General features: G+C 39.1%; 107 protein-coding genes and 1 other RNA gene (2 of these 108 only partly in view). 40 read left to right on the top strand and 68 right to left on the bottom strand.

Going from position 1 to position 115,343, the window contains the following annotated elements; translation table 11 throughout:
- Window positions 1-558 carry the 3' end of a TlpA family protein disulfide reductase gene (locus DMZ48_RS05425; protein WP_143954097.1) on the top strand. 867 nt of this gene lie to the left of the window's left edge, so the window shows 558 of its 1,425 coding nt (coding positions 868-1,425); its start codon lies off the left edge, out of view; it ends in the stop codon at window positions 556-558.
- 108 nt (window positions 559-666) lie between these two features.
- Here the strand turns inward: DMZ48_RS05425 and DMZ48_RS05420 are convergent, their stop codons facing one another.
- The 8 genes from DMZ48_RS05420 to DMZ48_RS05385 all read right to left on the bottom strand — a co-directional run bounded on the left by DMZ48_RS05420 (window position 667) and on the right by DMZ48_RS05385 (window position 14,828).
- Window positions 667-2,937, bottom strand: coding sequence for a Gldg family protein (locus DMZ48_RS05420; protein ID WP_143954096.1), 2,271 nt, complete (start codon window positions 2,935-2,937; stop codon window positions 667-669).
- Between the two features lie 26 nt (window positions 2,938-2,963).
- A complete protein-coding gene (locus tag DMZ48_RS05415) occupies window positions 2,964-3,902 on the bottom strand; it encodes an ABC transporter ATP-binding protein (RefSeq protein ID WP_143954095.1) in 939 nt (312 codons plus the stop codon).
- Window positions 3,903-3,924: 22 nt separating this feature from the next.
- A complete protein-coding gene (locus tag DMZ48_RS05410) occupies window positions 3,925-6,177 on the bottom strand; it encodes an ABC transporter permease subunit (RefSeq protein ID WP_143954094.1) in 2,253 nt (750 codons plus the stop codon).
- A gap of 87 nt (window positions 6,178-6,264) precedes the next feature.
- The gene (locus tag DMZ48_RS05405; RefSeq protein WP_143954093.1) at window positions 6,265-7,797 is read right to left on the bottom strand and encodes a PKD-like family lipoprotein; all 1,533 of its coding nucleotides are present in this window, start codon (window positions 7,795-7,797) and stop codon (window positions 6,265-6,267) included.
- A gap of 45 nt (window positions 7,798-7,842) precedes the next feature.
- Window positions 7,843-8,589, bottom strand: coding sequence for a DUF4843 domain-containing protein (locus DMZ48_RS05400; protein ID WP_143954092.1), 747 nt, complete (start codon window positions 8,587-8,589; stop codon window positions 7,843-7,845).
- A gap of 17 nt (window positions 8,590-8,606) precedes the next feature.
- Window positions 8,607-10,070, bottom strand: coding sequence for a RagB/SusD family nutrient uptake outer membrane protein (locus DMZ48_RS05395; RefSeq protein WP_143954091.1), 1,464 nt, complete (start codon window positions 10,068-10,070; stop codon window positions 8,607-8,609).
- 10 nt (window positions 10,071-10,080) lie between these two features.
- On the bottom strand, window positions 10,081-13,434 hold the full coding sequence (locus tag DMZ48_RS05390; protein WP_143954090.1) for a SusC/RagA family TonB-linked outer membrane protein: 3,354 nt from the start codon (window positions 13,432-13,434) through the stop codon (window positions 10,081-10,083).
- A gap of 236 nt (window positions 13,435-13,670) precedes the next feature.
- Window positions 13,671-14,828 (bottom strand): FecR family protein, encoded by a 1,158-nt coding sequence (locus DMZ48_RS05385; protein WP_143954089.1) that lies wholly within the window; start codon window positions 14,826-14,828, stop codon window positions 13,671-13,673.
- Window positions 14,829-14,942: 114 nt separating this feature from the next.
- Here DMZ48_RS05385 and DMZ48_RS05380 point away from each other — a divergent pair, with 114 nt between their 5' ends.
- The gene (locus DMZ48_RS05380; RefSeq protein WP_143954088.1) at window positions 14,943-15,533 is read left to right on the top strand and encodes an RNA polymerase sigma factor; all 591 of its coding nucleotides are present in this window, start codon (window positions 14,943-14,945) and stop codon (window positions 15,531-15,533) included.
- Between the two features lie 67 nt (window positions 15,534-15,600).
- On the opposite strand, the gene fsa is transcribed toward DMZ48_RS05380, so the two are convergent.
- The 3 genes from fsa to ffs form a co-directional block, all read right to left on the bottom strand.
- Window positions 15,601-16,254, bottom strand: coding sequence for a fructose-6-phosphate aldolase (fsa, locus tag DMZ48_RS05375; protein WP_143954087.1), 654 nt, complete (start codon window positions 16,252-16,254; stop codon window positions 15,601-15,603).
- A gap of 70 nt (window positions 16,255-16,324) precedes the next feature.
- Window positions 16,325-17,134 carry an SDR family oxidoreductase gene (locus DMZ48_RS05370; RefSeq protein ID WP_143954086.1) on the bottom strand — a complete coding sequence of 270 codons (810 nt, stop codon included), beginning with the start codon at window positions 17,132-17,134 and terminating at the stop codon, window positions 16,325-16,327.
- A gap of 48 nt (window positions 17,135-17,182) precedes the next feature.
- Window positions 17,183-17,281, bottom strand: an RNA gene (gene ffs / locus DMZ48_RS05365) — signal recognition particle sRNA small type.
- 89 nt (window positions 17,282-17,370) lie between these two features.
- On the opposite strand from ffs, the gene DMZ48_RS05360 reads away from it, so the two are divergent.
- From DMZ48_RS05360 to DMZ48_RS05350, 3 genes are read left to right on the top strand one after another with little or no spacing between them, the layout of a single operon-like run.
- Window positions 17,371-18,414: a glutaminyl-peptide cyclotransferase gene (locus tag DMZ48_RS05360; RefSeq protein ID WP_143954085.1), complete on the top strand. Its 1,044-nt coding sequence runs from the start codon at window positions 17,371-17,373 to the stop codon at window positions 18,412-18,414.
- Window positions 18,415-18,417: 3 nt separating this feature from the next.
- Window positions 18,418-18,804 carry an acyl-CoA thioesterase gene (locus tag DMZ48_RS05355; RefSeq protein WP_143954084.1) on the top strand — a complete coding sequence of 129 codons (387 nt, stop codon included), beginning with the start codon at window positions 18,418-18,420 and terminating at the stop codon, window positions 18,802-18,804.
- A 43-nt stretch (window positions 18,805-18,847) separates the two neighbouring features.
- Entirely contained in the window at window positions 18,848-20,386 is a 1,539-nt protein-coding gene (locus DMZ48_RS05350; RefSeq protein WP_143954083.1) for a hypothetical protein, read from the top strand.
- A 3-nt stretch (window positions 20,387-20,389) separates the two neighbouring features.
- Here DMZ48_RS05350 and DMZ48_RS05345 read toward each other — a convergent pair whose 3' ends face one another.
- Together DMZ48_RS05345 and glyA are read right to left on the bottom strand one after the other, a co-directional pair.
- A complete protein-coding gene (locus tag DMZ48_RS05345) occupies window positions 20,390-21,628 on the bottom strand; it encodes a glycosyltransferase (RefSeq protein ID WP_143954082.1) in 1,239 nt (412 codons plus the stop codon).
- 56 nt (window positions 21,629-21,684) lie between these two features.
- On the bottom strand, window positions 21,685-22,959 hold the full coding sequence (gene glyA, locus DMZ48_RS05340) for a serine hydroxymethyltransferase (protein ID WP_143954081.1): 1,275 nt from the start codon (window positions 22,957-22,959) through the stop codon (window positions 21,685-21,687).
- A gap of 112 nt (window positions 22,960-23,071) precedes the next feature.
- On the opposite strand from glyA, the gene fahA reads away from it, so the two are divergent.
- A complete protein-coding gene (fahA, locus tag DMZ48_RS05335) occupies window positions 23,072-24,376 on the top strand; it encodes a fumarylacetoacetase (protein WP_143954080.1) in 1,305 nt (434 codons plus the stop codon).
- A gap of 136 nt (window positions 24,377-24,512) precedes the next feature.
- Here the strand turns inward: fahA and ytxJ are convergent, their stop codons facing one another.
- Window positions 24,513-24,911 (bottom strand): bacillithiol system redox-active protein YtxJ, encoded by a 399-nt coding sequence (gene ytxJ, locus DMZ48_RS05330; RefSeq protein WP_143954079.1) that lies wholly within the window; start codon window positions 24,909-24,911, stop codon window positions 24,513-24,515.
- A gap of 149 nt (window positions 24,912-25,060) precedes the next feature.
- Here ytxJ and clpB point away from each other — a divergent pair, with 149 nt between their 5' ends.
- The 3 genes from clpB to deoC all read left to right on the top strand — a co-directional run bounded on the left by clpB (window position 25,061) and on the right by deoC (window position 29,175).
- Window positions 25,061-27,670: an ATP-dependent chaperone ClpB gene (gene clpB, locus DMZ48_RS05325; RefSeq protein WP_143954078.1), complete on the top strand. Its 2,610-nt coding sequence runs from the start codon at window positions 25,061-25,063 to the stop codon at window positions 27,668-27,670.
- A 225-nt stretch (window positions 27,671-27,895) separates the two neighbouring features.
- Entirely contained in the window at window positions 27,896-28,492 is a 597-nt protein-coding gene (locus DMZ48_RS05320; RefSeq protein WP_143954077.1) for a TetR/AcrR family transcriptional regulator, read from the top strand.
- 20 nt (window positions 28,493-28,512) lie between these two features.
- Complete coding sequence (gene deoC, locus DMZ48_RS05315; RefSeq protein ID WP_143954076.1) at window positions 28,513-29,175, top strand: deoxyribose-phosphate aldolase; 663 nt, start codon at window positions 28,513-28,515, stop codon at window positions 29,173-29,175.
- Here the strand turns inward: deoC and DMZ48_RS05310 are convergent.
- From DMZ48_RS05310 to glgB, 4 genes are all read right to left on the bottom strand, one after another.
- Complete coding sequence (locus DMZ48_RS05310) at window positions 29,165-30,499, bottom strand: MFS transporter (protein ID WP_143954075.1); 1,335 nt, start codon at window positions 30,497-30,499, stop codon at window positions 29,165-29,167. The two genes, deoC and DMZ48_RS05310, sit on opposite strands and share 11 nt — an antisense overlap.
- Window positions 30,500-30,551: 52 nt before the next feature.
- Complete coding sequence (locus DMZ48_RS05305; protein WP_143954074.1) at window positions 30,552-31,364, bottom strand: M48 family metallopeptidase; 813 nt, start codon at window positions 31,362-31,364, stop codon at window positions 30,552-30,554.
- 38 nt (window positions 31,365-31,402) lie between these two features.
- Complete coding sequence (locus DMZ48_RS05300) at window positions 31,403-33,805, bottom strand: glycoside hydrolase family 31 protein (protein ID WP_143954073.1); 2,403 nt, start codon at window positions 33,803-33,805, stop codon at window positions 31,403-31,405.
- A 62-nt stretch (window positions 33,806-33,867) separates the two neighbouring features.
- Entirely contained in the window at window positions 33,868-35,778 is a 1,911-nt protein-coding gene (gene glgB / locus DMZ48_RS05295) for a 1,4-alpha-glucan branching protein GlgB (RefSeq protein WP_143954336.1), read from the bottom strand.
- 206 nt (window positions 35,779-35,984) lie between these two features.
- Here glgB and DMZ48_RS05290 point away from each other — a divergent pair, with 206 nt between their 5' ends.
- The 5 genes from DMZ48_RS05290 (at window position 35,985) to lpdA (ending at window position 40,123) form a co-directional block, all read left to right on the top strand.
- Window positions 35,985-36,854, top strand: a complete 870-nt coding sequence (locus DMZ48_RS05290) for an alpha/beta hydrolase (protein WP_143954072.1) — start codon at window positions 35,985-35,987, stop codon at window positions 36,852-36,854.
- Window positions 36,855-37,014: 160 nt separating this feature from the next.
- Window positions 37,015-37,521: a hypothetical protein gene (locus DMZ48_RS05285; protein ID WP_143954071.1), complete on the top strand. Its 507-nt coding sequence runs from the start codon at window positions 37,015-37,017 to the stop codon at window positions 37,519-37,521.
- A 143-nt stretch (window positions 37,522-37,664) separates the two neighbouring features.
- Window positions 37,665-38,165, top strand: a complete 501-nt coding sequence (gene msrB / locus DMZ48_RS05280) for a peptide-methionine (R)-S-oxide reductase MsrB (RefSeq protein WP_143954070.1) — start codon at window positions 37,665-37,667, stop codon at window positions 38,163-38,165.
- The gene (gene msrB, locus DMZ48_RS05275; protein ID WP_143954069.1) at window positions 38,158-38,553 is read left to right on the top strand and encodes a peptide-methionine (R)-S-oxide reductase MsrB; all 396 of its coding nucleotides are present in this window, start codon (window positions 38,158-38,160) and stop codon (window positions 38,551-38,553) included. The genes msrB (DMZ48_RS05280) and msrB (DMZ48_RS05275) overlap by 8 nt, the downstream gene beginning before the upstream one ends.
- 178 nt (window positions 38,554-38,731) lie before the next feature.
- The gene (gene lpdA / locus DMZ48_RS05270; protein ID WP_143954068.1) at window positions 38,732-40,123 is read left to right on the top strand and encodes a dihydrolipoyl dehydrogenase; all 1,392 of its coding nucleotides are present in this window, start codon (window positions 38,732-38,734) and stop codon (window positions 40,121-40,123) included.
- A 663-nt stretch (window positions 40,124-40,786) separates the two neighbouring features.
- Here lpdA and DMZ48_RS05265 read toward each other — a convergent pair.
- The 4 genes from DMZ48_RS05265 to DMZ48_RS05250 all read right to left on the bottom strand — a co-directional run bounded on the left by DMZ48_RS05265 (window position 40,787) and on the right by DMZ48_RS05250 (window position 43,396).
- On the bottom strand, window positions 40,787-41,527 hold the full coding sequence (locus DMZ48_RS05265; protein WP_143954067.1) for a Dph6-related ATP pyrophosphatase: 741 nt from the start codon (window positions 41,525-41,527) through the stop codon (window positions 40,787-40,789).
- Window positions 41,517-41,939: a type II 3-dehydroquinate dehydratase gene (gene aroQ, locus DMZ48_RS05260; protein ID WP_143954066.1), complete on the bottom strand. Its 423-nt coding sequence runs from the start codon at window positions 41,937-41,939 to the stop codon at window positions 41,517-41,519. The genes DMZ48_RS05265 and aroQ overlap by 11 nt, the downstream gene beginning before the upstream one ends.
- Before the next feature lie 111 nt (window positions 41,940-42,050).
- Window positions 42,051-42,635 (bottom strand): porin family protein, encoded by a 585-nt coding sequence (locus DMZ48_RS05255; protein WP_143954065.1) that lies wholly within the window; start codon window positions 42,633-42,635, stop codon window positions 42,051-42,053.
- 161 nt (window positions 42,636-42,796) lie between these two features.
- Window positions 42,797-43,396 (bottom strand): porin family protein, encoded by a 600-nt coding sequence (locus DMZ48_RS05250; RefSeq protein ID WP_143954064.1) that lies wholly within the window; start codon window positions 43,394-43,396, stop codon window positions 42,797-42,799.
- A gap of 168 nt (window positions 43,397-43,564) precedes the next feature.
- Here DMZ48_RS05250 and xerD point away from each other — a divergent pair, with 168 nt between their 5' ends.
- Window positions 43,565-44,479, top strand: coding sequence for a site-specific tyrosine recombinase XerD (gene xerD / locus DMZ48_RS05245; protein ID WP_143954063.1), 915 nt, complete (start codon window positions 43,565-43,567; stop codon window positions 44,477-44,479).
- Window positions 44,480-44,624: 145 nt separating this feature from the next.
- Window positions 44,625-45,302, top strand: coding sequence for a lysoplasmalogenase family protein (locus tag DMZ48_RS05240; protein WP_143954062.1), 678 nt, complete (start codon window positions 44,625-44,627; stop codon window positions 45,300-45,302).
- On the opposite strand, the gene DMZ48_RS05235 is transcribed toward DMZ48_RS05240, so the two are convergent.
- On the bottom strand, window positions 45,295-46,605 hold the full coding sequence (locus DMZ48_RS05235) for an NAD(P)/FAD-dependent oxidoreductase (RefSeq protein WP_143954061.1): 1,311 nt from the start codon (window positions 46,603-46,605) through the stop codon (window positions 45,295-45,297). The two genes, DMZ48_RS05240 and DMZ48_RS05235, sit on opposite strands and share 8 nt — an antisense overlap.
- A 344-nt stretch (window positions 46,606-46,949) precedes the next feature.
- Here DMZ48_RS05235 and DMZ48_RS05230 point away from each other — a divergent pair, with 344 nt between their 5' ends.
- Together DMZ48_RS05230 and DMZ48_RS05225 are read left to right on the top strand one after the other, a co-directional pair.
- The gene (locus DMZ48_RS05230; protein WP_143954060.1) at window positions 46,950-47,444 is read left to right on the top strand and encodes an RNA polymerase sigma factor; all 495 of its coding nucleotides are present in this window, start codon (window positions 46,950-46,952) and stop codon (window positions 47,442-47,444) included.
- A 1-nt stretch (window position 47,445) separates the two neighbouring features.
- Complete coding sequence (locus DMZ48_RS05225) at window positions 47,446-48,063, top strand: hypothetical protein (protein ID WP_143954059.1); 618 nt, start codon at window positions 47,446-47,448, stop codon at window positions 48,061-48,063.
- A gap of 115 nt (window positions 48,064-48,178) precedes the next feature.
- Here DMZ48_RS05225 and DMZ48_RS05220 read toward each other — a convergent pair whose 3' ends face one another.
- The 3 genes from DMZ48_RS05220 to DMZ48_RS05210 are packed head-to-tail and all read right to left on the bottom strand — an operon-like array spanning window position 48,179 to window position 52,466.
- The gene (locus DMZ48_RS05220) at window positions 48,179-50,986 is read right to left on the bottom strand and encodes an alpha/beta hydrolase family protein (RefSeq protein WP_143954058.1); all 2,808 of its coding nucleotides are present in this window, start codon (window positions 50,984-50,986) and stop codon (window positions 48,179-48,181) included.
- A gap of 31 nt (window positions 50,987-51,017) precedes the next feature.
- Window positions 51,018-51,821 (bottom strand): lysophospholipid acyltransferase family protein, encoded by an 804-nt coding sequence (locus tag DMZ48_RS05215; RefSeq protein ID WP_143954057.1) that lies wholly within the window; start codon window positions 51,819-51,821, stop codon window positions 51,018-51,020.
- A gap of 48 nt (window positions 51,822-51,869) precedes the next feature.
- Entirely contained in the window at window positions 51,870-52,466 is a 597-nt protein-coding gene (locus DMZ48_RS05210; RefSeq protein ID WP_338420295.1) for an NUDIX hydrolase, read from the bottom strand.
- Window positions 52,467-52,509: 43 nt separating this feature from the next.
- Between DMZ48_RS05210 and DMZ48_RS05205 the strand changes: the two genes are divergently transcribed.
- Window positions 52,510-53,244: a peptidylprolyl isomerase gene (locus DMZ48_RS05205; RefSeq protein WP_143954055.1), complete on the top strand. Its 735-nt coding sequence runs from the start codon at window positions 52,510-52,512 to the stop codon at window positions 53,242-53,244.
- 14 nt (window positions 53,245-53,258) lie between these two features.
- Here the strand turns inward: DMZ48_RS05205 and DMZ48_RS05200 are convergent, their stop codons facing one another.
- Window positions 53,259-53,873 (bottom strand): trimeric intracellular cation channel family protein, encoded by a 615-nt coding sequence (locus DMZ48_RS05200; protein WP_143954054.1) that lies wholly within the window; start codon window positions 53,871-53,873, stop codon window positions 53,259-53,261.
- A gap of 434 nt (window positions 53,874-54,307) precedes the next feature.
- Between DMZ48_RS05200 and DMZ48_RS05195 the strand changes: the two genes are divergently transcribed.
- Both DMZ48_RS05195 and DMZ48_RS05190 read left to right on the top strand, forming a co-directional pair.
- Window positions 54,308-54,745, top strand: a complete 438-nt coding sequence (locus DMZ48_RS05195; RefSeq protein ID WP_143954053.1) for a DUF2141 domain-containing protein — start codon at window positions 54,308-54,310, stop codon at window positions 54,743-54,745.
- Window positions 54,746-54,856: 111 nt separating this feature from the next.
- Complete coding sequence (locus DMZ48_RS05190) at window positions 54,857-55,798, top strand: LysR family transcriptional regulator (RefSeq protein WP_143954052.1); 942 nt, start codon at window positions 54,857-54,859, stop codon at window positions 55,796-55,798.
- Window positions 55,799-56,530: 732 nt separating this feature from the next.
- Here DMZ48_RS05190 and DMZ48_RS05185 read toward each other — a convergent pair.
- Window positions 56,531-57,484, bottom strand: coding sequence for a PhoH family protein (locus tag DMZ48_RS05185; protein WP_143954051.1), 954 nt, complete (start codon window positions 57,482-57,484; stop codon window positions 56,531-56,533).
- Window positions 57,485-57,671: 187 nt separating this feature from the next.
- On the opposite strand from DMZ48_RS05185, the gene DMZ48_RS05180 reads away from it, so the two are divergent.
- From DMZ48_RS05180 to dnaN, 4 genes are all read left to right on the top strand, one after another.
- Entirely contained in the window at window positions 57,672-58,502 is an 831-nt protein-coding gene (locus DMZ48_RS05180) for an SAM hydrolase/SAM-dependent halogenase family protein (RefSeq protein ID WP_143954050.1), read from the top strand.
- 44 nt (window positions 58,503-58,546) lie between these two features.
- Window positions 58,547-59,257: a gliding motility-associated ABC transporter permease subunit GldF gene (gldF, locus tag DMZ48_RS05175; RefSeq protein WP_143954049.1), complete on the top strand. Its 711-nt coding sequence runs from the start codon at window positions 58,547-58,549 to the stop codon at window positions 59,255-59,257.
- A gap of 1 nt (window position 59,258) precedes the next feature.
- Window positions 59,259-60,938 carry a gliding motility-associated ABC transporter substrate-binding protein GldG gene (gene gldG / locus DMZ48_RS05170; RefSeq protein WP_143954048.1) on the top strand — a complete coding sequence of 560 codons (1,680 nt, stop codon included), beginning with the start codon at window positions 59,259-59,261 and terminating at the stop codon, window positions 60,936-60,938.
- Window positions 60,939-61,010: 72 nt separating this feature from the next.
- Window positions 61,011-62,129 carry a DNA polymerase III subunit beta gene (gene dnaN / locus DMZ48_RS05165; protein WP_143954047.1) on the top strand — a complete coding sequence of 373 codons (1,119 nt, stop codon included), beginning with the start codon at window positions 61,011-61,013 and terminating at the stop codon, window positions 62,127-62,129.
- Between the two features lie 272 nt (window positions 62,130-62,401).
- Here the strand turns inward: dnaN and DMZ48_RS05160 are convergent, their stop codons facing one another.
- The 3 genes from DMZ48_RS05160 to DMZ48_RS05150 form a co-directional block, all read right to left on the bottom strand.
- Entirely contained in the window at window positions 62,402-62,746 is a 345-nt protein-coding gene (locus tag DMZ48_RS05160; RefSeq protein WP_143954046.1) for a DUF4870 domain-containing protein, read from the bottom strand.
- A gap of 69 nt (window positions 62,747-62,815) precedes the next feature.
- A complete protein-coding gene (locus DMZ48_RS05155; RefSeq protein ID WP_242009132.1) occupies window positions 62,816-63,700 on the bottom strand; it encodes a mechanosensitive ion channel family protein in 885 nt (294 codons plus the stop codon).
- A gap of 58 nt (window positions 63,701-63,758) precedes the next feature.
- Window positions 63,759-64,259 carry a Dps family protein gene (locus DMZ48_RS05150; protein ID WP_143954044.1) on the bottom strand — a complete coding sequence of 167 codons (501 nt, stop codon included), beginning with the start codon at window positions 64,257-64,259 and terminating at the stop codon, window positions 63,759-63,761.
- A gap of 537 nt (window positions 64,260-64,796) precedes the next feature.
- On the opposite strand from DMZ48_RS05150, the gene mnmE reads away from it, so the two are divergent.
- From mnmE to DMZ48_RS05135, 3 genes are all read left to right on the top strand, one after another.
- The gene (gene mnmE / locus DMZ48_RS05145) at window positions 64,797-66,185 is read left to right on the top strand and encodes a tRNA uridine-5-carboxymethylaminomethyl(34) synthesis GTPase MnmE (RefSeq protein WP_143954043.1); all 1,389 of its coding nucleotides are present in this window, start codon (window positions 64,797-64,799) and stop codon (window positions 66,183-66,185) included.
- A 224-nt stretch (window positions 66,186-66,409) separates the two neighbouring features.
- A complete protein-coding gene (locus DMZ48_RS05140) occupies window positions 66,410-67,552 on the top strand; it encodes a tyrosine-type recombinase/integrase (RefSeq protein WP_143954042.1) in 1,143 nt (380 codons plus the stop codon).
- The gene (locus DMZ48_RS05135) at window positions 67,542-68,267 is read left to right on the top strand and encodes a hypothetical protein (protein WP_143954041.1); all 726 of its coding nucleotides are present in this window, start codon (window positions 67,542-67,544) and stop codon (window positions 68,265-68,267) included. Before DMZ48_RS05140 ends, DMZ48_RS05135 begins: the two co-directional genes overlap by 11 nt.
- Here DMZ48_RS05135 and DMZ48_RS05130 read toward each other — a convergent pair.
- From DMZ48_RS05130 to DMZ48_RS05120, 3 genes are read right to left on the bottom strand one after another with little or no spacing between them, the layout of a single operon-like run.
- Complete coding sequence (locus tag DMZ48_RS05130) at window positions 68,262-68,744, bottom strand: hypothetical protein (protein WP_143954040.1); 483 nt, start codon at window positions 68,742-68,744, stop codon at window positions 68,262-68,264. The genes DMZ48_RS05135 and DMZ48_RS05130 overlap by 6 nt on opposite strands.
- A 2-nt stretch (window positions 68,745-68,746) precedes the next feature.
- Window positions 68,747-69,160, bottom strand: a complete 414-nt coding sequence (locus DMZ48_RS05125; RefSeq protein ID WP_143954039.1) for an STAS-like domain-containing protein — start codon at window positions 69,158-69,160, stop codon at window positions 68,747-68,749.
- Window positions 69,160-70,203: a hypothetical protein gene (locus tag DMZ48_RS05120; RefSeq protein WP_143954038.1), complete on the bottom strand. Its 1,044-nt coding sequence runs from the start codon at window positions 70,201-70,203 to the stop codon at window positions 69,160-69,162. Before DMZ48_RS05120 ends, DMZ48_RS05125 begins: the two co-directional genes overlap by 1 nt.
- 283 nt (window positions 70,204-70,486) lie before the next feature.
- On the opposite strand from DMZ48_RS05120, the gene DMZ48_RS05115 reads away from it, so the two are divergent.
- Together DMZ48_RS05115 and DMZ48_RS05110 are read left to right on the top strand one after the other, a co-directional pair.
- Entirely contained in the window at window positions 70,487-70,771 is a 285-nt protein-coding gene (locus tag DMZ48_RS05115; protein WP_143954037.1) for a helix-turn-helix domain-containing protein, read from the top strand.
- 11 nt (window positions 70,772-70,782) lie between these two features.
- Entirely contained in the window at window positions 70,783-71,967 is a 1,185-nt protein-coding gene (locus DMZ48_RS05110) for a VapE domain-containing protein (protein WP_143954036.1), read from the top strand.
- Window positions 71,968-72,325: 358 nt separating this feature from the next.
- Here DMZ48_RS05110 and DMZ48_RS05105 read toward each other — a convergent pair whose 3' ends face one another.
- The 5 genes from DMZ48_RS05105 to DMZ48_RS05085 form a co-directional block, all read right to left on the bottom strand.
- Window positions 72,326-72,976 carry a hypothetical protein gene (locus DMZ48_RS05105; RefSeq protein WP_143954035.1) on the bottom strand — a complete coding sequence of 217 codons (651 nt, stop codon included), beginning with the start codon at window positions 72,974-72,976 and terminating at the stop codon, window positions 72,326-72,328.
- Window positions 72,977-73,042: 66 nt separating this feature from the next.
- Window positions 73,043-73,726 (bottom strand): hypothetical protein, encoded by a 684-nt coding sequence (locus DMZ48_RS05100; RefSeq protein WP_143954034.1) that lies wholly within the window; start codon window positions 73,724-73,726, stop codon window positions 73,043-73,045.
- Between the two features lie 146 nt (window positions 73,727-73,872).
- Window positions 73,873-74,112, bottom strand: a complete 240-nt coding sequence (locus DMZ48_RS05095; RefSeq protein WP_143954033.1) for a hypothetical protein — start codon at window positions 74,110-74,112, stop codon at window positions 73,873-73,875.
- A 205-nt stretch (window positions 74,113-74,317) separates the two neighbouring features.
- Window positions 74,318-74,797, bottom strand: coding sequence for a hypothetical protein (locus DMZ48_RS05090; RefSeq protein ID WP_143954032.1), 480 nt, complete (start codon window positions 74,795-74,797; stop codon window positions 74,318-74,320).
- A gap of 77 nt (window positions 74,798-74,874) precedes the next feature.
- Entirely contained in the window at window positions 74,875-75,813 is a 939-nt protein-coding gene (locus tag DMZ48_RS05085; RefSeq protein WP_143954031.1) for a toll/interleukin-1 receptor domain-containing protein, read from the bottom strand.
- A 203-nt stretch (window positions 75,814-76,016) separates the two neighbouring features.
- Here DMZ48_RS05085 and DMZ48_RS05080 point away from each other — a divergent pair, with 203 nt between their 5' ends.
- Window positions 76,017-77,579: an IS1182 family transposase gene (locus DMZ48_RS05080; RefSeq protein WP_242009131.1), complete on the top strand. Its 1,563-nt coding sequence runs from the start codon at window positions 76,017-76,019 to the stop codon at window positions 77,577-77,579.
- A gap of 106 nt (window positions 77,580-77,685) precedes the next feature.
- Here the strand turns inward: DMZ48_RS05080 and DMZ48_RS05075 are convergent, their stop codons facing one another.
- The 5 genes from DMZ48_RS05075 to DMZ48_RS05055 all read right to left on the bottom strand — a co-directional run bounded on the left by DMZ48_RS05075 (window position 77,686) and on the right by DMZ48_RS05055 (window position 81,024).
- The gene (locus DMZ48_RS05075; protein WP_143954030.1) at window positions 77,686-78,474 is read right to left on the bottom strand and encodes a hypothetical protein; all 789 of its coding nucleotides are present in this window, start codon (window positions 78,472-78,474) and stop codon (window positions 77,686-77,688) included.
- Between the two features lie 146 nt (window positions 78,475-78,620).
- Window positions 78,621-79,106, bottom strand: a complete 486-nt coding sequence (locus tag DMZ48_RS05070) for a hypothetical protein (protein ID WP_143954029.1) — start codon at window positions 79,104-79,106, stop codon at window positions 78,621-78,623.
- 464 nt (window positions 79,107-79,570) lie between these two features.
- On the bottom strand, window positions 79,571-80,002 hold the full coding sequence (locus tag DMZ48_RS05065; RefSeq protein ID WP_143954028.1) for a hypothetical protein: 432 nt from the start codon (window positions 80,000-80,002) through the stop codon (window positions 79,571-79,573).
- 1 nt (window position 80,003) lies between these two features.
- Window positions 80,004-80,318 (bottom strand): hypothetical protein, encoded by a 315-nt coding sequence (locus DMZ48_RS05060; RefSeq protein ID WP_143954027.1) that lies wholly within the window; start codon window positions 80,316-80,318, stop codon window positions 80,004-80,006.
- On the bottom strand, window positions 80,311-81,024 hold the full coding sequence (locus tag DMZ48_RS05055; protein WP_143954026.1) for a hypothetical protein: 714 nt from the start codon (window positions 81,022-81,024) through the stop codon (window positions 80,311-80,313). Before DMZ48_RS05055 ends, DMZ48_RS05060 begins: the two co-directional genes overlap by 8 nt.
- A 183-nt stretch (window positions 81,025-81,207) precedes the next feature.
- Here DMZ48_RS05055 and DMZ48_RS18525 point away from each other — a divergent pair, with 183 nt between their 5' ends.
- Together DMZ48_RS18525 and DMZ48_RS18520 are read left to right on the top strand one after the other, a co-directional pair.
- Entirely contained in the window at window positions 81,208-81,357 is a 150-nt protein-coding gene (locus tag DMZ48_RS18525) for a hypothetical protein (RefSeq protein ID WP_162558671.1), read from the top strand.
- Window positions 81,350-81,508, top strand: a complete 159-nt coding sequence (locus DMZ48_RS18520) for a hypothetical protein (protein ID WP_162558670.1) — start codon at window positions 81,350-81,352, stop codon at window positions 81,506-81,508. The genes DMZ48_RS18525 and DMZ48_RS18520 overlap by 8 nt, the downstream gene beginning before the upstream one ends.
- Before the next feature lie 166 nt (window positions 81,509-81,674).
- On the opposite strand, the gene DMZ48_RS05050 is transcribed toward DMZ48_RS18520, so the two are convergent.
- Window positions 81,675-82,361, bottom strand: coding sequence for a DUF4253 domain-containing protein (locus DMZ48_RS05050; protein WP_143954025.1), 687 nt, complete (start codon window positions 82,359-82,361; stop codon window positions 81,675-81,677).
- A 103-nt stretch (window positions 82,362-82,464) separates the two neighbouring features.
- Window positions 82,465-83,022, bottom strand: coding sequence for a hypothetical protein (locus tag DMZ48_RS05045; RefSeq protein ID WP_242009130.1), 558 nt, complete (start codon window positions 83,020-83,022; stop codon window positions 82,465-82,467).
- A gap of 323 nt (window positions 83,023-83,345) precedes the next feature.
- Here DMZ48_RS05045 and DMZ48_RS05035 point away from each other — a divergent pair, with 323 nt between their 5' ends.
- Window positions 83,346-83,657, top strand: coding sequence for a TraM recognition domain-containing protein (locus DMZ48_RS05035; protein WP_338420294.1), 312 nt, complete (start codon window positions 83,346-83,348; stop codon window positions 83,655-83,657).
- A gap of 149 nt (window positions 83,658-83,806) precedes the next feature.
- Here the strand turns inward: DMZ48_RS05035 and DMZ48_RS05030 are convergent, their stop codons facing one another.
- The 13 genes from DMZ48_RS05030 to DMZ48_RS04970 all read right to left on the bottom strand — a co-directional run bounded on the left by DMZ48_RS05030 (window position 83,807) and on the right by DMZ48_RS04970 (window position 95,774).
- Complete coding sequence (locus DMZ48_RS05030) at window positions 83,807-84,679, bottom strand: hypothetical protein (RefSeq protein ID WP_143954024.1); 873 nt, start codon at window positions 84,677-84,679, stop codon at window positions 83,807-83,809.
- Window positions 84,680-84,790: 111 nt separating this feature from the next.
- Complete coding sequence (locus DMZ48_RS05025; protein WP_143954023.1) at window positions 84,791-85,465, bottom strand: hypothetical protein; 675 nt, start codon at window positions 85,463-85,465, stop codon at window positions 84,791-84,793.
- Between the two features lie 330 nt (window positions 85,466-85,795).
- On the bottom strand, window positions 85,796-86,470 hold the full coding sequence (locus tag DMZ48_RS05020) for an NAD(P)H-binding protein (RefSeq protein ID WP_143954022.1): 675 nt from the start codon (window positions 86,468-86,470) through the stop codon (window positions 85,796-85,798).
- Between the two features lie 7 nt (window positions 86,471-86,477).
- Complete coding sequence (locus DMZ48_RS05015) at window positions 86,478-87,056, bottom strand: Pycsar system effector family protein (RefSeq protein WP_143954021.1); 579 nt, start codon at window positions 87,054-87,056, stop codon at window positions 86,478-86,480.
- Between the two features lie 13 nt (window positions 87,057-87,069).
- The gene (locus DMZ48_RS05010) at window positions 87,070-87,627 is read right to left on the bottom strand and encodes a TMEM175 family protein (protein ID WP_143954020.1); all 558 of its coding nucleotides are present in this window, start codon (window positions 87,625-87,627) and stop codon (window positions 87,070-87,072) included.
- 14 nt (window positions 87,628-87,641) lie between these two features.
- Window positions 87,642-88,352 (bottom strand): DUF2490 domain-containing protein, encoded by a 711-nt coding sequence (locus DMZ48_RS05005; protein ID WP_143954019.1) that lies wholly within the window; start codon window positions 88,350-88,352, stop codon window positions 87,642-87,644.
- 3 nt (window positions 88,353-88,355) lie between these two features.
- Window positions 88,356-89,255 (bottom strand): MBL fold metallo-hydrolase, encoded by a 900-nt coding sequence (locus DMZ48_RS05000; RefSeq protein ID WP_143954018.1) that lies wholly within the window; start codon window positions 89,253-89,255, stop codon window positions 88,356-88,358.
- 28 nt (window positions 89,256-89,283) lie between these two features.
- Window positions 89,284-89,925 (bottom strand): SDR family oxidoreductase, encoded by a 642-nt coding sequence (locus DMZ48_RS04995; protein WP_143954017.1) that lies wholly within the window; start codon window positions 89,923-89,925, stop codon window positions 89,284-89,286.
- Window positions 89,926-89,971: 46 nt separating this feature from the next.
- Complete coding sequence (locus DMZ48_RS04990) at window positions 89,972-90,994, bottom strand: alpha/beta hydrolase family protein (protein WP_143954016.1); 1,023 nt, start codon at window positions 90,992-90,994, stop codon at window positions 89,972-89,974.
- A 67-nt stretch (window positions 90,995-91,061) separates the two neighbouring features.
- Window positions 91,062-92,003, bottom strand: a complete 942-nt coding sequence (locus DMZ48_RS04985; protein ID WP_143954015.1) for an alpha/beta hydrolase — start codon at window positions 92,001-92,003, stop codon at window positions 91,062-91,064.
- A 118-nt stretch (window positions 92,004-92,121) separates the two neighbouring features.
- Entirely contained in the window at window positions 92,122-92,991 is an 870-nt protein-coding gene (locus DMZ48_RS04980; RefSeq protein ID WP_143954014.1) for a helix-turn-helix domain-containing protein, read from the bottom strand.
- Window positions 92,992-93,128: 137 nt separating this feature from the next.
- Window positions 93,129-93,761: a helix-turn-helix domain-containing protein gene (locus tag DMZ48_RS04975; protein WP_143954013.1), complete on the bottom strand. Its 633-nt coding sequence runs from the start codon at window positions 93,759-93,761 to the stop codon at window positions 93,129-93,131.
- A 462-nt stretch (window positions 93,762-94,223) separates the two neighbouring features.
- The gene (locus DMZ48_RS04970; protein ID WP_143954012.1) at window positions 94,224-95,774 is read right to left on the bottom strand and encodes a poly(ethylene terephthalate) hydrolase family protein; all 1,551 of its coding nucleotides are present in this window, start codon (window positions 95,772-95,774) and stop codon (window positions 94,224-94,226) included.
- Between the two features lie 359 nt (window positions 95,775-96,133).
- Between DMZ48_RS04970 and DMZ48_RS18840 the strand changes: the two genes are divergently transcribed.
- Complete coding sequence (locus tag DMZ48_RS18840; RefSeq protein WP_162558669.1) at window positions 96,134-100,198, top strand: LamG-like jellyroll fold domain-containing protein; 4,065 nt, start codon at window positions 96,134-96,136, stop codon at window positions 100,196-100,198.
- 133 nt (window positions 100,199-100,331) lie between these two features.
- Here the strand turns inward: DMZ48_RS18840 and DMZ48_RS04955 are convergent, their stop codons facing one another.
- Window positions 100,332-100,673: a biotin/lipoyl-containing protein gene (locus DMZ48_RS04955; RefSeq protein WP_143954011.1), complete on the bottom strand. Its 342-nt coding sequence runs from the start codon at window positions 100,671-100,673 to the stop codon at window positions 100,332-100,334.
- Window positions 100,674-100,808: 135 nt separating this feature from the next.
- Entirely contained in the window at window positions 100,809-102,866 is a 2,058-nt protein-coding gene (locus DMZ48_RS04950) for a lipocalin-like domain-containing protein (protein ID WP_143954010.1), read from the bottom strand.
- A gap of 318 nt (window positions 102,867-103,184) precedes the next feature.
- On the opposite strand from DMZ48_RS04950, the gene DMZ48_RS04945 reads away from it, so the two are divergent.
- Window positions 103,185-104,090: an MORN repeat-containing protein gene (locus DMZ48_RS04945; RefSeq protein WP_143954009.1), complete on the top strand. Its 906-nt coding sequence runs from the start codon at window positions 103,185-103,187 to the stop codon at window positions 104,088-104,090.
- Between the two features lie 67 nt (window positions 104,091-104,157).
- On the opposite strand, the gene DMZ48_RS04940 is transcribed toward DMZ48_RS04945, so the two are convergent.
- Together DMZ48_RS04940 and DMZ48_RS04935 are read right to left on the bottom strand one after the other, a co-directional pair.
- Window positions 104,158-105,198, bottom strand: coding sequence for a serine hydrolase domain-containing protein (locus tag DMZ48_RS04940; RefSeq protein WP_143954008.1), 1,041 nt, complete (start codon window positions 105,196-105,198; stop codon window positions 104,158-104,160).
- A 197-nt stretch (window positions 105,199-105,395) separates the two neighbouring features.
- Window positions 105,396-106,220, bottom strand: a complete 825-nt coding sequence (locus tag DMZ48_RS04935) for a TlpA family protein disulfide reductase (RefSeq protein WP_143954007.1) — start codon at window positions 106,218-106,220, stop codon at window positions 105,396-105,398.
- A 355-nt stretch (window positions 106,221-106,575) separates the two neighbouring features.
- Between DMZ48_RS04935 and DMZ48_RS04930 the strand changes: the two genes are divergently transcribed.
- Window positions 106,576-107,736, top strand: a complete 1,161-nt coding sequence (locus DMZ48_RS04930) for a hypothetical protein (RefSeq protein WP_143954006.1) — start codon at window positions 106,576-106,578, stop codon at window positions 107,734-107,736.
- Between the two features lie 432 nt (window positions 107,737-108,168).
- Here DMZ48_RS04930 and DMZ48_RS04925 read toward each other — a convergent pair whose 3' ends face one another.
- Complete coding sequence (locus DMZ48_RS04925; protein WP_143954005.1) at window positions 108,169-108,576, bottom strand: DoxX family protein; 408 nt, start codon at window positions 108,574-108,576, stop codon at window positions 108,169-108,171.
- Window positions 108,577-109,027: 451 nt separating this feature from the next.
- Between DMZ48_RS04925 and DMZ48_RS04920 the strand changes: the two genes are divergently transcribed.
- Window positions 109,028-109,390, top strand: coding sequence for a nuclear transport factor 2 family protein (locus tag DMZ48_RS04920; RefSeq protein WP_143954004.1), 363 nt, complete (start codon window positions 109,028-109,030; stop codon window positions 109,388-109,390).
- A 9-nt stretch (window positions 109,391-109,399) separates the two neighbouring features.
- On the opposite strand, the gene DMZ48_RS04915 is transcribed toward DMZ48_RS04920, so the two are convergent.
- Complete coding sequence (locus DMZ48_RS04915; protein ID WP_143954003.1) at window positions 109,400-111,457, bottom strand: helix-turn-helix domain-containing protein; 2,058 nt, start codon at window positions 111,455-111,457, stop codon at window positions 109,400-109,402.
- A 235-nt stretch (window positions 111,458-111,692) separates the two neighbouring features.
- On the opposite strand from DMZ48_RS04915, the gene DMZ48_RS04910 reads away from it, so the two are divergent.
- Window positions 111,693-112,292: an ankyrin repeat domain-containing protein gene (locus DMZ48_RS04910; RefSeq protein WP_143954002.1), complete on the top strand. Its 600-nt coding sequence runs from the start codon at window positions 111,693-111,695 to the stop codon at window positions 112,290-112,292.
- 21 nt (window positions 112,293-112,313) lie between these two features.
- Window positions 112,314-113,408, top strand: coding sequence for an acyltransferase family protein (locus DMZ48_RS04905; RefSeq protein ID WP_143954001.1), 1,095 nt, complete (start codon window positions 112,314-112,316; stop codon window positions 113,406-113,408).
- A 100-nt stretch (window positions 113,409-113,508) separates the two neighbouring features.
- On the opposite strand, the gene DMZ48_RS04900 is transcribed toward DMZ48_RS04905, so the two are convergent.
- The 3 genes in view from DMZ48_RS04900 to DMZ48_RS04890 are tightly spaced (each overlapping or abutting the next) and all read right to left on the bottom strand, a layout consistent with a single transcriptional unit that may run on beyond the window.
- Window positions 113,509-113,913, bottom strand: coding sequence for a hypothetical protein (locus tag DMZ48_RS04900; RefSeq protein WP_143954000.1), 405 nt, complete (start codon window positions 113,911-113,913; stop codon window positions 113,509-113,511).
- Window positions 113,910-114,665, bottom strand: a complete 756-nt coding sequence (locus DMZ48_RS04895; protein ID WP_143953999.1) for a class I SAM-dependent methyltransferase — start codon at window positions 114,663-114,665, stop codon at window positions 113,910-113,912. Before DMZ48_RS04895 ends, DMZ48_RS04900 begins: the two co-directional genes overlap by 4 nt.
- Window positions 114,656-115,343: the 3' portion of a DUF2071 domain-containing protein gene (locus DMZ48_RS04890; RefSeq protein ID WP_143953998.1), read on the bottom strand. The gene runs 50 nt beyond the window's last position; 688 of the gene's 738 nt are visible here — the last part of the coding sequence; the start codon falls outside the window, past its right edge — the gene reads right to left on this strand; the stop codon is at window positions 114,656-114,658. The genes DMZ48_RS04895 and DMZ48_RS04890 overlap by 10 nt, the downstream gene beginning before the upstream one ends.

Here is a 115,343-nt window from a genome sequence, read left to right as displayed (position 1 = left end):
AAGGTCGACCATAATAATTTGAATAACAAAGCTTTTATCGATCACTACCATACGGTTTCACAACATGAAGAGAAACAACATATCATCGATAACATTTACCATTCGATAGTGAACCTTCAGCCTGGTAAAACAGTTCCTACATTGACCTTTGTTGATATGGAAGGTGATCTACGGGAGATCGATTCGCTACATTATCCGGAGCGTACGGTTTATTATTTCTGGTCGATGTCTCAAAAAAATCATACCAAGAATATCCGTAAGCAAATATTTGCACTTCAGGAAAAATTTCCGAATTGCAGATTTATCGGCATCAATATCGACTCCGACCAAAAGATGTGGAAAGATGGTCTGATTGCTGCTAATATGATCGAAGATACAAATCAGTTTCGCGCCAGAAGTTTCGATTATCTCATCAATACTTTGGGTTATATTCAGCCGAACCGGGTGATCGTCGTCGGCAAGAACGGAAAAGTCATCGAAGGCTTTGGTAATATCTTCAACGTAGCTCCCATACTTCAACGGAATGATAGTCGGCTTTCTCAGCGGGTATACCGATAAAATCAGTCTAAAAAATATACCCGACCAATTTCTTACAATGACCGGGTATACACCTACCCTATTATAAATTACTTTGATAACATTCATTCAGATAGGATTACACTAAATCTAAAATCTTTTCCTCCGCATAAGGAGGTATATTCCAGTGATAGCTATTAAGATTGGAAGGAGTATTACAAAAACATATTTCCAGACCAGAATCTGATTTCTGTTAATGGTTATTTCTGTATCCAAAGCTTTAGGTCGGGAAGTTTTAATTGGAAATTTGTCATCTACAAGCCAACTAAAAACTTTCGTAGCAAAAGAAGCATTAACATTCCTTAAATTATTACGTGTCATTTCTGAATTACTAAGAAAATCTGAATCTCCGGAAACGATAATACGCTGTCTGTTATTTTCAAATTGTTTTTCCAGAGCGACTATTACGGGTACTGCTTTCTTTTGCTCTGCACTCGGATCAAATTTAACACGTTCCAGCCCGAGGTCAAAAGGTCCAATTTTACTCCAGACTGTTTCTATATTCGTAATCACAAGGGGAGTTACTTCATAGGTGTTTTGAACTTTCTCAAGGTTTAACCCCATCGCCTTGTTCAAAGTCACAATGGCATCGTCATAGAACTTAATATTCAATTTTTCTGCGACCGGTGGGATCTTTCCCTGAATGAGATCCATTTCAAAATCTTCACTTTCTTCTAACAAGGTACCTTCTAATTTTTCAATACCCAATAAATCGAAAAAGTGGTTAAGATTCTCATTTCCGGGATCCGCTGTAAAAATGGCGTCTCCTCCTGCTAAAAGATAATCGGATATAGAATTTACAACCGTGCTGTCTATTTTTTCAACAGGGTCTGAAACCACCAGTACATCTATTGAATCTATCAATTTATGTCCTGCACTTCCCGTCACTTCAAAAACATCGAATCCCTGATTGATCAATGAGGATCTAACATTGGTACCATTCATAAAAACCTTAAAACCGGAATTATCCAAGATTTGAATATTTCTTTCCCCATGGCCCGATAAAATTCCAATTTTAACCGGATCATCCAAAAGTCTTTTAAACGCAGCTGTGATTTCTCGCTCCCCGGGATAGGCCAGTATATCATCAAACATTCTAAGCGGCGTTGTTTTTCCGTTATAACTTAAAAATCTGACGAGGCGGTTATGCTCAGGCAGCAGATTTATTTCGGATCGGATCTGATTCGGATTCAGCACTTTTTCGAAATCAAATTTATAAGCGGATGCGGCATTCTTTGCTTTTTCACTCAGGGTTAAAACTGTATCCCGGTTATAAGGCACCGTATCATAATATGCTATATAATTCATTTTCATTTCCGGAATGAATCTCCTGTATTTTTCAAAGTGATTTTGATCATCAATTCGATTCAAAGGAGTTCCATATTGGGCCGAATAATGTAAAATATTGACATAGCTGGTGATCTCAACATCTTGTTTGCTATCCATTAAATCAAGAATATTTTGAGAAGTATCGGTTAGCGTTCTGTCTTTAAATCTTGTTGAATCATAATAATAGTTGCATACGGGCATACTGGAAACATATCCTATCCCAACACAAACCAAAACGACTCCTAGATAATTCATAATTTTCCTGGATCTGCTTAGTATAAGACGACTGAATTCAAGTCGCATATAAGTAAAAGCAAGAAACATTAACATAATCACGAAGAAATACACCAGATCCTTTGTGCTGATCAATCCATTCACAAAATTATTAGTGCGACCATTTAAGGAGAACCAATACGTTATTTCCCTTACCAGATCATATTGCTGACCTATTGTTCCAATAAAGTTTAAAAAGGCGAGTACGGCAAGCGTACTGATGGCTGCAACGATCTGATAAGAAGTCAGACTTGACATAAATAACCCTATAGCGGCATAAACACACAGCAACAAATAATTCCCTAATATTCCACCGATTACAAATGGCAGGTCTGCATCCTTTATTCCGATTTCGGCGGGTATTATGAATAAAGAAAGAATACCCATTAATAATAATCCGTAAATCAATAGCGCAAAGTATTTCCCTAATACGATCTGTACATTTGTCACCGGTGATGATACCAATAATTTTATTGACCCCGAACTGAATTCACGGCTAAACAATCCCATGGTCAGTAACGGCACGTACAGATAGAGATTGCGCTGAACCGTTGCGAGTATTCCCTTATCGCCAGCAAACAGAACCTTAGTTAAAACACTTAACGGCCGCCCTAATTGTTGCGAGGTCTCCTGCGTATATAACAGATCGAAAAAAGTAATTCCTGTCTGAATGGTAAACAAAACCAACACCAACCATGCGATCGGCGAGTAAAACATCAGGTTTAATTCGAGTTTTGCAATTCTAAATATTTTTCTCATTCTTTAAGATGTAGGTTTAGTTAGGATTACAAGTTTTGCGGAGCCTTCCCGGATAGTTGAGCAAAAACACCATCAAGAGATGCTTTTTCCAGAAATATTTCATTTAAACTCCATCCTTTAGTCACACTTTCCCGGATCAATCGTTGCGTCATTCCATCACTTTCCTTAAAAAATACCCTAATTGTATTTTTATTAATAATAGAAACATCGGTAACGCCTTCTATCGATTTAATTTCGGATTCATCAGGTATCGTTGTCAATTCCATGATCAGGGAATTCGGTTTGATATAATTATTAAAGGCACTTAAGGTATCCGAGAATACCGTTTGCCCATTTTCGATCATAACGATATCATCACAGGTTGCCTGGACTTCCGATAGGATATGAGTTGAAAGAATCACTGCTCTGTCTTCAGCAATTTCTTTGATGAGCTTTCTAACCTCAAGAATTTGATTCGGATCTAAACCATTAGTAGGTTCATCGAGTACAACCAGTTTAGGATTATGAATTATAGCCTGGGCTAATCCTACCCGTTGCTGATATCCACCGGAAAGATTTTTTATCAGTCGGTTACTAAAATGAGCTATACCACATTTCCTTTTTGCGACATCCAACGCATTTTTTATCTCTGCTTTTGGAATAGATCTCAGGTGTGCGCAATAGGTCAGATATTCATTCACGGTAAGTTCCATATAGAGTGGAGCCTTCTGTGGTAAGAAGCCAATTTGCTTTTTTGCGATTACCGGTTGTTCCCGAATATTAATTCCATCAATCCAAGCTATGCCTTCAGTTTGGCTAATTACACCACACAAAATGTTCATAGTAGTTGATTTTCCAGCTCCATTTGAGCCCAGAAGTCCAAGTATTCTCTGATTAAAAACTTCAAAATTTATATTCTTAATCGCCCAGTCTTTACTATATCGATGTGACAGGCTTTCAACTTTAGCAACACTTAAATGCTTCATTATTTCAGTTTTATGCATTCTATTATTTTTGTTTTCTGGCAATCAGTAAATACACTGCGGTTACCAATAAAAGACCAGGTATGATCATTGTAAGGAAAATTGTCACCCAATTAAGTCCGGCTTGATCAGCTGTAATTTCGTTATCTATGGGTTCCGGGCGATATATCTCAATGGCATATTCACCATTGCTAAACCAGGAGAACAAAGCTGAAGCAAATTCGAAATTCTTTGTTCTAAGATTATACCGGCCTAATTCCCCATTGCTCAAATAATCAGCATCTCCTACGATGGCGATCTTTTGTGTTTTATTCTCTTTCTTTCGTTCAAGCAACCAACCTAAAGGGCTGTTATGCACGGTTTTCTCCGATTGATCTCCGAGTATGCTATCTGAAACTACCGTATTTACCACATTTTGGTCCGTATATAACAAGGGTGTTTTCATAAAATCTGAGCTGTCACTTTCCTCAACGAAAATCGCTCCGGAAAGACTTACGATTCCCCTGGAGGAAGCTGCATCAAAATCAAACCTGACGCTGGTTGTATCAACTTTAGCTATGATAAGATCCTCTTCAAGATCACCGGTAGCACTCAAAAGTTTTCCTTCCCTTAATTTCATGCCCAGGGTTGAAACCAACGGATTCAAATAGTCGGTTTTACCCGGCTCAGCATTTAGAAGCAGATTACCGCCTTCTTGAATATATTTCTTAAGTATAGACAGGACATCTTCGCTATAATGTTCCATCGGATCGGCGATTAGGAGAAACGAAAGTGAATCATTGATCTGATCTAAATTATCACCATCGATGATTTGGAAATCAAATCCCTGATTTATTCTTGAGGAACGTCGGGTAAATTCTTTGATAAAATTTTTATATCCTTTGTCCCCGATTCGCGCAATGTTTCGTTCTCCACTGATATCCAACACCCCTACTATAGCGGGTTTTGTCAGAAGTCTTTTGAATGCCGCTGAGATTTCTGCCTCTCCGGGATAGGCAAGCATATCATAGAACATTCTTAAACTTGTTGATTTTCCATCATATTCCAGCTTTCTGACAAATAAATTGTTCTCTTCGGTAAGATCTGCTATTTTGCGTATCTCTTCAGGTCTTAGAACTGACTCAAAATCAAAACCATAGGCAGTGGCAGAACGTTGTGCCAGTTCTTCTAATGATTTATATTTGGTATCCCTGTCTGTGAACGTAGAATCGTAATAGGCAACATAGTTCATTTCCATATCCGGCAAAAATCTCCTGTACTGGTCAAATTGCTTTCGATCGAAAATCCTCCATTTAGGAGAACCTAAATGTGCATAATTATTAATTATATTGACGTAGGTAGTCAGTGTAACCGGCTTATCTATCTGATGTAACAGGTTCTTTGTTTGCTTAGTAAGTGTCATTTTATCGAATCTGGTGGTATCCAGATACAGATCTAGAAAGGAAACTGTACTCAAGAAACCTACTGCGGTTAAGCAGACTAATAGTTTCGTTATTCTTATGGCTGCATGTTTAAAAGGTATCTTATTCTTCGCCTTTTCCAGTTGGAAAACGGTAAGCATCAGAAAAAACAGAATCACTGCAATGAAATAAATTACATCCCTGCTTCCGATCAATCCATTGATAAAATTATCGACCCTACCAGATATCGAAAGCCAATAGGTTATATTCCGAATGATATCGATACTCTGGCCTACCTCACCTATGTAATGAAGAGCAGCCAACAATCCTAAAGTACTGATAGCCGCCACCACCTGATAAGTGGTGAGTGAAGACATAAATATTCCAATAGCAGCATAGGTACATATTAAAAGATACAGCCCCAATATCCCGCCTAAAACATAGCGTACATCGAAATTTTCAATGGATAGCACGCCTGTACCCATTACCATTAACAAGGCAACGCATAGAAATATACCGTAGATCATAAAGGCAACGTATTTTCCAAGAACTATTTGGAAATTACTTACCGGAGAACTAAACAGTAATTTTATCGTCCCTGAACTCATTTCTTTGCTAAATGTCCCCATGGTTAATAAGGGAATGAACAGATATAGCCTGTTCTTTACAGTAGACAGAAACCCACGATCACCTCCAAAAATACTATATGTGAGATCCTTTAAGTCATTCCCTAATTGTTGACTATTCGCTTTAGCTTCGAGCAGATCCGTAAATGACAAACCGCTTTGCAGGGCAAATAGTATTAATAAGATCCAGGCAATGGGTGAATAGAACAGAACGCTTAACTCCAGCTTGGTTATTTCAATGATTTTTTTCATAAACTTTTTTATGTCTTTTAGGACAATAAAATCCCTGTCCTTTAAAAAAGGAGCTGTGTAAATTCAAAAAGAACAGGGATTTGTTTTTTACAATTGTGTGGTTATCGCTGTAATTCGGTCAAACCCTGAAAAGGTTTTTACATTGGGTAAATCGACATTTCCAACTCCGGTATTTATAAGCGGTAACAAATAGACTTCACCTTCTACACCATCATATGAAGATAAAATCAATGACTTGTTATTCAACGCAAGATAAGAACCCGATCTCCATGGATAATCCGCCTGACGATATACCTGCAGGGTAGTGATCTCTGCTCCGTCAGGAACAGAATACCTTTCGGCAATTACCGGTGTTGAAGAACTATAGATTATTGCATACACTTTATCTCCTGAAGCATAATAAAGTATATCCTGATCATTTAAAAATGCAAAATGTTCAGCTTCACTAATTCCCGGTGCTTCACTCAGATCAAAATACCCCAGTGGGTTCGGTGGATAAGGAGAAGGATAATTACTTTCACCGCCATCAAACGTATATAATTCTACCTTACCTGAATTCTGATCCTTTAATAAATGCATAAAGCCTCCATCCGTATTAACATCAGCTGCTAAAATGACTCTGTCCGGTACATTGGCTGGATCGAAATTTCCATTGGTAATTGCTGGAATCGGATACATGGTATTGTCTCCAAACTGTGTAATCGACGGTTGATAGATAAATTGACCACTTTCCTGCTCATAAAAGGTTATAACCACTGCAGGATTAGAAATTGGATTCGCGGCAATTTTACCCGGTACCTGATAGTCTGAAGAAAATGGAAGTCCATATCTGCTTGAAGCTCCGAGATACGTGGAGGTCAGGCGACCACTATCTATATACATGTCACCCTGATAAACACCTAAAATCGCATCAGGCGAATAACTGTCTTTTGCAGCATAAAAAAGATCATCGTTACTACCCCCAAACGTATAATCAAAGGTATTTATACGATACAGATCAGCATCTGATATGGCATAAATGGCATCTTCGCCATATACCCTGGCAAATCGCATTTGCTTAATTATCCCTGCTAGGGTAGTTCCATTCAGTGCGGAATACACATGATGCTTTACACTATTTTCAGTAAGATCCGGAGTGAATTCCGGTGCCATTATGTGACTGATATCGGTATTTACACCATCAGAGGTTTCGGCAATCACCAATCCTTCACCAATATTATTTAAAACCTTAACAGGCCAGGCCATCAGGGAAGCAATACCATTTGCTTTATTGGTTACTGTTAATACTAATTGATGTGCATAGTTAGAAGATGTAGGTTTAAACTCTATAGGGTAATCGAGCGTAGCTTCAGTTCCAATAATTTGATATAAGGTGTCATTGGGTTCAAGATTGATTTTCCAGGAATAATCAAGATCATCCTCTGAAATGCCTTCATAAGCTATTTCCGGAGCTACTTTTAAATTCTCAAATTGATACACCGAAAGGCTTCCTATGCCTGTAGTGTCGATTACAACTGTAGGAATCTCGTTGACATCCAATGAACTCTCGTCATTAAAACAGGCAACACTGAGAAATCCCACTATAATAAATAATGATCTGTATATAATAGATTTTTTCATATTCAAATAATTTCAAACCAGATGAGATTCATCCGGATATTCAACTTAATCATATAATTCATGGGTGTAATAAATTGGTACGATCTCCTCTCCTGCATTTGGTCCATCATCATGAAGCATCGGTTCCCCTGGATGTTCTAAATTATATTGCTTGATATAATCTCCGAATTCAGTACCTTTTACCTGAGCACCAGTTGGTCCTAACGCTCTGTAATCATTAATTGTAAAACTGGTCATTCCGGTGGAGATCACAAAGGCACGATAGGCATTGGAACTCGGATGTCTACAGAAGAAATACCTGTAATACGTCCAGGCAGGCACTAAAACCTTATTGGTCCAGGTAAATACATAATCTACCTGTTCGGTATTACCCACAGTAAAATCATCTGAATTCGAAATTTGCAGATGAACGGCTACCTCCGTAGAATCTAATACGGTTGAGTTTAAAACTTTCAGATGCAGCTTTCCAAGAAACGCACCCGAAGGAACAATTCCCTGTAATATTTCATACTGAGAAGAAGTTGCAGTGGTGAGTGAATCTTCGATAACCGTTACATTGAAGTAACGATCGTAACTGGCAGAATCACCGATAATCCTCACCGGAATTTCTGCTTCATACTCAGAAGATTCATTCCCCAGAAAGCTATACCCGGAAGCATAGGTTCTCGAATCATTGTTCACCACAAAATTAATCGCGGCATCGGCTTCAAAGGAACCGATCTCATCTCTTTCACATGATATCATCAAAAGTACAGCTATCAAAATTGAAAGAATATTGAAATAATTTTTCATGCTAATATTATTTGATATTACTGATTATTACCATATTGATATTCATTGTCTGGATAAGGAAGCATATAGACAGTATCATCCAGTTCTATCGTTTCGGAAACCCCATAAATTTTGGTGGTGCCGGTTCTTTTGTAGTAGTAGAACAATTGTCCTTCACATAAGAATTCCTTGCGATATTCCTTCATGAGCTCCTCCTGCATTGATGCTGCATCAACAACTTCAATGTCTTCCAGAATACCTCTGCTTTGGCGAACGGTATTCAGTACATCAGCGGCTTGATCCAGCTGGTTATTGTTGATATAGTTTTCGGCCAGTATATAATACATTTCAGAAATCTTCATGAGCGGCATCTGATTTGGATAGGTGTTGCCTTCCTGAATCAATTTAACGTTTACCAACCCTCTTGTTTGCGGACGGATTAAGGAATTATATCGCACATCGGCAATACCCACATTAGTATTAGAAGTTTCAAAATACTCCTGAATTGCGGTTTGTGTAAAATACAGGGCATTGTAATTGGTACCATCATCACTGGCATCCATTATTGGGTTAACCATATCGCTGAACCCATCAATATCCAGACAGAACAACAATTCGGGATACAGGATCGGATCATTTGCAATATCATAACTATCCGAATTTATCAGCCCTGCAAAAGAATCTTCGATTATTTCTTCAGCGATCACAGCTGCCGCCGTATCATCACCCTCCCATAACAGAACTCTGGCCATCAAAGACTTTACTGCAAAATAGTTCATTCGCTGCTCGCGATTATCATAGAAACCGTTTCTGTTAACTTCGATATAATAGTTAGCAGGCTTGTCACCCGGGAAGATCGGATCTTCTTCGAGTAGTTCCATGGATAATTCGAGATCTGCCTTCATCTTCGAAAGCACTTCGTTATACGATACCTGAGGTGTCACTTCCTTTTTAAATTCAGTGATATAAGGTATGGTGTTGGAATTGAGAAGTTCCGGGCGATCTTTAAGATCTCCATAACCGTACAGTCGCATGAGGTCAAAATGCAGAAACACCCGCAACCCAAGCAATTCACCCTTGATTATTGAATAATCTATTGGATCGAGTATACTTTCCTGTTCATCGATATAGGTTAAGGCCAGATTTACGTTTGCAATCGCCCCATAAGATTTAATCCATAAGGCATCGACCTGAGACGTTGACTCAGCGGTTCGGTATGAGAACATTTGCACATCATTATAATCTGCTAAAGCTGGTAAAACCGCATATTGCTGGCTTAAAAGATCTACCAGGTTCCAGGTCATATCCTTTCCATATAATTCCGAAGAAGTCATAGTGATATAAACGCCCATCAAAGCATCTTTGAATCCATCTGCATCTGAAAATTGATCTTTAGCTGGAATCTGTGTGTTTGATGCTTCATCCAACCAGTCATCCGAACACCCGGAAAGCGTTCCCAGAAGTACTAGTATTAACAATATATTATTTAATCTAAATTTCATAATCTCATTTTTAGAAGTTGGCCATTAAAGAAAAAGACATTGTTCTGGAAAAAGGATAACTTGTACCTCGCTCTATACGAATCGTACTGAACTGTGCTACATTGTTCATGTTAAAGCTAAATCGAAGTCGATCGATTCCTAAAAAGGAAGTCACCCCATGCGTAAAATCGTAATATGCGCTTATCGATGCTAAATCAAGTTCATTTCTATCCTGCACAAATCTCGAAGTGGGTCTGGTAAGTTCAGTATATCGTTGAAATACATTAGATTCATTATAATATCCTAATCCTTTAAACAGCGTATTATCTCCGGGTTGCTGCCATCTTCCGGTCAAGACTCTTTTATCAACATTATAATTCATATCAACATTTTCTACACGATCGACCAGTGTTTGATTGTAGAGTTGACCACCTCCAAGATATCTTGCCATCACACTAAATCCAAAACCTTCAAATTCTCCGGAAATCCCGAAAAGGCCTCTATACTTAGGATTTGAATTTCCGATGACCACCTGATCATTGGCATCCCAGTCGTAGGTGGTACTACCATCTCGTTTCACATAGATTTCCTTCCCATTCGATGGATCGATACCCAACGATGGAACTCCCCAAATCGCATCCATTGACATCCCATCTTCATAGCGATGTACCGGGGTGTTATTTTCGTCATCAGCTGCTAATTCATCCTGTAAATCATTGAAGCTTTGCATAGCATCTGAAAGTTCTACGATCTTATTCTCATTGGTACTGATCCCCGCATTCAACGAAATATAATTTCTATCCTGCGACCATACCAAATAACTTGCATTCACTTCAACACCTCTATTTCGAACCTTTCCAAGGTTATCTTTAACACTATCGAATCCGGTGGTGTACGAAAGTGAGATGTCTGTAATCAGGTTTTCCGTTGTGCTCTCATAATAGTCATAACGCAAAGTCAACCCACCGATCTTAACATCAAGACCCGTATCCAGATCGAACTTGGTTTCCCATTGTAACCCGGGGTTCCCCATATTAAGAACATAAGATCCTACATGATCCTGGTATCTGGAATTCAGGTAATAACCATAGGTTACTATCGATTCATTACTATTAAAGTTTTGATTACCTGTAGAACCGATCGATCCGCGAATTTTTAACTGATCGAAAATCCCATTCTTTAAGAATGATTCATTATGGATATTCCAGCCTAAACCAACACTCCAAAAATTTGACCAGCGTTTGTCATCGCCAAACTGGGATGAAGCACTGGTTCTAAAAGTAACATCAGACAGAAACCTATTGTCATATACATATGAGCCAACAGCCAGAAAACCTAGATCTCTGGAGGTCCCAGAAATAGCGGTAGGTCTGCCATCGAGTTCATATCCGTTAGCGAATGATATATCCTGCATTCTGCTACTTGGAAATCCTTCGGCAACGACCATAGTTTCTTCAAAATCACGATCGCTCAAATTAAATCCAAGGTTAGAGAAGATATGATGTTTCCCAATCAATTTGGAATATTGCAGGTTTATATCTGTATACAGGTAATTACTACTTCCATTATTCACTTGATAAGATCCTTTACGATCTTCATCTTCACTGGAATAGAATTCAAACATCGTGTGAGATGCCGGGTAAAATTCGTCGGCTTTACTCTTCTTGATATCTACCCCAACCCGACCGATAGCCTTCAATGCAGGACTGATCTGCCATTCGATATAAAAGTTATTTATGAAATTGAAATAGTTTGAGGTATTAACACTGCTAAGGGTGCTATTATACAATGGATTTGTATATCGCTCTCCATTTGGTCCGATCTCCGAATAATAGGGAATAGAACCATCGATATTTGTTGCACGCCAATATGGATTCATTTGTACATATTCACTAAACTCACCATACGGAGATTCTGTAGCTTCGTTATTATTAACGGTAGTAATATTTTTGAAATTGACATTTTTAACCCGGTAAAAAGCCGTAAGACTTCCACCGATATTCTCTCGCCCTGATCCTTTCATCACTCCTTCGAGTTTACGATAATTGAGATCTGCAAGCAATCGAAGGTTATCACCTCCCAATTCCACGCCCAGGGCATGTCGTTGTCCGATCCCGTTCCGAAGCGGCTTCGCCATCCAGTCGGTATCTAAACCTTTCTGGGCGAGCGTCAGTCTGGAATTATACAATTGCTGTAATTGTACATAGGTATCAGGATCACCGGACAGATACATTCCGTCGAGCTGTTCAGCCTGAAGCTTTTCTATTGAATTTGTCAGATTATAACTATCGAGATCTGGCAATTCAATGTCCACGTTTACATTATAAGTAATGCGTACTTCATCATCAGAAAGTTTGGTAGTTTCGATAACGATCACACCATTTGCCGCCCTTGACCCGTACATAGCCTTAGAGGCCGCATCTTTTAGGATGGTTAGTCTTTCAATACGGTTAAAGTCAAGGTCGAAAATTCTCTCAGCTGAGGCTTCAAAACCATTTAAGATGAATAATGGCTGGTTCGGACTCTTAAGGTAGTTTCCCTTGAGTCCATCGGTTTCCGACTGTCCCGGAAAGGTTGAAGTCCCTCTGATTTGTATATCCGGAATATTATTAGGGTTGGAACCTGCCCCAAAATTATCGACAAGTATAATCGAAGGATCTATATTTTGAATGGCTTGAAATACATTCAGATTTCCTACCTTTCTCAATTCTTCCTTTCCAACCGTAACTGTCGAACCAGTAAAGCTTTCACTTTTTCGTTCAAACATCCCGGTCACGACAACCTCTGAGAGTTCCTCGGTATCCTCCTCCAAAACTATATTCAGGATGGATTGCTCACCGATCACTATATGCTGTGTCACAAAACCGATATGGCTGATGGAAAGTGTATCATTTACGGTTGCACTGATGGAAAACTTTCCTTCCATATCAGTGACCACCCCTTTTGAAGTATTGACATTTACGATGTAAACCCCCGGAAAAGCATATCCCGAAACATCGGTAACAATCCCGTTAATGTTCTGCTGGTACACAGGAGGATCCTGCTTACCAAATAATTGAACCATCATCTTTGCATAAAACGACTTTTTGGTAACAATTATATGTGTCCCCATTATTTTATAACTGATGTCTGTAGACTCCTTAAAAATAACGTCCAAAACCTTCTCTAAAGGCTGTTGCTTCAGGTTTATGGAAATATTTCGATTCGTATCTACATCATCTGAATTATAAAAGAATGTATAGTCAGTTTGTCTTTCGATCTCGTTAAATATCTGCTTAACCGTGGCCTTTTCAATTGAAATACTGACTTTATTTTTCTGACCATAAAAGGTATAAGCATGTAATTGACAAAATGAGAAAGCTACCAGTAAAACAGTAATTTTCATTTTTAAATCAAATTTAAAAGGATAGAATAGAGGATCTTTTATCCTCAAAGGAATTTTCATAAATTTGTTTTTTTGGTGGTTGAACTTCGTTAGTAATCACTAGAATTCTATCGGAGAACGCCGCAATCGTTCTCCGATTCTTCTTTAGGTTTCTATATGAAACACGAATTAATTAGGAGGGTGTTCTGGTTGAATCATTTTCATAGTTGTTAGTGGTTAAAGGTTAATTCTTAATCTTACTCTGGTTTGTTTATGACGATGACGTTGTTTTCAATACTATAAGTAAACAATCGACTTTCTGTAAAAATCTTTAAAATCTGATCGATGGATTCATTGTTGAAGGTGGCAACATAGCGTTCCTCATTCAGATCCGTATATTTATTTTCTATTTTAACATTATAGGTTCTCTCCAGCACTTTTAAAGCTTCATTAAAAGATTTATCCTCAAAGATAATTTTCCCCTGCATCCATGCTGTATGGTTCTCTACATTCACTTTTTCTTTACTAATAGTTCTTGCATTCTTATCAAAACTTGCGAGTTCGCCGGGAACCAAGAGAGACCGGTTTTTTTGTTCATCGCTATGCATACGTTCATCTACAAGTACCGACCCTTCCTTCAATACCGTATTTATTACTTCCTCATCGCTATACGCCTTAACATTGAACTTTGTCCCCAACACTTTTACGAAAACTTCTTTTCCTGCCTCCACAATAAATGGAGAACGCTCATTGTGTTTCACTTCAAAAAAAGCTTCTCCCTGAAGATAAACCATCCGGGAATCTGAACGAAACTGTTCGGGGTACTTGAAAGTACTCCCTGCATTTAGGAAAACGTGTGTGCCATCAGAGAGTTCTAACTGAAATTTCTTTCCATAAGGAACATGCACCGTATTATAATTAACTCTTGAAGTTGTATCACTATTACTATAATACAGCGTACTGCCTTTCATTACAGAAACAATTCTTCCGGTTCCGGATTTTATATTCTGATCTATATTAGTTTGTAAATTCAGGAGTTCTCCATTTGACAACTCCAATGTGATTGTTTCGTTAGGAATGATCAATGACTCTTCGGTGGTGAAAGGATTCAACCACCAGACCCCAATACCAAGCAATACGATAAAAATGGCAGCATATTTTAAAGGGGAATGCAATAACCTATAGATTCGGGACGGTTGCTTTCCTTCTAATTCAGATCGATAGTTGTCCAGAATTCGTTTTTTATCAAATGAAACGGTTCCATAATTTGACAAATAATTTACTTTAACATATTCCTCAAATAGTTTTTCGTTATCCCCTTCTTCGATCCAAACTGACAACAATTGAATTTCTTTTTCAGTCGCATCATTATTGAGGTATCTGACAATTAAATTTTTATAATTAATTTCTTTCATTAATTTTCACTTGTTCATAACAACTACGCAGCATTTTCATGTTACCCTAACTTTTTTTTCATCTTTTTTTATATTTTGCGTCAAAAACATCAAAATACTTAACCCTAATTTAATTTGACCGAAGAATTCCCCCATGAAAATGATCTTGTCAATGCTGTTAAGCATGGGAATCATATTGCCTTTGAGCACCTGTTGGATAAATATCACCACGAACTCAGTGTTTATGCATTTAGTCTTACAAGAAAAAAGGTTGAGGCGGAAGATATCATTCAAAATGTTTTTCTTAATCTTTGGAAGAAAAGACAAAAACTGGATAGCAACCTGAACATTCGCTCATTATTATATAAATCGGTTTATAATGAATTTGTAGATCATTATCGAAAGCATAGAAATCTGTTACAGCTGGAGGTTAAACAAATCGAGGTCTTACAATCACTGACGGATGATAATAATGAAAAAAACACCGAAGAACTCATAGCATTAGTTCGAAGGGAAATTGAAAAGTTACCGGAAAAATCTAAAGAAGTCTTTCTTTTGAGCAAACAGGAGGGGCTAACCAATAAGGAGATTGCAGAACATCTGAATACCTCATTAAAATCTGTTGAGGCTCATATGACAAAGGCATTCTCCATTTTGAGAAAAAAATTAAAATTCAAGATCGAGAACATATTATTCCTCGTTTTTAAAGAGGAGTTTATGCACTAGTAGTTGTAATAAGAAACGCCCGGAATAATCCGGGCGTTTTCTTTATGTTTATATGTGTGTTATTGTCTTAATTTCCTTTCTTGTAATCTTCCAGGAATTTAGCAAGACCGATATCGGTTAACGGGTGATTCAATAAACCGGTAATCGCAGAAAGCGGACCAGTCATTACATCAGCACCGATCTTAGCACATTCCAATACGTGCATCGTATGTCTGACAGACGCTGCCAGGATCTCAGTTTCATAACCGTAATTGTCATAGATGGTACGAATATCAGCGATCAGCGCAAGTCCGTCTGTAGAAATATCATCAAGACGTCCGATGAATGGAGATACATAAGTGGCTCCGGCTTTTGCAGCTAATAATGCCTGTCCTGCAGAGAATACCAAGGTACAGTTAGTTCTGATGCCTTTGTCGGTAAAATATTTGATCGCCTTAACACCATCCTTGATCATTGGAACTTTAACTACGATTTGTTCGTGAAGCTCAGCGAGTTCCTCTCCTTCTCTGATCATTCCTTCAAAGTCGGTAGCGATAACTTCAGCAGATACATCACCTTCAACGATGTTACAGATATCTACATAATGCTTCAAAATATTGTTTCTTCCAGTAATACCTTCCTTGGCCATAAGTGATGGATTCGTTGTTACCCCATCCAGTACTCCAAGTGCTTCAGCTTCGGCAATCTGTTCCAGATTTGCAGTGTCGATAAAAAATTTCATGAGAAAGATTAAATAAGTTTATTGTTAATCCTGAACACTGTGTATCCAGGTAATGACTTTTTGAGCAAAGTTATAATTTATAATGGTTTAAGAGTAATTTATTAAAGACTTTATCGGGTAAAATCTGCTTTAATCTGATGGAAAATTTTTCCATGAAAGCCCCTACCCGATAATGCATTTTACGATTCTTCTTGCGAATGATCTTTTCTACCACAATTCCCATCTGTGCCGGGTCTTCAGCATCATCCATCTGCTTATTCACCACATACAATACCTGTTCGTAATTTCGGGAATACGCAGAATCTTCAAGTATTGGCGCATGATACCTCCCACTCGCAATATTTGTATTGAAATCTCCGGGTGCCAGATTACAGATATCGATCCCGAATTCATGTGCTTCCAATTGCATACTTTCCGAAACCAATGCCAATGCTCCTTTTGTAGCACAATAGATTCCCCTGTAGGGTAATCCCATATATCCGGCAATAGAGGTGATATTAATGATGAGTCCTTTGCGCTGATCTCTCATATAGGGCATCGCTGCCTTCATCAGATTAATAGGACCAAAAAAATTAGTATTAAAGGCTTTCTGGATCTCGGAATTGGGAGTTTCTTCCACAGGACCTGTTATTCCCACCCCGGCATTGTTGATCAGTACATCGATCTTTCCTTCACGGTCTACGATCGATTTGACAACTTGTTTAGCATTCTCCTCATCAACCACATCCAGTTTCAGAAGTGTATAAGGGAGTTCAGGAGTATTCAATGAGTCAGGGTTCCGGCTCGTTCCGTAAACGATAAATCCCTGTCCGGATAAATGATCACAAATTGATTTTCCAATTCCGGAAGATCCTCCAGTTACCAGTACAACTTTAGACATGATACAAGAATAAGTGGCGAAAATACAATAAAATGAAGAAAAAATAAAAAAAGGCAAGCTACCTACATCGCACCGCTACAACCGCATACCCTTGCTGCGTTCCCGCCCTGGGGGATTCTGCAGGAGCTAGTCGTGTAGGACTTGCCGGGTGCAAATTTACGAACTTTTTAAGCTTAAACAATAATTTTATAATCTTAATTTTATTAAATACCTTGCCTTTATAAACAATCATACACATGAATTTTTATAAGATTTTCATAATCAGCTCCTTAACTACTCTTACCGTAGGATGTAACGGCAAACAAAATTCTACAAAAAATTTATTTTCCCTCGTGATCAACCAGGGAGAAACCAAGATACAGGAAGGAAATACTGTTGAAATCACTATTAAAAATCGCAAAAACACCCCGATAGATTCTGTAACCTACAGCCTGAATGATGTTCCCGTTACGGTGGGTGATGGCAAATTTAAGATCGACACTGAAAAACTAGGCGATCATACCTTGTATGCAAACGTTTACCACGAAGGAGAAGTTTCCGAAATTTCCGAAACGATCACTGTTCTTGCTAATAACCCTCCAAAGATCTATAGCTACACTATATTAAATGAATTCCCCCATGATATAAAAGCGTATACCCAAGGATTGGAATTTCATGACGGTCAACTCTATGAAAGTACCGGGCGACGTGGACAATCCACCCTGCGTAAGGTGAATTTTGAAACTGGCGAAGTAGAAAAGAAAATCGATCTGGACGATATCTATTTTGGAGAAGGAATCACGATTATCAATAACAAGATCTTCCAGCTCACCTGGCAAAAACGTACCGGATTTATTTATGACCTCGATTCTTTTGAAAAAACCGGGAGTTTTCAATACAATCAAAGCAAGGAAGGTTGGGGTCTGACCAATGATGGTGACCATATTTATAAAAGCGATGGTACAGATAAGATCTGGATTCTTGATCCGGAAACTTTACAGGAAAAGGATTTCATTCAGACAGTCACCAATTCATCGGTGTTCAATAAGGCTAATGAGCTCGAATTCGTTGACGGACTTATCTATGCGAATGTATATTTAAAGGATAGTGCCATGATCATCGATGCCAAAACCGGTGCTATTATAGGAGTCATCGATTTCAGAGGATTAAAAAATAAGGTGACCCAACATGCAGATCTGGATGTATTGAATGGTATTGCTTATCATCCGGAAAGAAAGACCTTTTTTATCACCGGTAAGAATTGGGACAAGATGTTCGAAGTTCAAATCCACGAAAAATAATAAATGGAGATATACGAAAAGGAAATTGAGGTAACAAATGACGATATCGATGACCTCGGCCATGTAAACAATGTTCGTTATCTACAATGGGTTCAGGATATCGCAGGCGAGCACTGGCAGCTGCGTTCTGATGAAGCCATGAGAGATCGATACATATGGATGGTGATCAGTCATAATATTCATTATAAAGGTCAGGCCTTCCCCGGAGACATCATTCAACTGAAGACCTTTGTTACCAAAGCTTCCGGAGTTACTTCCTTAAGAAAAGTGGAAATGTACCTGAAGGATTCCGGCAAATTACTGGTCACTGCAGAAACCGTTTGGTGTTTACTGGATAATCATAGCCGGAAGCCTGCCCGAATGCCACAAGAGATTATCGATCTCTTTTGATCTCATTTCGAAAGAAATACTATTTTTACAGAAACACCCGGGCATGAACCGATGCTTACAATATGCTATTATTGCACTCTTAATTTCTACGCTGTTCTCATGCCGTGAGGATTTTGAATATGCGCCATTATCAAGCGATTTGGTTTTCAGCCGGGATACCGTTTATCTGGATACCGTATTCTCAAACATAGGGTCTTCCACCTATTCATTGAAGGTCTATAATACAACGGATGAAGCTGTCAACATCCCTGAAATACTGCTCGAATCGAATAACGATTCAAAATACCGTATCAATGTGAACGGTTCGCCCGGAAAAGCCTTTACCAATGTTCCGCTCGCCAAAGGAGACAGCTTGTATATATTCATAGAAACGACATTGAATATAGAAGACCTGTCTGCGGAAGCGTCAGAATTCCTTTATACCGATAACCTGCTTTTCAGATCCGGATCCAGAGAACAGAAAGTCGCATTGGTAACCCTGGTCAAAGATGCCGTATTTATGTATCCAAAACGAAATAACGGTATAAAAGAAAGTATCGAAATCGGATTGGATGAGAATGGAGAACCTGTACGAATTGAAGGCTTCGAATTATCAGATGAAGAACTTCACTTTACCAGCGACAGGCCTTATGTGATCTATGGCTACGCTGCAGTTCCGGAAGGCAAGACCCTTGCTATAGATCCCGGAAGTCGTGTTCACTTCCACGAAGGTTCCGGTATTTATGTAATGCCCGGTGGTAAGCTTGAGATCAACGGTGCATTAAGCGATGACCAGGAATCAATGGAAAATGAAGTGATCTTCGAAGGCGACCGACTGGAACCGGAATTCGCACGGGTACCAGGACAATGGGGTACGATCTGGATCGCTACCGGAAGTAATGACAACACCATAAACCATCTCACGATAAAGAATGCAATCGCCGGAATAATCGCCGAGGGCAGAATTACCGATAAGCCAACGCTCAATATTTCTAATTCCAAAATTCTCAATAGCGGTAATATGTCGCTATTGTCACGGGATGCGTGGATCAACGCCGAGAATTCGATCTTCGGAAATGCCGGGTTGATCTCTGTCTATTGTACTCAGGGAGGTTTCTACCGTTTTTTACACTGTACCATCGCTAATTACTGGGACGCAGGATTCAGAGCTACTCCTGCCCTGTTGATCGACAATTATATCACCACAATTGATGGGAGTTTAACAGGAAGTGATCTGGTTATGGCAGATTTCAGCAATTGCATTATCTATGGAAATAAGAACCGGGAATTTATTCTGGATCGGTACGCAAATGCCGAATTCAACTTTAATTTCGATCATAGTTTACTGCATTTTGAAGATTTGACCGGAGCATTTGAAGATATCCCTGATTATGATTTTTCCAACACTGAACTGTACAATACAGTTACCCTCAATACAGATCCTCTTTTTCGGGATCCTTTTATCGAGTTGTTTATGATCGAAGATGGTTCCGGAGCGATCGATATTGGGAATGTAGAAAAAGCACAGCATCTTCCTGATGATCTGTCCGGAAGATCTAGATTACCACTCCCGGATGCAGGAGCCCTGGAATATCAGCCTTAACGACTAATTATTCCGGTTCTTTTCTACAATATATTTACTGAGGTATTTGCTCGCCATCACTCGTTGATCAGAAAGCATCCCCCCTATAAAATTCAGTTGCCTGTGCAAGGAAAGATCGATTCGTAGAGCATTTAACCTACGCATCAGTATTCGCTCAAAATAGTTACGGTCAAACTTATTTGAAACGACGTCATATCCAACGGAAACAGCATTGTTCCAAAACTTCTCATCAGCATATAACCTGACCGCTGTACGTACAAACTCCGCTGCCTCATCGGTAACCCTTCCATCACCCGTATTCATTTCTTCGAGACCTTCAGCCCCGGTAGTGGTGGTTACTGCCGGTAAACCGAAACGCATCCCATCGACGATTTTTCCTTTTAATCCACCTCCAAATCTCAGTGGAGCAAGCAAGACCCTGTGCGAGAGCATCACATCTTTTACATCGGGAGTCCATCCCCTGAAATTAAATCCTTCCGATGGTTTATGCATCTCCTCGACCTCTTTTCCCGCATAAGCCCCATAAATCGACAAGGACACTCCAGGAAGTACTTTTCGTATTTCAGGCCAGATCTCGACCTTGAGATAACGAACTGCATCCGTATTCGGGTCATGCCTGAAATTACCGATAAACATCATATCTTTTCTTTGCTCAAAACCATTTAGAGAACCGGGTACTGGAATTTCGGCAGCATCGAGTAAATAAGGCAGATAACACAATAATTTTTCATCAACCCCAAACTGACCGGTCAAGAGCTCCATTTCCTTCTGGGAAATGATCAAACTCAGATCGCAACGATAGATACTGGCCACCTCACGTCGGGCTAACGGATCAAGCAACATATTGGAATGATCGGGAAACGAACTTCGATAGTTCTTCTGACGATACTTTCTTAAAAAATGAAGATCCTCCGTATCAAGTACACGAATAGCCTCGGGACATTGTTCGGCAATCCTCCAACCGAACTGCTCTTCCATCATATATCTGTCAAAAACGACCAGATCCGGTTGTGTTTCACGCGCAAAATCATCGAAGCCAGGATCATTGACCTGTATGGTTACCGAGCTCACCCCCATTTGGCTCAGATCGAAGGGATGCTCTCCAGGGGCGGCAGGAGATGAAAAAATCACCTGTATATCTGCCGATCGAAAGGCACGGATTAGTTGCAACATTCGAACACCGGCCGCAGAAGATTGAGGTTCCGGCCATACATAACCGATAATCAGGACTTTTCTAATCATTTCAAATAAAAAAACTCCGGCTTTCGACCGGAGTTATAAATATATGGTTTTTCTACTTACGCCTTAAAAAGAGGACGATGAGACATCAAGGCTTTTACTTTATCGGTAAGAGCAGTGATCTTAGCATCATCTTCATGGTTCATCAATACCTCATCGATAAATCCTACCACTGTTTCCATATCTTCTTCCAGCAAGCCACGTGTGGTAACTGCAGCTGTTCCGATACGAATACCACTGGTAACAAAAGGACTCTTATCATCAAAAGGAACCATGTTCTTATTCACGGTAATGTCAGCTTTCCCTAGTGCTTCTTCAGCAAGTTTTCCGTTTAGGTCTTTATTTCTGAGATCGATAAGCATCATATGATTATCGGTTCCACCGGAAATGATGTTATAACCTTTGGCAACGAAAGCTTTGGCCATAGCCTGTGCATTCTTTTTAACCTGAACGATATAGTGCAGGTACTCATCGGTAAGCGCTTCCCCAAAGGCAATTGCTTTAGCAGCGATGATATGCTCTAAGGGTCCACCTTGATTTCCAGGGAAAACTGCGCTATCGAAAAGCGAAGACATCATACGAAGATTACCATTCTTTAATGTTAAACCGAATGGATTTTCGAAATCCTCTCCCATAAGGATCAAACCTCCTCTTGGACCACGAAGAGTCTTATGAGTAGTCGTGGTTACCACGTGACAGTGAGGGATCGGGTCATTCAACACCCCTTTTGCGATCAGTCCGGATGGATGAGAAATATCAGCCATCAGTAAAGCATCTACTGAATCAGCGATCTCTCTGAATCTTTTAAAATCGATATCTCTTGAATATGCAGACGCTCCTGCGATGATCATTTTAGGCTTTTCACGTTGCGCGATCGCTTCTATATGATCATAATTCAACATTCCGGTTTCCTTTTCTACACCATAGAATACCGGCTCATACAGTTTTCCGGAAAAGTTCACCGGAGAACCATGCGTAAGGTGACCTCCATGAGAAAGGTCAAATCCAAGGATCTTATCACCTGGCTTCAAACAGGCTGCAAAAACTGCAGTGTTTGCCTGAGAGCCACTGTGTGGCTGTACATTTGCCCAGCTTGCACCAAATAGTTCCTTTGCCCGGTCGATGGCGATCTGCTCTACTTTATCAACCACTTCACACCCCCCGTAATATCTTTTACCCGGGTAACCTTCGGCATATTTATTGGTCAGTACCGATCCAGCGGCCTCCATAACCTGATCGCTTACGAAGTTCTCCGAAGCGATCAATTCAATTCCGTTCAACTGACGTTCTTTCTCTGCCTGAATTAGATCAAAAATCTGTTCGTCTCTTTGCATTATTGAGGATTTCGTTAAAGAATGCCCAAAAATATAAAATAGATTCGGTAAATTGATAGAAATTAATACCTTTAAATCGTTTTTTTATACAACTTTAACCAACAGTTTTGTCATGTCTCAAAATGCAAATGACCCCCAGAGAAAATCATGGATTAAAGTCACGGAAAACTCGGACTTTCCGATTCAAAACATCCCTTTCGGTGTGTTTCTTACTCGTGATGATGTGATTACTATCGGGACCAGAATCGGTGATACAGCCATTGATCTGGGTGCTCTACATCAACTTGGATATTTTGACGGGATTCCGTTAACTGATGATATTTTTTTACAGGATACACTTAATGATTTCATCTCCGACGGGAAGAAGACCTGGCGATTGGTGCGTAACCGAATCGCAGAGATCTTTGATGCTAAAAATCCTAAATTAAGGGATAACGAAGACCATTGCAGAATCGTACTTTTCGATCTTGATGAGATCGAAATGCAACTTCCTGTGCAAATTGGAGATTATACCGATTTCTATAGCAGTAAGGAACATGCCACCAATGTTGGCTCTATGTTTCGCGACCCGGAGCATGCCCTGCTGCCCAACTGGCTTCATATACCTGTGGGTTACCACGGTAGAAGTTCTTCGATCGTTCCGAGCGGTATTCCAATTCACAGACCAATGGGACAAACGCGCCCTGCAGGTGCTGAGGAACCGATATTTGGACCTTCAAAATTAGTGGATTTCGAACTGGAAATGGCTTTTATCACAACAGACGCCAATCAACTCGGCGAGCCTATCCCGGTAGATGAAGCGGAAGATTATATCTTTGGAATGGTGCTTTTTAATGACTGGAGTGCCAGAGATATTCAGAAGTGGGAATATGTGCCACTCGGACCTTTTCTCGCAAAGAACTTTGCCTCTGCAGTTTCTCCATGGATCGTAACTCTTGATGCCTTAGAACCATTCAGAACAGAAAGTCCAACTCAGGATCCAGAGCCACTTCCCTATCTGAAGGCTAAAAAGAATAATAAGAGCTTTGATATCAATCTGGAAGTAGAACTTAAACCGGCACATAGCGAAGCTACCACCATCGCCAAAAGCAATTTCAAATATATGTATTGGACGATGGCACAACAACTGGCGCATCATACGATCAATGGTTGTAAAGTAAACAGTGGAGATATGATGGGAAGTGGAACCATTTCCGGACCTTCTCCAGAATCCTACGGATCTATGCTGGAATTGACCTGGAATGGTCAAAAGCCCATCAAGATGAAAGATGGAGCCGAACGAAAGTTCATCCAGGATGGAGACACCGTAACCTTCAAAGGATACTGCACCAAGAACGGAGTCAGGATCGGTTTCGGTGAGGTCAGCAATACACTGCTTCCACCCTTTCAACCCAAGAAGAATAATAATCATAAATAGAAAAAAGCCTCCGATAAAATTCGGAGGCTTTTTTTTGATATAAAACCTGTTGGGTTATAATCGTATTATGAATAGGATTATGAGAACGAAATTAAAAGCTTTAAGATTTTTACCGCCAAGCAATAAATTTCATTTTTTAGTCCAACACCTTATGGATCGCTTTTACGGAAATCCCTCCATGTGAAGCATCATAGATTGCACTGCTCTTTTTGATCAACAGGAGTTGTGGACTTTCATGAGGAATTCCAAATTCAGAGGCGATCGTATTGGAAATATCCCTGTTCCTGATAATATCCAGAAAATAACACTGTAACTCCCCTACCGGAAAATCAAAATCACGCTCGAAGCGATTCTTTACCATCGCACTGATCCCACAACGCGTACTGTGCTTAAAGATAATCACAGGAGTATTTTCAGAGATTTCTTTCAGGGATTGTAACTGACCGATGTCCTCAAGGGGAATCCATTCCGGTACTCCCTGATTTCCAGATGATTCTTTATCCTTTTTTCCTGAAATAAAATCAAATATCTTCATAAATTTATAGGTGTATTTCTTTCCTTAAACTATCCGTAATGACATAATGACAGAAATTTCACAAACAAAAGTGACGTAATGTCATAACACACCGATGGAATATTATTTGTTATGTAAAAATCGAAAATAACTTATAGAAAAGAAATAAAATGAACTTAAATAATTTTACCATCAAAGCTCAGGAGGCGGTACAATTGGCTCAGCAGATCGCTCAGGGATATGGACATCAGCAGATCGAGAATGAACATATTTTTAAAGCCCTGTTCGAAGTGGATGAAAATGTACTACCCTTCCTGCTCAAAAAATTAAATGTAAACGTAAATCTTCTCAAGCAGGTTCTTGACAGCACCCTAAACAGTTTTGCAAAGGTTGAAGGTGGAGATCTCATGCTTTCCCGTGATGCAGGTAGTATGCTCAATGAAGCGGGTATCATCGCCAAGAAAATGAACGATGAATTTGTATCCGCAGAACACCTGATACTCGCGATATTTAAATCGAAGAGCAAGATCGCACAGATCTTAAAGGATCAAGGGGTCACTGAAAAAGGACTTACGGCAGCGATCGAAGAATTGCGTAAAGGAGAACGAGTTACTTCTCAAAGTGCTGAAGAGACTTATAATTCGTTGAATAAGTATGCGAAGAATCTGAATCAGCTTGCCAATGACGGTAAACTGGATCCGGTGATCGGGCGTGATGAAGAGATTCGCCGGGTCTTACAGATCCTTTCAAGACGTACGAAGAACAACCCTATGCTGGTCGGAGAACCCGGAGTTGGTAAAACCGCCATCGCTGAAGGGCTTGCGCACCGAATCATTCAGGGGGATATCCCGGAAAACCTTAAAGACAAAGAGATCTATTCCTTAGACATGGGTGCTCTGATCGCCGGCGCCAAATACAAAGGTGAATTTGAAGAACGTTTAAAAGCGGTGATCAAAGAGGTAACAACATCAGAAGGAAATATCGTTTTATTCATCGATGAGATTCACACACTTGTGGGAGCCGGAGGCGGACAGGGAGCGATGGATGCGGCAAACATTCTGAAACCTGCGTTAGCCCGGGGTGAATTAAGAGCTATCGGTGCCACCACCCTTGATGAATATCAGAAATATTTTGAAAAGGATAAAGCACTAGAGCGCAGATTTCAAAAAGTACTGGTCGATGAACCGGATACCGAAAGTGCCATTTCCATACTTCGCGGAATCAAGGAAAAATATGAAGCACATCACAAAGTAAGGATCAAAGATGAAGCGATCATAGCTGCAGTTGAGCTATCTCAGCGCTATATCACCAATAGATTCCTTCCGGATAAAGCGATCGACCTTATGGACGAAGCTGCCTCCAAACTGAGAATGGAGATCAATTCAAAACCTGAAGAACTGGATGTATTGGATCGCCGTATTATGCAGCTGGAGATCGAGATCGAGGCTATAAAACGCGAAAATGACGAATCTAAACTGAAGGCCCTGAACATCGATCTTGCCAATTTGAAAGAGGATCGAAGCGAGATCTACGCAAAATGGCAGAGTGAAAAGGATGTGGTCGATCAGATACAAACCACTAAGGAAGCTATCGAGCAATTCAAACTCGAAGCAGAAAGAGCGGAACGCGATGGTGATTACGGAAAGGTTGCTGAAATCCGTTACGGGAAGATAAAAGAGGCGCATGAAAAGCTGGAAAAACTTCAGGTTGAATTACAGGAACAGCAGAAAAGCGGTAAAAGCCTGATCAAGGAAGAAGTTACCAATGAGGACATCGCAGAAGTGGTGGCGAAATGGACCGGAATACCCGTGACCAAAATGCTGCAGAGCGAAAGGGAGAAATTACTCCACCTTGAAGAAGAATTGCATCGAAGAGTAGTCGGACAGGAAGAAGCCATTCAATCGGTTTCGGATGCGATCAGAAGAAGTCGTGCCGGATTACAGGATTCTAAGAAGCCTATTGGTTCATTCCTGTTTCTCGGTACTACCGGAGTGGGTAAGACTGAACTTGCCAAAGCACTGGCCGAATACCTGTTTGATGATGAAAATGCAATGACCCGTATCGATATGAGTGAGTATCAGGAACGTCATGCGGTAAGCCGTTTAGTAGGTGCACCTCCCGGATATGTAGGATATGATGAAGGAGGACAACTCACGGAGGCCGTGCGAAGAAGACCTTATTCCGTAGTCCTGCTGGATGAGATCGAAAAAGCACACCCAGACACCTTTAATATCCTATTACAGGTACTTGATGAAGGTCGTCTAACCGATAACAAGGGACGTCTGGCCGATTTCAGAAATACGATCATTATCATGACCAGTAATATGGGTAGCCATATCATACAGGAGAAATTTGAAAACCTGAAGAATATCGACACAGCCATGGAAGCTGCAAAAAACGAGGTGCTCGGATTACTCAAACAAAGTGTCCGTCCGGAATTCCTCAATCGAATCGACGACATCATCATGTTCACACCACTTAGCGAACAGGATATCAAAGAGATCGTGAAATTGCAACTGAACGGGGTTTCCAAAATGGTGGCCAAACAGGGTATTACCCTTGATGCCACAGAAGATGCTATCGATTATCTCGCAAAAATAGGATTTGATCCTCAGTATGGTGCAAGACCTGTGAAACGCGTGATTCAAAGAGAGGTCCTTAACAAATTGTCGAAAGAGATCCTCAAAGGCGATATACACACAGAGAGTATTATACTTATGGATCAGTTCGATGATGAGCTGGTATTCAGAAATCAGGAAGAATTAGTTGATAAAAACTAATCAAATGTAAGGAATCAGTGAATTGCACGACTATATATATGATGGTTGACAAGAAAGAGAAAGGTAGATAATTCGAGTTAGAATTATTTAGTTTTAAGTTGGTTGGTTAGTTTCGAACACCCGTTGCATAAGCTGCGGGTGTTCGTTTATTATAACGCATTTATCGAGATATTTGCCCTAAAGTAACAACTATTTCTATATTTGAGAAGCTAAAAAACCAAACTAATGACTACTACCAAAGCTGAGAGAACTTCTCAATTTATAATTAAAACCATAGCCCCTATTTTCAATAAAAAGGGTTATGCAGCCACTAGTCTCAGTGATATCACCAACGCGACGGGACTAACCAAGGGTGCTATTTATGGAAATTTTGAGAATAAGGAAGAATTGGCAGAGGAGGCTTTTACGTATTTATTCGATCTGGTAATCTCCAATTTGGAATACCGAACCTCTCAGGGCAATACTCCCTTCGAAAAATTAATTTGCTTTACTGATTTTTATAAGGAATATTATCAGTTCAGCAATATCATGGGTGGATGTCCGCTGATTAATTTCGGAGTCGACTGTAAGAATCAAAATCCGCAGTTATTACGCCGGGTGCAGGACGGGATCACCCGCATTGAAGGTATCATTGAAGATCTGATCGACCAGGGAAAAAATATCGGTGAGATCCGTAAGAACATCAATGGTAAGATCTATGGGAAACGATTCTATTCTTTGATACAAGGTGCCATCCTTATGACACAGACCACTGAGAATCCCTCCTATCTCGCCGATTCCATGCATGTGATCGTCGATACTATGAATCAACGCTTTCGTTAAGTACGTTAAACCGCTATGGAATGAAAAATATCGCAGCCTTTATCGACCACACGCTTCTTACGCCTACCGCCGTTCCTTCTGACATTGAAAAACTTTGTAAGGAAGCCATGGAGTACAATATTCATGGTGTTTGCGTCAATGGTTGTTATACCGATCTCGCAGTTGATCTGCTTAAAGAAACCTCCATCAATATCTGCACGGTAATCGGATTCCCACTAGGAAGCATGAGTACACCCAGCAAAGTAATGGAAGCAGAAAATGCGGTTACTTCAGGCGCCGATGAAATCGATATGGTCATCAATCAGGGCTGGGTGCAGAATGGTTATTATTCCAAAGTGCTACAGGAGATTCATTTTATAAAAAGAAGTATTGGAGGAGCCACGCTAAAGATCATTCTGGAAACCGGCAATATGAACATCGAACAGATGGTAAGAGCTACTGAAACAGCGATGGAAGCCGGAGCTGATTTTATTAAGACATCTACCGGTTTCGGACCCAGAGGCGCTTCCCTTGAGGATATACGAATCATCAGAAAGATCACCGGCGACATTACCGGCATCAAAGCCTCCGGAGGAATCAAAACCCTGGAAGATACTGTGAAGTTCATTAAAGCCGGAGCTTCGAGAATAGGAACCTCTAACGGAGCAGCAATCATAAAGGCCGCAAATGCGCTTAATCTTTGATTTCTGTCATTCGTTTCTTAACACTTCTACCAGGAACCATATACAACAAGAGTACTCCAACCAGGAATATAACCCCCAGGAAGAAAATTGAATTTCGCATACTACCGGTGATCTGGGCGATAAACCCATAAAGAAACATTCCGATCACGATTCCGATCTTTTCTGCCACATCATAGAAACTGAAATACGAGGCTGTGTCTTTGGTTTCAGGTAAAAATTTGGAATAGGTCGACCGCGATAAGGCCTGAATACCACCCATCACGAGTCCTACCACTGCTGCTGTTCCATAGAACTGAACCGGAGTAACCACAAAATAAGCATAGCAACATACTCCTATCCAAACAAAATTTATAAAGATCAGTGTCATAAGATTTCCAAATCTTCTGGATAATCTTGAAGTCAGCACCGCACCTGCTACCGCAACGATCTGGATCAGAAGAATACTGATGATAAGTCCGAATGTACGTTCATCATCACTACTCCAGGCCAGTTCTTCCTCAGCGAAATATGAAGCGGCGAGCATCACGGTTTGCACTCCCATACTATACACAAAGAAAGCGGTCAAATACCTTTTCAACCGAAGGTTCTCACCTAATCCAACCCAAACCTTCTTTAACTCTCGAAAGCCTTTGAACAATACCGAGGCATTGGCTTTTGCTTTATTGTCGTTACCTTTTGGTAAATAATAAAAACTATACTGACTGAAACCGGCCCACCATAATCCAACCAAAATGAAAGACCAGCGCGTGGGTGCTCCAGCACTTTCAAATCCGAACCATTCGTATTTGAGGATCATCACCAGGTTCAAAAGCAATAGCAGTACACTTCCGATATAGCCAAGTGAATATCCTTTGGCACTGATTCCATCCTGTTGTTCCGGAAAAGCAATATCCGGCAGATAGGAATTATAAAAAACCAAACTTCCCCAAAAACCGATCAATCCCAGAAAATACGTAAACAGACTGATATAAATATGCTCGAGACTGAACCAGTATAACGCTATACAGGAAAAGGATCCCAGATAACAGAAGATCTTAAGGAAAATCTTTTTATTCCCAGTGTAATCGGCAATACCTGAGAGGATGGGTGTCATGATACTCACCAACAGAAAAGCCGCCGAGGTCACATAGGTGATCAGTGGAGCCCGCTCGATCATACCGCCAAAAACCTCGATCTTCTCAATACCAGCATCCCTGAAAAGTGCTCCGTAAAAAAGTGGGAAAATTGCAGAGGCAATCGTCAGACTATAGACAGAATTCGCCCAGTCATAGAAAGCCCAGGCATTGAGAAGTTTTTTACTCCCCTTAGGCAGGTGGTGTTTCATAAAAAAAGCCGTTTAGGTCAAACGGCTTCTAAGATAGGTAAATATTTTTTAGCTATTGGAAACTGGTAACTCCGTATTGCTTGGCTTCTGCAATTGCTTCCGGCACTTTAGCCTGAAGATTCTGAATACGCGTAGCACTATTCGGGTGTGTACTTAGAAACTCTATCGGTTCAGCACCACCGTTCTGAGCATTCATACGCTTCCAAAGTTCCGGAGCTGCATTGGGATCATAACCAGCGATCGCCATAATTCTCAAACCGATCACATCGGCTTCATTCTCATGACTTCTGCTAAAAGGCAACATCCCTCCTACATTCGTTCCGATACCGTAAGCTGCATTGAATATATCAAGATATTGAGAATTTCCAGCGAGGGCTATATTTCCTGCCAATGCACCATATTGCTGGATTTCCGCTGCTGACATACGTTGCGCGCCGTGATTGGCAAGCGCATGTGCCACTTCATGACCCATCACCACAGCAATCCCGGTTTCATCTTCACAGATCGGTAAGATTCCGGTATAGAAAACGATTTTCCCTCCCGGCATACACCAGGCATTGAGCTGATCGCTCTTTACCAGGTTATATTCCCATTTATAATCCTGTAAATAATTCGGCATTCCGTTTGCGGCAAACCATTTTTCAGCGGCAGAAGAGATACGTTGTCCCACTTTCCTGATCATTTCGAGATCCTTACCGCTGGTCACCACCTCATTCTCCCCCAGAAACTGTTCATATTGCTGGAAGGCCATAGGAAATATCTCGCTGTTGGACTTGTAATTGAGTGTGGTTTTTCCTGTGAAGGGATTCGTGGAACAACCTAATAATAAAGCGCAGGTAAAGACGCCGACAAATAATCGTTTCATAAATTTCGTTTTATTCACTAACGTAAAATTATATAAAATTATTCGCCTTTGATATGTAATTCAGTAAATTCCTTACCGATGACCATGCTTTGATCACCATTCAATCTGACCTTACTAAAAGGTATTTCCACATTATCAAGTTGTATGGATTTCACCCTGAATGGGAGTCCGTGCAGCTTGATATGGAAATTTTCATAACTGGTGCTATACTTACCTTCCTTGAAGTGCTGTATGATCAATTCATTCGGTTTTCCGGTAATCCGGAATTGTCGCAGACTGTATCTTCCTTTTTTATAATCGAATCCATCACCGGCATCTTCGAATATTTTAGATGTAGCATCTCTTCCTTCCATATAATAAATATCCAGATCCAGGGTTTCGATTTCCTTCTCCCCTACATATTGCTGTACAGGATATTTAGGAATAATCGCTCCTGCTCTGACGAAGATCGGAATCTTATCGATATCTGCTTCCACCCACATTTCTCGACCACCTTTGACGATCTCATCATTCCAGAAATTATACCATTTTCCTTTTGGGAGATACATCCTTCTGCCCTTTGCATTGGGCTCGAGAATCGGACAAACCAGAATATCATTTCCAAAGATGAATTCATCATTTCTATAGTGTGTATGCGGATCTTCCTGATCATAATACACCAGAGACTTCAGCATCGGCACCCCTTCTTCCATGTAATCATAGAACATTGTATACAGATAAGGTAGTAACTGATAACGAAGTTCGATGAACTTTCGGGTGATCTTGGTCACTTCCTCATCGAACGACCAGGGTTCCTGATCTCCATGGTCTCCACTGGAATGCACCCTACAGAACGGATGGAAGACGCCCAGCTGTATCCAGCGAGCAAAGAGTTCTCCTGAAGGCTGTTCGGCAAAACCACCGATATCTGAACCTACGAAAGACATACCGCTCAGGCACATGCGTTGCACCTGGATATTCGCGATCCATAAATGTTCCCAGGTCGCTACATTATCTCCGGTCCATGTTGATGAAAATCTTTGCGTCCCGGAATAGGCTGATCGGGTAATGACGAAGGGACGTTTTGGAAATACGAATTTCTTCACCCCGTCATAAGTGGCCTGAGCCATCTGCATACCATAGATGTTGTGCGCTTTTCGGTGACTGCAGGGATGTCCGTCATAATCATGTCTTACATCATCCGGAAAGGTCTTTCCGGGAACTTCCATCACCGCAGGCTCATTCATATCATTCCATACTCCTTTAACGCCGATCTCTGCGATCAACTCTTTAAAGAGTCCGGACCACCATTCCCGGACGTCCGGGTTGGTAAAATCAGGAAAATTACATTCTCCGGGCCATACCTTCCCTTTCATATACGGACCATCCGCACGTTTACAGAAATAATCATTCTCAACGGCTTCATTATATATTTCATAGTTCTTATCGATCTTGATACCCGGGTCGATAATTACGATCGTCTTCATACCGATCTTTAACAATTCCTCGACCATGCGCTTAGGATCCGGGAAATAATCTTTGTTCCAGGTAAAGCATCGGAAACCTTCCATATAATCGATATCCAGGTAGATCCCATCGCAGGGAATCTGCAATTCGCGAAACTTATGCGCTATATCCATCACCTTACTCTCCGGATAATAACTCCATTTACATTGCTGAAAACCCAACGTCCATAAAGGCGGTAATTCGGGCTTTCCTGTAAGGTCAGAATAGCTGGTTACTACCTCAGAGATCTTTGGGCCATAGATGAAATAATAGTTCATCTCACCACCGTCTGCCCAAAAACTGGTTATGTTTCTTCGTTCTACACAGAAATCGAAATGCGTTTTGAAACTGTTGTCGAAGAAGATTCCATAGGCCATTTTATGATGTAAACCAATATAGAAAGGAACTGCCTTATATAACGGATCACGGTCTTTACCAAAGGCATACTGATCGGTCACCCAGTTATGGATTCGTTTTCCTCTGAGATTTAAATGCGAAGGCTTATCACCTACCCCATAGAATCCTTCCGATTCCTGAGACTGCTTGCTCATCTTTACGATGTTCCCTCCGAATTCATAACTTTCCTCCCAGTGGAATCCCAGTTCATCCTCATTGATGATATTACCTTCAAGATCCAGAATAGCCACACGTATATCCCGTTTACTGACTCTGACTTCAAGTCGGAAAGTCTTGATGCTGAAATATTGCTCCTCTTCAGTTACTTCCAATGCATTATACCCATAGGTAGCATCCTCAGAGATCGCATAGGAGAAATCAGGATCAAAATCCGTTTCTGTGGTATACCGAAACCGAAGCACACTATCCCTCAGAATCGAGATCTGTAGTATGACATTGTTTTGAGTGAAAAATGAAACGCGGTCAACTTCACGCGTAAAATTTATTATATGAGAGGGATAGAGATTCCCTTTATACTCTAATTCGGTGTTGGTAATCATAGCCAAACATTTAAGATGCCATACAAATTAAAAAAAATTGCAGGTAATATCGGGGTATTGGGTTATAAAATATTCATAACCAAAACTCCCAAAGGCGGTAGTTTAAGGCTTGCAGAACAAGGCTTTCCGAGATAAGGATTTTCCTCAATCGTTATAGACCTGGTCATTCCTGATCCACTACCTCCATATCTGGCATTATCGGAATTAAATAATAAATTTAATTTCCCAGGTCCGGGAACACCAATTTTGTAATTTTCTCTGACAACCGGTGTAAAATTACACACTACGATGAGGGTACTTTCAGCATCATGACCCTTTCGAATGAATGCGATCACTGAATTTTCAGCATCACCGTAGTTGATCCATTCAAAGCCTTCTGATGAAAATTGTTTTTCATAAAATCCGGGTTGTTTTTGATACAATTCATTCAGATCACTGACCAAAAGTTTAATTCCTTTATGATAGTCATATTGCAATAGATGCCAATCCAGACTTCCGAGGAAATTCCATTCATCCGACTGAGCGATCTCTCCACCCATAAAGAGTAGTTTTGCGCCCGGATGTGTATACATATAGGAAAACAATAAACGAAGATTCGCAAATCGTTGCCATTCATCACCGGGCATTCTACCCAGCAAGGAGCGTTTTCCATAGACCACTTCATCATGACTTAGCGGAAGCATAAAATTTTCCGTAAAAGCGTAAGTCATACTGAAAGTAATATCGTTGTGATGATATCTTCTGTGTATGGATTCCTTTTTAAAGAATTCAAGGGTATCATGCATCCAGCCCATCATCCATTTCATCCCGAAACCGAGTCCACCCAGATAAACAGGTTTTGTAACCCCTGTAAAAGCGGTTGATTCTTCCGCGATGGTTTGAATTCCTTCAAAGGAACCATATACGGCCTCATTCATTTCTTTTATAAATTCGATCGCTTCAAGATATTCGTTGCCCCCATACTTATTGGGCTCCCACTCTCCATCTTCACGGGAATAATCCAGGTACAACATCGAAGCTACTGCATCTACCCTGAGACAATCGGCATGAAAGCGATCCAACCAGAAAAAGGCATTGCTGATCAAAAAGCTGCGCACCTCATTTCTTCCATAGTTAAATATAAGGCTCTTCCAATCAGGATGATAGCCTTTCCTTTTGTCAGGATGTTCGTAAAGATGGGAACCATCAAAAAATCCTAATCCGTGTGCATCTTCAGGGAAATGCGAAGGAACCCAATCCAGGATCACCCCTATTTCAGCCTGATGCAGGGCATCGACCAATTCCATGAGTCCTTCAGGCTCACCGAATCTTGAACTCGGTGCAAAATACCCGGTGATCTGATACCCCCAGGAAGGTTCATAAGGAAATTCCATAACCGGCATGAATTCAACATGCGTAAAATTCATCTCTTTAAGATAGGCGACTAATTCTACCGCCAATTCTGAATAGTTCAGGGATCTTCCGTTCTCTTCAAGATTCCGTTTCCATGATCCCAAATGCATCTCATAAACTGCAAAAGGCCTGTCAAGACCATTCTTATCCGTGCGAAATCCCATCCAGGCTTCATCTTTCCAGACGTGATCATGCTGCCATACCACAGAAGCTGTTTTAGGAGGCTGCTCAGCATATAAGGCATAAGGATCGGCCTTTTCAGTAATGACACCGTTATAATTCGAGTGTATTTTAAATTTATAACGGTCTCCCTTTTTAACACCCGGAATAAAGCCTTCCCATATTCCAGATTGATCCCAGCGTACGTTCAGTTTATGATCATTTTCATTCCAGTAATTAAAATCACCGATCACAGCAACAGAATTAGCCGATGGCGCCCAGACCGCAAAATAACAGCCTTCCACACCTTCCCTGCTTACCGGGTGTGCTCCGAACTTCTCATATAGCCTGTAATGTTTTCCAGATTTAAATAGATCTATATCAAATTCAGTGAACAAACTGAATACCTGTACCTGACTCATAAAATTATAGTCGCTTTTCTTTGGATCCCAGCAGCGATCTCCTGACATACCAGACTGTAATCCTTCGTTCTAGTCTGTAATCTTTCATCGCCGGGGAACAAATTTTTGTATTTCATGGAGTTGTTATATCCGAAGGAAATATGTTGAATTAAAAATATAAAAAAGGTTTTAAAAATAAGTAACTTCGCAGGTCAAATCGAAAATAAATGGCGCATAAAAAGCATAAAGGTTACCGACAACAAATACGTGTCCCTTCCTATATTAAGAAAACTGCACGTTTTCTTGAATTTACCATGCCTCCCCTGGCGATAAAATTTGCTTCAAGGCTGTTCGAAACTCCGATTCGTTTTAAAATGCCTCATCGGGAACATGCGATGGATCAGACAACCGCTCAGCATACTGAATGGGTTCCGGAACTCAATAAGGAGATCATGATCTATCAATATGGGAAAGGTGAAAAACTGGTTCTTATACTGCACGGATGGAGCGGTCGTGGCACACAATTATTTAAAATCGCAGATGCCCTAAAGGAAGAAGGTTATGCGGTTTTAAGTATCGATGCACCAGCCCATGGTAAGACTAAAGGCAAAACGACCAATATGCTGGAATTTATCAAAGCTGTGGAATTTCTTGACCACAGGTACGGACCTTTCTATGCCGGTGTAGGACACTCATTAGGAGGGATGAGTCTTATGAATGCCGCCAGCAGAGGAGTAAGATTCCAGAAACTCGCTATTGTAGGTTCCGGGGATCAGGTAATGGATATCGCATTGGATTTCACTCGAAAACTGGGCATGAAAGACCAGATCGCCTATAAGCTCAAGGAAGATCTCGACAAAAGATCCGGTATAAATGTCGCTAACCTTTCTGCAAGTATCGCCGCTAAACAGGTACATGTTCCGGTGCTTGTAATTCACGATGAAGACGACCTGGATGTTCCTGTTTCCGCCGCACATAATATCCACAAACACCTTCAGAATTCACAATTAATGATCACTGAGGAACTGGGACACAATAAAATTCTTGGAAATAAAAAAGTGATTCATAAAATCGTAGACTTCTTTAATAATAAATGATTTAAATTATTGATATACAATTGATTAATAAAATTTACCTAAATTATTACATCAAGTGTTTGAATTTTGTATTTCTAAAATAAAATGCATATCAATTTTCATAGGTTCTGTCATTTGGCCTGAAAATTGTTTGTATCTTGAAAACTAAAATCCATTAATTATGAAAAAATTATTCGCACTATTATTCGTAAGCACCCTTCTTTTCGTTTCATGTGAAGGTGATCAGGGCCCTCCGGGACCACAAGGCCCGGCCGGTGATTCCTTATTGGGTAGTGTATTTGAGTATACTGTATCTTTTAATTCCGGTAATAACTGGGAAGTTTACAGAGATTTTCCTTCAAACCTGACCGTTTATGATACCGATGTCGTACTGGCTTATGTGTTGAACGGAGTTGACGGAAATACCGATATCTGGGAACCTCTTCCACAAACGATCTATTTTCAGGAAGGACAGTTGTTAACTGGATATGACTATACGCTTGGGGATATACGATTCTTCCTTGACGGAACCGTAAATCTATCTGCTTTGAGCAGTGACTGGACGGATAATATAACATTCAGAGTTGCGATTCTACCTGCAGATGCAATCAACGGAGTTGACACCAGTGATTTCAGTAATATCATGCCATATATCAAAGATTCAGAAATGATCAATTTAGATCTTTGATCTTAACTTACTGAATCGTATCGAATCAGGAATGCGAAAGAAAGAAATTATTCTTACTTTGACATTCCTGATTTTTTTTTTATTTGAAATGAATTAACTTTCCTTACGACCAAAGTATCGTGTAACCATACTATCAGACTTTTATGACGCGTTTACTTATTTTATTATCGATCGCCCTCCTAACCGGATGTCAAACCGGTGCTCAGGAAAAGAAACAGGCTCAAAACGAAGACAAGAACCATGTTTTTCCGGTTGAAAAGACCGATGCTGAATGGAAAAGTGAACTCGACCCTATGGCGTATTACGTTCTGAGGAAAAAAGGAACGGAGCCACCGGGAAGTAATAAATACAATAAATTCTATAAAAAAGGTGTGTATTATTGTGCAGGCTGTAGAAAACCCCTATACCACTCTGAAAATAAATATGACAGTGGCTCCGGCTGGCCGGCCTTCGATCGTGGCATAGACAGCAATCTGGAATATTCGCAAGACCGATCACTGGGCGCACTGCGTACTGAAGTGCATTGTGCAAATTGTGGAGGCCATTTAGGACATGTTTTTGAGGATGGCCCCAGAGAAACAACAGGAATGCGACATTGTATAAATTCTGCAGCATTAAAATTTGAAGCAAAATCAGATGAGTAATTATAAGATCTCCAAGTCTGAAGCTGAATGGCGTCAGCAACTCGACGACGACTCCTATCGAATTCTTCGTCAAAAAGGCACAGAGATGCCCCATACCGGCATTTATAACCTCCATTTTGAAAATGGCGAATATCGCTGCAAAGGATGTGGAACTCCACTATTTACCAGCGACCAAAAATTTGAAAGTCATTGCGGATGGCCTTCATTCGATGATGCCAAAGAAGGTGCGATCGAATACATACAAGATCATTCTCATGGCATGAACCGTACCGAGATTCTTTGCTCTAATTGCGGAGGACACCTTGGACATGTTTTCAACGACGGACCTACCGAAACCGGGTTGCGATACTGCGTGAACTCAGCCAGCCTTAACTTTGAGGAAAAATAACCTTATAAGATTTAGTGACTGATCAAAAGATTTGAGTAGCACTTGCACCCCTTCGATGCCGGTAATGCCATGTTTCACATATTTAAAATTAGCCGTTATATAACCAAAAAAATTTACGTTTTAGAAAGCTATTACGTACCTTCGTACTCGCAAAATTTTGTCAATTAAATTCTACGATATGAGTAAATATGATGTGATCGTTTTAGGAAGTGGTCCGGGCGGATATGTAACTGCTATCCGCGCTTCACAACTGGGCTTCAAAACCGCGATTGTTGAAAAAGAAAGTTTGGGGGGTGTCTGCCTCAACTGGGGATGTATACCCACCAAAGCATTATTAAAATCGGCTCAGGTTTTTGAATATTTAAAACATGCCGACGATTACGGATTGAAAGTAAAGGATTTTGATAAGGACTTCGGTGCTGTAGTGAAAAGAAGCCGTGGTGTTGCTGAAGGAATGAGCAAAGGTGTTCAGTTCCTGATGAAGAAGAACAAAATCGATGTTATCGAGGGATACGGTACACTTAAGCCGGGAAAAAAGATCAGTGTTAAAGGTAGTGACGGAAAAACTGCAGAATATAGTGCAGACCATATAATCATTGCTACCGGAGCACGTTCCAGAGAACTTCCAAGCCTTCCACAGGATGGTAAGAAAGTTATCGGATACCGTGAAGCGATGACGCTTCCAAAACAGCCTAAGAAAATGATCGTTGTAGGAAGTGGAGCGATCGGAATCGAATTCGCATACTTCTACAATTCAATGGGAACAGAAGTAACCGTGGTTGAATTCATGCCAAACATCGTACCGGTTGAAGACGAAGAAATCTCAAAACAACTGGAACGTAATTTCAAAAAGAACGGAATCAAGATCATGACCTCTGCTGAAGTTACCAAAGTGGATACTTCAGGCTCAGGAGTGAAGGCTACCGTTAAGACCAAGAAAGGTGAAGAAGTACTGGAAGCAGATATCGTACTTTCTGCCGTAGGTATTAAAACGAATATTGAGAATATCGGACTGGAAGATGTAGGTATTGCTACCGATCGTGACAAGATTCTTGTCAACGATTACTACCAGACCAATATCCCGGGATATTATGCGATCGGAGATATTACTCCGGGGCAGGCTCTTGCACACGTGGCTTCTGCTGAAGGAATCCTTTGTGTAGAGAAGATCAAAGGAATGCATGTGGAACCTATCGATTATAACAACATTCCTGGTTGTACCTATTGTACACCGGAGATCGCCTCTGTAGGTTATACCGAAAAAGCGGCTAAAGAAGCTGGTTATGAGATCAAAGTAGGTAAATTCCCGTTCTCAGCTAGTGGAAAAGCCAAGGCTTCCGGTAATGCAGACGGATTCGTTAAAGTTATCTTCGATGCCAAATATGGTGAATGGCTTGGATGTCATATGATCGGAGCCGGAGTTACCGATATGATCGCAGAAGCGGTTGTGGCTAGAAAACTGGAAACCACAGGACATGAAGTTCTCAAGGCAGTTCACCCACACCCTACCATGAGCGAAGCGGTTATGGAAGCCGTCGCAGATGCGTATGATGAGGTGATACACCTTTAAAAACACAAAAAGGGCCGTCAAGTTTTTGACGGCCCTTTTTGTGTTTAGTGACGTGCACCTGATGGTGCTGAGTGTCGATCCTGGTTGCTGACGCAATCAGTTCTCCAGTGTCGCGGTTTGTTTTGCTGGCGCAAAACTCCCTTGAGTGACCTTATTGCTCGCTGACGCATCGCTTATTGGTTTATCATGACATGGCTCGCTTTCGCATTGCTGGTGAGATTCGCTTGCTGACGCATCGCTTTTTCGTCCATCTTGACTTGGCTCGCTGACGCATTGCTGGTGAAATTCACTCGCTGACGCATCGCTTTTCGTTCATCTTGATATAGCGCGCTTTCGCATTGCTGGTGAGGTTCGCTTGCTGACGCATCGCTTTTTCGTACATCTTGACTTGGCTCGCTGACGCATTGCTGGTGAGGTTCACTCGCTGACGCATCGCTTTTCGTTCATCTTGACTTGGCTCGCTTTCGCATTATTGGTGAGATTCGCTTGCTGACACATCACTTTTTCGTTCATCTTGACTTGGCTCGCTTTCGCATTGCTGGTGAAATTCACTTGCTGACGCATCGCTCTTTCGCATGGCTTTTTCTTGTCGGAACTCGACTCGCTGACGCAACGCTGTGGAGGTTTGCTCGTTAGCGTATCGCCATAATTCCTTTTGGAAATTTAGAGATTGTCTGGTATAAGATCACAGAAGTAGAAATGATTATCCCATTCGGGTTCGTCTTCTTCTTTAAAACAATTATCCTCTTTCTTTTTTGCCGGGGTGTATTGTCTTTCCACTACCTCTCCTACCGAGAAAGATATGGGTTCCTTAAAAATAGGTCCGTCGAAGACAAAGGTGTGAAATTCACCGTTCTCTCCACAGGGATCAACATTTTCAGGGAATTCATTTAGCAATTCTTCAGAAAGGAGTTTGCCGGCAAATTCTTTTCCCAGATATTTCGCATTCACACACACGATAATGGCTTTGAATCCCAGTTCCAGGAATTCTTTCATCAGCGCTCGTGTGTCGATCTTCCATAACGGGAAAACTGCGTTAATCCCAAACTCTGCCAGTCGGTCTTCACGATACTTCTTGAGATCTTCCAAAAAAATATCTCCGAATACAGTATGCGTATATCCTTCATCTTTTAGCATTTCCATGTGATGACTCATTATACTGTTGTATTGTTCCATGGAAACGATTCCAGGTAACAGGATCTCGTGTAATGGGATACCCAGGCTTTTAACCTGTCGGAAAAGCAATTCCTTGCGGAGTCCGTGCATCGATACCCGATCACTCTCATCATTGAGGGTCGTAACCAGTGTTCCCACCTCATAGTCAGGATCATTGAGTATCTTGTAGAGCGCCATTGCAGAATCCTTTCCACTGCTCCAGTTGAAATATGTACGTTTAACTGACATTTATAAAACTTTGTATCGCCAGATCATAACTTTGGAGTCCGAAGCCCAGGATTACCCCTTTAGCATGTGCTGAAAGATAGGATTGATGACGGAAAGATTCTCTTCCGAAAGTATTACTGATATGAACTTCCACTACAGGAGTGGTGATCCCTTTGATCGCATCGCCAATTCCTACAGAAGTGTGTGTATATGCACCGGCATTCAATATGATCCCGTCATAACTGAAACCCGTTTCATGGAGTTTATCGATGAGCTCCCCTTCAATATTCGATTGGAAATAATCGATCGAAAGATCATTGAACTTTTCTTTGAGTTTCCCCAGATAATCCTCGAAGGTTTGACTGCCATAAATTTCAGGCTCTCGCTTTCCTAAAAGGTTTAGATTAGGGCCATTTATAATAATGATCTTCATGAATGTCTATTTATGGTAAAAGTATGAAAAACGCCTATCAAATTAAAACAATAAAAAAGCGGATATCCGTTCCCGGATATCCGCCAAAGCAGGTTCATGTTCTGCAGTCTTCTAGAAGAAGAAACCTGCCGATACCTGAATAACCCCGTTATGAATCTTATTATCAGAATCATCATCGATCAGATTCGCTAAGCCGAGATTATATCTTCCGTTAAGAAAGAAACCGTTATCAAATTTATAACCCAATCCGAAATTAGCTCCGAAATCAACTTCCCTTAGATCATCACTGATCTCATATTCCGCGGAAAGGTCTTCACCATCAAACTCCACACTGTCATTGATCAAAAACCCAACCTGAGGACCGACTTCCAGACTAAGGCCTTTAACCGGGTAAATTTTCGCCATAAATGGCACATTGATATAATCGAGTTTTAAAGTGACATCCGTATCGCCATAACTTTGTTTCCCCCCCTGTGAGGAATAGATCACCTCGGGTTGAAATGAGAAGGAATCAGACATGATCAATTCTGCTACACCCCCAATGTGAAAGGAAGTTCGCATATCGATACTCTCTGTATTATCCCCTGTTATATCAGCAAAGTTAGCTCCACCCTTTACCCCAAGCTTAACGAATTGGGCGTTTGCAGTAATTACCGATCCAGCGATCAAAACGAATGCTAAAATGACTTTTTTCATATCTAAGTTTTAAGATTTATACCTCAAAACTATCAGGAATAAATGGGAATATCCGCTTAAATCTTGTTAAGAATCTTTAAACTTCTGTTAATTTATCCTACAAAAAAAGACGGAAACCTTACGATTCCGTCTTTATTAGATTTTATAAAAAGGGTGGCTTATTAAAAATAGAAACCGGCAGATAATTGAATCACACTGTTGTATTGTTCATCATAATTACTATCGACATTAGAAAGCAGATCTCTGTTATAACGCGCGGTTAAAAAGAATTTTTCCCCAGGATATACTGTAAACCCAATATTAGCCCCTACGGTAAGGTCATTATATTCATCAGAATCAAAACTATCTGAAATATTGGCGGCATCATATTTTACATTTTCATCGAGTTTATAACCTAATTGCGGACCCGCATCGATGCTCAATCCATCAAGAATATAGAATTTGAACATCACCGGAAGTGTCAGATAACTGAGTTTGATATCTGCATTAAAATCAGTGGCAATCGGTTCTTCTATCAAAAATACTTCACTGTATCCCTGAGAAGAATACAGCAGTTCCGGTTGGAAGGAGAATTTCTCAGACAACATAAATGATGCGAGCAATCCGGCATGGAAAGAAGTACGCATATCGCTCAAATCACCATTCGGACCGGCCATATCCGCAAAATTCACCCCTCCTTTTGCTGCAAAGATCGGTCTTTGAGCATGCGCAAAACAAATGATTCCAAATAATAAGAGGCAGGTTAAGATTGGTTTTTTCATGATATTTAAAAATTTTAGTCCTCAAATATATAGGAATAATATTACATATTCACCTTGTTAATTATAATTATATAGCGGGTAGCGTTATAACCAGAATACCTGTAATATTCAGAAATATACCTTGTTATTACTTGTTGAACTGACAGTTTAAGTAGTATATTTAACCATATGAAATGGAATCATGCCTTAACTGATTATGAACATTATCTGAAGATCGAAAGAGGGCTTTCTCAAAATACCATTGAGAACTATAAGCTCGATGTTCAGAAGTTGATACATTATCTTGAAAAGCATGAGATAACGGTTACCCCTACTTCCATTTCCACCGAGGAGCTTCAGCAATTCGTCTACCTGACCGCTGCTGAGATAAATCCTCGCTCACAGGCACGACTCATCTCCGGTTTAAAGAGCTTTTTCAACTTTATGCGATTCGAAAAGTATCGGGAAGACAGCCCGGTGGATCTTATCGAGGCTCCACGTTTGGGAAGAAAATTACCGGAAACGTTAAGCGAAAAGGAAATCGATCAGATCATCAAGTCCATTGATCTGAGCACTCCTGAAGGAGAAAGGAACCGAGCAATGCTTGAAACGCTTTATAGTTGCGGGCTTCGGGTATCCGAACTTGTCGGGTTGAAGATTTCCGATCTGTATTTCAAGGAAGAATTTATCCGGGTAACCGGTAAAGGGAACAAACAACGTTTCGTGCCGATCACCTCCCTTGCCATGAAGTACATCTCTCTATATATCCATGAGATCAGGGTACACCTCCCAATTCAGGAAGGTCATCAGGATTTTGTATTTCTGAATCGGCGTGGTCGTCAGTTAACCAGGGCCATGATATTTACGATCATTCGACAGCATGCAGCGAAGGCAGGGATTAAGAAAAAAATCAGTCCGCACACCTTCCGCCATTCGTTTGCTACCCACCTCCTTACCGGAGGAGCTGACCTTCGCGCAATACAACAAATGCTCGGTCATGAAAGTATCAGTACAACAGAGGTCTACATTCATCTTAACCGGAGCGATCTTGCACGTACGATCCGAAATTACCATCCACGCCGATCCGGACGAGGAAAATTCTGAACCTTCTTTCCGGTCAATTCTTATGAACCCCCTGTGGAATAAGGCTGTACACGCTATTTAGACTTATTATTAATTCATTAATACACAAGCTATTAATTTCATTTTTTTGTACATTAGTTACAGAAAAATCCCAAGATTTTACTAAATGAGGAAACGTTGGTTCATGGTACCGGTCTTTTTGATCTTACTGGTGGTAGATCTTATATTCCGATTTTACCCGAGTGATTTCGATCTTAGATTACTGACCTCTCCTCCGGTTTTGATCTGTCTGATGATCTATTATTTTCTGAACAGTCAATCAAAACCCCGGGAAGAGCGGATTATGGTGTTCATTGCTCTGACTTCTCTGATGATCGGACAAATGTTATTGATCTCCGGTCAAAATATCAGTACAGCGGTGATCGCCCTCACCCTGTTCACCATTGCAATGGTCTCATATTCTTTTATCTTTTACCGAAATTCCGATGGAAACATCAAGAGAGCTATCCCCTTCATACTTATCTCATCTCTCATTACAATTGGAGTATTGTATTTCTTATATGACAGCCTCCAACGTTATTATCTCCCGCTTCTGATCTATGTAATCACGCTTATCTATACTCTTCAAGGGGCATATATGCGCTATAATCAAGTAAATACAGAAAGTTTTTATCTGGTATTATTAGGTACACTCTTCTTTATATTCTCCCAGATGATCGACGGCCTGAATATGTTTGGCCATATTGGCACCGCCCGTCTTGGAATTATCATGCTTTTCTATGCAATGTCACAGTTTATGATCATTCACGGTATTCTCGTCGAACATAAACAATTGGCTAAGTAAAAGGGTTCCCTGATGCTTTTCGAATTTCACGATTCTTTTTATAGGGCCTGATGATCAATCGTGCCTCACGATCGAACCGCACATAATTGTACACCCAGTTAATAAACACAACGATTCGATTTCGGTATCCTATGAGGAAGTACAGATGCACGAACATCCAGACGAACCAAGCGAAAACTCCCTGATATTTTGTTCTTGGCAAGTCTACTACTGCCTTGTTTCTTCCAATAGTAGCCATAGCTCCTTTATCCCGGTAATGAAAGGGCTCCATCGGCAGATCTTCGGTTAAACGAATAAGATTGTCTCCAAGATGTTTGCCCTGTTGTATCGCCGGCTGAGCCATCATCGGATGTCCTAAAGGAAAGTCTTCAGATTCCATGCTGGCGATATCCCCTATTGCAAATACATTTATCAACCCCTTGACCTGACTGAATTCATTCACGATAATACGATTACCCTTAGTGACAAGATCCGTTCCGTCTATACCTTTCACGGTTGCTCCTTTAACTCCTGCTGCCCAGATGAGTGTAGCTGTTCGCATGCTCAGATCAGTATTGGTTGTCACGAGATCACCGTCATACCTTGTTACCCTGGTATTCTTCCAAATATTAACTCCGAGGTCTTCCAAAAATTCTTCCGCTTTTTCCGATGCTTCATTGCTCATGGCATTTAAAACACGGTCAGAAGATTGTATGAGGTTGATCTGCGCTCTTCTGGTATCCAGGTCCGGATAATCCTTAGGCAGAATTCCCTTTTTTATTTCTGCCAACGCTCCTGCTAATTCCACTCCGGTTGGTCCTGCCCCTACGATCACGAAATTCATCAGTGCATCCCGATCGTCCATACTATCGGCCAGCAGGGCTTCCTCGAAATTTTCTAAAATAAGGGACCTCAGATTTAAGGACTCAGGTATGGTTTTCATACTCATACTGTTCTTTTGAATTTCTTCATTTCCGAAAAAATTCGTGTCGGAACCGGTCGCGATCACCAGGTAATCATAATCGATCTCTCCGATATCACAAATCACCTTGTTGTTCTCGGTATCCACCGATTCCAAAGTAGTTAGCCTGAAAAAGAAATTGGAATACTTCGACAATATCTTCCGAATAGGATAAGCGATCGAATCCGGTTCGAGTCCGCCCGTAGACACCTGGTATAACAATGGTTGAAATGTATGATAGTTATGACGATCGAGAAGTACGACCTGTATATCCTGTTTGGAAAGTTTCTTTGCCAGTGAAATTCCTGCAAAACCTCCTCCGGCTATGATAACTCTGGGAAAGCTTGATCTCGGTATATTCATATAAGCGCCTATTCCTTCAAATTTAGGATTAATATCCTTGGTAACCGAAATAATTTCAAAATCTTGGTGTAGAAGGTAAGTGGTGAATTATGGATTATGGATTATGAATTGTGAATTATGGATTATGAATTATGGATTGTAGATGGTTGATTATAATTCCATTCTTAATTCTTAATTCTTAATTCAAAACAAGATTGCCGGGTTATACCGTACCACAGTATAGGATACGGTGAGTCAAAGTATATTGAATACTGTAAACAATCGGCTTGTTGTTAAAATTATTTTATCTTCAGTGTAACAAAACTTCAAAAACGGATACCAATCTTTAAACCTTAAATGCGTTAGTGAGTAAAGAACTGGAACATAGTTTTATCAGCCAACTGGAAGAACATCAAAATATCGTGCATAAAATATGCAGGATCTACACCAATGACAGCGATGCTCACAAGGATCTGTTCCAGGAAATTACCATCCAGTTATGGAAGGCGTATCCGAAGTTCAGAGGGGATGCTAAATTCAGCACCTGGATGTATCGGGTGGCGCTGAACACAGCGATCACTCTTTACCGAAAATCCAAAAAACAACCCAAAACTCAGGATATCGACAATGTGGTATATAAGGTCAGGTCTGAACCTTATGATGATACTCAGGAAAGACAGCTCCGATTGATCTATGATGCTATTAAACAATTAAACGACATTGAGAAGGCTTTGGTCTTTCTCTACCTGGAGGATAAAAACTATTGCGAGATCTCTGAGACACTGGGTATCTCTGAAGTCAATGCACGGGTAAAGATGAACAGGATCAAAACAAAATTAAAAACAATACTTAACCCTTGATATGGAAGAGTTAGATTTTTTTAAAAAAGAGTGGCAAAAGAAGAGTGATGCTCTTCCAAAGCTCTCCTATGACGAACTTTATGCCATGATCCTGAAGCGATCCCGCTCCACGGTAAAATGGATCTTTATCGTTTGTCTCATGGAGTTCGTACTCGGACTCCTGATCACACTGCTATACCATCCGCAGTTTGAAAAGAACATCAAAGTACCACCCTTTCTGGAATGGACTTCTTATCTCCTGATCCCGGTGCTGGTATATTTTATCTATCGCTTTTTCAGCAATTACAGAAAGATCTCAGCTGATTCCTCTGTAAAAGGACTCCTCGACAATATTATCCGATCCAGAAGAACTGTTAAAGCCTATATCCTTTTCAACCTTATCTATGGCGGGATCATATCCATGTATATGATGATCCATAATTTTGTTTCCTCTAAAGGTGGATGGGACGAATTTATCAGTCATGCAGATTCTAAAGAATACCTATTGGTCATCGGAGTGACACTGATCAGTACTGCAATCGTACTCGGTTTCTTTATCGGTTTCTATGCCCTGATCTACGGATTCTTTATGCGTCGACTCAAACGTAATTACAACGAGCTTAAAAAGATCGAATTCTAAAATCACAGTCACTTCCCTATCAAATAAAAACGCCCGGATTTACCGGGCGTTTTGATTGGTATCAATTTTTTATTTTCATTTAAGTCACAGGTAACACTTTCGTCACCGGTGTCACTTAATAGGCTTTATCATAATCTTTGGTCAATGCAGGCCTGCCCTTCTTCATCCATTTAGGTTCGGGCTTGTCTTTAAGATAGTGATCGAAGAACTGCATCATACGAATAGAAAGGTCTTTACGGTTACCCCAGCTTCGGCCTTCGAGGTTATGAGGCTCTCCATTATAACTCAACATCCATACCGGCTTATTCAATCGCCTCAAAGCGACAAAATATTCGATCCCCTGATACCATGGCACTGCACCATCTTCATCATTGTGCATCATCAATAAAGGCGTATTGATCTTATCTGCATAGAATAACGGAGAGTTTTCGATATAGAGTTCTGGTTTCTCCCAAAGGGTTCCTCCGATACGGCTTTGTGTATGTTCGTACTGAAACATACGGCTCATACCGGTTCCCCAACGAATTCCGCCATAGGCACTTGTCATGTTACTTACCGGTGCTCCTGCCATTGCTGCCGCAAATCGATCGGTCTGGGTGATCAGGAAAGCCGTTTGATAACCTCCCCAGCTTTGCCCTTGTAAAGCAACACGTTCGGTATCCACGAAGGGAAACTGATCTACCATGGCCTCTACGCCACTTACAATACAGTTATAAGCACTTTTCCCGGGATAACCATCTTTGTAAACGATATCCGGCACAAAGATCAGGTAATCGTTACTCACATAAAAGGTCTTATTTACCGTAGAACGGCTTGGAGCGGGCGTTACAAAACGATTCAAATTGTCGGAAGAGCGCTCATAGAAATAGCTCACCATGGGATACCGTTTTCCGATCTCCATATTCTCCGGCATATACAGAATTCCCTGTAAAGGAACCCCGTCATAGGAAGTCCACGACACCAACTTAACATTACCCCATTTATAAGCAGCCATCTGTGAACCACCATTACTGATCTTCACGGGTGCTTTAAAACGACTGTCTGTTGCATAGAGTTCAGGATATTCTTTAAAACTTTCTTTGGTATACAACAATGCATCACTATTGTCTGCTTTGGCTGCGAGTCTTAAGGAATAATCTCCTTTCATAATCGTCTGCGGGTGACGACTTCTTTTAAAATTAGCATAAGCGATACCTGCCTGTTTGGTATCCTCATTAAACATACGCACGAGCACCTTACCATTCATATCGATAAATTTCTCATCTCTGTCGAGTTGCTGATATCGGTACTCCATGTGATTTTCTCGTCCGTCGGCAGTAACGCGCACTGGTTTTTCCTTCATGGTTGGATCGAGCTTCCAGATGTCGTAACGGTCGTAGATAAAAATATAGCGATCGTTCTCTGCCCAACCGGTCACACCATAGGCATAGGGCTCAGACGGCGTATCATTAAGTTCATCATAGAACTTTACCGGAAGGTTTTTGGTCAAAGGCAATTCTTTACGCGTAGCCAGATCCAGACTGTAGTAAATACTGTCTTCACGGTTATAGTACACTGCATATTTTTGCGCAGGGCCCACATTAATTGAACCCTGACCCTGTTTCAAAAGGCGTCTTTCCCCGGAATTCATATCGATCAGATAAAAATCCCTGATCCAGAGTCCGTTCCATGATTGCGCTCTTTTATAAGGAGTATCATCGCTCCCAAGTGCATACGTCATATCCCCTTTTTCCAAAACTGAAACATCAGGAACCAACGTATCTGAAAGCTGAATGGCCTGCATTTGAGGAATATTCAGTACTGCCAGATAGGTCTTACGTTTATCTCTGGATAAGTTAAGTTTTTGCATCGGCTGTAGTTCAAGGTCAGTCCAGGACCAGATATCAAGTCTTTCCCGCTCATTGTTCAAAAGCGTATCCTTTTCATGCTCGGTCTCCAATTCTGAAGTTCCGAAGAAAAGTCGCTTTCCGTTCTCTGAAAAGTACAGTCTGGAATTTTCTGAAACCGTCCAACCAGTCGGCAAACCATCGATCCTTGTATCTGCTACACCCTTGACAGCGCCGGATGGATTCCCAAGGAATAATTCATATTTCTTGATCTTGGTTGTATCCGTTGTTTTTAAGAAAGCAAAATAATTTCCGTTATCCTCGAAACTTACTCCTTTCAACCAACCTTCTTCATTATAGATGGTATCGTGCTTTTTAGTACCCGCATCAAACCATATCATTGCAGAACGGGTTCCCACTGAATCTTTTTTCTCGGTAGTCAGCAACAACTTGTCTGACTTTTTGGCCCAGGTGTATTGCTTGATCTTGTCAAAGGAAATACTGTCTCCTGATAATGGATTCATCACCACAACCAGCGTATCCAGCTTCATCTTTGGTTTTTTCTCCTTCTTATCACCTTTATCGGTTGCCGCTACCGTATCTTTTACGAGTGTATCCTTTACCTGTTCTTCAGGTGTAGAAACAATCGTCTTAAAAGCCAGCCATTCTGCACCCTCTTCAGGCATGCTATACCCATAGTTCTTTGGATATTTCTTCAGCTTATGGCTACTTAGCACATAGATTCCCAGAGAATCCTTTTCTTTTTTCTTACCAGAAGTCTTCTTGGTCTCTTCTCTTCTTCGGATTTCCAGGGGAACCTCGATATCGAAAGTCACAAAATTACTGTTCGCACTAAAATTAGCATTAGTTCCTCTTGGAATTGTATCCTGAAAGGATGTCTTGAGATCTTTGATAATCAAGACGCCGTCTCCCATTGCAGGATCATATTGATAAACGGCATAGCGACCATTTTCAGACATCTTTACGCCACCAATCGATTTCCAGCTATCGAAATCATCGGGTGTCAAAGCTCGTTTCTGGGCATAGGAACTGATTCCGAGGATCAGTAATAGCCCAACGAAAAAGTTTTTGATCATAGTAATGTGTGGTTAATTGTTAGTTACGGAATTAATATTGCCATTGGCGGGTTTTGTTGAGGGCTTCCATCTCTTCTACTGCTTCATGCGGAATCACTTTGAGGAAGGAAGGATGCTGCTCGATCGCATATTCGATTTTTTCTACGATCTCCTCGATACTTTCATTGTCATAATCGATTTCCAGAGGTTCTTTCACAACAAACGACTGTAAGATACCCTTTTTCTTGATACGAAGTCCCTTCTTATCGAAAGACCTTCTGAAGCCATCGATCACGATAGGGATCACAATGGGCTTGTATTGTTTAATGATATGTGCCGTTCCTTTGCGTATCGGTTTCCAGGGCTTGGTGGTTCCCTGTGGGAAAGTGATCACCCAGCCATCATCCAGGGCAACTCCGATATTCTCCGTATCGTTCAGATTGACCTCTCGTTTAATATCCTGTCCTTTTTCTCTCCAGGTTCGCTCAACGGTTATAGCTCCTGCATAAGCAAGAACTTTTGGAAGAAAACCTGAACGCATGGTTTCCTTTGCGGCAACATAATAGATATTCAGTTTTGGGTGCCACAGATAACCGACATTCTTAATACTGTCTACACGGTGACTGAGACTGGCATTGAACACATGGAACATCGCCACAACATCGGCAAAATACGTTTGGTGATTGGAAACAAAGAGCACGCCGGTTTCCGGAAGTGATTTAATGATCTCCGACCCTTCGATCTGCAGTTCATTGAAGCCACGATAACGCTGATGCGTCATTACTCCTGCAATACGTATCAGCCACTTTTTAAGCAATAATATATGTCCGAACGGATTTTTTTTAAATAATCCCATTCTTTTATTTTAAATTTTTCAGAATTGCAAAATTACGAAATCCTGTGGTTAGGTTGCCCGCAATATAATATCTTTTACTTCATTTAACATCATTGCTGTCGCTCCCCATACATTAAAATCGTTCAATTTGAATACCGGAACCGCAATTTTACCGGCATAGGAGGTCTTATAATCATGACTTCCGATATTACGTTCATCCAGCAATGCAGACAGCCTAACCTCCAGAATCTCTTCCACTTCCACTTCATCCGGAATGAACTTGAGGAATTTTCCGGAAAAACCCATAAAAGGAGTTACCAGAAAATTACTGGGGGGAATGTAGATCTCAGAGATCGGTCTGATCACAGAAATATCCGTCGGCGCCACTCCTACTTCTTCCTGGGTTTCCCTTAAAGCGGTATACATCAGGTCAGGATCTTCCGGTTCTTCCTTGCCTCCCGGGAAACCCACCTGATTAGAATGCACACCCTTATAGGTCTTTCTCAGGATCAGTAAAAGATTGGTGTCACCTGTTAAGTCCGGATAGAACAGGCTAAGCACTGCTGCTTTTCGCATGCTATCTCTGTCAACATTCAATGCTTCCAGCGCCTGAATACGTTGTTCAGGTGCCATTTTATAGTGAGATTCCGCACCGGGCAATGCCATATTTTTTATTTTTGGTACCAAATCTTTAAAATCCTGAAATTTCATGATATTTAAATCGTCTCTATTCCCTACAATATTACTATTATTTCTTTGTACAGCCTGCGGTGATAGCCGTCAAAAAAAGTCGGGAGATACCGGGGCAACTACCAGGGATACCCTTTCGGCAAAGGAACAGGTTGTCGATTCCACTTTGGCTACCAAAGAGGAGCCGGAAGAAGAGCCTTTTGAACTAAACGATGACAATGCCATTCCTTTCTTTTTTGATTACGAAAAGAAAAATCCTGAAAAACTGGTCAGAGTACATACCTCCATGGGTGATTTCGATATCGAACTCTTTGAAAACACACCCTATCATCGTGCGAATTTCATCTTTCTCACTAAAAAGAAATATTTCAACAACACCCTTTTTCATCGTGTTGTGAAGGACTTTGTTATACAAGGAGGTAATTCCGACATGCCTTCCACCAACCGAAAACGAAGGGAGATCGGCACCTATCTGCTTCCTCCTGATACCGATAAAGGACATTCTCATGCCCGTGGGATCGTCAGTATGCCCAGTAGCGATAACGTGGATAACCCACACAAACTCGCTTCGCCTTATGAATTCTTCATTGTGGTTCAAAAACCGGGTGCGTTTCATCTTGATGGAAAATACACGGCTTTTGGAAAAGTGATTTCCGGAATGGAAGTGGTTGACAAAATCAATCAGGTACCGATCGATGATGGCGAATGGCCTTTACAGAATGTCACCATAAAATCTGTGGAGATTCTCGACTAAATTATGCACCCTTATTAAGATGCCTTTGTTTTATAAATATTAGGAAGTGTTATATTATACCGCACTGCCAACAATCGTATTACGATGACGACAATAATCGGCACCATGAAAATAATATCGCTTTCAACATTGAAGTATTTCAGAATAAAATAGCTGATTCCCCCGATAACACAGGGGGTTGCATAGATGGTCCCGTTGAATATCAGCGGGATCTCATTACAAAGTATATCTCTTATCACCCCACCAAAACAGGCAGTAACGGTTCCTAATGTAATACACATCAAAGGAATGAGTCCGGCTGCAAGACCTTTTTCCACGCCAACCACCGTATAGAGTCCGATACCAAGGGTATCAAACAAAAAAAGTGAGGTTCGCAGGTACTTTAATTTCTCACGAAAAAAGAAGGCAAAGAACACCGCTATAATGATCGTATAAAAGTACATGGGGTTGACGAGCCAGGTTACCGGCTGCACCCCTATGATCACATCTCTGATCGTACCTCCCCCGAGCGCGGTAACGAAGGCAATGATAAAAATCCCAAACGGATCCAACCTTTTATTCATGGCGGTAAGCACCCCTGAAATAGCAAAAGCGAAGGTCCCCAGAAGATCGATAGCATAATAGAACATACGACTGTCATTTTACTTTGGATTCAAAGATAACAGGAATGCAGGAATTTAGGGAGTGTATTGAGATATTCAAGTTGAGCACCCTGTCTTTGATACAAAACTATAACATTACGCACCCAACACTAATTCACAATGTTACCGTTGCACAGAACCAGCTTACTACTCACCCAGTGACACAGTTTTCAGTATCGGTGACCCAAGTGACGGGTGCATTGTGAACTAGTTTGCAATAACGATAACATTGGGCCCCAGGTAATCGGCACGTAATGATCTTGTTTTAATCAACGCTTATCAGTGTTGGTGAGCCAGATTTGAAGTGTCTGAGTGTTGGTAATTTACATTTCAACCTTTGTATTCTACAGTTCAGCAATTCATCTTTTTAAAATTGAGTCAGTTATATGAATTTTGAAGTAACAATTTAAAACTTAGAAAAAATGAAAACGTTAGCACTAACCTTTATCGCCCTTACCGTGTCACTGATCAGCAATGCACAGCAAGCTGTAGATTCACTGAGTACCACAACCATCAATGTAGCCGTTCCAAATTGTCATAATAGCGACGGGCAAATGATGTATGCTTTGTATACAGAAGCCGATTTTTTAGTTCGGAAGCCTTTTAAAAGTGCTATCGCAACGATTGAAGAAGGTAGCTCCCATGCTGTTTTTACCGATGTTCCTCCCGGGATCTATGCCATCGTAGTATTACACGATGAGAACAAAAACAATAAAATGGATTTCGATACGAATGGTATGCCTCTGGAGTACTATGGCACCTCCAACAATGATATGACCCTTGGGCCTCCTTCTTTCGAAGCCTCAAAATTTGAAGTAGGTAACGATAGCAAAACCCTCGATTTCACTATAAAACTCTGAGTGTAAGCTGCCGCCGGGGGATATTGTTCAAAACATTGTCATAAAGGATTACTTATAGTAGTATAAATTTAACTTATAGTTTTATATTTTTGCTGCTAAATTCAAATGAGCATGACCATTACCCAATTACAATATGTTCTGGCGGTAGCAGAACACAAGAACTTCACACTTGCAGCTGAAAAAAGCTTTGTGACCCAACCTACACTAAGTATGCAAATCCAGAAGCTCGAAGATGAGCTTGATGTTTTGATCTTCGATCGAAGCAAAAAACCTATACAACTGACCCAGGTCGGTAAAAAAATAGTAGAACAGGCCCGGAATATCGTAAACGAATCCTTCCGGATCAGTGATATCGTAGACCAGGAAAAAGGATTTATCGGTGGAGAGTACCGCCTTGGGATCATCCCGACCATTATGCCTACCCTACTTCCCCTTTTCCTCAAAAATTTCATCAAAAAATATCCGAAGATCAACCTGAAGGTTGAAGAGAATAATACGGAAACCCTCATCGAGAAACTAAAGGAAGGCCACCTGGATGCTGCCATCGCGGCCACACCTCTCGAAAATGAGAACATCCATGAAAAGGTGCTTTATTACGAACCTTTCGTAGCCTATATCCCGCACGATCACCGTCTCAGGGATATCGATATGATCAATGTAAGCGATCTCGATCTCGATGATATTCTATTACTTGAAGACGGTCACTGCTTTCGTGAAGGAGTGATCAATCTCTGTCATGCCCAGAAAGATCCGTCTCAGGAGCGTTTCGAACTCGCCAGCGGCAGTTTTGAAACCATGGTGAAACTGGCCGATGAAGGTCTCGGTATGACACTCTTACCCTATCTGCACACCCTAGAAATGTGTAAGGATCAAAAAGAAAAACTCCACTTCTTCAAAGACCCAAAACCCGCACGTGAAGTAAGTATGATCTATCATAAGAGCCAGCTTAAATTACATATTACTGAAGCACTTAGAGATGTTATCACAGGGGTAATACGGGGTGCTATCACTTTTCAGAATGTACAGATCATCAGTCCGGTGCAGAAGAAATAAGCGAACCGGGCCACTTAGGCACTTTCACTCATAACCATGTCGCAATGTTACCGGCGCTGATAACCAGATCACAACGCCCCATCACTATGTCACAATGTTGACGTTGCAGAGAATTAGCTCACTACTAACCCAGTGACGATCTCCTTTGCTTCGCATGCGTCGAGTGTCGATTCTCTGGCTTCGCCCGCGAGAAGTGTCGCCGCGATCATAGTGCTGACGCACGATGCTGCTTGAGTGACGTTTTTTGTTTTGTAAATTTATTAATGTAGGGACATGCTGACTAAAACTTATTATAAAGTGCGATCCATGGATCGCACTTTATAATATCGTTTTGATTTTTTCAAAATGTTGCCTTTGGCAACATAATAGATACTCAAAGTTGCTCAAATTAATAGCCGAAGGCTAAAGATACCCTGAGCCTGCGAAGTTAACTTTATCACAGGTCACTCTAGCATTTGTGGCTAAAGGCCCTGAATAGCGGCGACATTCGACGCCGCTGTAAGCAGCAGTCCCGATTGCTATCGGGAGACATTCCCCCTTCGCCGAAGTGGTCCCGAAAAATAGGGAGCGGGATCGTCACTGGGTTAGCTGTGACACAGTTCTCTGCAACGTCAACATTGTGACTTAGTGATGGGTGCGTTGTGAACTAGTTTTCAATAACGATAACATTGTGACCCAAGTAATGGGCACGTAATGATCTCGTTTTAAGCAACGCTTATCAGTGTTGGTGTTTTAATTATCGTGTTCGATTCTTTTGTAGGAGTCGATGATATCCTTAACCAATCGGTGTCTGATAACGTCTTTATCATCCAAATAGAGAATACCGATGCCTTTGATGTCTTTTAAGACCAGGATCGCCTCTTTAAGTCCGGAGATCACCCTTCTCGGAAGGTCGATCTGCCCGGGGTCGCCGGTGATCATGAACTTTGCGTTCTTACCCATACGGGTGAGGAACATCTTCATCTGGGCATGGGTGGTATTCTGCGCCTCATCGAGAATGACGAAGGCATTGTCCAGGGTTCTACCACGCATGAAGGCCATCGGAGCGATCTGAATGATCCCGGTCTCGATATAATTGGTCAGCTTTTCTGCAGGGATCATATCGCGTAAGGCATCGTAGAGCGGCTGCATATACGGATCCAGTTTTTCCTTCAGGTCACCGGGCAGGAATCCGAGGTTCTCCCCTGCTTCCACCGCCGGTCGGGTCAGAATGATCCTTCTTACCTGCTTTTCCTTCAGGGCTTTTACTGCCAATGCAACGCCGGTATACGTTTTACCGGTACCTGCCGGACCGATGGCAAAGACCATATCGTTCTTCTTCATCAGTTCCACCAGTCGCTGCTGATTAGCGGTCTGAGCCTTGATAAGCCTGCCATTGATGCCATGTACAAGCACTTCGGCATTCAGATGATCACTATCGAATGCTTCACGGGCATTACTGGTTAATATTCGGATGATGGTGTTCTCATCCAGTGTGTTGTATTTTCCGAAATGGGTCACCAGCATGTCGAAACGCTTATCGAATTCCTCGAGCATTTCTTCATCGCCATAAGCCTTGATCTTGTTGCCTCTGGCAACGATCTTCAATTTGGGAAAATATTTCTTAAGGAGATCGATATTGACGTTCTGCGCCCCGAAGAAGTCCTTCGGATTGATCTCTGAGAGTTCTACTACTAATTCGTTCAAAAGTCTGGTCGTTTAATCAATAAATTGGTGATACCTCATGTAAAAAGTAATCGGGGTACATAGTTTTATCAGTTACTTTTTATTAGGTTTGTGCTAGCTCCACGGAATGCTCTTTTTGAGATCGGGACCTAAACAAACTTAAGGAAAAAACACTTTCTAATTTTAAAAAAATATCAACATTTTATAAATGGCAATTATCACTTTAACTACAGATTTTGGGGAGCGAGACCATTTTGTAGGGGCCATTAAGGGATTTATTTACAGCGAGATCAACGATGCTGTAATTGTTGATATTTCACATCAGGTGAGTCCGTTTAACATTCTGGAAGCGGCCTATATTCTGAAAAATGCCTATAAAAGTTTCCCGAAAGGCAGCATCCATATCATCGGGGTCGATTCTGAGCTAACTCCCGAGAACCGGCACATCGCCGTAACCATAGACGGACAGCATTTTATCGGTGCCGACAATGGGATCCTATCATTCCTGACTCAGGAGATCAATCCTGAAAAAATGGTGGAGATCAATATTCATGATCGTATCGAAAGCGTATTTCCCGTACTCGATGTCTTTGTAAAAGTGGCAGGGCATATCGCCAGAGGTGGTACGCTGGAAGTGATCGGGCGAACCATCGACAGTATTAAAACTCTGAAAGGATTATCTCCGATCATCAATACCGCAGGTAACCATATCACTGGTAATGTCATATACATCGACAACTACGGAAATGTGATCACAAACATATCCAGAGCTATCTTTGAGAAACAACGGAAGGGCAGAGAATTTGAACTTTATGCACGGAACCATAAATTTGATGTGATCCATGAAAAGTACAGCGACGCCATCAATTTTACGCTGGAAAAGCATAAACGAAACGAAGATGGTAAAAAGCTTGCTATCTTTAACTCGAGCAATCTGATCGAGATCGCCATCTATCGCAGTAACCTGGATACGGTTGGCGGGGCTTCAACCTTGCTCGGACTCAATTACAGGGATACTGTGACGATCGGATTTTTATAAAAATTAACCGGGCTATATTGGCTCTAAAACCATACGAACAACCTATGCTGGCTATTTTAAAAAAGGAGATCAACGGTTTTTTCAGCTCTCCTATCGCCTATCTGGTTATAGGAATATTTTTAATACTGAACAGCCTTTTTCTCTGGGTATTCAAAGGACAGTTCAATATCCTCGACAGCGGCTTCGCAGACCTTACCCCCTTCTTTCAATTGAGTCCGTGGATCCTGATATTCCTAATTCCCGCTGTAACCATGAAAAGTTTCGCTGAAGAGAAAAGACTGGGTACCCTGGAGATCTTACAGACCATGCCGATGAAGAGATCCGGACTCATCCTGGGTAAATTTCTCGGTTCTTTTTTGTTGGTGCTCATCGCCTTGATCCCATCCCTCATCTATGTATATACTGTTTACCAATTAGGAAATCCGGTGGGTAACCTCGATATGGGAAGTACGATCGGATCGTATCTCGGACTCGCCTTTCTCATCATGGCCTATACAGCTATCGGTGTATTCGCCTCTTCGTTGACCGAGAATCAGGTGATCGCCTTTATCCTGGCCGTGTTGATCTGTTTTGTCCTGTATTTCGGTTTCAATGCCTTTGCCAGTCTCAACGTGGCTCCGGTATTTCTGGAATCTCTGGGCATGCAATACCATTTTGAAAGTATCAGCAGAGGTGTTATCGACCTGCGCGACCTGTTATATTTCGTGAGTGTCACGATCATATTTTTGATATTAACCTCCCGAACCCTGAAGTAATATGGCCAAGAATACATCGAACATACGCATATTATACCCGGCCCTGCTTATCGTCGGGATCATCCTCGTCAATTTTCTTTTAAACGGCATCCACCTGCGCTGGGACCTCACAGGAAACAAGCGTTATACGCTTTCAGAAGCCTCAAAGGGTAGTGTGCTATCCATACAGGAGCCGATCACCATCGATGTTTTTCTGAAAGGGGATCTTCCCGCGGAATTCAGGAAACTTCAACAGGAGACCGAACAGATACTCTCGGAATTTGCCGCAGTAAATCCGCGCCTGAAATACCACTTCATCGATCCTATGGATAATGATGAAGAAAGAGAAGCCAATCTCAGAATGCTGCAACAGCTCGGCCTCACCCCTGCTTCCGTTACGATCGAAGAAGGAAGCCGGGTCTCACAGGAACTCGTTTTTCCATGGGCACTCGCCAATGTCGGAGAACAGACGGTACGCATTCCATTGTTAAAAAATATCCTGGGAGCCAGTAATGAAGAACGTATCAACAGTTCGGTACAGGAGTTGGAATATGCCTTTGCCGATGCGTTCACCAAGCTAGGCCTCACCGATAAAAAAAAGATCGCCGTATTAAAAGGAAACGGGGAGCTTGAAGATCTGCAGATCGCAGATTTCCTTTCTTCTCTGAAAGAATACTATCAGATCGCACCTTTTACGCTCGATTCGGTTGCGAATACGCCTGAAAGAACCCTTAACCAGTTAAAGACCTTTGATCTGGTGATCGTCGCCAAACCTTCCGAAGCGTTTAGCGATAGTGAAAAACTGGTGTTGGATCAATATACACTGAACGGTGGTAAATCACTATGGATGGTCGATCAGGTAGCGATCTCGATGGACAGCATCTTTAAAAATGAAGGAAAGTCGATCGCCATGCCCATGGATCTGAACCTGAACGATATGTTCTTTAAATATGGGGTTCGTATCAATCCGGCACTGATCAACGATCTGTATTTTACTCAGATCGTACTGGCGACCGGTAGTGGTAATAATTCACAGTACAATCCTGTTCCATGGTTGTATGCTCCCATGGTTCGTTCTTCGAACGATCATGCGATCAATAATAATATTGAGGCCGTACGCATGCAGTTTGTCAATCCGATCGATACGCTACAGAACGGGATCAAAAAGACCGTTTTACTGAGATCCTCTCCCCTTTCCAAACCTGTAGGGACACCGGTAGAGGTCGATCTCGAAATGGTGACGCAACAACCCGATCAGAATACCTATACCAAAGGAAATATGCCTGTGGCGGTATTATTAGAAGGGAATTTCACTTCGGTATTCAATAACCGCATTCTCCCTTTTAAGACTTCCAATTATAAAAACGAAGGCATCGAAACGAAAATGATCGTGATCTCCGATGGAGATATCATACGTAATGACCTTCAAAATGGAAGACCACTGGAATTAGGCTATGACAAATGGACCAATAATTTTTATGGGAATAAGGAATTCTTGCTGAATTGCGTGAATTATATGCTGGAAGAAAACGGACTTATAAACATTAGGAACAAAAAAATTGCACTTGCATTTCTGGATCAGCAACGGATCGTGGAAGATAAAAATTACTGGCAGCTTGTAAATATCGGGGTTCCAGTTGTTTTAATCCTTATTTTCGCCGGAGTTTTCAATGGGATCCGCCGTCGGAACTATAACCGGTAAATGTTAATAAATTATTTTCTGATTGCGAATCAATTAGGATATCTTTGTAAGTGTTTGAAATTTTCGAAATAGATGAAATTCATAGTATCGAGCTCTTATTTATTAAAACAATTACAGGTCTTAGGCGGTGTAATCAATAGTAGTAACACCCTTCCCATCTTAGATAACTTTTTATTCGAACTGAACGGTAATAAACTGACCGTTTCGGCTTCGGATCTTGAAACTACCATGAGTGCAGTACTCGAGGTTGATTCCGATTCTGAAGGGAATATCGCTGTACCTGCAAAACTACTACTCGACACCCTTAAAACTTTTCCTGAACAACCACTTACTTTCGTGGTTGAGGATAATAACACGGTTGAGATCAGTTCTAACTACGGTAAATATGCCCTTGCCTATGCAGATGGAGCAGAATTTCCGAATGCTATCGAACTGGCTGATCCGAGTTCCACCACCATTCTTGGCGATATACTGGCTTCTGCCATTTCCAAGACCATTTTTGCTTCTGGTAATGATGACCTTCGTCCGGTAATGAGTGGGGTATTCTTTCAGTTCTCTCCGGAACACCTGACGTTTGTAGCTACCGACGCTCATAAACTGGTTAAATATCAACGAAGCGACGTAAAGGCTGATCAGGTGGCTGAGTTCATTATGCCTAAAAAACCTTTGAATTTATTGAAAGGGATTCTTTCAGGAAGTGAAAGTGAAGTACAGATAGAATATAACGATAGTAACGCTAAGTTTACTTTTGATAATATAGAATTGATCTGCCGACTTATCGACGGTAAATATCCGAACTATGAGGCGGTGATCCCAAAGGAGAATCCAAATAAACTGAGTATTAACCGTACGCAGATCTTGAACTCTGTAAGACGTGTTTCTATTTTCTCCAATAAAACCACACATCAGATCCGTTTAAAGATCGCCGGAGCAGAACTAAATATTTCTGCGGAAGATCTTGATTACAGTAATAAGGCGGAAGAACGTCTTACCTGTGATTACCAGGGTGATGATATGCAGATCGGATTCAATTCACGCTTCCTTACCGAAATGTTGAATAACCTGAATTCTGATGAAGTTTCACTGGAAATGAGTCTTCCTAACCGCGCGGGTATCCTGACACCGGTTGACGGGCTCGATGATGGAGAAGAGATCACCATGCTGGTTATGCCTGTAATGCTGAACAACTAAATTCGTTTAAACCTATAATTCTGAAAAAACCCCGAGTTAAAGTGTTAATTTAATCGGGGTTTTTTATGCCTTTGAATTAGCAAAAGGTATATTTTTCGGAAAGCGTACGTTTAATGTATAATAGAGAATTGATTTCTGTCGAAAGGTGTTTGGAGTAAAGCAAGAATCATGATCCTACATTTACCATTGTAATTTGCCGTTCTCTGCTTCACTGCTTTACTACCTTGCGCTGAACTCAACTGAGTACCCGCATCCGCTCTCCTTATTGTAATTTATATGATCTTAAGACTAAGCGGATAATAGGGTTCTTCTCCGTTGGAAGCTTTCACAGCATTCACGATCGGAAAGACAAAAGCCATGATCCCGATAGCGATCATCATAAGGATACCGAATCCGAATAGCAGAATCATCGGCACCGCTATAATACAATAGATGAGCATTGATATCTGGAAATTGAGAATAGCCTTTCCATGTTCATCCATTTCAAGGACTCTGTCTTTGTTAGAAGCCCAAAGGATCAAGGGAACGATGAGTCCGCCAAACCCTGTTACATAGTCGAGTAATTGCGAAAGGTGAGCGATAACCAATAGTTGATTATCCTGCTTTTTAAGTGTCATAACTGATTGTTTTTTGATTGATGATTATATTTAATAGACGATCAAAAAACAGAAGTGTTACACAAAATTCTAATTTTCTTCAGACGCATTGTCCGAATCTGCCAACTTCTCCGGATTTTTGGCAATCTGTAGTTTATTGGAGAAATCGATGGTTCGTATTGGGAATGGGATGGAGATACCGTTTTTATCGAAAGCTTTCTTGATCGCTACAATAGCTTCTCCCCGCGCCTTCAATATTTCGATACCACTCGTGGAATGTATCCAGAATCGTACTTCAAAATTGATCGAACTGTCACCAAATTCGGTATAAAAGAACATAACGCCCTGTTTATTTCCTACATCCTCAAAATTATCGATGATGGTATTTACAACCACCTCCCTGACCAGATCCAGATCAGCATCATAGGTAACGCCACAGGTTAAGATCACGCGGGACTGAGCAGTGACTGAATAGTTCTTAACAGGATTTTCAATCACCATACGGTTCGGAATGGAAACCAGATTGTTATCAACCTGCTTTAAGGTAGTCGTGCGCAGATCGATATCTACCACTTCCCCCTGGTAGCTGTTACTTTCGATCCAATCGCCCATTTTCACATGTTTAACAAAGGAAAGCACAATCCCCGAGAAGGTGTTTGCCAACGTTCCCTGAAGAGCCAGACCCACGGCAAGTCCCGCGACACCAGCACCGGCCAGGAGAGAGGTCAGCATTTTATTCAAATTCATGATTCCCAATGCCAGGAAAATTCCAACCATGATAATGGATATGGAAGTAAGTCGTGCGGTTACATGTTTAACGGTATCCTGCATGCTGGTACGCTTGAGAATGCGTAACATGAAGTTGTTCACATAGCGGGATAACAGAAAGGAAATACCAAATACGATACAGGCGATTACAAAATTAGGAAGGTTCACGACTATTTTTTCTAGCCATGAACCTATCTGATCTATCATTTTGCCCCAAGCTTGGAATAATTGCTTCTCGAGCTTCTCCATAAATTGTGTTTATTCTTTAGGAGACGGCTGATTTATTGATTGCTGCGCTTGTTTTCATTCTCCATGCATCGAGCATCCAGGAGGTTTTTTCCAATTCCCGGATATAGGCACCGATCAGGTCGATAGTACCCTCATCTCCCCCGTCATCCGCTTTTTCAACAACCGTACGCATCTGTTTCAACAGAATGCCATGATCTTTCAGCAGATGCTCGATCATTTCTGTATCGCTGATATCACTCGGTGATTCTTTGATATTCGAAATCTCAAGATATTTGGAGAGATTGCTAACCGGAGTAAAACGCAACGTTAAAATACGTTCAGCGATCTCGTCGATCTTTAGTTTTGCTTCATCGTAAAGTTCTTCAAATTTTTCGTGAAGGTCAAAAAAGTTTTTTCCAATGACGTTCCAGTGGAAATTCCTTAGCTTTTGATAGTACAGATGGAAGTCTGCCAAAAGTACATTCAATTCATAAACTGTCTTCTCTGTTTTATTGGTATCCAAATCTAGATAATTCATCATCATTCAGTTTTAAAATTCACTTAAAGATACGATGAATAGCCCTAAAGTCCATGTATTTAACAAGGTTTAACTCACCCTTTAAGATACTTTTAAAACTATCATAAATATCCGATGATTTAAGATGTATGCTGTTGAAAAACAGTTGTTAAGATGATCACCGGGTTATTTAATTTGTAAACGGTTTTAGTCTTTGCGTTTGCTGGGGTACTGGAGAGTGACGATCCCGTCTTCAGCCTTCGGCGAAGAGGGAATGTCTCCCGATAGCAATCGGGACTCCTGCCTTCGGCCGCGTCGAGTGTCGCCGCGATCATAGTGCTGGCGCACGATGCTGCTTGAGTGACCTCTGGTGAAAGTGTCCCGAGACTTTGGGAACTGACTCAGTTTTGTTTGGAGGGCTTCGCAAGCTCAGCTTCAATGTGGTTCGCAGGCTTAGGGGGATTGGGTTTTACTTCTCCTCGGAAAATGGACAACCCCTGTAATCCGGGTATGATTTCAGCCTCATGAAAAAAGACTAAATTTGTCAAAAATTTCTACATGAAGATACAGGATACCATTGTGGCTTTGGCGACCCCTTCCGGTGCGGGGGCTATTGCTGTGATACGTTTGTCTGGTAAAGGGGCTATTGAGATCGCTTCCGGTTGTTTCCGGTCGATTCACGGGAAGGAACTCAAAGCTCAGAAGACCCACACGATCCATCTCGGACATATCATGGATGGAGAACGTGTGCTGGACGAAGTATTGGTATCCCTCTTTAAGAACCCACAATCGTATACCGGAGAAGACGTGGTTGAGATCTCGTGTCATGGTTCGCCGTTCATACAGCAGGAAATCATTCAATTATTTCTGAGAAAAGGTTGTCGTATGGCCGATCCGGGGGAATTTACGCTTCGTGCCTTCCTGAATGGGAAACTGGATCTGAGTCAGGCGGAAGCCGTGGCCGATCTTATCGCCAGTGATAATGAAGCTTCCCATAAGATCGCGATGCAGCAGATGCGGGGAGGCTTTAGTCATGAGATCTCCCGATTACGGGAAGAACTCCTCAATTTCGCCTCGTTGATCGAACTGGAGCTTGATTTTGCGGAAGAAGATGTGGAATTTGCCGATCGCACCCAGTTCCGCAGCCTGGTAGAACGTATAGAGACCGTCTTAAAGCGACTTATCGATAGCTTCGCTACCGGAAACGTTATCAAGAATGGAATCCCAGTCGCTATCGTCGGAGAGCCTAACGTGGGTAAGTCGACTTTGCTGAATGCTCTGCTGAATGAGGAACGTGCCATCGTCAGTGATATCGCCGGAACCACACGGGATACGATCGAAGATGAGATGGTAATCGGTGGTGTCGGATTTCGTTTTATCGATACCGCAGGGATACGTGAGACCAAGGACGTAGTAGAGAGTATCGGAATCCAGAAGACCTTTGAAAAAATCGAAAAGGCCCAGGTAGTGATCTATTTGTTTGACAGCACTAAGTTCAGCAGTGATCATGACCTGTTCCAATCCGAAATCGAAAAGATCAAAAATAAATATCCACAGAAGCAGCTAATCATCGTTGCCAATAAGGTAGACACGATTGGCGAAGCCTTAGAAGCCCAATTAAAAGTGGTGATCCCGGATGTGATCCTCCTCTCTGCCAAAACAGGACAAGGTATCGAATCACTTACCGATCACCTGCTGGAATTCATCAATACCGGCGCCTTACGCAACAATGAGACCATCGTCACCAACAGCCGTCACTACGATGCCCTGATCAGATCATTGGAAGAAATTGAGAAAGTCCGCTTCGGCCTGGACGACGACTTATCCGGCGACCTGTTAGCCATCGACATCCGTCAGGCCCTCTATTATTTGGGAGAGATCACCGGTGAGATCTCGAGTGATGACCTGTTAGGGAATATTTTTGCTAATTTTTGTATTGGGAAATAATCCACCCATTTTATTTGATATCATTTGACATCAAATAATATCAAAAAGCCTTATATAACGACACTTTACAAAGATTCATGAAGAATTTTAATAATTCGATCATATCTCTATTTTTGACCAAAAAATACACCTAAGGTACACCTCGAAAAGTATTTTAACGAAACGAGGTGTAAAAAGTACACCTCGCTAGTATTTTTTCCTATCTTTATAAAAATCAGTTTCTTATGAAGATCAGCTTAAAAAAGAAAAAATTAGCTACCGGAAAATACAGTCTCTATATAGAATATTACAAGGGAAAAACTATTGGAGATGATGGAAAACCTAAACACTTAAGGGAATTTGAATACCTGAAGGAATATCTTTTCATCAATCCTCAAACTCCTGAAGAAAGATCACAAAATAAGAAAACAGAGGAACTCGCAAATCAAATACTTTCAATCAGACAGGCGGAATACGCTCAGGGTAAATACGGAATCAAGAACCGGGAAAAAGAAAAGACCCTCTTATTGGATTATTATGAAAGCTTAAAAGAGGAGCGTTATGAATCCTCCGGGAATTATGACAATTGGGATGCAGCCCAAAATCATTTGGAAGACTACTGCGGAAAAAAGCACATTACATTTGAATTCGTAGACGAGGCCTTTGTGAAAGGCTTTAAAAAACATCTCGACACAAAAGCGAAGACCAAGTCGGATACCCACCTATCTCAAAACTCAAAATATTCTTATTTCAACAAGGTGAAGGCGGCGCTTCGAGCTGCCTATGAAGAAGGCTATACTACCAAAAATCTGGCACAGGCAGTTAAAGGGTTTAAACAGGGAGAACCTACAAGGGAATACTTAACCAGTGAAGAACTCAAGGCTATGGTGAGGGCTCACTGCAAACATCCCATATTAAAAAATGCTTTTCTATTCAGTTGCCTTACCGGATTAAGATGGAGTGACATCAATAAGTTGACTTGGGCAGAAATCAGGGATGAAGAAGACGGTGCCAGAATCGTATTCCGGCAAAAAAAGACAGACGGCATGGAATACCTTTATATCTCATCGGAGGCGAGAAGTATTCTGGGAAAAGCCCAGAAGTCGGCCGACCGAGTTTTTAAAGGCCTGAAATACGGAGCTCATTTCAATGCGGAAATATTACGCTGGTGTATGCGTGCAGGAATAACGAAGCACATCACTTTTCATAGTGCAAGACATACCTGTGCGGTTTTATTATTAGAGAATGGAGCGGATATCTACACTGTTTCTAAAATACTCGGACACCGGGAACTAAGAACTACCCAGATCTATGCAAAGATCGTGGATAGTAAAAAGAAAGAAGCCGCCAACATCATCCCTAAAATTGGCATTGAGTATGTTCTATGATCTGACAAACTACCTATTTGGAGCCGGAATAATCTATGTTGGATGCAGGTTACTTATTCAGTACACCTACCCTGTCGTCCAATTTGTTTTTTACGATCAATCCCTTTTAAACACCTCTATTGAAAAGCCGAGACTCTTTTTAAATGCTGTTGGACTCACGCTAATTCTACCAGTAATATTTTTACCGTTATCTGAATCAAACAAGATATTTCTAGCTGGACTTTATTTATTGTACTTCATTGGTATTGCGATCTGCTTATATTCCTGGACCCGGCATTTTGAAAAGAATATGGAAATCCTGAAAAACAGATCCGTAAGTAAAACTACTACCATTCAAAATTTTCAGATCAAAATCGAAGAAAAAGAATTAGACCGGATCTATTTTCAACTTAAACGTTATGACCTTATAGATATTGATAGAACCCCCCTAAACGATTTTAAAAATGTCCTTTTAAAAAACTGGAACCAACACCAATCCAAAATCCAATTCAAAATGGACGGTCCGAGTTGCCGGGAATTTTATGAGCAATTTAAAAAGGCCTTTCCTGAAAACGAATTAACGCTCAAGAATTTCTTTGAAACTTCGGGGGTAATATTACGAGCAGACGGGAAACCATACAAGTATAACTCTGTGAAGAGTGCTTTTAGCAGGAGTGGTGGGTCTAAATATTCCAATGAAATAAAAACCGCTTTTAATAAAATTAAATCCTTATGAACCGTTATTAATTAATATTATTAATTCATTAAATTTTGAGTTATTTTTCTGTTGAAATGTAATTAATTTATTTTGTGAGTCGCTTTTTAAAGCTATAAATTGATTGGATTTATAATTTTTATTGAATTCTTCAAATTCAGTAACTAACTCTCTAAGTTCAATTTGATAATTCTTTAAAATATCTTTATTAATCTCATACTCTTTTGATAAAATTTCCATGGTGTCCTGAACTTTAATATTCATTAGTTTAAACCATGGAACAATTTTTTTTGGCTTTAGATTTCCGGAATGCAAATCACTCATGAATTTTTTATATTCAAGTCGTAATTCCTTAATTTCTCCAATTAAATGATCCTTTAAGTACCTTTTATTTGTTAATTTATTTTGTAGTGTCCAAACAATCCAAATTGCGAGGGAGGAATTCACAACAAGACTAATAATACCAATAATGTCACTTGTAGATAAGCTACATATCATATTTATTCTACGGTTTGAATTATTTCATTATTAACTTTTCGAAACCATGGTTTATGTTTTTCCGTTTTTTTAGGTTTGTCTTCATTTTCTCTTCTCTCTTGCCATTGAACAAACGTTTCATTAACTATCATTTCTTTCAAGTCTGGCTCCTGATCAGATACAATTATTAAGTTTTCTTTTACAGCTTCGATTCCAAAGTCATATATGAGATTTCCAAAAGCTTCATCCAAAAAAGAGGGGGCATAACCAGCTGTATAGTCCAAATTCACCTCAATCTTTTCTTTTTTTTCGTATGAATCTTTAAATTCTTTATTTAATATTTTATGATAAAATTCTTCTCCTGAATCATCACTTATAGAACAATGTCTTAACCCAGGATATTCTGAGAAGTCCTTTATTTGAATATACTTCCTCATTAACTTGCTCTTTTTATTGTTTCTTTTGTTAATTCCCAACGATACAAAGTTCCACCAAAATAATGTTCTTTCAAAACCTCAGAAGATTCTTGATCACCATAATGTAAAATTACATTATTAGTTAATACTTTAAGATTTTTAATTACGCCTTTATCAAATCCATTTTTAACAGATGGTAATCCTTTATTTCTATTGATTTTATGAGAGCTAGAACCATATTTTTTCACAAAGGCACCTTTTAATATCTCATCATCCGGATTTAAGGTAAAAACATCCGATAATTTATCTTTCCATTTCTTATTTAATGTTTTCAATATCCCTTTTCCAACGTCAGTTATGGTGAAAATTGCCTTTTCCTCTTCATACTTAACACCAAATAACCATTGCTTGTTTAATGTACCTCCCCATTCTATAGAATTACCACAAATTTCAAGTAAAATTGTTCTTAATTTTGGTAAATGCTTATCCTCTCCTGTCAAATGTTTAACTGCATTTTTGATAGTCTCACTTATTATTATATTATCTTCTCTTTTTAAGATTTTTGCTCCTTTTTCTATGAATAACAAGTCGGACTTTTCAGACTTTTTAAATGGATTTCCATTTTTATCATACATAAATGTTAATAATCCAGATTCAATTATTTGTTTTTTACACAATTCGTCTTTTGGATAATTACCTCTCAAAAATATTTTTTTCGATTTTAGATCTCGTATAATTGCGATTAAAACACATATTGAACTATAATCAAACTTTTTTACTTCAGATAAATCCATCTCTACAAAACATTCTCTACCAATTTTAGAGATACTTTTGACTTTTCTTAGTTCCGTGAAAAATTGTAAACACCCTTTGGTTTCTGACAATAAACATATATTCTCTGGAGCAACAACAGGCTCAGCTTTTATAAAATCATATTTATACCTTTGATAAAAGGGTAATCTATCGGGATTATATTTTTTAGTTCTACTTGGACTTGCACCAATTCTTTTAGCCCGCCTATCGTGTATTTTTTTACACTTACTTTTCTTAAAATATTTTTTCATGGGTGTAGGTTAGTTCTAATGGAAAATATTTGTTAGAGTATAAAATATTCTATCTTAAGGCTCTTATATTTTTTTTTAAAAGTAATATTTTTCAACTGTATTACTTCAAATACTTACAATCGAAATTCACAAGGTTATCAACAATAATAAGTGTCAATTCTCTCAAATCTACAACCATGTAAACAAGGTTAACATTCACAAGTTCAGCTCTTTCTAGTTTTAGGATAATAACCACCGGAAATATGATAATATATTAGAGTCTCCGGAAAAATATAACTAAGACATGGAATACTACAAGATCATTGAGAAACTGGAAAAGCTGGAGCGATTGGTAAGGGCTAATAAGTCCGTTTTAACTCTGGAGGAAACCTGTGAGTATATGGGGATCTCTAAAAGTTATTTGTATAAACTAACTGCTCAGGGAGTTATACCATACTCCAAACCCAACGGAAAACTCATTTACTTCTCGAAAGAAAAACTGGATCGCTGGTTGCTACAGAACAGCACTAAATCTACGGATGAGATCAAACAGGAAGCCCTTCGTTATACCTTAAAACGTCGTAGATAACTCTGTTGATTATGAGTAATTCAAATTCAAAACTTTATGAGGTTAAAGAGCAAAAGAAAAAAACAGTTTATGATTATCTGGAGGAATATCTTTTTAAAAAGTATGATATCCGCTATAATGAAATCAATCAGGAATTTCAGATCAAACTTATTGAGGGAACTGAATGGGAAGATTTTGAAATCAATTCCATTTTAATTGAACTGGCTAAGGCTGACATTCAGGTGACTCCAGGTAAAATGGAGATTTTTTTAAAATCTCATCTCATAAAAAGATTTAATCCCATTCAGACGTATTTTAAAGAACTTCAGGACTGGGATCAGGTAGATCATATTGCTCGAATGGTAGCTTACCTCCCACTTCGGGAACCTAAAGCTTTTTATTATCACTTCAAGAAATGGCTGGTGCGAACCGTTCGTTGTGCCATTGAAAAGGATTATTTCAATAAACAATGCCTGGTATTGGTTCATAACCAGCAGAACTCCGGAAAGTCCACCTGGTGCCGATTTCTTTGTCCGCCTCCCCTCACTGAATATTTCGCTGAAGATATCAGCAATGATAAGGATGCTCGTATTCAACTCACCAGAAATTTTTTAATCAATCTTGATGAACTATCAGTGTTAGCTAAAAAAGAAACCAATGCATTAAAGGCATACTTTTCCAAAACCATTATCAATGAACGTCTCCCCTACGATCGGAAGAATTCAGCGTTGACCCGTTGTTGTTCTTTTATAGGTTCCACCAACCGTACTACTTTTTTAAATGATGAAACCGGATCAGTAAGATGGTTATGTTTTGAATTACTGGGCAGGATCGATTTCAGCTACAAGAACGAGATCGATATAGACAAGTTGTGGTCACAGGCCTATTCGCTGGCATATTTTGATAAGAATTTCGAATCAGAATTAACTCCCGATGACATTGAAGAAAACGAGCGAAGAAACAGCAGTTATCGACAGCCTACCATGGAAGAAGAATTCTTAACCAAATACTTCGAAAAAACAGAGGATCCTGATTATTTCTATACCTCTTCAGATATTGTAGCCAAACTGCAAGCATTGAGCAACCGACTCAGTGTAATTAATATGGGTCGAGCCTTGACAGCCTTTGGCTTTAAACGTGTCAAAGATTCCAAACGACAGGTTTATGGATACCTGGCCAAACCTTTGTTTAAGGTTTCACCTTTAGAGATTTTATAAAACTCCTTATTCATATTACCTAAATCCTCTCATGCCAAAGTTTTAGTATACTTTCCCTTAGGTAAGATATTTTTTATTGATCTTACCTTACTTACCTATGGACTTTTTTCCGGTAAGACAGGTAACATGATTTATTCACCGACTTCATTCATAAACCCCGGTGTTTACAAGGCTTTGGTATGATGGTAGCTTAAAACAGGAAAAATAAACTTAAATTAAGGTTTTACCTCCAGAATCCCGAATCTTCCCAAAAGCTAAGAGTATTAGTCCGGTAAGATTTTAGGGGGCAAAAAGGGATTGGAATTACTTTTTAAGAGTTAGTTTAATTGTACCTAATTGATTTTATTTAGATGGAAAATCATCTAATAATTAATCCATGATATCCATATTTCAATTCGTAAGTACTACCTGTTAATGCATCAATTTCAAGAATTTCGGTCGTTCCCATTTCCCGACCTGAACTACCTTTTGTATTAGTTATAATATTGATGATTCTGTAAATGTATTTCTTTCTTTTACGATCATAGGTTAGTTTGGGATCTGTTCGTTCGAATTCCGTTCTGGTCAAATGCTGATTACCTATTTCAATCGCTTTTTGCACGGATATGAAATCCGAAGCTCTGTTTTCCCAAACAAATTTTGGGATAAAATCTAATTCGATTGGTTCATAAAGGTTAAGTTGTTTATTAAGCTTTACCCAAACACCTGAATGAACACCTTCGACTCCTGAATAATTAAAATTCCAGAAGACTATAATTGAAGTCCAATTTTTTCTGATTCGACGATTTTTCTTAAGCAGTTTTGATTTTTTGTAGCCAAACCTATTTGCAGGTAACGTATAGCATGAGATGTTATTTGTTGATTTAAAATATTTAAACAAATCCTGTCCAACAGCTTCAATTAAAAATTCTTCTGATAATTCAATAATTTCTTCAGTTTTTAATCTTTGCGCTTTCAATCCAAATACAACAAATAATAGAGAAATGAAAACAAGATATTTGAGATTCATAAAATATTTACTTAGGTTGAAGGGATGAAATCTTTTCTAAGGAGCGTTGTTTCAGCACGTATTTTTTCATGAAATTTCAGTTACTATAATTTTGTCAATTATCCATTTATTATTTTCCTTTCGAATAAATACTCTAACACCACTTCCGCATAATTTTCCGCACCCCATTCCACTACGCAAGACTCCGAATGATTTAGTTGAATCGAATTGGATTCTTGATAAGCTAGTTGTACCACTCAAATGAAAATTGTAATCTTTTTTCCAAATGTCACTACCTTCTGGAAATTCCGATAAGTACTTGAATCGTAATTTTTTGTCAGCTTGCAATTTGTTCAAGTCAATCAAATATTTAGTAGATATGTCAGTAGAATCCAGTCTTAAATTGTTTTCGGCAAAGTACTTTAATAACTGATCCCCTTCCTTTTTCCCAATAGGATAGACACTATCATTAATTGCGATTACAAGTTTTACCGAATCAGCTTTTAATTCCGCTTTCCTTTGTAGATATTCATTTGAAGCTTTTGCAATTCCAGTTGTATCAGTTCCAATTATTTCTCCTTGTTCATTAAAAATTGGTCTTGGTGGTGGTGGTGGTGGTTTTAGTCGATAGTCAAAATGTAAAGAGTCCATTAAAGCAGGAAAAATTTCATAAACCACTGATTGCTCAAATTCCAATTCAGATTGTTTTTTTTCGCAACTATTGTGAAGTGCGAAAATCAGAATTAAGCAGAATACAAGCATTTTGGTCATATGTGTTGTACGTTTTGTTTATGATTTTACAACATTCTCGTTATGTTTTCGGGCGGATTTAAGAATGCTAAACTGGCGGTTGTGACCAACGATAGCAGATAAGTAAAAACCTTGCGGACGGCCGTTAGCCCAACTGATGCATAGGATTAATTAGACTCCGTTTTTTTCATTTTTTCTATACTCCAATTTAATCCTTCCATAATGTCAACTGAAGCTATCTTTTTTGCTCTTTTTCCAAAAGCAAAAAATTGAATTCTCCAAAACGTTTCTTTTGGTTTAATGATAGTTTCTCCGTTTACTTCTCGTAGAATTAAAGAAAAGTTATTTGTAATTACTTTCCAACCGCCTAAAACCTTCAGACTGTAGATTCCAACTGGTAATTCCAATTGTTATTTTTTGTCTAAAATGTTAATTGGTTTTCTCATTTCTCAAATGCATTACAACGCCTGGTGTATGAGCCGTTGCCATAGCAGTTCGTGAACTGCACTAACTTTAGGCTCGATTTATATTCACCGACTAATGTAAGAAAATATTTAAAATAGGAGATAGGAACCGGCAAAGGCTTATACAGCTTGTTGTAAGTAGTATTTTTTAGATTTTTATTGTTTTAAATTCCGTTTTCTCTTTTTCTCCGCTCATAAAATTTTCCGTTTCAGTTTTTCTTATTTCACATTTGTCTAAATCAAATTCAGATTCTACAGTAAAGAGATATTCCACAAAATCTTCGTGCTGAATCAGAATTGAGTCAGTTTCAGTTTCTTTTTCAATCAGTAGCCATAAGTTTTGCTCAAATTCGTTAATTTCAAAAACCGTTCTGTAATTATTAATTCCGATTTTCTTTTTTTCGATTTCTATTAAAGTATCTCCATTTATATCAGCGTACTTTTTTAGTTCACTTTTATAATCCGTTGTCTTTTTTAATTCCGATAAAGCACATTCAATTTCCTTTTCAGGTTTTGTCGATTCGTGAATTTCAATTCCGTTTGAGTTCACTCTCAATTCGACAGGTTTTTTGGGTTCGGATTTACACGAAATTAAAGTTAGAATTATTAAAAAAAGTCTGTATTTCATATTACTTACAACGGTTGGGCTATGTGCAGTGTCCCGCAGGGCATTGCGTATAGGTGTTGTTGTAGCACGTTTTTATTTTAAAATGGTAATTCATCGTAATCCTCATCTTTCTTTTTCTCAAAGTCTTTTAGACTTAATCTCTCAAGGTTGTACTTCAAGGCAATTTGGTTGAATGGCTTAAGAAACCGAGTGTTTTTGAGATTCTCATTTTCTATAATTCTCTCTTGTAAATATTCAACTTTCTCTAAAGGCAAGTCCTTTATTCTAACAAATGCTTCGAGTCTTTCAATTCCTTGATTTACAGTGTTTGATAATAGAATAAGTTCAACTAGTGTATTAAGATATTTCGTTTTAGTTTTCGGATTTGATGAGATTATTTCAAAAATTCCTTCAGCGACTTGTCCTACATTTTTTCCGACAGCTTGAAATCCTTGAAATTTCCCGATGAAGCCATAAGGGTCAAGTTCTCTCCGGATTGGAATTATTAAAACGTTTCTACCAATTGCTACCCCGATTTCTTGATCGGTCCAGTTACTTTCTTTAAAACCTGGCATTAAGACTGCGCAAAGGGCGTCCATCGAGAAAAGTCCTTTTTCTATCTCATCCTGCCATTGTTTTGTTGGTTCAATGTCTTCATGTGCTACAAAGGATGAAATGCCATACTTTTCAAGTTCATTCTTTAGAATTCCAATTGTTTTTTTAAAACTAGCTAAATGACTGATGAAAAGTTTAAAATGACCAGGTTTCCAAAAGGTAGCATCACTTTCTTTAATTACTGGCACTGAGGAAATGGCTGGATGATCTATTCCCAGTTCACTGGCAATTTCAAGAATAATTTCATCCTTGATTTTTGGTAATACTTCTTTAACGTATACATATTTACTGTTATAGCTTGGTTGGTGATCTGTTGGTATTCCGTAGCTCTGAAAATAGCCATCTATTTCTACGAACTTCATTCTTTCTTGAAGTTCTCTACCAATCAGGTCGATTATTTCTATTTTCTCAAGTTTTTTCATCTAATGTGCTACAACGTCCTAGGCTATGAGTAGTTGCGTGGTTTAGCGTTTAACTTAGCAAGTACACACCAAACTGAAAATCCGCGAGGATTTTCAGAAGTAGGCGAGAACAAGCAATTACTTATAGCCATTGTGCCTGTTGCACAAGATATAAAAAATGAGATTAGGGTTTCAATTTTTTCCTACAAATTGTAAATTTAAGAATGCAAGGCAAAAAACAGTATCAGGAAAAATTATTCAATAATTTTCAGTTAAGTGCTCGTGTTCCAGAGCACAATTTCTATCGCTGTCTTAAAGACGTTTTACATTTAGATTTTCTGTATAATGAGACCAAAGGTTACTACGGCAGCAGCGGCCAAAAGAGCATTGATCCCGTTGTGTTTTTCAAGCTGTGCCTTGAAGGTTATTTAGAAAATATTTCAAGCGATCGCAAGCTGATGGAACATTGTAGTTTGCGTTTGGATATCCTTTATTTTTTAGGATACGATATTGACGAAGAGTTGCCATGGCACTCCACTATTAGCCGTACACGCCAGTTATTTCCAGAGACCATTTTTGAAGTTGTGTTCATAAAAGTTTTTGAGCTGTGTGTATCGGCAGGTATGGTAAGTGGTCACACACAGGCTATCGATAGCGCACCTGTAAAGGCGAATGCCTCTATGGACAGTTTGGAATTGAAAGTACCTGAAGAAGATCTGGAGGTCCACCTTCGCAAGATTCGCCATTTCAGCAAGGGAGACAAAGACGGGCCGCTTCGTCAGGCCAAGGGCAACAAAGCAGATAAAGATCAGCAGTCCTTGTCTGCCAGTGACAAGGAACTAAAGGCTATAAAAAGCAGAAACAATAAATGGGCAAAGGAACAGGATCAGCGCCCTGGAGCGGGCAACAAGGGCAGTCGTTATACCAGTAACAAAACTCATTACAGCCCGACGGATCCGGATGCCCGTATCAGTGTCAAACCGGGCAAGGCGAGAAAGTTCAATTACCAAAGTCAGCTTACGGTAGATACCGCTCATCATGTGATCAGTGACATCAAGGCCTATCACGCGGACGAGAAAGACAATCAGCAATTGGCGGATATCGTTGTTCGCGTACAGCGTCGCCTTCGCTGCTCAGGTCTGGTCTGGGAAAACTGTGTGGCAGACACGGGCTATAGCAGTGGCGAGAATTACGCTTTTCTGGAAGGCAGGCGCTTAAAAAGCTTTATACCTGCGCATGGAACTTATAAGGGCTGCCCCGATGGGTTTACTTATAACCAAACTGAAGATTATTATGTGTGCCCACAGGGAAAAGTAATACCGTTTAAAAAGGTGTTTTATGAAACCAAGAACCGCACGAAAAAGAAAGAATACCGCGCTTCTAAGAAGGTCTGTGTCGATTGTCCCATACGGAGAGCCTGTTTGGGTAAAAGTGCACAGGAAAAGAAGTTTACCGTAACTTATTACCGAGCCGAGTATGAGCGTAACATTGCCCGAGTCAACAGCCCAGAGGGGCGTTATATGAAAGCTAAACGACAAAGTACGGTAGAACCTGTATTTGGGACTTTAACTCAGTTTATGGGCTTACGTAAGGTCAATACCATTGGAATCAAGCAGGCCAATAAGTGCATGCAACTATCGGCAATTGCCTATAACCTTAAAAAGTACCTGAAATTCATTGAAAAACACAGTAAGAGCGGGGCGGTAAGTCTTCGGTCTGTTATTTCTCAATTTAAAGCTGTTTTTAAGCCCTATACTACCCCATATAATTCCCTTGAATTTAAATGATAATTAACGATCAAAAACAACAAACGCCCTGAAAAAGGGCGTTTTTATATCATGTTTCCTGGAAATTATAGGCTTGTGCAACGGTTACCATTGTTAGCTACAGTTTTTAATTTTCATATTTTATTTTTCTTGTCAAAACCTGATACTTTTTACGATTCCCATTTTCGGTTTTATAAATGGTTTTCTTTGTCCAATTCAGTTTATTGTCATACTTATATTCATAATCGTAATTGGCGGATTTGATTAAATTTCCGTTTTCGTCATATTCTGCATTATCTAAATCTCTAATTGAGAAGTCAATTTTATGTTTACTTTGAGAAATTATTTTCCCATTGTCGTCAAGGACTTTTGTGATTACCATATTATTTGGATAATCATATTCCGCAATTTCAGTTCCATAAGAATTTGAATTTCCTGTATTCAGTTTTAATTCTATTGGATGACCATTTTCATTGTTTTTTAGGAAAGTTTCTCTGATAATTTGGTTGTTTTGATTTCGGTCAGTTACTTTAATCATAAAACCATTTTTATCGTATTCGTAAGTTGCTGTTTCAGAACTATATCCAATTACAGGATGCCAACGTTCAATTTTTCTTTGTAAACTTCTTGTTCCTGTTGAATCAAAACTTCGAGTAAGTCGAGTTTCTAATTTACCGCTTTCATCATATCGCAATTCGGATGTGATTTTATTCTGATGATTTACAACTATTATATCCTTTTTAATTTCAGTACCGCTTTTGTTGAAAAAGGTAGTGGTTTTTGTGATTTCCTTTACTTTAGATTCGCTTCTTAAATCAATTGCATCATCGTGTCTCAAAGCTGAAAAAATGCTTTGAGAAAAGGACTCTAAACTGACAAAAGTCAGTAGTATTATGATTGCAGTTCTAATTTTCATTCAAATTGTAGCTAACGCCCGGTGTATGAGCCGTTGCCATAGCAGTTCGTGAACTGCCCTAACTTTTAGCTCGATTTATATTTACCGACTAATGTAAGAAAATTTTTCGTTAGGAGATAGGAACCGGCAATGGCTTATACAGCTTGTTAGGCACTGGCATTTTTATTTTTTAAAATTTTTATTCCAGTCCTTTTGTCGGTCGGCCACAAGTGAATTTCATAAGAATCTTCACCATCCAATCTATCATCACTCAATTTTTCCAAATTACTGTAATAAACTCGAACTCTGAAAAGTCCCTTCCCTATTTTGATCCGTTTCGCTTCAGGAAAATAGTCAGTGCTGCCTGCAATAACCAAGTTATCAGAACTCATTTCTAAATCACATTCGTTAATATGATTTATAGCGTTCGAATCAATCATTAATTCAGGTTCACTATCAAATATTTTAAGATAAATTTGAACGTCCATATCTCGAACTGTTCCAATTCCAATTGTCCCCTGGTTTATCGCTAAAAGTCGTTCAACCGCTTCTTCAGTCCAAGCCTTTGAAAGATCTCCCGAAACTACTTCGTCCTGAATATTGAACTGAAAGTAGTCTGCAAACAATTCTGATTGAAATTCGCTAATTAGCATTCTTTTACTTGCTTGTGCCTAACTATGGTGTATGTGCAATTGCACATATATTATTTATATCCCTACTAAAATATAAAATCCATATAAATATTCTTACGGTTTTCCGTTAGATAAAATTGTTTCATAAAAATTAACTTCCATTAATTATTAGGTCACAAACAATTATAAATGTTTGTACACGGTTATTTTCTACCTGTTATCCTAAAAGAATACCATTATCAACCCCAATATTTTTCCAAACTTATTGATTAGCTTTTAGAGTTGAGGAAATTGTTTAAATGGTTGATAATTCAGGAGGTGAGAGTATTTGTTTTGTAGTAGTGATTCGATACTTTTTAAGAATCAAGTAACCCCATAGAAAGTCAAAAAGTAATCGAATGACACCAGAATCCGGTTCAGTCAACACGATCTTCATGTTTGGCCGTACCGACCACACGAAGACTTAGTTATTGTATGCAGTTTTATTATAAAAATTGTTCTATGTTTTCTTTATTCAAGTTGTCAAATCGAAACTCTTTAATCAATTCAATAGTCTTATCAACTGTCTCCCTTGTCAGATAAAGCGATATAACTAATTCAGGAATTTGTTGATTTTCTGACTTGTATAATTTGTCTATCCAAGCATCTATAAGTTTAATGTTATTGTAACTTGATAAATCCTCAGGGTTTTCTTGAATTATTCTAAATGCTTTGTCATTTTCTATATATGAAAAGATAGGGTTTCCATCATAGAAGTTCTTCCCATTACTTTTCTTGTTTGTAACATATTGATTTTCCAAAGAAAATTTTAGGTCCAATTTATTCAATAGTTTTCTTTTCCAGTAGCCACTGTTCAAATTGTAGATATTCTTCTCTTTCAAGAATGAATTGTATAGGATTTTGTTTTCATCAGCCATCTTAATTCGGATTATTGTCAATAAACGCCCTTCCTGCTCTGATTTCTAAATCTACCCTTATTCTTCTATTTTGAGGGTTATGGTGAAAGCTTTTAATTAGTTGAGCGAAATGTCCTTGAGAAGGCGCTTGCTGTATAACATTTTCTAATTTATTGAATGCATCTAATCTTTCAGCCAATTCTTGATTCGAAAGTTTTCCTTTTAAATCATTAGACTTTGTCAAACCATCCTGTTTGGTTATTTCTTCATTTGTTGCCCAAGATTCTGATTCTTCTATAGTATCATCTTGAGCTTGTATTCGACCTCTATTATTCATTTAATTTTCCATTTTCGAAAGCCCAATCAAATAACTTATCATATGATTCTTGAGTATAGAATTTTTTCTTTTTTAGTTTTCCATTATCAAAATTATAAACGTATTCTTTTTTTTTGGTTTTAATTCCCCAAAAATTCAAATAATCACTTTTCTTGAATTCGGTCATATTCTCGTCAACATTTAATTTGACTCTATACTTACAAATATTGTAACTGTCTTTATGCTTGAAAATCGGAATATGAATTTCTTTAGCTTTTTTAAACGTCTTTTTATGTTCTGACGCAACTTTTATAAGTTCGTTAATAACCGATTCAAAACTCTCCTCAATACCGTTTTTATAAACTTCGTAAAGTATTACTTTACAATCTTTAAATTTTACAGAAATCTGTTCAACAGATGGGTTCAGGTCTTTATTTTTTTCAAATAATTTTCTTATGGTTTTATAGATTTCTTTAGCCTGATAACCTATATACAACTTAATTCCATCTTCAATATAGCTTTTTGCAAGCTCAATGAGAGATAAATCTTCACTTATCTCAATAATCAAATCATAAAGACCGCCACCTAAGGCGTCAGTTCTTTTCTTGCTAACCGTTAGAAAATAATCTTTATCAATTTCATTAACGAATTCCTCAATTCCATCAAAGTCTTGACCTTCTGGAAATGTCCAATATTCGATTTTTATTGATTTATACATTGATTTCATTCAAATTGGACACATCGGTTAGGCTATGAGTAGTTGCGTGGACTGGTACTTAACTCTGCAAGTACACACCAAGTTGGAAATTCCGCAGGAATTTCCAAAGTAGGCGAGAACAAGCAATTACTTATAGCATCTATGTAAAAGCAGCTTGTCGAGTATCTTTAAAGTTCACTAAAACTTATAGAGATGAAAACACAACAAACTGCTAGTGCCAAGTTATTCTTTGGAATTGACATACACAAACGTGGCTGGAAAGTTCATTGCAGTACAGATCTTTTTGCTTGTAAATCTTTTAGCATGCCTCCGGATGCGTTGCAATTAAGAACTTTTGTCTAAAAACATTTTCCTGATCATTAAGTCAGTACCGCCCTATGAGGCCGGATGTTGTGGTTATTCAGCACATCGCAGTTTTATTTCTTTTGGATGGAATTCCCTGGTTGTAAATCCGGCAGATATTCATCGTAAAGGTAAAGAGCGGTTAACCTAATGGGATTATATATAGGATGCTAAGCAACTTTTATAGTATTGATATAAAGATGAATCAAAGCTTCATCCATATTAAAAACAAAATAATGAAGTAGTTGAAAATTAAAATATTAACTTTGGAGAAAGCGACTAATGCTTTTCATAGGATACGTTGTTGAGTGCGTAATTTAATCCCACCACATCCAAAAATATTTATTTGTTTTATAATCATTAATCATTTCGTCCATATCGCTATAACCTTGCTCTATAACATCTGGGCATAATTCATAAATTTCTTGAGTAAAGTTCAGCAAGTCGTCAGGTAGTTTTGAAATAAAGGCTTCAACTCTTGCTTCATCGGCAACAATTATTTTAAGTCCGACTTTTTCGTCCCATTTTTTAACCTTGGTAATTACTTGTTCGTTTGTCACATCATAGTTAGGTCCTTGCGTATTCATAATTTTCAAAATATCATACTGATTTTCAGCTTTTACAATCGTCACATCATACAAGCTATTCCAATTATCATCAAATTCAAGATTTTTTAGGAACATGTAGTGCCCTGTTTCCGTTAGTTCTTCTGAATAATCTTGAATTATTCTTTTAGCTTTAAATTCACTTATTTGCTTGAAATAGAATCCATTTCTTATTGTATCAGTTTCTTCTTTCCAAGTTGAATCTACATTTTCGTAATGATAATTTACTTTCTCAAATTCTATTGGTTCTTGGTTTAGTTTTTTCTTAAGTTCATTTAAGATTTTTTGATTAATAGTGACTCCGTTTATCGTAACAATATCATTTTGATCCTGAGTTTGATCCTTACATCCTTGAAGGGTTAACAGCAATATTATTTGATAGATTAAAAATTTGTTCATTACGTTTTATTTATGCCACACAACGAAATCCAGCCGTTTAATTTATACTTTTATTTTGCTGTGGCACTAAACCACAGTGAATTATAACCATAATAGGCAATAGTTATTTTTTTATTTCACTTTCAAATTCTTTCAGCGATATTTTATTTTTTCGTTTTGTGTATTCTCCATAAGCTATTCCGTTATCAAAATCAACATTGAGATAATCAGTCCAACAAGCGAAAAAATCATAATCTCCTTTATTTCCTTCTTCAGAGCTATTTTCAATTTGTAAAGGTGAGATTAAATAATATTTTCCAACCTCAAAATTCGAAATATATGGTCTGCATAAAATTCCATTGTCGCCCCAAATTTTAATCCTCTTTTTTGATTCAGTTCCTTTATATTTTTTTATTATTTCAACTGTCATTGAAAAAGGCATTTTTTTATCATATCCATCAATTTCATAATCCAGAAAATCAGAATATTCAATAACTTTTACAAGAGCAACTAATTCATTCCGATTCGATATGACTCTAAATGAACAATCTCCTTCGCAATCACAATCGCAAGCGAATGAGCTGATAGAAATCAACATCGTTGTAAGAACTAATATATTCTTTAGAAACTGGTTTCTCATAATTAATGCCAACTTGATTATATACTGAACTTTATTGGGCATATACCGCCAATTTGGTTGGCTATGCCCACGTTTTGCAAATTATTTATCAGTTTAATTTCCATTATACATTTTCTCAGTTTGCAATATAAAAATTATTACAGGTCATCGAATGGGTTGCTGATGTTTTTAAAACTATTCTCGGTTACGTGAGTATAGATCATGGTGGTCTTAAGATTATTGTGTCCCAAAAGTTCTTGGATATAACGGGTTTCTAAATTAAATCGGATAAACAAACTGTAGGTGTTAAAAGTACCCTGGCCAATGCCTTTAAAAAGATCGGATCATAAAAGTTGTTTTACATGGTATCTAAAGATTAAGTTCCCATGGATTTCAATAATCCTGACAATCCGGCCTTAATTTCACTGGTGAATAACACTAAATACGATACAGCCTATTCCCCTATCATTACCATGATACTGTACACCGTTATTAAACAAATGAGCGTTAGAAATCAGCAATCTTCCTTTCTGCCTATGGAGTATGTTCACACTCCAAAACTTCCCTATATGCATCGTATTTCGGCTATACTCAGGAGTTATGATATTTCAACTGTATATGTAATGCAGGATGAAGTGCAAAACGATCGGCTGTATGGGGATATAGCTAGTCGTACCATCTTAAGTAATCTCTCCTAGTTACAGCAAATTTTGTAGCGGAATACTACGCCAAGAAAACAACTGAAACCTTTATTACCCGTATCGGGAGATGAACTTAACCTAAAGGTAGCTAAACGTATTGTCATTTCACCGGGAAGCTACCTTTAGGTTTCGTTCAACAATGTATTTTATTCTATTATCCTTTTTAATTTCCTTGGTCCTCTATTTAATTCTATCAGCTTCTCCTTTTTTAAGCGGAACATTACATCAATAAATTCAATCCAATTTGCACTTGATGAAGCATAAGACAAACTATCATTTTCGTGAAAAGTTTTGGAATTTAAAATCAGAGTATCATTGCTGTTTTTCCAGAAACCTTCTGTAAAATCAGAAAAGTGTCCTTTTTTATCCCAAAATTTAAATGTTCTGTCTTCAGATAGAATTAATTCAATCCTATTATTGTTTTTGGGATAGCCGGAATATATTCCGTAAAATTTATGAGTTTTAACATTAGGAGGATCAATTTTCATTAAAGAATACATTTGGCTATTAAATCTTTTAATGAAGTTTTCATCTCGATAAGAATCAGTACATGTATGGCAAAACTTCAAGTTTATAATCTCGATATTTTTTAATCTGAAAGTGTCAATCATTTTATCCGGACAACCAGAAACATCTCCTTCCGCACTTATTAAAATTCTTTTTCCGTCAATAAATAATTCGGTTGCAATTTGGTCAATTCTATTTTCATACCATTTTTTATCATTTTCGGATAATTTAATCTCTTCTCTAAATCCGTTATATAGTTTTAGACTTCCAATCGTATTTAAGTTTCCTTTTAAAATTGGACTCTCCAAGTTGTGAATTGAATCAGTTTCCAGATTCTTTGGAATGTAGTTTAATAAATCATAGTATTCTTTTTCATACCGCGTAGATGCATCAGGATTTTGGGCAAAAACTATTGTGCTGAAAATAAAATTTAATATGAATATAGTTTTTCTCAATGGATGTATAATGAGAGGCTGTGCAACAACCTCGTATTGGACGTCTGCTTTTTTCAATTCTCTGTTATCTTTTGGGTTTGATTGAAATTACAGGCAAAGGATTTGCTATAATTTATAAATCAAATGCGAATTTCCAATACTTTAAATGGTATTACGGAGATTCTTATTTTATATCATTGAACCTACAAGTCTTTGTATCAAACCATCTTTTGTAAAAACCCATACAATTTCATAACCACCAGCTCCATCGCTATTCGATTGATATACAAAATAAGTATCTCCTATTTTAAACGTGTCAAATGTATTGTCACATTCAAAGATATCACTGTAGAACAATTGATGCACTTTGATACTTTTCGAATTAATTTTTACCTCTATATTTTTTACTTGGGTTTTAGGTAAATTACCATCAGTACCATGAACTGGCCTGCCATCAATAAAAGTTACCCATATCTCATCTTGCTTATCTATTATTCTGTTTGTCGAATCGAAATCTACAATCTCGTACTCAAAACTAAAGTCATTACCTGAATAACTTTTCAAACTATCAAGAGGTAGAATTCTTGATTTATGAATAAAGCCATTGATAACATTAGACATACTGTTCCCAAAGGAAAATTTATTTTTGGGAATATAAATGGGTATCCAGTCTTGTTGAATTTCCGAAAGTTCAGGGTCATACCAAAATACTTCGTTTTCATAGATTCTATGAATAACTTCTGATTTTCCATCTGGAGCTTCACGCACATTAGTCCAGCCATCAGGGTCATTAATTATTGCAACTTGACCTATTACTAGTTGAAAAGTCAATAAAAAAAACATAACAGTTAAAGCTCGTTTCATCTTGTTTTAAAATTTAGGATAATCAGGGTGTCTGTGCTTTTACTTATTTATTCCTTCACCCCTACTAAAATATAAATTCCATAGTAATATTCTTACTGAATTATCTATCAAATTCTCAAAGTATTCATTTGAAATTTATAGAAATTCAAGGGCTTTAATGAAATCATAGAGCCGGTAGACTAAGCCCTTCTCTGTATAGCATTCTCAGTTTGTGCCTTAAACTAACTTTATAGTCTATAGATTCCTATAAATCTATTTTTAGAATCTAGCCTATTAATACTTTTACTCAAGTTAACTTAGTTATTTTATTAGGTTTGCGCACCATGTTTATTATTCACTCTTTTTATTAGCAAGTGTATTGATGTCTGTATTTGAAAGATAGTTTGTATCTGCATTAAAGTAAAGCGAGTTTATCATTGCCAAACCAATATTGGTGGAAGTGGTCACACTACTTAATTTTTTGAGCATAGGAAACAACGGACTCATAAGGGTGTATGTAGCATTTAACCAGCCTGTTCTTGATTTTGTTCCTTTTTCCGGAATAATGATCCCCGGTCTGAACATATAGGCCTTTTTAAAACCTTTTTGCAGGATATAATTCTCCGTTTTTCCCTTTACTCTTGCCCACATTACCTTTCCCATTTCAGAAGTATCGGTGCCTGCACCTGAAATATAGTTGAAAACCATATTGTTGTTTACAGCATAGAGTACATCAGCAAATGCCTTAGTCGTTACATAGGTGATATTGGTATACTTCTCTTCATCCATACCTACCGCTGATACTCCCATACAAAAGAAACATGCATCGTAACCCTTTAACTGTTCTTCTATAGACTGAATGTCAGAAAAATCCTTTAAAATGATTTCTTCCAATTTAGGGTGGTTTAATCCTAATGGATTTCTATTGATGATAAGCACTTTATCAATCTTTGGGTGTTCTATACATTCTTGTAAGACAGCTTTACCAAGCATACCCGTAGCACCGGTTATAATTACTTTAGTCATTTTTAAATTAAATTATACTTCCATAAACAAACAATCCAACCATAGCCGTAAATCCCATCATAAAGGCCCAATAAGAAAGTTCTAAATGAAGAAAGGCATCTTTGGTATATCGTTCTAAAATATAAAGAGTTCTTATTTGGTTACCTACCTGTAAATCTTGATTTTTCACAACCTTATCATAGGCTTCTAAATATTCTTGTAAAGGCACATTGTCGAACATACCCACTGAAAACAATTTCTCTTCAAGATTGTTATTATTATTACCCAATTTTTTATTGAATCTCCTGAATAATTTAAAGATATGAGGTCTTGAAGCATTTATAGCCAATAGCAATGAAATAAACGATGCAATTACCATTACAGCACCAATATATTCACCCATTTCAATACTTTTTACATAGTCGAAAAACACTATAATAACAGATATAATGGTCGCATTAATTCTTATCATAATTGCCGCCTTTCTATCAATCATATTGAATGAATTGATCACCATTTTATTTTGGTTTCTCAAAAAGGTATGCAATGATTTACGCGGTTCCTTTTTAGTGCCGAACAACTCTTGGTGTAATTCTTCGTTTTCCATAACTCATGATAATTTAAATTACATCCTTTATTTGTTTTCGCGGTAACAAAAAATATGCGGTTGGGACTAAAACAAATATTGCAGATGATATGTAAATACTGACGTAACTTAACGGTATCGCCAAGAAGAAAAGCAACGTCGCCACGATATTCATTTTTCTGGTATTTGCAACCCTTTTATTCTCCGAAAGCTTAATAGCTCTTTCATCCAATAAAAAATATAATAGCGTAGCAGAACCAAAAATCAAAGCAAATAGAATATGGCTCTTGTTATCAAAAAAAGCCTTATCAATCGTTCTGGTAGCTAAAGGGATCAAAGAAGTCGAAAACAATAATAAAAAGTTTAGCCATAGCGTAGTATGATCGACCATTTTGACGTGCCTGAAAATATTATGATGATTAATCCAAAGTATAGCAATGAATGCATAACTTAAAATATATATTCCTATTTGCATTACAAATTCATTGATACCTTCTTCATCGAAATTAGGTAACTCGATTTCTAATGCCATGATCGTAATAATAATGGCCATTACGGCGTCTGTAATTGCTTCAAATCGTTCTTTTTTCATGGATTGGTTTTATTTTATTGATTCGTTGTTTCTTTCTTTTTAAATACACCAAAATTTTCCAACGGTACAGTCAAGATAAGATAAAACTGATGTCTTGGAAAAAGCCCTGTATCGTTTTGCAATACATACCAAAATTGAGGTGAAAGCCATTTGAAGGCTTTTATAGTTGTTCCTAAAATCACACGATTTCTTGTAAACTTTCCACTATCCAAGCTCCAAAACATAGCGTCGTGTAAAAAAATATCAGCAGGCCTTTTAAATAACTTGGTATGATAAATCAGTCCGATCCTATTTCTGTAAAAAGAAACGGCATCTGTATTTTTTCGTTCCAATCGAAAATACATATTCCTATCGGTTAACGTAAAACGGTCGCTTAATTTGAAATTGAATATTAGACTGGGTAAAAAATGATGTTGCAGGTTTGTAAAGATCTCGTTTCCATCAGTCTTTGTCATCATATATCCCGGCATGAACTGAATGTTTTTATGTAGTTTGAAAAAAGGTAATGCTACCAATGCCTGAAAATTATCCGATGGACTGTAACCGTAATAAAATACAAATTTGTTATTCCCTGGAATATCCATTGATACTCCTGTAAACAAAAATGTACCCTTTTCAGCTACAGCTACTTGTGCCTTAATGGAATAAAAACCCATAAAAAAGAAAAAGACTAAGACCAATGCCAGCCTTTTAAAAAGCCTTCTATGCGATTTAGAAACCAACATTGGCTACTTGCTTTTGTCCACGGTTTTAAACACAAACCCATCAGATTCGTTACCGTCAATATGTCCAAAAGATGGACTACAGAAGTGGGTACAAGTCACCAAAATGTCAGAACCACTCAATTCTCCCAAAATTCTGCGTCGGGTGACGCCCGATTCTTTCCTATCATAATCGATAACCGCTGCCCATTCCGTTTTTGCAATTTGACAAGGGTGATGGCACATATCACCTGCTATGATAAAGGTTTCGTCGCCTGCAATAAAATGAACATTGATGTGTCCTTTACTATGTCCGGATGAAGGCTTAACGGAAATACCATCGCCTAAATCGTCATCCATTTCAATAAAGTTCACCAGACCTGCTTCGACCACCGGGTCTATGGATTCATAGAACGATACATTTTCTATAGGGCCCAACGCGTGGTTTTTAAAACCGTCTTTTTCCCAATAGTCGTATTCTTCCTTTGCGAAATGATATTTGGCATTTGGAAAAGTGGGCTTCCATTTGGCATTTTCTTTATACGTATTCCATCCCACGTGGTCAAAATGCAAATGGGTACAGATAACATCGGTTACTTTGGTTCGGTCAATTCCTGCCTGTTCCATAGCTTCCAAAAAAGGGATGTTGAGGTTGTTGAATCCATCGAAACCCAATACTTCCTTTTCATTACCTACACAGGTATCTACCACAAATAAACGTCCGTTCATTTCTATAAAAAATGCTTGTGAATCTGCATTCATTAAATAATCATCGGTTCTGTATGGTTTATCCAACCATTCTATTTTTTTCATCTCTTCCGGCGTGGCATCTGGAAGAATGATGGGCATCGCATCGTTTATATCTGTTTCTACTATTTGTGTGATAATAGCGTTTCCTATTTTTGATTTGATAGTTTTTAACTTCATAATCTCATTGGTTAGTTAGTTTGCTATTTTAGTAAAAAGAAGGTTTATCCCCTTCTGTTCCTGGTTTGTTTACACCCACACTCGCTTTACTGTCTTTTTCAGGATGTTGGATGATATCTGCTATGTAAACTCCGACACTTTTACGGGATACTTCAGTACCCTTAAAATCCTCGCCTTTTTGGGTGGTTTCATAATCCACTTCGTCTTCATTTTGCAACCAAGCGGGACGCACAATCGTGTAGTCTAAATTGGATGCTTCAATGATATCGGCTGCTTTTCGGTATGTTTTTAATGCTCCCCCGATCATTCTATCGTTCCACACTCCAAACTTTCCTTGTATTTCATTGTATATACCCAATGAGGTTACAAAGACCAATCTTTTGGGCTTGCTTTCTTCCATTTCTTTGACTATAGTTTCTGCAAATTTTTCCATAGGTCCAGAAAGGTTTGCATATACAATGTCTGCAATTTTTAACGCTTCTTTTAAATCTGATTTATTTAAAACATCACCTTCAACTATTTGCATGTTCGAATGTTCAAACTGCTTAATTTTCTTGGCATTTCTTGCAAAGAGGGTTAAATTAATGGTGTCATCCTTTTGCAACTTTTCAATGGTGTGTTGTGCAATTGCACCACTTGCCCCTAATATGAGTACGTTTTTCATTTTCATAATATTAAAAGCCGAAGCATAACTTCGGCTTTAAGATTATTTCTTATTATTTCATGTGTTTGTCAAGAAAAGCCAGTACTTTTTCTGGTGTTCTTCCAAAATAGTTATAACCATCTTTGAAACGATGTGTAGTTCCTTCAATCCAAAACAATTCTTTCTCTTCACTCGGAATGGTATCAAAAGTTGCTTGTGCATCCATTGGATTTTCTACCCATGCATCGTCCTTAACTTGCCACATTAGCAATGGCATTTTAATGTTTTTGGTGTAGAGTTTTGGGTCCATTTCGTCTCGGGTGAATCCGCCTGCCCTGATTAATTCAAAATCCAAAAGATCCAAATAATCATTGACACCCAAAAGCTTTGAAAAGGCATTGTAGATTGAACGCATTGATGGTACTAATGGGCTACACATACAGGCTACGTTTTCAAATAAGTCTGGTCGCTTATCAATTGCTACGTATTGAGAGCATCCACCCATACATTGGCTGTAAAGCGCCACTTTCATTTTACCTAATCGCGGGTGCGCATCAACATATTTTTTTACGCCAACACAATCTCTCCATTCCAGAAGTCCAATACCGCACATTCCATCATTGGCGGTACCGCTTTGTCCGTGATTTCTAATATCATAAGCCAACACATTGTAGCCTGCATCGGTTAAATGCTTCATCTGTATGACGAAGTCTATTTCCACTGCTTCAAAACCGCTCCAGGGCTCACCCATATGGCCCTGAAAACCAGCCCTACTCATTGGAAGTGCATGATTGAAAATAACCAACTTATCACTTTCTCCTCCTTTTGCAGGAATGTACCATCCATTTAAAGGCACACCATCATCAGCTTGAAAATAAATATCTTCCCACCCTTTCATACTGTAATCATCCGGCGTCTTGTGTAAAAGACTTCGCCACTCCCTTTTACAGACTTTTACCATACCCATGATTTTTGCATAGTCTTCCTCTGAAATTCTGTTCATCTGGTCAACTGCATTATCCATCATTTCCTTAGACATTCTTGCTGTGCTTGTTGGCGGATTTTCGATGCCGTGTAAATTTATTTGATGTTCCATTTTATTTTGTTTTTAAGGTTAAAAAGCCGAAGTAAAATTTCACTTCGGCTTTTTGAATAATATGTTATTAGGCTTCAACGAGTTCTGCCACCCCTAAATGCTCTTTAAAGAAAGGTGCTAACTGCGCAACTGCCTCATCTAAATACTGCGGGATATCATATAATTTCATGTGGTTTGCTCCTTCAACAATGTACATTTGCTTGTTTTCGGAGGCTGCACGTTCCATTAAATCATCACTCATCCATTTTGATTCCGCTACACTTCCTGCAACAACGAACAATGGTTGTGTTAAGTAAATTTCTGCCATGTTGTATGCGTCGTAGGTTACCAGTTGAGTTAAGCTACGAGCCGTTCCATAACCAGGTGATGTTGAACATTGTGCTCTGTCGGTATGGTAATACTCCCAAGCTTCTTTTAAATCGGTATAAGGCGTATCATCCTCATTTAATGGTGCCATTGGCATTTGAACAATAGCTCCCCCATTAGCTTCAATGGTTCTGGCTTGTGCTCCGAATTGTAATGAACCCATGGCATCTTTCATATCTTGATCACCCAACCAGCCTTTGCTGATCATATGACCTATATTAACAGCACTTACAGTTCCAAGAGCCTTAATACGCTTATCATTAATAGCAGCATTTACTGTGTAACCACCCCCCGCGCAAATTCCCCATGCACCGATACGCTCATTATCTACATAAGGCAATGTGGTTAAGTAGTCTATTGCGGAACTTATATCTTCGGTTCGGATATAAGGATTCTCTAATTGCCTTGGCTCTCCTCCACTTTCTCCTTGGTAGGAAGCATCAGTTACAATAGTAACAAAACCATGTTCTGAAAACTTTCTACCATAAATACCTGCCGTTTGCTCTTTTACTCCACCTCCTGGGTGGGTAATTACAAGTGCAGGGTATTGTTTGTTTTTGTCGAAATCATTCGGTAAATCCAAATATGCAGACATTAATATTCCGTTATTTGTGTTTTTGTATGAAATTTTTTGTTGTGACATAATATTTAGTTTTAATGATTAATAATAAATCTATAAGACAAAATTACTTGACAACTAGAGCTTTACAGGAGAAGATTCACTTCAAAAAAGGAAACATTTTACCGAATCTGAAAATTTATCAATCTATGAGCTTAAATTTTGCTCTAAATTGCTTTGGGGTAAGTTGTGTTTGTTTTTTAAAAAACCTGGCAAAATAGTTTGGGTAATCAAAACCTAGTTCAAAAGCAATTTCAGTATTGCTTAAGCTACTTTCCTTAAGCAATGTCTTCGCACTTTCGGCAACATGTTCGTGAATAGTTTCGATCGTAGACTTATGGGTATAGGTTTTAATGACGTCTCCTAAATAATTAGGGGTAAGATGCATTTTTTCAGCAAAATAATGAACCGTAGGAATACCTTCTATCGGTCCTTTATAATAGTCTCTTAATAATTGTTGAAATTCACTAACAATAGGACTATAAACTTTTATATCCGTTTTAAATTGACGTCTATAATAGGACTCTACCATATTTAAAATAAGATTAATAGACGCTAAAAGCACATTATAGTTTTCTAAATTATTTCGATAGTGCTTTATTAGAAACTGATACAGATTGATAACTTCTGTTTCTTCTTCTTTGGTTAAAAACAAGGCTTCATGATAACCATATTCCAAATAATTCTGAAATAGATAACGATGTTTATCTATCAAATCCCTTGATAAATGAAGATAATAACCTTCAAACTTATCGTCTAAATCCCATTCATAGGCACTTCCAGGATTATTAAAGAACACTGCCGTTATAGGTTTAGGATTTTCTGAATCATAACCCGGTAAATCTGAGTTTATATAGTTGGTTTTAAAAGAAACTCTATAAAAATCTATAAATACGGCTTCTGATTTCAGACGTGTTTTATCCGGATAAGTGCCGACATCAATATGGTCGTTTAGTGGTGCTGCTAAACCCACATAATTGTTGAATGATATGAAATCTTTAAAGGTGTTCATTAGTTAGCTATTCGAAATAAAAGAGATGGGTTAAAACCGATTCAATTGAAGTTGGTTTTAACAAAAAGTCATCTCCTTTAAATTAAGAAATATATCTAGCAAAAAAGTATATAGATTACTTTCGGAAATGAAACAAATTACTGATTTCTGAATTGTCTGGGTGTAAGCCCTGTTCTGTTTTTGAAAAAACGAGCAAAATAATTAGGATATTCAAAACCGAGTTCCCAGGCTATTTCTTTTATTGGTGTACTTGATTTATGTAACTTAACTTTTGCTTGTTTTATGATGTATTGATGAATATGGTCTATGGCAGATTGCCCTGTGTATTTTTTTAGTACATCGCCTAAATAATTTGCCGAAACATCCATTTGTGAAGAGAAATAATTTACAGTAGGAATTTCAATAAATTTTTGAGTTGATAGCTGTGACGGATAATAATTATTCAGTAATTCTTGAAATGTAATAACCAATGAATTTAACTTCGGACTTGATTTGTTTAATACTGATAAATATAATTTTTCAATAAAGTTGAACAACACTAAAGCATAGGACAGTATGATGTCATACCCTTGAGGATTTTCACGGTGATGTCGTAGCATATATTTGTAGATTTGTTCTAGCTCCTGTTCTTCCTGGGATGAAAGAAACAAAGGTTCGTGCTGTCCAAAATCCATCAATTTTTTAAAAATATGCTTGTTTTCGTTAATTATTTTATGAGAAAACTGCACATAATATCCTTTAAAACGCCTTTCTATATACCAACTATTCACATCTTTCGGCCTACTGAAAAACAAAGCACTAAATGGCTGGTCTATGGTATTGTATAGCGGGTGATTTTTAGGTAAATATATTTTTTGCTTGAGAGATATGCGGTAAAAATCAATACTTACGGCTTCTGATTTTTTTAAAAATTTATTACCATACCCGTTAACGTCTATATGACTGTCTAAAGGTGGCTCTGTGCCAAAATAAGCATTGAATGTTTTAAAATCAGTAAACTATTTCATTGGTTTTCTAACGCAAGCCTTATTTAGGAATACAAATTACAAATATCCATTTAAAAGCTTTGTAGACACCTGATATTTATTGCTATTCTTCACCTTAATCTCCCCTAACCCCAGCTATACCTGAAAAGTTAACTTCTGTATTAAAATAATTGCTGTAGGCTGTCAGCTTTAGTCTTTTGGCTTTATTATACTAAATGATTTAAATTAGTAACCTTTCCACTTCCTTTATTCCCTCAATTCCTTTAAACGATCGATCGCATTTTGATTCGCTGCATTCAATTCTAAAGACTTTTCATAAGCATTGATGGCGTTTTCTTTGTCTCCTAAAAACAGATATCCTTCTCCGAGGCTATCAAACAGATTGGCTGAATTCGGGTAGCGCTCCGTTGCAAAATGGAAAACGGCGATTCCCTTTTGCGAGGTTTCCGGATTGAAAACGAGCTGTAATCCTAAGGTGTTTAAATTACCTTCCGGAATTTTAAAGTCAGCATGTTTCTTTTGTATCGAATCATATAATTCAGGTAGATCCTGATAGTTTTGTGCTGCTGCCAGGTCATTAAAATCCTGAAAGGTGAAGGAAACTCTTTCCGGTCGCTTGATTTGATGTGAAAGCAACCCTGATCCTACCCCATTGTCCTCCGGTTTATTTTCTATGAACCTCAAAGCCGCCTCCTCCTTTTTTAAGATGGCATCAAAGAAATTCAAACTATATCGCATAGCCCATTTATAGGAAGCCATAATTTCGGCATCGCTTTTGTCTTGTCTCGGATCTCTTTCCGCAAACAAAACGCCTAACGTACTGAAATATGAATGAGTGAGATCATGGAATCGTAATCGGTAAACCGTGCTGTTGGCTATACGGTCATACAGTTGGAAGTCCGTATTTAGGTCAGGACTTATAGCATCTTCCAGAAGAACCTCTTCCGGAATCTCCTTTTGTGCCATATGAAAGTAAGAAACCCTGATCTTTTCAGGATCAAAATAAGGAGATTCCCGTAGTAAGGCATATTGATAGCGTTCGGTACCATCCAGACTGAGCACCGCCTTTATTTTTGCATGTTGATTCTGAGCGATCATATTTGACAAACCTCCAAAACTGAACCCAGCCACTGCGATCCTAGCATAGTCTGCCATTGGATATTTCCCGATCTCACTTATCAATAGCGCCACATCCCGTGCTTGCGTCTCCATTTCCTGTGCCAGATTATTGCTGAACCAACGCGTGGTTGTCCCTCTGCTCGGTGAGGCTATAACGATATATCCATGACTGGCCAAGTATTCACAAAGCGCAAAGTTCTCGATGGAAGAGGCCTGAAAACTCGGCGTATAAACGATGACAGGAAATCTGCCGTCAGCTATTGGGGTATTCGGGTATGCATGAGTCGATTCCTGCAAATGTTCCTGATTAGAAGGAGTATTCGCGTAGTAAAACCAATCTAACAGGTATTCGTCAGGAAGATACTCCCATTCCTCCTCCTCTTTCAATATTTCAAAATAATCCAGAACCTTTAATACGGGTACATTTTCGGTAGTTTCTATCGATGGATACCAAATACTCACCGGAACAGGCCTTGGCATCGTACTATTACTGTACTCATAAGCTCTGCGATACGTTCGCGTGCTATCTAACACCGTATAATGACGAAACCCAACCCTATATTCCCCCTGATCCAGATCGATCCCCTGTACGGAAGTTTGAGCATTCAATGTATCGACTATAATGAGTATTAAGACCCCTATAATTTTCCATTGTATAAGTAAGCCTTCAAATTTCATGGTGGTGTTACTATATTTAACTGAAAGTTAAATAATTATAATGAATCTTTGGAAGTTCTTGTAGGGATATCAAAGCTTCCTGTGGACCAGATTTAATCAGTAGCAATAATGGACCATCAGAATTTTAAGAGGAAAAAAATGAATTTCAAGTTATAATTTCAGGGAATTTCCCCCTTTCAAACATTCATATTCTACACTATCTTTAAGCTAGTTATTCTGACTCTCTACTAACGCTTTTTACTATTGTTCAGTGTTCATTTCCCTACCCGAACCTTCCAGAAATATTATTTTAAGGCACTCCCATACTTTTCAAAATCCATTCTCCCAGGCCTTCGTATGTCTAACTTAATTTAAATAGAATGGAAACTTTAAAAACTTTATTTTATCTGGGAACGGATAAAGATGAAATTTTTGATGGCTCTGTCTTTGGACAGAATTTATCGATCAACACGAAGGTGATGAACCTACGGAGAAATGGCACAATCCAGTTTAATGAGGGAGGATCTATCAAACTAGGCAACTCTAAAGCCTTATCTGAACTGGATTCTTTTACCATTGAAGCTACTATACGGCCAAAATCAATCGGAAGCCGGATGAACATTGCGGAAGCACAAAATCCACCCGTGGCATTTTTTATTGCAGATTCCGGAGCTTTAGTTGGCGCAGTCCATACCCAGGAAGGATGGCAGCAGGTAGATAGCAACACCGCTAAAATTTCAACGCAACGAGAACAGTTTGTACGCTTCGTCAAAGATAAAAACACTCTGCTACTTGAAATTGATGGTACTGAGGTCGGTAAAAAAACCATTGCAAATCCTTTAAAACCAGTAGGTAATGAGGGATTTTATTTTGGCACCTGGGTAGATGGTGTGAAATTTCCGTTCTCCGGTACGCTTTCAGGATTAAGCATTAAGAGCGGAGTTATCACTCAGAAGAAAGAAGCGCTGCTTATTGCAAGGAATACCGAGCTCACCAAAAAACTAAAATTACAGTTCGGAATTCAAAAATTGGGAGTTACGTTAAAACCTGATGAAAGTTATGCCCGATTACAAAGAATAAAAAATATTATGGCGACCGTGGGTGTGGATAAAATATCAGACTTATCCGACCTTAATATTACCCAGCGAACTGTAATGACTCCGGGGAAAGTGTTAATTGCCCCCAAGCTTGGCACTTTTAATCCACATTTTAACTGGGGAGAAATAGCCGGTACCATCGCCTCTAAATCTACTAAGGAGAAGCAAATTCTCCTGGCTAACAATCTGATCAACCGGAATAGCCTAAAATTTATTTCCGACAAATCAGAAAATGAAGACGCTAACGGAGGTACGGCTGAAACCACCACAAACCCATTACGTGTATTAAGAACGAATCCGGGTATCAACCCTCGTATATTAGGAAACCTGGGTAGAACCATGCCCAGGGTTCTCAACGAACCAAAGCCTAACATTGCGACGGCAATTAACTTCAAGAACAATAAATTTATTATTAAAGACAAAAATCTGATAAATGGATTGGATAAAGTCAAACCTGAAATCTGGCCATCTACCAACGGAGAAGGATTAAAACTTTTGACGCTAACTACGTTGCCTATCGATACCGCGGTAATCATCGCGCGTTCTTTCAATTTGAAAAATACGGAACTGGTCGTTGAACCGGAAGTAGAAACCTTGATTATTATCGCTGAAAAGATCGAATGTAGTCCGACTTCCAAAATAACCTGGCGCAGACCCGGAGGAAATACGCCCCCAAGAGCCAATGATCCTGATCTTAACGGACGGGGATATTCGGGTGTCCAACAAAAGCCAAATTCCTATGATGGCCTGGACGGTGAGAACGGAAGAGCCGGTCATCCTGGTATAAATGGTGCCAAAGGCCTAGCGGCTCCTAAACTTGAAATTTGGGTGAAAGCCATGAATTCCATGCCCGATATTGATCTGAATGGAGAAAATGGTATCAAAGGAGGACGCGGTCAAAAAGGTGGAAATGGTGGAAATGGAGCCGATGGCAGACAAGGTAGAATACATGATATATACGTACATAAATGGTGTTATAAAGATCCGGGTGACGGCGGTGACGGTGGAAATGGTGGCCGCGGCGGTGACGGAGGTCGTGGTGGAAATGGCGGTGATGGTGGTGCAATTACCATCGCAGTATTAGATGGCACACTGGAATCAACCGTAACCAATCAATCCTTCCGAATAAAAAATCAGGGCGGACAAAAAGGACGTGGAGGCGATGCAGGACCTGGCGGTAACGGAGGTGCCGGTGGAAGAAGCGGAGTCGGACAATATTGCAAAGATGCAGATAACGGACATAACGGAGCTCAGGGACAACCCGGAAATGTTGGGCCTGATGCAAACACAGTGGGTCGCGATGGTACTTTGACTTTCATAGAATTCTCAGAAGATGCCTGGGATGACCTGTTAACACAACCATTTATCTCGGATGCAGAACCTGATTATGTCTTCCCTTCTGATAATCTTACGCTTAAGGGCACGAGATTCACCTCCAACGATAAGGTGAATATAGGCGGACATCTTCTATCACCTACGATCAACGCAGATGAAAGTCTTTCGGTTACCATTCCCGCAAATATCAAAGGTGGGGAACAAATCGTGTATATAAAACGGCAGGATGGCTCTGAAAGTAACCGTCTCAGGATTTGGGTCAAACCACAGTTGGATATATTTAATGGTGCTCTGAATCCCGGAACCAGCATAAAGGTGACCGGTAAGGCTTTCATGAATGGTGCATCGGTCATTATAAATTCTGCAGCGGTACCAGCGACCTTCGAAGATGCGAACACTTTGAATTTTATAATGCCAGGCACCGGTGGAAATGGGAACACGCAAACCTTACAATCCTTACAGGTTCAGAATCCGGATGGAATGATGAGCAACATAAGAACTGCTTATACCCCAGAGATCCTGGAGATTCCATTTAAATTTCCGAAACACTCCTTTGAATTTAAAAACTTTAAAATCGGAGCTCCTTCCTGGAGTACTTATTTAAAAACGTTTGGTTCCGTAGAGGTATGGCATGAGCAACTGGATCCGGTATTTGGCCACCCAGTACTGACCGCAGCCTTTTACGGTTTTTATCATTACTTCTTAAAAGGAAAAGATAACGGCGGATTAGCAACAGGATTCTGTACAGCACTGTCGTCTATAGTACTGGATGAATTCTGGCAAGGTGCTACTGATACCTTTGGAAAGTATGGAGTCACCCCCTCAACGGAGGACCTCAAGATGTTCACCGCTATTCATGGTAAACTGTTAAGCCGTGAATCGCTTATTCATTTCCATGATCAGGGCAGACAAGGTAACCCCAGAGTTCTGCAGACCTATCGGGAAATAGAACATATCTTTTATAATGGATGTGATCGTCACAATGCTCCAATGTTATTCTTTATTCCTTCCGGAGCAATCTGGGATGCCGGGTATGCTGAAAAATTAGGAGAAACGCATTGTATCGTTCCAATACGTTTCCAATATCCGAAAGACCATGGAGGTCCGAAAGCTGACGGAAGTACAGATCCACATGGGGTTAAATTATATTGCTGGGATTGTAATCACCCTTATACTACAGCCGATACTGCCTATGCAAATTGCTATTTAGAATTCAGAAGAACCGATGGAGAAATCCTCTTCGATTATTATGACGGTGATACTACCCGAAAATTCTGTAGCGAAATGGGCATTACTTTAGGGATGATGACTAACGGAGACTTTCATTTAGCAGACCATGATCTTCCATTTAGCGGACCTCTTGGTTTAACAAGCTTTGTTATCGACTTCCTGCTTTCTCCGGCTGACCTGCAGGTTACAGACGAATTTGGAATGCGAACCGGTATGTTCGGAAATCAGATCATTGCTGAAATTCCGGATAGCCGCCCCTGTTATTTAACCAAAGGAGCCTATTTGCTGCCCGCTGAAACGGCGTTGACCCGTAAGATCACCGGTAACGGAGCGGGTAAATACACCTATACTTCTATCACTCCGGAAGGAACCTCTTTTGTCATAGAAGATATGGAAACCAGTGTAGGTCAGGAAGATGTGTTAGCGGTAAATGCCGATGGAACTCAGGTGCGATTTACGCCAGGCGTGAATAAGAACTTTAAATTAACCATTGCGAGGAACGTTGAAAACCAGATTCGTGCGATTGCTGTTGAAGGAATCGGAGGTGGACCCGGAGAAGATGTTGACATCACCCTCTCTCCGGAACTTTCCCTTTGCAGGATAGGAAATCAAAGTTCTAATAAAACGATCAACGTACGTGCATTCGCCATCGATAACTCGACACAAGCACATTCAAAGATCGATCGGACAGGTGTTGGTTTAGCGACCAATCATGATCTGATGGTAGCAGTTACCGATTGGAAAAATATCAATATGACTGTGGATGCAGTACCTTTTGAGTAACTCAAAGTTTATTAAACCAGCATAATTTCCGGACAATCTTTTTTTGGATGCTAAGAAAGATTGTCCGGATTTATTAAATACTTCATTCAAGAATTCATATCGGTTTCAGAAGTTTCAGAGAAATCAAATTCCTCTATCTCCCTGATATTTCCGCTACAATCACTCCCTGGTCAACTTTTTGTCCTTCCCGAAGGAAGTAATTCAAGGTACCAGCGACATAGGTTTCAAAATCCATTTTCTCCTTCAGGGATGTATTTTCTATGGTACAAAGTATATCACCATAGTTGACCTGTTGTCCTTTTTCAAAATGCCATTTAAGAATGCGCCATTCACTTTTTACCGAAGATACCATAGGGAAGACGATACTTTCTTTTTCACCCCTTTCCAGGATTCGAATATTTGTATCTGCCGATGGTTTTACATTACTTAGGTCGAGACCTATTTTTTCTAATTGTTTGATTAGCCAATTATTCATGATTCGAATCCGTTTTATCCATCGTTTTATCTCAAAAAGTATAAGCGAGAATTTTTATATATAGCCTACACTCCCACTATCGGTGATTAATCACATTGACCGTACTGTGGTCAAAAGCACTTACTTCCCTTTAGGCTATGGCGTTACTTCTTCCATAAAAATACATTCCTTTGCGATATAGGAAGTTAAGTTACTCCTCAATAATCCGGTAGAAATGCTGATCAATTTACCGTCATAGGATTCGAACAGGTAATGCGGATATCCTTTGGTTTCTATTGATAATTCGGTTTGTGAATCTATTTCATATATATAGGCTTTCTTCTCATGAGTATACATCCCTAACGGATCATTATTGGATCCCAGTAAACGATCTCCATCTTTCGAAATGGTATTAGGAACGGCCGGGTAAATATAGCTACCGACAGACTGATAGGTATCTCCATCCAGAATATTTTTGTTTTTCGAATTTATCAGTGTATTGGTTATGCTACTATATAAGGTGGTGGGTGTCTGCGTCGGTACGGTCGTATCAATTAAAGTGATCATCCCCTCGCTGTCGTAACTGAAAATATAGGAATATGGTTCATTTCGATGACCGATCATTATTCGATTATCCGTTAAACTTTTTAAATAGTAAAGTCCGGAACTCTGGTGCTTTTCAAAATGCGGTTGACGATCGATCAATTCCAGTACGTCTGTGTTTCTTTTATAGATGTTTACATAATCATGATCACTTACAACCCATAAGCCATTTTCTAATACGATATAGTCATCCAGTCCGAAATTTTCCTGTGGGGTTATTTTGTATTTTAAAGTTAAGCTAGTTCCGTCATACACGTAAAATTCACCAGCCTGCAATAAAACGATTTCTTCTCCATACGATGAGTTAAATACTTTCAGATCGGAATCGGTATAATACGGGGGCTTAACATCGGCAATGGCTTCCACGGTATTTGTACCGTAATTATACCGATGAATAGTACTTCCCTGCTCTCCGCTTACAGTACCATATAAATAGATCACTGATTCATTCTTCCCGGGTGCAAATTTTTCTAATCGTACAAAATCAGTTACTTCCTGTCTCTTAAAAACAAGTCCCTGAGCCTGTTTCCCCATAATTATGTTTGAAGATCGATTCCCAAAGATGTCGACGACGTATACCGTATAGATCGGATCTTTATAAAAAGGAGGATTCGTATCTGAAAAGGACGTGGTATTAATATCGTCTATTATAGCTACGGTACGCTCGTTATTTGAACTACCATAAAAATAACCTTCCGTCTCCTTGGTACTAATTTCATAATGAGAGAAATAATATCCGTCAAACTTTTCCCAGCTAAAATCTATCGTTTCTCCTGAAACCATTATCGAGCTTGAAGTCACCCCTGTTGACAATAATTCACCGGTGTCCACACTGTGCACCTCACTTTCAGCGATCTTTCCCTGATCCGTATATAATCGAAAAAAGTAAAACAATCGTTCCTCGGCCGGTGGATTTACATCAATAAAAAAATTGGTTCCTTGATCTCCAATGGAAGTAACCAGCACTGCATCGTCTTTATTATATCCATTTGTCCGGTATATTTCATAACGATTAAACACATTGAAACCCTTATAGGATTGCCAGTCAAAACGGATCTTGTCCTTATGTTCCTGATCAGAATTATGATAGAAGCTATCCGAATATATATCAAAATCATTTGGTGTATAAGGTTTTGCAATAAAGGTTATTATATCATCAATACCATCATCATCGATATCCAATTTTGCTCGGAAGGTCATCTGCTGGGTATTCAGTTGCGTCAAGACCATTTCATATCCCAGACCATAACCATTAGATATTGTTATTACCCCATCATCATAAGTCCATTCCCCCTCGATGGAATCATAGTTACACTGATAGGAATCTGAGAGTATAAACTCTTTATAACCGCCATCCCCATTGAAGACTATAAAATCTCTACCGCAATCATTGTCATTTTCAGGAACCTCAACGGTTATATCCTCATAAGAAGCCGCATATAACGACCAGGTTCCCGTTAGCAGTGATATATTGGCATTACTCAATTTATCCCGATAAAAGGCATCTTCCAACGAATCACCATCATCTTTGGAACAGCTAAAAAGGGTAATCCCAATAAAAAGAACCATCAGTGCTCGAGGAAATACAGATACAAGGGTAGATTTAGTCACAAGTAGCAAATTTATTAACGTAAGTAATTTTATATCAGCTAATATATACCAAAAATTCAGACGTTAAAACAGTTTTTATAGGATAATGATTACAGATAATCAGTGATGGAATCAACTCTTATGGTTAATCCTTACCCGGAAAATTGGATACAATAGTTTTATGACGTTCTGGTAGTGCTTAATCCTGATTTATTTATGCTGTTAAGAATTCCAAAGAAAGTAAATGTCCTTTTATCGATTTAATTATACACAGTTCAGATCAGGATGTATTTTCAAAACCGAAAAACCAGATTAACCACCTAACAACTAAAAACCAGCATGAAAAAATTCTTGATGACAGCATTACTGCTGTTGTTTACCAGCCAGATCTTCGCACAAACTGAGATTGACGACTATGAAAACCCAGTCTTGATCTTTCAAAATTTTGAATCTCTCGATAACTTCTTTCTGGATAATATGGAACTTAACGGTGAAGTATTTACCGCTCTCGATGTTCAGAAATTAAAATTTAAGAAAAGTGTCAATGAAAATGGAGAAACCAATTACTACATCGACATTCCATTTTATGTCAATAAACCTATTCCCGGATATAGTGATTTCGGGCTTGTGATGATCAACACCTTAACCTGGTCGGTATTGGATGAAAACAAAGTACCACGGGTAAAAAGCTTCAGAAAAATCATTAATGGCAGTACGGCAATTGGCATTGAACAGTATAACGAAAATTTATCCACCTCTATAACTACTCCCGGAAAATACTATCTGAAATTAATCACGAATACCCTACCGGAGGAATCATATTTTACCTATGTTTTTGTCGGAAGTATTGCAAATAGGGACGGATTCATCGGTGACATTTATAATACCGATACAGTTGATGAAGCAGCAGGAAACTCTCATGTGCGTGAGGTTATGCGCGAAATTGCAAAATGCCGAACCGAAATCGACAAATATGCGGGGAAGGATAAAAGTTTTTCCAAAAAATGTGTTTCCGGTGATTGTAGTAACGGCTTCGGAACCTATATCTGGAGTAACGGGGAAATTTATACCGGATACTGGGTGAACAATAAAAGAAATGGCGTCGGAATCAACCAATTCGCTAACGGTACTATCTATGAAGGAGAATGGCAAGATGACTTAAGACAAGGCTATGGCACCAATAAAAAGTCAAACGGTGAGGTTGAAAAAGGGAATTGGGAAAAGGATGTTTTTAAGGGAGAGTAAAAAATCGAATTTTGAACTATTCATTGGCCGTATGTGATATATACGGCCTCATATTTTGTGATTGGAATTATAGGCTGTTATCTTCTATGATCTTAACAATTCGGTTATACATGATCTCCGACAAACTCCAGTTATACCCTTCAAAATCGACCGTATTGGTGAATTGAATGACCACTGCATCCAGATCGCTGAAATATTTAGCGATCGTCTGATAGCCGGGAATGAGCCCTGTGTGCTCAAATCGATAGATCGAAGCATAGATCTCCTGCTCCTGTTTATCCGTGAATACCGAGCCATCGTTAAGTGCCCTTATAAACGTACCCAGATCTTCCGCTGTAGCCAGCATAACTCCGTTGTCATCCATTTTCAGATCCTGATCATAGCCGACATAATAACCGCTCATAACGTCTTCAGGATCTACATCCTGAATCGATCCAAATGTATTTTTAAGATGAAGCGGATCTAAAATTTCTGCTTTGATATACTGATATTTACTTCCTCCGGTAATCTTTTCGATCAGCATTGAGAGCAACAGATAATTCGTATTACTATAGGCATAGTCGGTATCCGGTTGAAAATTTGCCGGCTGATCAAGGATTAATGCCAATCGTTCGTCATCGCTTTGCTTGGGATGTGCCCAATACATTTCGGTATCGGTATAATTGGGAATCCCGCTTCGGTGCTGTACCATCATGCGAATGGTAATGTACTGAGCATTCTCGATTCGGACTGAGAGTTCCGGGAAATAATCTGCCAGGGACTTGTCTAACGATAAGCGACCATCTCGTACTAATTTAGCGATGGAAACCGCGGTATATAATTTACTGACACTGGCAATTTTAAATAAGGAATTTGGATCGGCGGGGATTTGATTTTCTCTATTCTTAACCCCTGAGACATAGCATACCGGACCCTCCCCATTTTTATCCACATACACGATGATGCCGTCAAAACCATAGTCATCGGCTTTATCCACCTGCTCCTGAACGGTTTCCGGTAAAGGCATTATCCAGGCTTTAACAATGGGCCAGGGTACAAAATATAAAGAGATCAGAGTTCCAACTAATAACAGGACCCTGAAGATAGACTTCGATGTTTTTTTAGTCATGAATGCTTTGTACTAATTTTAATACTAATCAAAATGTGAAGTTCAATATAGTAATAATGTAGTAATATAATATACCGGACCACAGACCACGTACTCCGAACTGTGATGTACCAACGGCACATGGGTCATCGAAATTGAATAACGGCTACCCTTGTGGTTTGCCTAATGGTATTCATCTAAAATATATAATCATTGACTCACATCGGCGGAGGAACCGCAAACTCATTAGGTTTTTTAATCCTTTTATAATTCTGGTGGTTCAAATATGCGATCATGGCCCCGGCACTTTTGAATACCTTTTCGATCTTCCCATCTTTCCCAACTACGATATGAGTTGGAAATTCACTTATCCCCAACTCTTCCCGGATCAATTTACTTTGCTCTGGAACGTTTGAATAATTTAATGATCTTCGTTCGAGAAATTCTTCCAGATCAGCTGCAGGATCCAGTACCAGGCTAATGAATTCCATATCATCATTCTGATGATTCCTTTCAACCAACGCATTCAATTCCGGGAACTCTTTGATACATGCTACACAATTCACAAACCAACATTTAATAATCAAGTTTTTTCCTTTTGTACCTGAAGAATTATAGACGACGCCGTTAATATCCCGAAATTCAAATTCAGGAAACTCTTTTCCTTCCATTTTGAAATTCCTATAATCAACTTCAGATATACTTCTGATCTGAGCGCTTATCGAACTACCAATCTTGGAATCTTTATTGATTCTGAATAATTTATAATACAATGAACTGTCAGGCATTTTGAGTTTAATCGGTATAAAATCACCCGTAAGAAGTTCTTTGAAATATTTATCCTTACTGATCCTGTTACTCCCTTCATCAACAGGAATAAAATCATTGGAAGCGGTAATGTTGAAATAAAAATAGTCATACCATTCAGGAAAATTATTCTCAAGTGTATGTATATCCACCTCAGGCTCACCCTGGATAGTTTGACTATCACAGCTTATCAAAACAAAAAACAAAAGGCCTAGTAAGATCTTTACTACTTTCATATATGCTAAATACACTAATTATTTCCCCTTAGATCCATATTTTGAACAAAATAAATGCCTCATGTAGTACCTAAAGAAAGGATTTTAAGATAATATAAGTATATTTTTTATATTGTGCGAAAATTCATCAGTATATATCACATAAATGAACGATTCCAAAACTTGCTTTTTTCAAGGTACTGCAGTACTATTTATACTTACTTTCTTTTTAAGTTGTCAAACTAAAACCAAAAAAACGGAAATTGGATCTGATAGTGATGTCGAAATAATCCAGACCCAACCGGTTGACCATTTATTAAATACTACCGAATCAAATACCGAAAACCCTCAAGAAATTAATAGTGAAAAATCAGAAATGAAAAGCTCTGGTAAAAAAATCTTTATCGATGAAATCGGATATTTTGAAGCTACCAATGATCCCTATGTATTTGTAGGATTTAAGAAAGGTTACAATTGGAAGGCCATAGATACGCTTAAGCAATACGCAGATTCGGTGATCTATGAAGCAGATATCGATTCAAGAATACGTTATCCGATGGAAAAAGCCAGAGAATTCCTTGATCTAGATCTGCTCGACGGAATCACCATTTTCAATACCGACAATGAATCACAAGGGGTTTCTCATATTAAACGAATTGAATTTTACACCCATACTATGGGAGAAGAGTTCATTTGTATTCTAGAGACACCAAATCCCTTAGAAGGAGCTGATTTTTATGGAATAAATGGCACTGATCAATTTATCGGATCCTTAAAAAGTCATACAATCAATGATACGAATTTAAAGGATTCGCTCCGTAATTCAATAAAGATTAAAACTCGTACTGAATGGGGACTAGAAATTAAAAAGATAGAACCATTCAATACATCCTACGCTTATTATTCATTTACTGATGAGAGTGAAGCAAAAAGGTCCTATTTATTTGAAGTAAATAAAGATCAAATCACTACAATGGCTGAGATCAATCAAGATTACTGCATTTTTGGCCTTACTCCCGTATCTCTTCAATTCAATGGAAAGCCTGTATTCATATTATTTGTGGGAGTTCCCGATTCTGATGTACAATGGAAAACACCGGCGATCTATAATGGTACCAAATATGAAATCACCAACAAACGAATTATAGACCTGTCTCAATATAAATCTGACAGTAATTCCTTTGCCTGTGATCTTACAACCTTAGCAGATGTTAATGATCAAATTAAAAATCTCAACAGGATCGATATCGATAAATTTCTAAAGACTTTTTCAGAAGACTATATTAATAATGTTGAATATTCGGAATGGAGTCATGAATTGCTGTTCGAAGTCCTTTACGAATATCCGGAAGAAACAATCGGACTACTAAATGACAGCGTTTATAAGCACACGGTGATCTATGATCAATTAAAAGAACCTATGGATGAAATTATCGACTCTAAATCGATCATTGAGCGCATAAAATCATTAAATATTAGGAATGAGCCCGCCAATACCATCATCAATACGCTACAAAACTATCATGCTAAAATATAACCTGGTAATTTGCGTCCCTACATCGCACGCTATACCGAACTGTGATGTACCAACGGCACATGGGTCATCGAAATTGAATAACGGCTACCCTTGTGGTTTGCCTAATGTACTCACTTAAAATACATTACACGCTTAACTAGCTGATTTTTAACATTATAAGCTACCCTAACTAAACTTAACCTTTGAATATTATAATTATTTTATCTTAGCAGTCCTTAAATCTTTTAGCTATGTACTCAATACAAGGATACCTTCCCGGCCCTGTACTTATTATTGCGGGCTTGTATTTCAAAAATTATGACAAGGATGGCACCTATTCCTTTCTCCGTAAATTTTGGCTTTTATTGGTGATTCTGGGAGTTTTATATTGCTTACTGATAGTGCTCCTTTTATTTGTTAAGCCGCGATAATCGTTGAAATCTTAACCCAAATTTATTTTTTCGATACATCGGATGTCATTTGATTCGGTTTAAAATAAATGCTGTTATAAGCATAGTAAGAAATAAGTAAGATCGCTAAGAAAATCAGTGGGAAGATCGATTGAAAATTCACGCCATCCACCTTGAAATGACTGATACTTGCAAAGATAAAATCAAAGATGAAGCCCGCATATGCCCATTCTTTGAGTCGTTTAGGAATCTTAGGAATGATCAGAATGAGCGCTCCTAAAACTTTAAATACCACCAGGGCGTTTCCGAAATATTCCGGATACCCCAAGTGTTTAATTCCTTCTTTAGCCAACTCAGTTTGCGAAGTTAAGGCCGGCATAACTCCTTCCATTAAAAATATAATAGAGGTGGTTATCCAATAAATGATCCGGGTTGTTTTTGTCGTTGTCATCACTTTGCTATTTAAGTCCTATTCAAAATTATAACATCAATCTTCGTTTAGTGGGGTGTGAAACCGACATTCCCAATGGGTGATCACGACATAAACCTACCAGGATTTATTATTTAGACGACATCACATTATAGGGAACTTAAGTTATGAGAAACTTACTACTAACTTAATGTTTCCATGTCGGCAGCTAACAGATAAAGCTATTCTATAACAAGTGCTTCTCATAGCTCCTTACAAGATGAATTCTATTCGTGCATCAATAATCTTATATTCGGGCAAAAAATCCCGGTTCTTCTTACAGAACTTCAATTCCTTTACGAAATGGTCTAAATAAGGCCATTCCATATGTCTTCATTTTATATTTTCCAAGGTAAGAGTAACCTACACTTTTTAATCAACTAACCCGAAGTTTTTATCTTAATTTTGACAAGGTATCCAAGAAAAACATTCAATGACGCATAAAGAGATCGCAATATCGTTTCTAAAACTCGCCGGAACCGGACAGGTAGATGAAGCTTTCGAAAGTTTCATCTCATCCAATTTCATCCACCATAATCAATATTTTCAGGGAACACGAGAAGCCCTGATGGCCGCGATGAAAGAAGCCCATGTACACAGTCCGAATAAATCAATTGAGGTAAAATTCTGCTATGAAGACGGTGCTTCCGTAATAACCCATACCCATGTGAAACAGGAACTCATGGAGATCGCCGTGGTACATATCTTTCGGTTTGAAGGGGATCACATTGCAGAACTTTGGGATATGGGTCAGCCTATAGAAAAAGAATCTCCGAATGAATATGGGTTGTTTTAGCTCGATAGATTATAAAAGATCGTTTTCCTCCAATGATTCCCGGAGTTTTTCCTGATTATCCCAGAATCGGTCTTCGATCTGTTTGATAGTGGTTTTATAGTCCGGATGTTGCATCAGTGGTCTTATCATAGGGTCTTTTTCCAGGAATAACAGGATCCAGTATTGAAAATGATCCTGGGTGGCAAATATTTTTAGTTGTTCGATCCCTTCTTCGATCTTTCCTTCATGGGCATATAACATCGCCATACTGGCGCTCTTATAGATCGATTCATCTTTTTGACAATAATCCCGGTAGTTCTGAAAAAACACTTCTGACTCAGCTTTTCTGCCCATTCTGGAATAGACTTCCCCTATCTTTAGATCCTCATGTGGATAAATATCCAGATTATACTTCCGTTTAGCGGTTACAAACTTTTCATAATACCGGAAGGCTCCTTCATAGTCCTCCTGAAAATAATGCAGCTTCGCAGTCTCCTGCAGGATATCCAGTCTGGTTGTATCCTTTTCCAGTTCTTTAATCAGGCCCTGTTTCGCCTTTTCCAGATCTTGATCCTTTGCATACTGAATATAAACCTTCAGAAAAGAAGCATATGGATTTGAGGGAGCATTGGCGATGCAAGCATCGATATAATACAAAGCTTCATCTGTAAATCCATTTTGTATCAACGCATTGCTCAGGTTCAAATAAATATATCCTCTTGCTACAGAATCATTCGCTGCGATATCCAATTGAATACCCTTCAAGGCATACTTCAGGTATTTGGCAGTATCCGGAATATAACTAGTGTATAAGTTACATAAAACCTGAACCACTGCATTCGAATTCGGGTTGTACTCCAAAGCTTTCTCCAGATGGGGTAATGCCAACCTGTATTCTTCAGTATGCATATAATATAAGGCCTTTGAAATAAGGCTTACATCCGATTTTGAATCATATAACAAAGCTTTATCTGCATAATTATTGATAAGCTCGGTATAGTGTTTTTGCTGCTGATGAAAATCGAGAAAATAATAGGATATCGCCAAGTTGGCATAAGCCATGGCAAACTGTGGATCCTCCTCCGTTGCTTTTTCAAACAAAGGAATCGCTTTTTGAAGTCCTTCTGGAGTACGGGAATAGAATGGGTCTAAAGCCTGAAGGAAATAATCGTATGCAACCATATTCTCGGTGGGGATCTTTTCTATCTGTGCTAACTCTGCAGGCGTCACAACGACCTTTATCGCCTCCGCTATTTTCCTTGCCACATCATTTTGCAGATCGAAGATATCCACGACTTCCTGATCGTATTGTTCCACCCAAATAGGTTTATCAGTAGCCGCTTCTATCAACTGTATATGCAGCACTACCCGATTCCCCACACGCTGTCCGCTTCCCTCCACCAGATAATTTACGTTGAGTTCTTCTGCAATCTGCGGAATGCTTTTAGCCGTGTTTCTATACGTTTCTGATGAAGTTCTGCTAACCACTCGCAGATCTCTGATCTTCTGCAAATTGCTCAAGGTAGATTCCATGAGTCCGTTCACAAAATAAAGATTGGTGGAATCGCTGCTTTCATTTTTGAATGGTAAGACCGCTATAGATTTTTCTATTAAGTCCGGCTCAGCAGGTACTTTAGGACCCGTGAAGAAATATACCGCTGCAATTATAAGTATAATTCCTCCGGCCAGATATAGCCACTGATACTTTCTTTTCCCTCCTTCTGATAGACTTTTTCCCCCATGTTCCACCGTATTTTTTCCTGCTTCACCCGGGGGAAAACCGTATTGCTCACGAAAGCATTTAATGAAGTAAGAAGTACTACCGAAACCCACATGAAAAGAGATCTCTGAAACAGACAATGACGAATCCTTCAACATTGTCATCGCTTCTTGGAGACGAATGTTACGAATAAACTGACTGGCGGAAAGTTCGGTCTCCTTTTTGATCTTACGAAGTAAATTTGACCGGCTCATGTGCAGCGACATGGCTAATTCCGAGACGCCGAAGTTTTCATCGGATATATTCTCCAGAACAATTGCTTCAGCCTGAACTAAAAATTCAGAACGGTTTTCAGATCGGTTTGACATCTTGTTGTTTAGTGGCTCTAAATTAGAAAAAAATAAAGATACGCATAGCCTGTAAAATCGGTTTTAAAATGCTCCTTGAAGCTTTTCTGCATCATAATTTATATTCCTGCGTCATAGTTTCTATCGACTCCTGAAACTTTACATCTTTCTCCGCATAGCTTTTAAACGTTGCTTCATGATCCGACAGACCTTTGTATCAAACAAAAATGAAATGTCCAATTTAAATTCAACAACAATGAAAACGCTTAAAAATTATTCAACAGTAAACATGATCATTATTTATGCCTTTATTCTCTTTATGATCCTCTCCTGCGGTCAATCCGTAAAGAGTCCCGAAGTAAAGGAAACCGCAAGTACCGAGACCAAAGCTAGTGTTAAAGCTCCTGAGGTGGATCTGCAGACCGCGATCATTACCGGAGATCTTGAGGCGGTACAAAAACATATTGCTGCAGGCAGTGATATCAACAAAAAAGATCCGATGAGTGGTTCTACCCCCCTGATCACCGCAGCCAGTTTTGACAAAACAAAGATCGCGGAAGCACTTATCAATGCCAGTGCCGACCTTACCCCTAAAAATAACGATGGATCAACTGCCTTACACGCAGCTGCCTTCTTCTGTAATGTTGAGATTGTACAGTTACTGATCGATGCCAAAGCCGATAAATCGGTTAAGAATAACTTCGGCGCCACTCCCCGCGAAACCGTTACCGGTCCTTTCGAGGCTGTAAAACCTGTATATGAGATGTTGCAACAACAATTAGGGCCTTTGGGACTCCAGATTGATCTTAAGGAAATTGAAAAAACACGTCCGGTAATCGCCATGATGTTACAGTAAAACCACCAAAAACATAACGTGATGAAAACTGAAAGAAGATATGACATAGACTGGCTACGTGTGATCGCTATAGGATTATTATTGATCTACCATATTGCCATCGTATTTCAGCCCTGGGCTCTGTTCGTCGGATTTGTAAAGAGCGATGAACCCATGAATGCATTGTGGAAGCCGATGACTCTGCTGAACGTATGGAGAATACCGTTTCTCTTCTATGTATCCGGTATGGGGGTATATTTCGCGCTAGGAAAAAGAAACTGGCAGCAACTAATTGGAGAAAGAGCCAAAAGGATCCTGCTACCCTTCTTATTTGGAATCATTGCGATTACCCCTTTGCATATGATCCTGTTTCAAAAATTCTATAAGATGCCGCTCAGTTATTATCCGCATATGGGTCATCTCTGGTTTCTGGGGAATATCTTCTGCTACGTACTTATCCTCTTACCGGTTTTCTATTATTTGAAGCACAGACCTGAAAGCGGATTTAAAATGATTGCGGCTAAGATCATGAGTAATCCATTAGGTCCGCTTTCGGTAACCCTGCTATTTGTTTTGGAAACTTTACTGGTAAAGCCTCAGATCTTTGCCATGTATGCCGAGACCTGGCATGGATTCTTTCTGGGACTCATCGCATTCGCCTGCGGATTCCTCCTGATGTATAGTGGAACCTCCTTCTGGCAAACCGTTTTGAAATGGAAATGGGGCTATTTCGGGTTAGCACTCGTGCTCTATTTAGTGCGATATTCCATCTTTAACCTGGAAGCTCCCGGGTATCTCATGGCGATAGAATCGAATTGCTGGATCTTCTGGATATTCGGACTCGGATACCAATTCCTTAACAAGCCGGGGAAACTATTAAGCTATCTCAGTAAAGCAGCCTATCCGGTATATATCATCCATATGTTTGTACTCTATGCCGGAGCCAACCTGATATTACCCTTGTCAATACCCGTAACACTTCAATTCATCGTATTAACGCTCTTTACCTTCATACTATGTTTTCTCCTTTATGAATTTATCATCAGAAGGATCAGGATTTTGCATCCTATATTCGGATTGAAATGGGAGTTTAGTAAAATAAATGAACAAATAGAAACGATAAGTGTACAGGAGTAATCCTCCATGGTTTAGCAGGGTATTGAGTACGGAAATCCGCTAGGCTTTTCGTACTCAAACTCTTGGTTGCATTAAGAGATATTTTAATGTAAAAAAAAAATTATATCAATCCATTAAGCCAAAAAATCACGGAGAAATAGATCCATAAGGCACTGAAATGAATATGAATCACAGATTCAAATAATTTACCTTTCCATAATTTAGAAGAATATCCAAAAAACTGAATCAATAAGCGTACAGTCCAGAAAATTCCAAATCCTATTGAAATAACTTTACCCAGGTCAGTGTCAATCAAGTCTTCGGTAGTATACAGGCATAGTAACCCCATCAGAAATACAGAAAGTGCAATAAAAAAGGTATGTATCGTCATCATTTGACGGTTGATAAGGCTTAAGGATCGCAACTCGGCTTTCCAATTAAAATACTTTGGAAAGATTCCATGGATCGATGCCAGTACTATCAGTAAAACTCCGATTATCCTGATATGAAGATAGAGATCGATCATGAAGCCTGACAATTAAAAATAGACATGAATGGCGTAAACTTCGTTTCCTCAAAAGTTGCAAAGCCTGCTTCCTGAAAAGCATTCCTCCAGGTTGTTTCTGAAAAAAAATGCGTGAAACCAAATGAAAAAGCCAGGAAATTGGGTAGATCCCGTAGATGTTCCACTGTAATAACACGCCCATTCGGTTTACAGATCCTTTTACATTCTTTTAAAAAAACTATCCTTTCCGTATGGGAACGAATTTCATGTGCTGCAGATAAGAGAAAGATAATATCTACCGTATTATCCTTTACCGGAATATAATTGGATTGAATCTCTGTAGTATTTGGATAAGTCATACTTATTTTTCTAGCCCTCACAATAGCCGGTTCCGTGTGCCTTACAGGGTTATAAAAATCAAATACCTGTAACTCCGAAGCTTTGAAATTATTTTTCAGTATATAACTGGTCTCATCAAAACCAGCATTGATATTTATAAGATTTAGTGTTTTTTCCCGAGAGAGCCCAAATTGCTGTAACCAATTAAAATCATAATAGCCGGAAAAATCATAAACGTAAGCCGAAATGATCAAAGGCATCAGCAATCCATAGATAAATGCCAGAGATATACTAAATATCCATAATAAAGGTGTTTTGAGAAGTATCAAAGTGATCAATATTGACGCCCATACCAAAATTCCTATAATATAAAAATGCCTGTTAAAACTCAATATATTCAGCACACTCTGAAATTTTCTTCTTTTTATTTCCATAGTTCTGTTTTTCCTTTTTTCCAGTAATAAGGAACATTTGAAACCATAAAAGCATTCGCCAAACGTATATTTTTAAATTCCTTATCCTTTAAGAACCCAACTTTTGCATGCTCCACTTCAACTGGCACAGGTTTCCAATTATCTCTTACTCCTTCAATGATCAATACCTTTTTTTTAATCCTGTTATAGGTAAATGTATAGGGTAACGGACCAGCGTAACGTCTGGCCTCCTTCCATTCACGAAAAGGTGAGCAATCGGGTAGCAAAACCTCCGACATATCCGTATTGATTCGAACATCGAGTGCTGAAGCAACAGACTTTATAGCTATATTTCCATTCACTACTTGCATGTTGATATCAGTCGTTTTATAATTATAATGAGTGAAAAGATTTCCAAAAAAAGACATTTTTGATTTATTGGTCTCCGATCCCAGAATATATAAGCCTCTTAAACGCTTACCTCGCAGATCTGTATACCTAACAAATACTCTGTATCCGATCAGGAAAAAATCATTCCCTAAAACTTTAGGAAACCCTTTGGGTCGTAATTTTCTGGTACTAACTATTGCTAAAGCTACAAAAGCCCACTTATCAGCAAAGGTGTCTAATTCTACACATTCCGGAATCAAGTCTTTTAATTCTTCTTTTGGTACCGCATACGTAAGAACAAGAGAACGC

The organism is Robertkochia solimangrovi, from assembly GCF_007279655.1.
GTDB classification, from domain to species: Bacteria; Bacteroidota; Bacteroidia; order Flavobacteriales; family Flavobacteriaceae; genus Robertkochia; species Robertkochia solimangrovi.
The sequence above is the reverse complement of the archived record's forward strand: the minus strand, read 5'-3'. Positions and strand labels throughout refer to the sequence as shown.

Excerpts from the sequence above, each read along its gene's own strand:
- DMZ48_RS05420 (WP_143954096.1), bottom strand. The coding sequence starts at position 2,937 with ATGAGAAAAATATTTAGAATTGCAAAACTCGAATTAAACCTGATGTTT.
- DMZ48_RS05415 (WP_143954095.1), bottom strand. The coding sequence starts at position 3,902 with ATGAAGCATTTAAGTGTTGCTAAAGTTGAAAGCCTGTCACATCGATAT.
- DMZ48_RS05410 (WP_143954094.1), bottom strand. The coding sequence starts at position 6,177 with ATGAAAAAAATCATTGAAATAACCAAGCTGGAGTTAAGCGTTCTGTTC.
- DMZ48_RS05405 (WP_143954093.1), bottom strand. The coding sequence starts at position 7,797 with ATGAAAAAATCTATTATATACAGATCATTATTTATTATAGTGGGATTT.
- DMZ48_RS05400 (WP_143954092.1), bottom strand. The coding sequence starts at position 8,589 with ATGAAAAATTATTTCAATATTCTTTCAATTTTGATAGCTGTACTTTTG.
- DMZ48_RS05395 (WP_143954091.1), bottom strand. The coding sequence starts at position 10,070 with ATGAAATTTAGATTAAATAATATATTGTTAATACTAGTACTTCTGGGA.
- DMZ48_RS05390 (WP_143954090.1), bottom strand. The coding sequence starts at position 13,434 with ATGAAAATTACTGTTTTACTGGTAGCTTTCTCATTTTGTCAATTACAT.
- DMZ48_RS05385 (WP_143954089.1), bottom strand. The coding sequence starts at position 14,828 with ATGAAAGAAATTAATTATAAAAATTTAATTGTCAGATACCTCAATAAT.
- fsa (WP_143954087.1), bottom strand. The coding sequence starts at position 16,254 with ATGAAATTTTTTATCGACACTGCAAATCTGGAACAGATTGCCGAAGCT.
- DMZ48_RS05370 (WP_143954086.1), bottom strand. The coding sequence starts at position 17,134 with ATGTCTAAAGTTGTACTGGTAACTGGAGGATCTTCCGGAATTGGAAAA.
- DMZ48_RS05360 (WP_143954085.1), top strand. The coding sequence starts at position 17,371 with ATGAATTTTTATAAGATTTTCATAATCAGCTCCTTAACTACTCTTACC.
- DMZ48_RS05355 (WP_143954084.1), top strand. The coding sequence starts at position 18,418 with ATGGAGATATACGAAAAGGAAATTGAGGTAACAAATGACGATATCGAT.
- DMZ48_RS05350 (WP_143954083.1), top strand. The coding sequence starts at position 18,848 with ATGAACCGATGCTTACAATATGCTATTATTGCACTCTTAATTTCTACG.
- DMZ48_RS05345 (WP_143954082.1), bottom strand. The coding sequence starts at position 21,628 with ATGATTAGAAAAGTCCTGATTATCGGTTATGTATGGCCGGAACCTCAA.
- glyA (WP_143954081.1), bottom strand. The coding sequence starts at position 22,959 with ATGCAAAGAGACGAACAGATTTTTGATCTAATTCAGGCAGAGAAAGAA.
- fahA (WP_143954080.1), top strand. The coding sequence starts at position 23,072 with ATGTCTCAAAATGCAAATGACCCCCAGAGAAAATCATGGATTAAAGTC.
- ytxJ (WP_143954079.1), bottom strand. The coding sequence starts at position 24,911 with ATGAAGATATTTGATTTTATTTCAGGAAAAAAGGATAAAGAATCATCT.
- clpB (WP_143954078.1), top strand. The coding sequence starts at position 25,061 with ATGAACTTAAATAATTTTACCATCAAAGCTCAGGAGGCGGTACAATTG.
- DMZ48_RS05320 (WP_143954077.1), top strand. The coding sequence starts at position 27,896 with ATGACTACTACCAAAGCTGAGAGAACTTCTCAATTTATAATTAAAACC.
- deoC (WP_143954076.1), top strand. The coding sequence starts at position 28,513 with ATGAAAAATATCGCAGCCTTTATCGACCACACGCTTCTTACGCCTACC.
- DMZ48_RS05310 (WP_143954075.1), bottom strand. The coding sequence starts at position 30,499 with ATGAAACACCACCTGCCTAAGGGGAGTAAAAAACTTCTCAATGCCTGG.
- DMZ48_RS05305 (WP_143954074.1), bottom strand. The coding sequence starts at position 31,364 with ATGAAACGATTATTTGTCGGCGTCTTTACCTGCGCTTTATTATTAGGT.
- DMZ48_RS05300 (WP_143954073.1), bottom strand. The coding sequence starts at position 33,805 with ATGATTACCAACACCGAATTAGAGTATAAAGGGAATCTCTATCCCTCT.
- glgB (WP_143954336.1), bottom strand. The coding sequence starts at position 35,778 with ATGAGTCAGGTACAGGTATTCAGTTTGTTCACTGAATTTGATATAGAT.
- DMZ48_RS05290 (WP_143954072.1), top strand. The coding sequence starts at position 35,985 with ATGGCGCATAAAAAGCATAAAGGTTACCGACAACAAATACGTGTCCCT.
- DMZ48_RS05285 (WP_143954071.1), top strand. The coding sequence starts at position 37,015 with ATGAAAAAATTATTCGCACTATTATTCGTAAGCACCCTTCTTTTCGTT.
- msrB (WP_143954070.1), top strand. The coding sequence starts at position 37,665 with ATGACGCGTTTACTTATTTTATTATCGATCGCCCTCCTAACCGGATGT.
- msrB (WP_143954069.1), top strand. The coding sequence starts at position 38,158 with ATGAGTAATTATAAGATCTCCAAGTCTGAAGCTGAATGGCGTCAGCAA.
- lpdA (WP_143954068.1), top strand. The coding sequence starts at position 38,732 with ATGAGTAAATATGATGTGATCGTTTTAGGAAGTGGTCCGGGCGGATAT.
- DMZ48_RS05265 (WP_143954067.1), bottom strand. The coding sequence starts at position 41,527 with ATGTCAGTTAAACGTACATATTTCAACTGGAGCAGTGGAAAGGATTCT.
- aroQ (WP_143954066.1), bottom strand. The coding sequence starts at position 41,939 with ATGAAGATCATTATTATAAATGGCCCTAATCTAAACCTTTTAGGAAAG.
- DMZ48_RS05255 (WP_143954065.1), bottom strand. The coding sequence starts at position 42,635 with ATGAAAAAAGTCATTTTAGCATTCGTTTTGATCGCTGGATCGGTAATT.
- DMZ48_RS05250 (WP_143954064.1), bottom strand. The coding sequence starts at position 43,396 with ATGAAAAAACCAATCTTAACCTGCCTCTTATTATTTGGAATCATTTGT.
- xerD (WP_143954063.1), top strand. The coding sequence starts at position 43,565 with ATGAAATGGAATCATGCCTTAACTGATTATGAACATTATCTGAAGATC.
- DMZ48_RS05240 (WP_143954062.1), top strand. The coding sequence starts at position 44,625 with ATGAGGAAACGTTGGTTCATGGTACCGGTCTTTTTGATCTTACTGGTG.
- DMZ48_RS05235 (WP_143954061.1), bottom strand. The coding sequence starts at position 46,605 with ATGAATATACCGAGATCAAGCTTTCCCAGAGTTATCATAGCCGGAGGA.
- DMZ48_RS05225 (WP_143954059.1), top strand. The coding sequence starts at position 47,446 with ATGGAAGAGTTAGATTTTTTTAAAAAAGAGTGGCAAAAGAAGAGTGAT.
- DMZ48_RS05220 (WP_143954058.1), bottom strand. The coding sequence starts at position 50,986 with ATGATCAAAAACTTTTTCGTTGGGCTATTACTGATCCTCGGAATCAGT.
- DMZ48_RS05215 (WP_143954057.1), bottom strand. The coding sequence starts at position 51,821 with ATGGGATTATTTAAAAAAAATCCGTTCGGACATATATTATTGCTTAAA.
- DMZ48_RS05210 (WP_338420295.1), bottom strand. The coding sequence starts at position 52,466 with ATGGCATTGCCCGGTGCGGAATCTCACTATAAAATGGCACCTGAACAA.
- DMZ48_RS05205 (WP_143954055.1), top strand. The coding sequence starts at position 52,510 with ATGATATTTAAATCGTCTCTATTCCCTACAATATTACTATTATTTCTT.
- DMZ48_RS05200 (WP_143954054.1), bottom strand. The coding sequence starts at position 53,873 with ATGTTCTATTATGCTATCGATCTTCTGGGGACCTTCGCTTTTGCTATT.
- DMZ48_RS05195 (WP_143954053.1), top strand. The coding sequence starts at position 54,308 with ATGAAAACGTTAGCACTAACCTTTATCGCCCTTACCGTGTCACTGATC.
- DMZ48_RS05190 (WP_143954052.1), top strand. The coding sequence starts at position 54,857 with ATGACCATTACCCAATTACAATATGTTCTGGCGGTAGCAGAACACAAG.
- DMZ48_RS05180 (WP_143954050.1), top strand. The coding sequence starts at position 57,672 with ATGGCAATTATCACTTTAACTACAGATTTTGGGGAGCGAGACCATTTT.
- gldF (WP_143954049.1), top strand. The coding sequence starts at position 58,547 with ATGCTGGCTATTTTAAAAAAGGAGATCAACGGTTTTTTCAGCTCTCCT.
- gldG (WP_143954048.1), top strand. The coding sequence starts at position 59,259 with ATGGCCAAGAATACATCGAACATACGCATATTATACCCGGCCCTGCTT.
- dnaN (WP_143954047.1), top strand. The coding sequence starts at position 61,011 with ATGAAATTCATAGTATCGAGCTCTTATTTATTAAAACAATTACAGGTC.
- DMZ48_RS05160 (WP_143954046.1), bottom strand. The coding sequence starts at position 62,746 with ATGACACTTAAAAAGCAGGATAATCAACTATTGGTTATCGCTCACCTT.
- DMZ48_RS05155 (WP_242009132.1), bottom strand. The coding sequence starts at position 63,700 with ATGATAGATCAGATAGGTTCATGGCTAGAAAAAATAGTCGTGAACCTT.
- DMZ48_RS05150 (WP_143954044.1), bottom strand. The coding sequence starts at position 64,259 with ATGAATTATCTAGATTTGGATACCAATAAAACAGAGAAGACAGTTTAT.
- mnmE (WP_143954043.1), top strand. The coding sequence starts at position 64,797 with ATGAAGATACAGGATACCATTGTGGCTTTGGCGACCCCTTCCGGTGCG.
- DMZ48_RS05140 (WP_143954042.1), top strand. The coding sequence starts at position 66,410 with ATGAAGATCAGCTTAAAAAAGAAAAAATTAGCTACCGGAAAATACAGT.
- DMZ48_RS05135 (WP_143954041.1), top strand. The coding sequence starts at position 67,542 with ATGTTCTATGATCTGACAAACTACCTATTTGGAGCCGGAATAATCTAT.
- DMZ48_RS05130 (WP_143954040.1), bottom strand. The coding sequence starts at position 68,744 with ATGATATGTAGCTTATCTACAAGTGACATTATTGGTATTATTAGTCTT.
- DMZ48_RS05125 (WP_143954039.1), bottom strand. The coding sequence starts at position 69,160 with ATGAGGAAGTATATTCAAATAAAGGACTTCTCAGAATATCCTGGGTTA.
- DMZ48_RS05120 (WP_143954038.1), bottom strand. The coding sequence starts at position 70,203 with ATGAAAAAATATTTTAAGAAAAGTAAGTGTAAAAAAATACACGATAGG.
- DMZ48_RS05115 (WP_143954037.1), top strand. The coding sequence starts at position 70,487 with ATGGAATACTACAAGATCATTGAGAAACTGGAAAAGCTGGAGCGATTG.
- DMZ48_RS05110 (WP_143954036.1), top strand. The coding sequence starts at position 70,783 with ATGAGTAATTCAAATTCAAAACTTTATGAGGTTAAAGAGCAAAAGAAA.
- DMZ48_RS05105 (WP_143954035.1), bottom strand. The coding sequence starts at position 72,976 with ATGAATCTCAAATATCTTGTTTTCATTTCTCTATTATTTGTTGTATTT.
- DMZ48_RS05100 (WP_143954034.1), bottom strand. The coding sequence starts at position 73,726 with ATGACCAAAATGCTTGTATTCTGCTTAATTCTGATTTTCGCACTTCAC.
- DMZ48_RS05090 (WP_143954032.1), bottom strand. The coding sequence starts at position 74,797 with ATGAAATACAGACTTTTTTTAATAATTCTAACTTTAATTTCGTGTAAA.
- DMZ48_RS05085 (WP_143954031.1), bottom strand. The coding sequence starts at position 75,813 with ATGAAAAAACTTGAGAAAATAGAAATAATCGACCTGATTGGTAGAGAA.
- DMZ48_RS05080 (WP_242009131.1), top strand. The coding sequence starts at position 76,017 with ATGCAAGGCAAAAAACAGTATCAGGAAAAATTATTCAATAATTTTCAG.
- DMZ48_RS05075 (WP_143954030.1), bottom strand. The coding sequence starts at position 78,474 with ATGAAAATTAGAACTGCAATCATAATACTACTGACTTTTGTCAGTTTA.
- DMZ48_RS05070 (WP_143954029.1), bottom strand. The coding sequence starts at position 79,106 with ATGCTAATTAGCGAATTTCAATCAGAATTGTTTGCAGACTACTTTCAG.
- DMZ48_RS05065 (WP_143954028.1), bottom strand. The coding sequence starts at position 80,002 with ATGGCTGATGAAAACAAAATCCTATACAATTCATTCTTGAAAGAGAAG.
- DMZ48_RS05060 (WP_143954027.1), bottom strand. The coding sequence starts at position 80,318 with ATGAATAATAGAGGTCGAATACAAGCTCAAGATGATACTATAGAAGAA.
- DMZ48_RS05055 (WP_143954026.1), bottom strand. The coding sequence starts at position 81,024 with ATGAAATCAATGTATAAATCAATAAAAATCGAATATTGGACATTTCCA.
- DMZ48_RS18525 (WP_162558671.1), top strand. The coding sequence starts at position 81,208 with ATGAAAACACAACAAACTGCTAGTGCCAAGTTATTCTTTGGAATTGAC.
- DMZ48_RS05050 (WP_143954025.1), bottom strand. The coding sequence starts at position 82,361 with ATGAACAAATTTTTAATCTATCAAATAATATTGCTGTTAACCCTTCAA.
- DMZ48_RS05045 (WP_242009130.1), bottom strand. The coding sequence starts at position 83,022 with ATGCCCAATAAAGTTCAGTATATAATCAAGTTGGCATTAATTATGAGA.
- DMZ48_RS05035 (WP_338420294.1), top strand. The coding sequence starts at position 83,346 with ATGGATTTCAATAATCCTGACAATCCGGCCTTAATTTCACTGGTGAAT.
- DMZ48_RS05025 (WP_143954023.1), bottom strand. The coding sequence starts at position 85,465 with ATGAAACGAGCTTTAACTGTTATGTTTTTTTTATTGACTTTTCAACTA.
- DMZ48_RS05020 (WP_143954022.1), bottom strand. The coding sequence starts at position 86,470 with ATGACTAAAGTAATTATAACCGGTGCTACGGGTATGCTTGGTAAAGCT.
- DMZ48_RS05015 (WP_143954021.1), bottom strand. The coding sequence starts at position 87,056 with ATGGAAAACGAAGAATTACACCAAGAGTTGTTCGGCACTAAAAAGGAA.
- DMZ48_RS05010 (WP_143954020.1), bottom strand. The coding sequence starts at position 87,627 with ATGAAAAAAGAACGATTTGAAGCAATTACAGACGCCGTAATGGCCATT.
- DMZ48_RS05005 (WP_143954019.1), bottom strand. The coding sequence starts at position 88,352 with ATGTTGGTTTCTAAATCGCATAGAAGGCTTTTTAAAAGGCTGGCATTG.
- DMZ48_RS05000 (WP_143954018.1), bottom strand. The coding sequence starts at position 89,255 with ATGAAGTTAAAAACTATCAAATCAAAAATAGGAAACGCTATTATCACA.
- DMZ48_RS04995 (WP_143954017.1), bottom strand. The coding sequence starts at position 89,925 with ATGAAAATGAAAAACGTACTCATATTAGGGGCAAGTGGTGCAATTGCA.
- DMZ48_RS04990 (WP_143954016.1), bottom strand. The coding sequence starts at position 90,994 with ATGGAACATCAAATAAATTTACACGGCATCGAAAATCCGCCAACAAGC.
- DMZ48_RS04985 (WP_143954015.1), bottom strand. The coding sequence starts at position 92,003 with ATGTCACAACAAAAAATTTCATACAAAAACACAAATAACGGAATATTA.
- DMZ48_RS04980 (WP_143954014.1), bottom strand. The coding sequence starts at position 92,991 with ATGAACACCTTTAAAGATTTCATATCATTCAACAATTATGTGGGTTTA.
- DMZ48_RS04970 (WP_143954012.1), bottom strand. The coding sequence starts at position 95,774 with ATGAAATTTGAAGGCTTACTTATACAATGGAAAATTATAGGGGTCTTA.
- DMZ48_RS18840 (WP_162558669.1), top strand. The coding sequence starts at position 96,134 with ATGGAAACTTTAAAAACTTTATTTTATCTGGGAACGGATAAAGATGAA.
- DMZ48_RS04955 (WP_143954011.1), bottom strand. The coding sequence starts at position 100,673 with ATGAATAATTGGCTAATCAAACAATTAGAAAAAATAGGTCTCGACCTA.
- DMZ48_RS04945 (WP_143954009.1), top strand. The coding sequence starts at position 103,185 with ATGAAAAAATTCTTGATGACAGCATTACTGCTGTTGTTTACCAGCCAG.
- DMZ48_RS04940 (WP_143954008.1), bottom strand. The coding sequence starts at position 105,198 with ATGACTAAAAAAACATCGAAGTCTATCTTCAGGGTCCTGTTATTAGTT.
- DMZ48_RS04935 (WP_143954007.1), bottom strand. The coding sequence starts at position 106,220 with ATGAAAGTAGTAAAGATCTTACTAGGCCTTTTGTTTTTTGTTTTGATA.
- DMZ48_RS04930 (WP_143954006.1), top strand. The coding sequence starts at position 106,576 with ATGAAAAGCTCTGGTAAAAAAATCTTTATCGATGAAATCGGATATTTT.
- DMZ48_RS04925 (WP_143954005.1), bottom strand. The coding sequence starts at position 108,576 with ATGACAACGACAAAAACAACCCGGATCATTTATTGGATAACCACCTCT.
- DMZ48_RS04920 (WP_143954004.1), top strand. The coding sequence starts at position 109,028 with ATGACGCATAAAGAGATCGCAATATCGTTTCTAAAACTCGCCGGAACC.
- DMZ48_RS04915 (WP_143954003.1), bottom strand. The coding sequence starts at position 111,457 with ATGTCAAACCGATCTGAAAACCGTTCTGAATTTTTAGTTCAGGCTGAA.
- DMZ48_RS04910 (WP_143954002.1), top strand. The coding sequence starts at position 111,693 with ATGAAAACGCTTAAAAATTATTCAACAGTAAACATGATCATTATTTAT.
- DMZ48_RS04905 (WP_143954001.1), top strand. The coding sequence starts at position 112,314 with ATGAAAACTGAAAGAAGATATGACATAGACTGGCTACGTGTGATCGCT.
- DMZ48_RS04900 (WP_143954000.1), bottom strand. The coding sequence starts at position 113,913 with ATGATCGATCTCTATCTTCATATCAGGATAATCGGAGTTTTACTGATA.
- DMZ48_RS04895 (WP_143953999.1), bottom strand. The coding sequence starts at position 114,665 with ATGGAAATAAAAAGAAGAAAATTTCAGAGTGTGCTGAATATATTGAGT.